We start from the raw sequence: 111,899 nt of genomic DNA, 5'->3' as shown, positions 1-111,899 counted from the left end.
CCGTGAGCGGCATGTGAGCCGAGGCAAGATGCTGCCGCGTGACCGTGTGGCGAACCTGCTCGATGCGGGCTCTCCTTTTCTTGAGGTGGGCGCAACGGCGGCGCACGGGATGTATGACAATGCTGCCCCTGCGGCGGGGGTGATTGCGGGTATCGGGATGGTGAGCGGTCAGGAGTGCATGATCGTTTGCAACGATGCCACCGTTAAAGGCGGCACGTATTTCCCCATGACCGTGAAGAAACACCTGCGCGCGCAAGAGATTGCGGAAGAGAACCGTTTGCCCTGTATCTACTTGGTGGACAGCGGCGGCGCAAACCTGCCGCAGCAGGACGAGGTCTTTCCTGACCGTGACCACTTTGGCCGAATTTTTTACAATCAGGCGCAGATGAGTTCAAAGGGGATACCCCAGATTGCTGTGGTGATGGGCTCCTGCACGGCAGGGGGCGCGTATGTGCCTGCGATGTCGGATGTGACCATTATCGTGAAAGAGCAGGGGACGATCTTTCTCGCGGGACCACCCTTGGTAAAGGCCGCGACAGGCGAGGTCGTCACGGCTGAAGACTTGGGCGGCGGGGATGTGCACACGCGCCTCTCTGGCGTGGCGGATTATCTGGCTGAGGATGATGCACATGCTTTGGCGCTGGCGCGCCGTGCTGTGAGCCATTTGAACCGCCAGAAGCCTTTGACAGTAGATTGGCAAACGAGTGAAGAGCCGGCCTATGACCCCGAAGAGATATTCGGTGTGGTTCCTGCCGATCTGCGCACGCCTTATGACATTCGCGAAGTGATTGCCCGCACGGTGGACGGCTCGCGCTTTGATGAATTCAAGCCACGCTATGGCGAGACGCTGGTGACGGGCTTTGCCCATGTGAAAGGCTGCCCCGTGGGGATTATTGCCAACAACGGTGTTTTGTTCAGTGAAGCGGCCCAGAAGGGTGCGCATTTTGTCGAGTTGTGCAGCCAGCGCAAGATCCCGCTGGTGTTTTTGCAGAATATCACAGGCTTCATGGTGGGCCGTAAATACGAGAACGAGGGGATCGCGCGGCACGGGGCTAAGATGGTTACGGCTGTGGCCACAACGAGTGTTCCCAAGATCACCATGCTGGTGGGCGGCTCCTTTGGCGCGGGCAACTACGGCATGGCGGGGCGGGCTTACTCGCCGCGGTTCCTCTGGTCCTGGCCCAACTCGCGGATTTCTGTGATGGGCGGCGAGCAGGCGGCAGGTGTTCTCGCCACGGTGAAGCGCGACGGAATCGAGCGCGCCGGGGGCACTTGGTCGGCTGAGGAAGAAGCCAAGTTCAAGCAGCCGACGATTGATATGTTTGAGGAGCAGGCGCATCCACTTTACGCGAGCGCGCGGCTTTGGGACGACGGGGTGATTGACCCGCGCAAGAGCCGCGATGTTCTGGCACTCTCCTTGCGGGCTGCGCTCAACGCGCCGATTGAGGAAACACGCTTCGGCGTGTTCCGGATGTAGCCGATGAGCGATATGCCAGACGAGGGAAAGTTCGACTATGGTGCGCGCGACCCTGTGACGGGGGAGCGCTGGGTTTATGTGAGCCGAGAGATGGCGCATGCGCACCCGAAGGGACAGTTGGGGGCGGTGCTTTACCTTGTCGTGCTGTATCTGGTCGCTGTGGCTGCGGTGCGGTTTTACGAGTTTACCCAGTTCGGTTTTGCGCCGCTCCATTTGCTTTTGTCTGTTGTGCCGATGCTTGGCGCGCTTGGGTTATACTTTCGCTTGCCGCTTGCTGTTGTGCTTATTGTGGTCGTGTTTGTCATTGCGGCCTATCAGCTGGTTACGAACATCGGTAATTTGAACTCCTTAGGGCTTTTGCAGGTTTTTGCGCTGGGTGCTGTTGTGGTTTATTTGCTGACAAGCGAGCGCGCCAACCTGATTTACCGTCACCGCTACCGCAGCTTTAAGGGGCCGGAATGAAAACCCTGCAAGAAATCATTGATGCGAATCCCGAGGCCGAGACCTTCCGCTTTGGTGATAGTAAGAAACTGTGTGACAGCATCCTTGCGTTGATCAGGGCGGGCAAGAAGACAGCCACCTGCGAGGCGCTGCATGTTTACGGCAAGGGCGGCGACGAGATGCCCGAAGTGGGCCGCCGTGATGTGGCGCTGGAGTGGGACGGGCGGCCTGCAGTGATGCTGGAGACCGTCGGGGTTTCCACCCGCCGCTTTGGCGATATGGACGACGAGTTTGTCGCGGCTCAGGGCGAGTTTGCAGATTTGGAACATTGGCGGAAAAGCTATGAAGCTTACTTTCGTCGCAACGGAGGGTTTGACCCCGATATGGAGCTGATGTGCGAGCGGTTCTGCGTGGTTGAAGATTTTGGGAGATAGAGATGTTTGATAAGATACTGGTTGCCAACAGAGGCGAGATTGCCTGTCGGGTGTTTGAGAGCGCAAGGGCTCTGGGAGTGCGCACGGTTGCGGTTTACTCCGATGCAGACCGCGCCAGCAAGCATGTGGCGCTGGCGGATGAGGCGGTGCATATCGGCGGCTCTGCCCCTGCGGAGAGTTACTTGCGTGGAGATGTGATTATTGCCGCGGCCAGGGCCACTGGCGCGCAGGCGATCCATCCGGGTTATGGCTTTCTGAGCGAGAACCCCGAGTTTGTGGATGCTGTCGAGGCGGCTGGTCTGGTGTTTATCGGCCCGTCGGCCAGCGCCATTCGCGCTATGGGCCTGAAGGATGCGGCCAAGGCGCTGATGCATGAGGCGGGTGTGCCTGTTGTGCCCGGCTATCACGGCAAGAACCAAGACCCCGAGCATCTTTCGGGAGCTGCCGATACAATCGGTTATCCCGTGCTGATCAAGGCCGTTGCGGGCGGGGGCGGCAAGGGGATGCGCCTTGTCGAGACGTCTGCCGAGTTTATGGACGCTTTGGAGAGTGCCAAGGGCGAGGCGAAGACAGCTTTTGGCAACGAAGATGTGTTGATCGAGAAGTTTGTGACCCAGCCACGGCACATTGAGGTGCAGGTTTTTGGCGACGGTGAAAAAGCCGTGCATCTGTTTGAGCGAGACTGCTCCCTTCAGCGCCGCCACCAGAAGGTGATCGAGGAAGCGCCTGCTCCCGGGATGACGGAAGAGATGCGCGCCGCGATGGGCGATGCGGCTGTGAAGGCGGCCGAGGCGATCGGCTACAAGGGCGCAGGGACGGTGGAGTTTATCGTTGATGGCTCCAAGGGGCTGCGTGCTGACGGGTTCTGGTTCATGGAGATGAACACGCGCTTGCAGGTCGAGCACCCTGTGACCGAGGCGATTACGGGAGTTGACCTGGTTGAATGGCAGTTGCGCGTGGCGTCAGGTGAGGGGCTGCCAAAGCGGCAGGACGAGCTGAGCATCAACGGCCATGCTTTTGAGAGCCGTCTTTACGCCGAAGATGTGCCTAAAGGGTTTTTGCCTGCGACAGGCACACTGGCGCAGCTTGCTTTCCCCGCGGGTGCGCGGGCGGACAGCGGTGTGCGCACCGGCGATACCATCAGCCCGTTCTATGACCCGATGATTGCCAAGATCATCACCCACGGACCAAGCCGCGCTGTGGCGCTGAAGCGCATGGCGCGGGCATTGGCGGAAACACAAGTCGCGGGGACGGTAACAAACCTCAGCTTCCTCGGCGCGCTCTGTGCGCATAAGGGCTTTGCGGCGGGCGAGGTTGACACGGGGCTGATCGGGCGTGACCTTGACAGCCTTGTGCAGGCTCCTGTGCCGGGCGATGAAGAGCGGGCCTTGGCGGCCTTGGTGGCGCTTGGCTTGACAGATACCGCTTGGCCAACAGGGTTTCACACATGGTCGGCCATGCGTCGGAAAGTGAACCTGAGTTTTGAAGAAGAGGTGTTTGACGCCACTGTCGAAAGCCTGAGTGCCGAAGCGCATGATGTGACGTTGGGCGAGGCACGTGTTGAAGCACGCCGCGTGGGCGGACGCTGGATGCTGAATGGTCACGTTGCGCCTGAAGCGGTGCTGAAGGGCGGACAGGTTTATGTCTTTGCGCAGTATGGCCTCAGCTTTGAAGTGATTGACCCGCTGGAGCGTGCGGCTTCTGCTGGCGCGGGGGCGGCTCTGATCGAGGCCCCGATGCCGGGGCTTGTGAAGGCTGTGTTTGCCAAAGCGGGAGATGCGGTAAAGGCGGGCGACAGGCTGGCCATTCTGGAAGCGATGAAGATGGAGCATTCCTTGCTGGCCGCGCGTGACGGGGTTGTCGCAGAGGTGCTAACGGAAGCGGGCGCGCAAGTTGAGGCGGGCGCGGCGCTTATCCGGCTGGAAGACGAGGAAGAGGCGGCGGCGTGATGCCGCGCCTTCTGGCCTATAAAGACAGTGTTTACAGCTGGTCGGCAAAGGCCGGACTGGCTGTGAAGGGAGTTGAATACGTTTGCGAGGAGATCAACCCGTTTGAGCCGGAGGGGCTCGGGGACTTGCTGGCGCACCATCCCTTCGGGCGCGTGCCCGTGTTTGAGCACGAGGGGTTTTCTGTTTACGAGACACTTGCGATTTTGAGTTATATCGACAGGGTTTACGACGGACCAAACCTGATGCCAGACAAAGCCGAGGCGGCTGCGCGGGCGTTTCAAGTGGCTGAAATTGCGGGGGCTTATGTTTACTGGCCATTGGTGCGACAGGTGTTTTCACACGCTGTATACCGCCCGCTTACGGGAGAAACGGGGGATTCGGGGCTGATCGAGGCGGGGCTTGACGCTTCGAGGCGGGTTTTGGCTGCTTTGGAAGCTGTCGCTCAGGAAGGCTTGGTACTGAACGCCCGTAGCATCACGGTTGCGGATCTGATGCTTGCGCCTATGTTGATGTACTTCAAGGCCTGCCCTGCGGCCAGCGAGCGCTTGGGCGCTTGTGCAGGCCTGACAGGCTGGCTTGACTGGGCTGAGGTGCAACCAGCATTTGTTGCCACGCGGCCTGATTTTTTACTGACTACAGGAGAGACATCTTGATTACCCTCCACCACGTTCCGCAGAGCCGCTCGATGCGGGTGCTCTGGCTTTTGCACGAGCTGGAAGTGCCTGACTTTCAGGTTCAGGTGCATCCTTTTGACAAGTCGCTCCGCGACCCCGAGTTTCTTACGCTGAGCCCTGCGGGGCGGGTGCCTGCGATGGAAATCGAAGGCGAGAGAATGTTCGAGAGCGGTGCGATGATCGAGTATCTTTGCGAGCGTTTTCCCGAGCGCAATTTGGGCCGCGAGGCTGGCAACCCCGACCGTATGGCATGGCTTACCTGGCTCCATTTTGCCGAGACGGTAACGGTGCATGGAGCCGCGCTCACGCAGCAGCATATCATGCTTTATGAGGATTACATGCGCTCGCCTTACATCATGCAGCTTGAGGCCAAGCGGCTGGCAAAGTGTTATGAGGCGATCGAGGCGCGGCTGTCCACGCCTGTCGAGAACCGCGACTATCTTCTGACAAGCGGGTTTTCGGCAGTTGATATAGCCGTCGGGCAGGCGGTTTACGTGGGCAGGCATTTTGCGCGGATTGATGCATTTCCCGAGCTGAGTGCGTGGTACGAGCGGATCACAGAGCGGGCTTCTTTTGCGGAAACCATGGCTGTGGGTGAGCAGAAGCTCTACTTGCAGGAGTTTTACGAACCCTGGCCTTTGCCGGAGCGGAGCGCGACATGAGCGGATATGTAGAAATCTTCGAGGTCGGCCCGAGGGACGGCTTGCAGAATGAAAAGCGCCAGATTCCCACAGCGGAGAAAATTGCGCTGGTGGATTGCCTTTCGCAAGCAGGCTTCAAGCGGATTGAGATTGCCAGCTTTGTGAGCCCCAAATGGGTTCCGCAAATGGCGGACAGTGCCGATGTTTTAGCGGGGATCACACGGGCGAAGGGTGTCTCTTATGCGGCGCTCACACCGAACTTGCGTGGCTTTGAGGGGGCATTGGCGGCGAAGGCGGATGAGATTGCCATCTTCGGCTCGGCCTCGGAGGGGTTTTCCAAGGCCAATATCAACGCGAGCATTTCCGAGAGCCTTGAGCGCTTTGCCCCTGTGGCAGAGGCGGCGAAAGCGGCGGGGCTGCCGATGCGCGGCTATATTTCCTGCGTGACGGATTGCCCTTATGACGGGGCAACGCCGCCTGCAGAGGTTGCGCGGGTGGCGAAAGTGCTGCGCGCGATGGGCTGTTACGAGATCAGTCTTGGTGACACGATCGGGCAGGCACGCCCCGAGAGCATTGATGCGATGTTGGCGGCTGTGCTGGAGGAGGTGCCTGCGGCAGAACTGGCAGGACATTACCACGACACGAGCGGGCGCGCTTTGGACAATATCGAAGCGAGCCTTGCGCGTGGCGTGCACGTGTTTGATGCGGCTGTCGGCGGGCTGGGCGGCTGCCCCTATGCGCCCGGTGCGGCGGGGAATGTGGCGACGGAGGCTGTGCATGACCGGCTTGTCTCGCTTGGATATGACACGGGACTGGACCGTGATGTTTTGATCAGGGCGGCGGATATGGCGCGTGCGATGCGCAAGGAGCAGGGCGATGTATAATACAATCGAGATTGAGACAGACGCGCGCGGCGTTGCCACACTTTGGCTGGCGCGCGAAGAGAAGCACAATGCACTGAGCGCCGGGATGATCCGCGAGCTGACGCAAGCGGCTGAAGCGCTTGGCAAGGATGACGCTGTGCGTGTTGTTGTGTTGGCGGCTAAGGGAAAGAGCTTTTGCGCGGGCGGGGATTTGCGCTGGATGCAAGAGCAGATGGAGGCCGATGCAGACACGCGGCGCGCGGGCGCGCGGGAGCTTGCGATGATGCTCAACACGCTCAACGAACTGCCCAAGCCCTTGATTGCGCGGGTGCAGGGCAACGCCTTTGGCGGCGGCATTGGCATGATGTCGGTGGCCGACGTGGCACTTGGCGTGCCTGAGGCAAAGTTTGGTTTGACCGAAGTGAAGCTGGGGCTGATTCCTGCCACGATCAGCCCCTATGTGTTGGCCCGTATGGGCGAGGACAAGGCGCGGCGGGTGTTCATGTCGGCAAGGTTGTTTGGCGCGGCAGAAGCGCGCGATCTGAACCTCTTGGCGCGGATTGTGGAGGCCGATGCACTTGATGCGGCGGTTGAGGCCGAGGTTGTGCCATATCTTGCGGCGGCGCCCAAAGCGGTGGCGGCATCAAAAGCGCTGGCGCGCAGTCTTGGACCAGCAATCACTTCCGAGATTATCGAAGCGACGATTGACCGCCTCGTGGAAACCTGGGAAGGCGAGGAAGCGCGTGACGGGATTGCGGCGTTCTTTGAAAAACGCGTGGCGCCTTGGGTGAGGTAGCGCCTGTTTTGGCAGTCAGAAATGACTGAGTATTTTTGTCGGAAATGTATTGGCGCCGCAAGGTCTTAGCGCTCTGCGCGCCTCTGATGCGGCACATATAGATTTTTCTGAATGTAGCGGTCAGTCGGTTGACCCTGCCAAGGGGCGGGAGTAAACCCGATGGCAATGAAAAGCTGCCACACCTATGCGCGAACCGGCGCATGAAAGGAGCCTCACGTGGAAGAGATGCTTCGGGAATACCTTCCCATTCTGATTTTACTGGTTATCGCTATCGGGCTAGGCCTTGTTCTTATACTGGTGGCGCTCGTTCTTGCTGTGCGCAACCCTGACCCTGAAAAGGTCTCGGCGTATGAGTGCGGGTTTAATGCCTTTGACGATGCGCGGATGAAGTTTGATGTGCGGTTTTACCTCGTGTCGATTCTCTTTATTATTTTCGATCTGGAGATTGCGATGCTCTTTCCGTGGGCTGTTGCCTTTAAAGACATCAGCATGGTTGGTTTCTGGTCGATGATGGTGTTCCTCGGAGTGCTGACAGCGGGCTTTGCTTACGAGTGGAAAAAAGGAGCGCTGGAATGGTCATGACCTCGACAGGCATCCAGACGGGCCTTAACACCGCTGGCGCTGACAAAGACACCGCAACTCAGGCACTGAATGCCGAATTGCAGGACAAGGGCTTTTTGCTGACTTCGGCGGAAGACCTTGTGAACTGGGCGCGCACAGGCTCGCTGCACTGGATGACGTTCGGTCTTGCGTGTTGTGCTGTTGAAATGATGCATACTTCGATGCCACGCTATGATGCGGAGCGCTTCGGGATTGCACCGCGCGCCTCGCCGCGCCAGTCGGATGTTATGATCGTGGCTGGCACGCTCACCAACAAGATGGCCCCCGCTTTGCGCAAGGTTTATGACCAGATGCCGGAGCCGCGCTATGTGATCTCGATGGGTTCCTGTGCAAATGGTGGCGGCTATTATCACTACAGCTATTCTGTTGTGCGGGGCTGTGACCGGATTGTGCCTGTAGACATTTATGTGCCGGGTTGCCCTCCGACAGCCGAGGCGCTGCTTTACGGGATCATGCAGCTGGCGCGCAAAATGCGCCGCACAGGAACGATTGTGCGCTGAGCGCACGCGAAAGGGATGAGACATATGAGCGAAGAGCTGCAAGAGCTGGGCGCGTTGATCGAGCTGAAACAGCCTGATTGTGTGTTGGGCTGGGATGTGCGCTTTGGTGAGTTGAGTGTGGATGTGACCCCCTCAAGCATCGCAGGGCTTGTCGAGTTTCTGAAAAATGACTCTGCGTGCAAGTTCTCAACGCTGGTGGATATCACCGCGGTTGACTATCCCGAGCGCCCCAAGCGGTTCGAGATTGTTTATCACTTTCTCAGCATGTTCCAGAACCACCGTATCCGTCTGAAGATGGCGATCCGTGAAGACGAGATTGTGCCTTCTATTACGGGTGTTCATTCGGGTGCGAACTGGTTTGAGCGCGAAGTGTTTGACATGTTCGGCATCCTCTTCAGCGGGCACCCCGATTTGCGCCGTATTCTTACAGACTATGGTTTCCGCGGCTATCCGTTGCGCAAGGATTTTCCGACAACCGGCTATGTCGAGCTTCGTTATGACGAGGCGCAGAAACGCGTTGTTTACGAGCCTGTGAAGCTGGTGCAGGAATACCGGCAATTTGACTTCATGAGCCCGTGGGAGGGAGCGCAGTATATCCTTCCGGGTGATGAGAAAGGTGAAGGCGCGAAATGATGGACGGCACGAGCTTTGAAGACGCCCAGACAGGCGAGCAAAAAATCCGAAACTTCAACCTGAACTTCGGCCCGCAGCACCCTGCGGCGCACGGGGTTTTGCGCCTTGTGCTTGAGCTTGACGGCGAGGTTGTCGAGCGTTGCGATCCGCATATCGGCTTGCTGCACCGTGGCACGGAAAAGCTTATGGAGAGCCGGACTTATCTGCAAAACCTGCCGTATTTTGACCGTCTTGATTATGTTGGAACGATGAACCAGGAGCACGCCTGGTGCCTTGCGATCGAGAAGCTGACAGGTGTGGAAGCGCCGCGCCGTGCGAGCCTTATCCGCGTGCTGTATCTCGAAATCGGCCGTATTCTGAACCACTTGATGAACGTGACCACACAGGCTTTGGACGTGGGCGCACTGACGCCGCCTGTCTGGGGCTTTGAAGAGCGTGAAAAACTTATGGTATTTTACGAGCGCGCTTCTGGCGGACGGTTGCACTCGGCCTATTTCCGCCCCGGGGGGGTGCATCAGGACCTGCCGCCTGATTTGATTGACGATATTGAAGAATGGGCCAAGGGCTTTCCGAAGTTTCTTGAAGACCTCGGCGGGCTGTTGACGGAAAACCGTATTTTCAAGCAGCGCAATGTCGATATTGGCGTTGTCACCGAAGAAGATGTGCTTGAGTGGGGCATGTCGGGCGTTATGGCGCGCTCGGTTGGTATGGCTTGGGATTTGCGCCGCGCGCAGCCTTACGAGTGCTACGACGAGTTTGAATTCCAGATCCCCGTGGGCAAAAACGGTGACTGCTATGATCGCTACCTGATGCGCATGGAAGAAATGCGCCAATCGGCTTCGATCATGATTCAGGCCTGCCAGAAGCTGCGGGCGCCCGAAGAGCAGGGCGATGTGCTTGCCCGTGGCAAGCTGACACCGCCGAAGCGTGCCGAGATGAAAACCTCGATGGAAGCGCTGATCCATCATTTCAAGCTTTACACCGAGGGCTTTAAAGTGCCTGAGGGCGAGATTTATGCTTGCGTTGAGGCGCCCAAGGGCGAGTTTGGCGTGTTCCTTGTTTCGGACGGGTCAAACAAACCTTACCGCACCAAAATCCGTGCGCCGGGCTACATGCATCTTCAGGCGATGGACCATATCGCCAAGGGGTATCAGCTTGCGGATATCGCTGCGATCATCGGGACACTCGATGTGGTGTTCGGGGAGATCGACAGGTGAGACTGCGGTTTGCATTCCTGACGGTGGCAGCGCTTGGCCTTGCGGGCTGTGCGACCTTGCCAGGCACAGACGGGCTGACGGCGTATGATGTCCAGCGTTTCAGTGCCGGTGTCGAGAAGGCAGGCTGCGTCATTCAATCGGATGCGAAAGCGGCGATTGTCGAAAAACACACGGGCTTTAGCGACGAGAAGCTCAGAGAAGTAACAAGATATATGCTTGATCAAAAAACTTTGGTTCATGAGGACCGTGGGATCAAGCTTGTGACCGGGAACTGTGCCGATGCTTAGACGCCTTTACCATACTCAACCCGAGAGCTTTGCTTTCACGCCTGCCAACCTGGAATGGGCGGAGGGGCAAATCACGAAATACCCCGAGGGCCGTCAGGCCAGCGCGGTCATTCCGCTTCTGTGGCGTGCACAGGAGCAAGAGGGCTGGGTGAGCCGTCCGATCATTGAAACGGTTGCAAAGATGCTTGGTATGGCGGAAATCCGTGTGCTTGAAGTGGCTTCGTTTTACTTTATGTTCCAGCTTCAACCTGTTGGCTCTGTTGCACATATTCAGGTTTGCGGGACACTTTCCTGCATGATTTGCGGCGCGGAAGACTTGATTGCTGTCTGCAAAGACAAAATTGCGCCCAAAGCGCACCAGTTGTCGGAAGACGGGCGCTTTTCATGGGAAGAAGTCGAGTGTCTTGGCGCGTGTTCAAACGCTCCCATGGCCCAGATCGGCAAGGACTATTACGAAGATCTGACAGCTGAGAACTTCGGCAAGATTCTGGATGAGTTGGCGGCGGGTCGCGTGCCCGTGCCGGGGCCGCAAAACGGGCGCTATGCGGCCGAGCCTCTTTCGGGTCTCACGTCTCTTACCGATCATGAAAGTGGCAAAACACAGTATAATGCGAGTGCGCAGGCGGCTGTGGATTTGGGCGAAACCATCAAGCGGATTGACGGAACCGAAGTACCGATCCTGACACCATGGCTTGACCGCGCGGACAAAGGCAAGACGGGTAAGGCGAAAAAAGCACCGGCTAAAACGGCGGCAAAGGCCCCGCAGAAAGCTGCTCTTGAGACCACGCCTTCAAAGGCGGCTCAAGCTGCGAAAGCCAAATCTTCGGCCCCAAAGGGTGTTCCGAGCGATAAGCAGAAGGTGGCCAAGCCAGCCGCCGCAAATGCTGTGACCGGCGAGAAAAAACCACGCACGATGAGCGCGCCGCGCAAGTCGGGAGCGGACGATCTGAAGCTGATCAGCGGTGTCGGACCAAAGCTTGAGCAAACGTTGAATGAACTGGGCTTCTGGCATTTTGACCAAGTGGCGAAATGGACGGAAAACGAGATTGCTTGGGTGGACAGCCGCCTCAAGTTCAAGGGTCGCATTGAGCGCGATGACTGGATGGCGCAAGCCAAGATTCTTGCGGCGGGTGGCGAAACAGAATTTTCGAATAAAAATAAGAAGAAATAATGTAATGCCAAAGGTTTATGGCAAGGGGGACGAAATATGAAACAATCATCTGGTTTGGGATTTTGTGGCTGGGTTTGCTGGCTGCTTGGTCTGGTCGCGGGTATTATTGCCTATTCCATGAGCCAAGGACCTGTCGGCGTTTTTGCGGCTTTGCTTGTTGGCTTGGCGGTTGGTATTTTTGTGGGGCTGGTTCTGAGCTCGCTGTTTTGCAAAGGTGCTCAAAAAGTTCCCGAAGCTGAAACCAAAGCGCCAACTGCTGCTGCGGTTGCGGGAGGAGCTGCTGCGACTGCGGTAAATACGGCCTCTGCCAAAGCAGATGATGGCACATCTGCGACCCGCGCGGCAGAAGACAAGCGTGCTGCCGAGAAAGCCGCCCCTGCCAAGCCTGCAACTGTGATGAGCTCGGACAGTTCTGTGGCCTCTGATGCGCCAAAAACGAAGAAGGCCGCAAGCAAGAAAGCTGCGGATGCGAAGCCTGTCAAGAAAACAGCGGCGAAAACGGGTGGCACAAAGGCCAGCACAACCACGAAAGCGGCTTCGGCCAAATCGGCGGATGTGAAGCCTGCGAAGGCTAAGGTGGCAACAGAAAAAGCTGCCGCTCCGAAAAAGGCAGCGGCAAGCAAAGCAACTTCAGAGAAGCCAGCCGCGACCAAGAGTAAGTCAGCTCCTAAGGCGGCGGCCAAGCCAGCCACGAAGGCAGCACCAAAATCTGCAGCCAAGTCTACAGTCAAAGCGGCACCAAAGACGCCTTCAAAAGCCGTTGCAAAAAGTACTGGTGAGAAGAAGCCTCGCACGCTGAGCGCGCCGCGCAAGGCGGGGGCGGACGATCTGAAGCTGATCAGTGGTGTTGGCCCCAAGCTTGAGAAAACCCTCAACGATCTGGGCTTCTGGCACTATGACCAGATTGAAAAATGGGGCAAGGCCGAGATAGAATGGGTCGACAGCCGCCTGCGCTTCAAAGGCCGCATCGAGCGCGACGACTGGATGGCGCAAGCCAAGATTCTTGCGGCGGGTGGCGAGACCGAGTTTTCAAAGAAAAGCAAGAAAGCTTGATAGGATATGGCCATGAGCGGTGAGCGTGATCAGAAGCAGGCACGGACGGGGCGGGTGGTTTCACTCGTCATCGTGGGTGCGATGCTTTTGTGGCTTGCCGCTCAGTGGCTCGGGCCCCGGTTGGGCCTTGAGGGGCGCTATGCGCTCCTGATAGATTTTGCGGCGATTGGCGCGCTCGTTTGGGCGCTGGTTGTCACGTTGCAGCTCTGGCGCGCGCGCCGGGACAAAGAGGGTTAAGGCATGCTCAAAGATCAGGACCGTATCTTTACCAATATCTACGGGATGCATGAGCGCACTTTGAAGGGTGCTCTGGCGCGTGGACATTGGGACGGGACCGACAAGCTCATCGGCAAGGGCCGCGACTGGATCATCGACGAGATGAAAGCAAGCGGTTTGCGTGGACGAGGCGGTGCGGGCTTTCCAACCGGCCTCAAGTGGAGCTTCATGCCCAAGGAGAGCGATGGGCGCCCATCCTATCTGGTGGTGAATGCAGATGAATCCGAGCCGGGCACATGCAAGGACCGCGAGATCATGCGCCATGACCCGCATACGCTTATCGAGGGCTGCCTGATTGCCAGCTTCGCGATGCAAGCGCATGCCTGTTATATCTACATTCGCGGCGAGTATATCCGCGAGAAGGAAGCGCTTCAGGCCGCGATTGACGAAGCCTATGATGCAGGCCTTGTTGGGGTGAACGCTTGCGGGACGGGCTGGGATTTTGACATTTACCTGCACCACGGTGCGGGCGCTTATATTTGCGGTGAAGAGACTGCACTTCTGGAGAGCCTTGAGGGCAAGAAGGGCATGCCGCGGATGAAGCCGCCGTTCCCTGCGGGTGCGGGCCTTTATGGATGTCCGACCACAGTGAACAACGTGGAGAGCATTGCTGTTGTGCCGACAATCCTGCGGCGTGGGGCGAGCTGGTTTTCAAGCTTTGGCCGCCAGAACAACGCCGGCACCAAGCTGTTTGCGATTTCGGGCCATGTGAACAATCCCTGTGTTGTGGAAGAGGCGATGAGCATCAGCTTTGAAGAGCTGATCGAGAAGCATTGCGGCGGTATTCGTGGCGGTTGGGACAACCTCAAGGCGGTTATTCCGGGCGGCTCATCTGTGCCTTGTGTGCGTGGCGAGAACATGCGCGATGCGGTGATGGACTTTGACTATCTGCGCGGCGAGCTTGGCTCGGGCCTCGGCACGGCGGCTGTGATTGTGATGGACCAGAGCACCGATATCATTAAGGCGATCTGGCGCTTGGCCAAGTTTTACAAGCATGAGAGCTGCGGACAATGCACTCCTTGCCGCGAAGGCACAGGCTGGATGATGCGTGTGATGGAGCGTCTTGTCGAAGGCAATGCCGACCCCGAAGAGATCGACATGCTTTGGGATGTGACCAAGCAGGTGGAGGGCCACACGATCTGCGCGCTTGGTGATGCGGCGGCTTGGCCTATTCAGGGTCTCATCCGCAATTTCCGTGACGAGATCGAAGACCGTATCAAGGCCCAGCAAGCGGGCAAGACATTGGCAGCGGAGTAGACATGCAGCTCGCAGAGTTCAAAATTGGCCGTTTGATTGCTGTTCAAGGCAAGCCGAGTTGTGCGAGCAGCTTCGGCCAACCTGCACATCTGCGGGCAGAACTTTGCAGGGCCGAGAACGGGTATGCCAGGCAATGTGTGGGGGCTTCCGAATGAAAGATTTGAAAACCAAATCTGTGCGTGACCTTCTGCGGCTTGAGAATGCCTTCGAGACATACGAATTTGACGAAAGTCGCGTTGATCTTTCTGGCTGGAATTCGACCCACGGGTTCTTTCGCAACCTGTTGGAAGAGTTTAAACCTAAGCTTATTCTGGAACTAGGCGTCTGGAAGGGGAAATCCTCGATCCATATGGCGCAGGAAGCCAAGAAGCTTGGGCTTGAAACCGAGATTGTTGCGATTGACACTTGGCTTGGATCGTCGGCGCATTTGTCTTCCAAAGGGCGGCGCAAAGAGCTGAGCCCGCGCAATGGCTATCCGACACTTTATGAGACATTTCTGGCCAATGTTTACTCGGAAGGCATGCAAGACGTGATTGTTCCGCTGCCGATGGACGGGAATTCGGCGGCCTATGCGCTGAAGCGTCTGAAGGTGAAGGCGGATATGATCCATATTGACGCAAGCCACGAGTATGAGGCCTGTCTGGCGGATTTTCGCAACTACTGGGATTTGCTTGCGGATGACGGTGTGTTGCTCTGTGACGATTATGGTAACTGGCCTGATGTAAGCCGCGCTGTCTGCCAGTTTGCAGCAGAAGTGCAGCGGCCGATCTGGACGAGTATGGCCAAGGCGATCATCTGTAAGGATCCGCGCATCGGCTTTGACCTTGAAATCACCAAACGTAGAAAGATCAGGATTTGAATATGTTGAAAACATCCACAAAACTTGCTTTCTGTGTTGCCCTTGCAGTGATGGCCTCAGGGTGTGCCCGTACAAAATCGGCGCTCGGTGGCTCGCAAAGCTATAGCTATGAGGGCTATGCCTATAAGGGCAAAATCCAGCGATCAAAAGAGGATCGTGCTGACTTTGGTGTGACGGTGCGGGGGGCAGACAGAGGGTTGTCCGGTGCTTTGGAAGCCGCGCGTATTGAAGCCAACCGCTATTGCATCGACCAGTATGGCAACACGGATATCAGCTGGAGTGGGCCCACACCTGACACGGACCCAAGCGAGATTTCTATAAGCGAAAATGGTATTCTTGAGCTGCGTGGGCGGTGTAAAACATGGTGACAGCCGCGCAACATATGATGCGAAAACCTGCCGGTTTTGGCGGGGCGGGGAACTGTTATTGCATAGCAGCGGTCACAACTCCCATCTCATGCAAGACAGGGCGCAGTGTATCTGCCGCTCCGGTTATGCATGAGAGGAGTTTAGAGATGCGTATGTTTACAACTGTTTTTATGGGCGCGGCATTGGCTGCATCCATGGCTTCGGCCAAACCTGCGTTGCGGGATGTTAAAGAGATCGACGGCAAAATGCTCGAAGTGGGGCTGGCGCTGGAAATTTCGAAGAAATGCGACACGATTTCGGCGCGCAAGCTGAAAGGTTTGTCTCTTCTTTGGGATGTGAAAAGCCGCGCGAATGATCTTGGATATAGTGACGACGAAATTGACGCCTATCGCAAAAGCGAGGCTGAAAAAGCCCGCATTCGTGCGAAGGGCGAGGCCTATGTGAAATCAAAAGGGTTGAACCCGAAGAGCGCTGCTGATTTGTGCACCCTTGGCAAAGCCGAGATCGCCAAAGGCAGCGTGATCGGAAGCCTGCTGAAAGCAAAGTGAGACGACATGAGCGATTTACGCAAGATCATCATTGATGACAAAGAGGTCGAAGTTGAGGGCGGAATGACGCTGATTCAGGCCTGTGAAGAAGCCGGCATCGAAGTGCCGCGTTTCTGTTATCACGAGCGCCTCAGCATCGCGGGCAACTGCCGGATGTGTCTTGTGGAAGTTGTGGGCGGCCCACCCAAGCCTGCGGCCTCTTGCGCGATGCAGGTGAAGGATTTGCGCCCCGGCCCCGAGGGGCAGCCTCCTGTTGTGAAGACAAATTCGCCTATGGTGAAGAAGGCGCGTGAAGGTGTGATGGAGTTCTTGCTCATCAACCATCCGCTTGATTGCCCTATTTGCGACCAAGGTGGAGAATGCGACTTGCAGGATCAGGCCATGGCCTATGGCGTTGATTTCAGCCGTTTCCGCGAGCCGAAGCGTGCGTCTGACGATCTTGATCTCGGACCGCTGGTTGAGACGCATATGACGCGCTGCATCTCGTGCACGCGCTGTGTACGCTTTACCACAGAAGTGGCCGGGATCACCCAAATGGGCCAGACAGGACGCGGCGAAGATAGCGAGATCACTGCATATCTGGGCGAAACGCTTGATAGCAACTTGCAGGGCAACATCATTGATCTGTGCCCCGTTGGTGCGCTTGTGAGCAAGCCTTACGCGTTCACCGCGCGGCCTTGGGAGCTGACAAAGACCGAGACGATTGATGTGATGGATGCGCTCGGCTCATCCATTCGTGTAGATACGAAGGGCCGCGAAGTGATGCGGATTCTGCCACGCAACCATGATGGCGTGAACGAAGAGTGGATTTCGGATAAAACCCGTTTTGTCTGGGACGGTCTGCGCCGCCAACGGCTTGATAAGCCCTATGTTCGTGAAAACGGCAAATTGCGTGCAGCGGACTGGGGCGAGGCTTTGAGCCTTGTGGCGCAGAAAATTACGGGCGCAAGCAAAGTGGCTGGCCTTGTGGGGGATCTTGCGCCAGTTGAAGCCGCTTTCGCTTTGAAAGAACTTGTTGAAGGGCAGGGCGGTTCTGTCGAGTGTCGCACTGATGGTGCGAAACTCCCTGCCGGCAACCGCTCGGGATATGTCGGCACTGCGAGCATTGAAGACATTGATACGGCGCAGATGATTCAGCTCATCGGAACCAACCCCCGCGAGGAAGCGCCTGTGCTTAATGCACGTATCCGTCGGGCATGGTCACGTGGGGCGAATGTGGGCCTGATCGGGCAAGCTGTTGATCTTACATACGATTATTCGCATATGGGAGATGATCGTGCGGCACTTGAAAAGGCGCTTGGCAGCAAGTTCAAAGAGGTTCTTGAAGTCGAGAGCCTTGTGATTGTCGGTCAGGGCGCGATCCGTGAAGCGGATGGTGCCGCGGTTCTGGCGGCAGCGATGCAACTGGCCGAGGCCACGGGCTCAAAGCTTCTGGTTCTGCATACGGCAGCCAGCCGCGTTGGCGCTATGGATATTGGTGCTGTCACCGAAGGCGGCATGGTATCGGCGACCGAGGGGGCAGATGTTGTTTATAATCTCGGCGCTGACGAAGTCGACATCGAAGCAGGCGCTTTTGTGATTTACCAAGGTAGCCATGGCGACCGTGGGGCACACCGCGCCGATGTGATTTTGCCGGGCGCGGCTTACACAGAAGAGCAGGGGCTGTTTGTAAACACCGAAGGCCGCCCTCAGATTGCTCTGCGTGCAGGGTTTGCACCGGGTGAGGCCAAGGAAAACTGGGCCATTTTGCGTGCGCTCTCGGCAGAACTGGGCGCGACCCAACCATGGGACAGCCTAGCGCAGTTGCGTCAGGCGCTTGTGGCTGCTGTGCCACATCTGGCACAGATTGACGAGGTGCCAGAGAACGAATGGAAAGCCGAAGTGAAAGGCACGCTTGGCAAGGCCAGCTTCCGCAATGCGGTGTCAGACTTCTATCTGACCAACCCGATTGCGCGTGCTTCCGAGCTTATGGCAGAGTTGAGCGCCAATGCAAAAGCGCGCGGGCAAAAGAAGGTGGCGGCCGAGTGAGAAGGTTTGCCGGCATAATTCTGGGCTTGGCCACTTTTGCCATGCTTGGCGCTTGCGAGGAGATTCCGCGCGAGGATGTGACCCGTGCGGCCACACCGGACGTGCCGCGTGTGTTTGGCTATGACGGAATCGAGACACGCCTTTTGGACGGCGATTTGGTGCAATTTGTGGTTGCGATGAATGGCGAAGCGCTGCCTGATGACGTGAGCCGCTATGCGGAATGCGCCGCAGCGCAGTATTCGCTTATTCGTGGATACGGATTTGCGCGTCATGTGCGCACGAATGTTGAGATTAAGGGTGGCCAGTGGCGCGGAGATGCGGTTTATACCATCTCGGCTGCACTGCCACGTGGTTTGAAGACGATTGACGCGGAAGTCACCGTTCAAAACTGCATAGAAGACAAGATACCGATGGTGTGAGGGGCTGATGGCTGAATTCTTTACCAACACGAATCTAGGGATTTTCCTGCTTATTGTGGGGCAGTGCCTATTGATTATCGTGCCGCTTCTCGTCGCGCTGGCGTTCTTGCTGTATTTTGACCGTAAGGTCTGGGCAGCCGTGCAAATGCGCCGCGGGCCGAATGTGGTCGGCGTCTTTGGGTTGTTCCAGAGTTTTGCCGACTTTATCAAATACGCGGTGAAAGAGATCATCGTGCCTGCGGGAGCTGACAAGTTTGTCTTTTTTCTTGCCCCGCTGGTGAGCTTTGTGCTGGCCATGGCTGCTTGGGCGGTGATCCCGTTCAATGACGGCTGGGTTCTGGCCGATATTAACGTTGCCGTGCTCTATATTTTCGCTTTCTCCTCGCTTGAGGTTTACGGCGTGATCATGGGGGGCTGGGCCTCGAACTCGAAATACCCGTTCCTCGGATCGCTCCGGTCTGCTGCGCAGATGATTTCTTATGAAGTCTCGCTCGGGCTTATCATCATCGGCATCATCATTTCGTCAGGATCGTTGAATCTGAGCGAGATCGTGTATGCCCAGAATGGTGACTACGGTATGTTCAGCTGGTACTGGATCCCGCATTTCCCGATGCTGTTTCTCTTTCTGATTTCGGCCATGGCCGAGACAAACCGCCCACCTTTTGACCTTCCCGAAGCGGAGTCAGAGCTTGTGGCAGGTTATCAGGTTGAATATTCATCAACGCCGTTCCTGCTTTATATGATCGGGGAATATGTGGCGATTGTGATGATGTGCGCGCTCGTCTCGGTTTTCTTCTTTGGCGGCTGGCTCTCGCCCATTCCGGGCTTGCCTGACGGCATCATGTGGATGTTCGGCAAGATGTTCCTCGTCTTCTTCATCTTTGCGATGGTGAAGGCGATCACACCGCGCTACCGCTATGACCAGCTGATGCGGATCGGTTGGAAAGTATTTCTGCCGATGAGCTTGTTCTGGGTTGTCTTTGTAGCCTTCGCGGCGAAATTTGACTGGTTCTGGGGCACGTTCGCGCGCTGGAGCGTAGGAGGGTAATATGGCGAATATCGACTATAAACGCGCGATCGGTTACTTTTTTCTCTCCGATTTTCGGCAGGGTATGAAGCTTGGCCTCAAGTACTTTTTTGCGCCGAAAGCCACGCTCAATTATCCCCACGAAAAGGGCCCGCTGAGCCCGCGGTTTCGCGGCGAGCACGCGCTGCGCCGCTACCCGAACGGGGAAGAGCGCTGCATTGCTTGTAAGCTTTGCGAAGCGATCTGTCCTGCACAGGCGATTACAATTGATGCGGAGCCGCGCGATGATGGCTCCCGCCGCACAACACGCTATGACATTGACATGACCAAATGCATTTACTGCGGTTTCTGCCAAGAGGCTTGCCCAGTGGATGCAATTGTTGAAGGGCCGAACTTCGAGTTTGCCACCGAGACCCGAGAGGAGCTGTTTTATAACAAAGACAAGCTCCTGGAGAACGGTGACCGCTGGGAGGCAGAAATCGCCCGTAATCTCGAGCTGGATGCACCGTACCGATGACCAAAACGCCCTTTGAAATGATGATGGAACAAGCGAGCGAAATGGCAAAAGCCATGGCGCCCGCGCTTGAGACGTTTTCGCCCAAAGGGTTGGAGGCGATGTGGCCGACCATGTCCAAGGAGATGATGGAAGCGACATTCGGTAAGGGGCTGAACGAGAACGGCCTCGATTCCAAGACGCGGCTTTTGCTCACCCTTGCAGGGCTGACCATGCAAGGTGCACAGGGCGAGGCCCAGATCAGGCTGACAGTGCGTCATTTGGGCGAGGCTGGAGCCACGGACGAAGAAATAGCCGAAACAATAGCCATGATGGCGATGTTTGCGGGAATTCCTGCCATGACGCGGGCGATGGAAATTGCCAAGGACGTGATGGACCAAAGCAAGGATGTTGATAAATGACCGTAGTGACCTTTGCCTTTTATCTCTTTGCGATTGGCGTGCTAACGGGCGGGCTTTTCACCGTTCTCAGCCGCAACCCGGTGCATTCGGTGCTATGGTTGATCCTTGCGTTTATGAGTGCGGCAGGGCTTTTCGTTTTGCTCGGGGCCGAGTTTATCGCAATGCTTCTGATGATTGTTTATGTCGGCGCGGTTGCGGTGCTTTTCCTCTTTGTCGTGATGATGCTTGATGTGGATTTTGCAGAACTCAAGGCCGGCATGGCACAGTATATGCCCATCGCTCTGGCGATCGGGATTGTGATGCTCATGGCACTCGGGCTGGCGTTTGGCGATTGGCAGATGGCGGATGGTGCGGAAGCTGCGCGTGCCGCTGTGACGCCTGAAGGCACGCAGAACACAGCTGCTTTGGGGCTGTTGCTCTATGACCAGTATTTCCTGATCTTCCAGCTTGCAGGTCTGATCCTGTTTGTGGCGATGATCGGTGCGATTGTGCTGACACTGCGCCATCGTGATGGCGTGAAGCGCCAGAATGTTTTGACGCAGATGTGGCGCGATCCGAAAGACGCTATGGAACTGAAAGACGTAAAACCGGGGCAGGGGCTTTAAGCCACTCGCCGCGAGAACAATAAAGAACCGAGGGACGACATGATCGGACTTGAACATTATCTGACGGTGGCAGCTGTGCTGTTTGTCATTGGCATATTCGGGCTCTTCCTGAACCGGAAGAACATCATTATTTTGCTGATGTCGATCGAGCTCATCCTTCTTTCGGTGAACATCAATTTCATCGCTTTCTCGTCTTTCATGGGCGATCTGGCGGGGCAGGTGTTTACCCTCTTTATTCTGACCGTCGCCGCTGCCGAGGCCGCGATTGGCCTTGCGATCCTTGTCGTCTTCTTCCGCAATCGTGGCACGATTGACGTTGAAGACGCCAACGTGATGAAGGGATAAGAATTATGGAACAAATTATCCTTTTTGCACCGCTGCTTGGCGCGCTTATTGTCGGCTTCGGCCACCGTATCCTTGGGGATAAGGCTTCGCAGTGGATCACCACCGGCCTGCTCTTTCTGGCGGCCGTTCTCAGCTGGGTGGTTTTTCTTGGCTTTGACGGGGTTACACGCCAGATCGAGCTGATGAGATGGATCCAGTCGGGCACGCTTGATACCAGCTGGGCCATCCGCCTTGATCGGCTAACTGCGATTATGTTCGTTGTAATCAACTCGGTTTCGGCCCTCGTTCATCTTTATTCCATGGGCTACATGGCCCATGACGAGAATTGGAAAGAAGGCGAAAGCTACCGCCCGCGTTTCTTTGCCTACCTGTCGTTCTTTACCTTTGCGATGTTGATGCTGGTGACAGCGGACAACCTGATCCAGATGTTCTTCGGCTGGGAAGGTGTGGGCGTTGCTTCTTACCTGCTCATCGGGTTCTATTACCGCAAGCCAAGCGCCAATGCCGCCGCAATCAAGGCGTTTGTGGTGAACCGAGTGGGGGATTTTGGCTTCCTTCTCGGTATTCTCGGGCTGTATTTCCTTGTCGACAGTGTAAACCTTGATGACATTTTCGCAGCGGCTCCGACGCTTGCAGAAACGGAGATCAGCTTCTTGTGGACAGAGTGGAACGCGGCAAATCTGCTGGCCTTCCTTCTGTTCATCGGTGCGATGGGCAAATCGGCACAGCTTTTCCTGCACACTTGGCTGCCGGATGCTATGGAAGGCCCGACACCTGTTTCGGCGCTTATCCACGCCGCGACTATGGTAACGGCGGGGGTCTTCCTCGTTTCGCGCATGTCACCTTTGTTTGAGTTCGCACCCGAAGCCAAAGCCTTTATCGTGATTATCGGGGCGACCACAGCGTTTTTCGCTGCCACTGTCGGCCTTGTGCAGAACGATATCAAACGCGTGATTGCTTACTCGACTTGCTCGCAGCTTGGTTACATGTTTGTGGCGGCAGGTGTCGGTGTTTATTCGGTTGCGATGTTCCACCTTTTCACGCACGCTTTCTTCAAGGCGATGCTTTTCCTTGGTGCGGGTTCGGTCATTCACGGAATGCACCATGAGCAGGACATGCGGAACTACGGCGGGCTGCGTAAAAAATTGCCCTATACCTTCTGGGCGATGATGATCGGCACGCTGGCCATCACCGGTGTGGGTATTCCGCTGACACATTACGGCTTTGCCGGCTTCCTTTCTAAAGATGCCGTTATCGAGAGCGCGTATGCCGGCACAATGGGAGGCTATGCCTTCTGGATGCTGGTGATTGCTGCCCTGTTCACAAGCTTCTATTCGTGGCGTCTTATGTTCATGACGTTCTTTGGCAAAGCGCGTGGCGATAAGCATACGCATGAGCACGCGCATGAAAGCCCTGCTGTTATGTTGGTTCCGCTGGGTGTTCTGTCACTTGGGGCCATCTTCTCGGGGATGCTTTGGTATAACTCTTTCTTTGGCCATACCGATACTGTCGGCAAGTTTTTTGGCGTGCCTTATGCCGAAGCGGGGGCACATGGTGAAGAAGACCATGCTGAGGCAACAGCCGAAGAAGGCCACAGTGAAGCCGCCACGCAAGGCCATGGCGCAGCCGAAGAGCATCACTATGCCTTCACGGGCAAGCCAGGTGAGGGCGCTATCTACACTGCGGAGAGCAACACCGTACTGAACGATGCGCATGCCGTGCCCAAGTGGGTCAAGATGAGCCCGTTTTTTGCGATGCTGATCGGTTTTGTAACGGCACTTTGGTTCTATATCTGGAGCCCGAGCCTGCCTGCCAAACTGGCAGAGAGCCAGCGCCCGCTTTATCTTTTCTTGCTCAACAAGTGGTACTTTGACGAGGTCTACAACTTCCTCTTCGTCAATCCAGCCAAAGCCCTTGGCCGCTTCCTTTGGAAAAAGGGAGACGGCACTGTCATCGACGGAACGATCAACGGGGTTGCCATGGGCATTATCCCGTTCGTCACCCGCCTCGCAGGCCGCGCCCAGTCCGGTTACATTTTCACTTACGCATTCGCCATGGTTATCGGGGTTGTTGTCCTCGTCATGTGGATGGCCTTTACGGGGGGCACACGGTAATGGACAATCTTCTTTCCATTGTCACTTTTATTCCTGCGCTGGCAGCGCTCATTCTGGCGCTTTTCCTGCGCGGAAATGATGCGGCATCGGCCCGCAATGCAAAGTGGGTGGCTCTGATTGCCACGTCGATCACCTTTCTGGTCTCGCTGTTTATTCTGGCCGAATTTGACCCGAGCAATACCGGATTTCAGATGGTGGAAGAACGTGAATGGCTGATGGGGCTGAAATACAAGCTCGGCGTTGACGGGATCAGCGTTCTGTTTGTGTTGCTCACAACATTCATGATGCCTCTGACGATTGCGGCGAGCTGGAATGTTGAAACGCGCGTAAAAGAATACATGATCGCGTTCCTTCTGCTCGAAACCCTGATGCTCGGCGTGTTCATGGCGCTGGATCTTGTGCTGTTCTATGTCTTCTTTGAAGCGGGTCTCATTCCGATGTTCCTGATTATCGGAATCTGGGGCGGCAAAGAGCGTATTTACGCGAGCTTCAAGTTTTTCCTCTACACCTTCCTTGGTTCGGTTCTCATGCTGGTCGCTATGGTGGCGATGTTTGCGGATGCAGGCACAACCGACATCCCGACCCTCATGACACATACCTTTGGTTCCGAGGCGTTCTCTATCCTGGGTGTGCAGGTTGTTGGCGGGATTCAGACACTCTTGTTCCTCGCCTTCTTTGCGAGCTTTGCTGTGAAAATGCCGATGTGGCCTGTGCATACGTGGTTGCCGGATGCCCACGTTCAAGCGCCCACGGCAGGCTCTGTTGTGCTTGCCGCAATCCTGCTCAAGATGGGCGGCTACGGCTTCCTGCGGTTTAGCTTGCCGATGTTCCCTGTCGGGTCTGATGTGATTGCACCGTTGGTTCTCTGGATGAGTGCAATTGCGATTGTTTACACGTCTCTTGTAGCGCTTGTTCAGGAAGATATGAAAAAGCTGATTGCTTACTCTTCGGTCGCCCACATGGGTTTTGTAACCATGGGCATCTTTGCTGTGAACCAGCAGGGTGTTGACGGCGCGATTTTCCAGATGGTCAGCCACGGCTTTATCTCGGGCGCGCTTTTCCTCTGTGTCGGGGTCATTTATGATCGTATGCACACCCGCGAGATTGATGCTTACGGCGGCCTCGTGAACCGTATGCCGGCTTACGCGTTGATCTTCATGTTCTTCACAATGGCAAATGTCGGCTTGCCAGGCACATCTGGTTTTGTGGGGGAATTCCTGACGCTGATGGGGATATTCCAAGTGAACACTTGGGTTGCGGCTGTGGCTGCACTCGGGGTGATCTTCTCGGCAGGCTATGCGCTTTGGCTGTACCGCCGGGTTGTCTTTGGGGACCTTATCAAAGAGAGCCTCAAGACCATCAGCGATATGACAACCCGAGAGAAGGCGATCTTTGCGCCGCTGGTTGTTATGACATTGCTGCTCGGCGTCTATCCGAGCCTCGTCCTCGATATCATCGGGCCTTCTGTCGAAGCGCTTGTTTCTAACTATCACACTGCCTTGCATGATGCAGGCACGGCCGCCGCTGCGCTGGCCCAATCGCACTAACGGAGAGACTTATGCAGGCTGATCTGAATACAATCCTGCCGGAAATCGTAATTTCCGTCTATGCGATGCTGGCACTTCTCGGGGCTGTCTATACGAGCAAAGACAAGCTCGCTGGGCTGCTGACATATACCACAGCGGGCCTGTTTCTGCTCGTCGCTGTCTGGATCGGGCTGGGCAGTAGCGGAGCGAGTACGGCTTTTGGTGGGATGTTTGTCGATGACGCATTCGCCCGCTTTGCAAAGGTAACGATCCTGTTGTCTGCGGCAGCAGTGCTTGTCATGGGCATGGGCTATCTCGAACGCCACAAGATGATGAAGTTTGAATACCCTGTTCTTATCGCTCTCAGCGTTGTGGGCATGATGTTTATGGTTTCGGCGGGCGATTTGATGGCGCTTTATATGGGCCTCGAGCTACAATCGCTTGCGCTTTACGTGATCGCTGCGATGCGCCGTGACAGCTTGCGTTCGACGGAAGCAGGCCTCAAGTATTTCGTGTTGGGCGCACTTTCTTCAGGCTTGCTGCTGTATGGTGCATCGCTCGTATACGGCTATGCAGGCACCACGCTTTTCTCTGGCATCATTGCCGCTGCAGGCGACGGGCTTGCGCCTGTCGGGTTGCTCTTTGGACTCGTGTTTGTGATGGCGGGCCTTGCCTTCAAAATCAGCGCGGTTCCCTTCCACATGTGGACACCCGATGTATACGAAGGTTCGCCCACGCCTGTGACAGCTTTCTTCGCCACAGCGCCCAAAGTTGCCGCGATGGCACTGTTTGCGCGCGTGTTGCATGACGCGTTCGGCGGTGTCTCGCAAGACTGGAGTCAGGTTCTTGTGTTTCTGTCGATCATGTCGATGTTCCTCGGAGCGATTGCCGCGATCGGGCAAACCAATATCAAACGCCTGATGGCCTATTCCTCAATCGCCCACATGGGCTATGCGATGATTGGTCTGGCGGCGGGCACGGCGCTCGGCATCGAGGCGATGCTGACCTACATGGCGATATATGTGACAATGAACATTGGCACATTTGCTTTTATCCTCAGCATGGAGCGGGATGGCGCGCCTGTGACAGATATCAATGCGCTGCGGATGTATTCCAAGGTTGAACCCGGAAAGGCGCTTGCGCTTCTGGTGCTGCTGTTCAGCCTTGCAGGTGTGCCGCCGATGCTTGGCTTCTTTGCCAAACTCGCGGTCTGGCGTGCGGGTATTGAGGCTGATCTTTTCTGGCTTGTTGTCGCAAGTGCCGTGGCTTCGGCGATTGGCGCTTACTACTATCTTCGGATTGTCTACTTCATGTATTTCGGGGAAGAGACGCAGGCAGCCCTTGATGAAAATCGCGCACCTGTTCTCTGGGTTATGCTTATGGGGGCGGCTCTTGTCATGGTGGTTGGTATTGCCAGCCTCTTTGGGGTTGATGGTGCGGCGGCTACTGCGGCGGCGGCGCTTGTAAACTGAGCGTGTCAGCACCCTCGGACTGGCCTGCGGGATATGAACTGCGCAACTTGAGTGAAGTTGACAGCACGATGGCCGAGGCTTCGCGTGTGCTCAACGGGCTTGCGGGGCCATGCTGGATTTTTGCCAAACATCAAACCGCCGCACGCGGGCGGCGCGGGCGAGCTTGGAGCATGCCTGCGGGCAACTTTAGTGCAAGCCTTGTGTTGCCACGTGCGGGAAGCCCTGCGGAAATGGGGTTGCGCTCTTTTGTGGCCTCGCTGGCGCTCTATGATGCGGTGCGCGCTGTGGCCGGGCCCGAAGCGCGGTTGAGCCTCAAATGGCCCAATGATGTTTTGTTGAGCGGAGGCAAATTGGCGGGGATCCTTCTGGAGAGCGCCGGCGAGGCGCTTGTCATTGGTATCGGAGTGAACCTTGTGGCTGCACCCGGCATGACTGATGTTGAAGAGGGCGCTCTAACGCCTGTTTCTCTCAAGAGCGAGACGGGAACAGAGATTGCCCCCGAAGATTTCCTGCCCCATCTGGCGCAGGCTTTTGCCTTTTGGGAAGAGCGCTTTTGCACCTATGGTTTTGGGCCTGTGCGCGAAGCGTGGCTTGCGAAAGCCGCCAAGCTCGGAGAGCCGATCCGTGCGCGCACGATGCGCGAGGAGATGCATGGCACATTCGAGACGGTGGACGCGCAAGGCCATTTGGTATTAACCAGCGCTGAAGGGCGCATGAGCATCCCTGCGGCGGATGTGTTTTTCTGAAAAAGGGCCAGAGCCTATGCTACTAGCAATTGATTGCGGCAATACAAACACGGTTTTCTCTATCTGGGATGGCGAGAAATGGCTGTGCACCTTGCGCACCTCTACGCATCATTCACGCACTGCGGATGCCTATTTTACTTGGTTCAGCACGCTGATCAGCCATTATAAAATCAAGCCCGATATCACCGATATCGTGATCAGCTCGACGGTGCCGCGCGTGGTTTGGAACCTACGGGTTTTTTCCGACCGTTTCTTTAACTGCCGCCCGCTTGTTGTTGGTAAACCCGAGTGTCTTTTGCCTGTGGCGCCCGTTGTGGACCCGGGCACAGGTGTCGGCCCCGACAGGTTGGCAAATGCGGCGGGTTGTTATAACAGACATGGTGGCAACGCCATGGTGATCGACTTTGGCACAGCAACCAACATTGATGTGGTCAATGAAAACGGCGCTTATGTGGGAGGGGTGATTGCACCAGGTGTAAACCTGAGCCTCGAGGCGCTTCACCAGGGGGCCGCTGCGCTGCCGCATGTGGACATTACGCAGCCTGAAAAGGTAATCGGAACAAACACAGTTGCTTGTATCCAGTCGGGTATTTTTTGGGGCTATGTCGGGCTCATCAAAGAGCTCACCAGCCGCGTGCGCGCGGAGTATGGCCAGCCGATGAAAGTGATCGGCACAGGCGGGCTTGCCCCCCTTTTCGCGCAGGGCGAAGAGCTGTTTGATACGATTGAAGACGACCTCACGGTGCATGGGCTTCGTGTGATTCATAACTATAACAAAGAGCAGGGTAACATATGAGCACGGAGCGGCTAATTTACCTGCCCCTTGGCGGGGCTGGCGAGATCGGAATGAACTGTTATGTCTACGGCTACGGCCCAAAAGACAAAGAGCGGCTTATTCTTGTTGATTTGGGAGTAACCTTTCCCGACATGGATACAAGCCCCGGGGTCGATCTGATTTTCCCTGACCTGGCCTGGCTGACCAAGCGGCGAGACCAGCTTGAAGCCGTGTTTATCACCCATGCGCATGAAGACCATGTCGGCGCTGTTGGGCATTTCTTTGGCGAGCTGAATGTGCCTGTTTATGCGCGGGCCTTTACGGCTAATATTGCGCGGCGCAAGCTGTCCGAGCATGGCTTTGGCGAGGACACTGTGAAAACGGTTTCACCCTATCCATCAGCTGTTGAGGCCGGCCCCTTCAAGGTAAGTTTTGTACCGGTTTCGCATTCGATCCCCGAGAGTTCGTCACTGCTCATTGAAACAGCGGGGGGACGTGTATTTCACACTGGTGACTTCAAGATTGATCACAACCCGATTGTGGGCGAGCCCTTCGATGAAGCGCTTTGGGAAGAGATTGCCAAAGGCGGCATCAAGGCAATGATCTGTGACTCAACCAATGTGTTCAGCCCCAATGCCGGGCGCTCGGAGAGCGAACTGGGTGGCAACCTCACAGCGCTTATAAAGGGCGCGGAAAAAATGGTCGTGGCCACAACATTCGCTTCCAACGTAGCGCGTGTGAAGACCTTGGCGGAAGCAGGCGCACGCGCCGGTCGCTCGATTTGCCTTATGGGCCGTGCGATGCGGCGTATGGTGGAAGCCTCAATCGAGACCGGTGTACTGAAGGATTTTCCGCCGGTTGTTTCTATAGAGGATGCGCGTAGCATTCCGCGCGAAAGCCTCATGCTTCTGGTGACGGGCAGTCAGGGCGAGCGGCGCGCCGCCTCTGCCCAGCTGGCGCGCGGCAAGTTCAACGGGATCGAGATGAAGGAGGGGGATTTGTTTCTCTTCTCGTCCAAAACCATCCCTGGCAACGAGCGCGGTGTGATCTCTATCATGAACCAGTTTTCCGAAATGGGCGTTGATATCTTTGATGATAACGACGGGCTTTACCATGTGTCTGGCCATGCCAACCGCCCTGATATCGAGAAAGCACATGAGTTGATGAATCCGCAAATGGTTATTCCGATGCATGGCGAGCACCGCCATTTGCGCGCCCACGCCAAACTCGCGGAAGAGAAGGGCCGCGCCAGTATCGTTGCTGTTAACGGGATGATGATCGAGCTGACGGGCAATGCCCCCAAGGTGGCTGAATACATCGAAACGGGACGGCGGTATCTCGATGGCTCAACCCAGATCGGAGCACTTGACGGGATTGTGCGCGACCGTATTCGCATGTCGCTGAACGGGCATGTCATTGTCACTGTGATTTTGGACGAGGACGGCGAGCCACTTGGCGAACCTTGGTGCGAGCTTATGGGGCTGCCCGAAACCGGCCGCAGCAAAGCGCCGCTTGTTGAGGTTCTGGAAGAAGACCTCGGGCAGTTCCTTGGCCGCGCAGGAGACAAAACGATGGCAGATGACGATAAGATCGAGCAGGAGCTGCGTAAGATCGCGCGGCGCACGGCGCTTGACGAGATCGGCAAAAAGCCTGAGGTGACTGTGATTATCTCACGTCTGTCCTAAACCAAAAAAAACGCCCCGAACCTGATGTGGTTTGGGGCGTTTTGTTTTTAAAAACAATGACTTATCAGCCCATCCGCTCATCAAAGCTTTTGGCGATAAAGGCGGGCATGTCATCCCCCAGACCGACAGACTTGCCGCTGCCGCCGCCCGAACGTGAGCGGCCCGAGTCACGGTTGCGGTCGTTGTTACGATCACTGTTGCGCTCTTGTGGTTTGTCCTCTGGTTTTGTCTCGGACTTTTCGGACTTTGCTTCGGGCGCGGGCGCTTCAGCTTGTTTTGGAGCGGCCTCGGCCTTTGGTTTGTCTTCATGTTTGGGCTTCGCCGAGCGAGACCTGCGTGAAGGTTTGGGTGTCTCTGCTTTGACCGCTTCTCCGGCATCGTCCTCGGGCAGAGGCTCACCACTGCGCGGAATTGCGTGTTTGACCAGCGCTTCGATGTCATCAAGATTGCGCGTATCACGCGGACTACAGATCATGATGGTTGTGCCCTTTTTGCCCGCTCGACCCGTGCGACCGATGCGGTGCACATAGTCTTCGGCGTGGCTTGGCACATCGTAGTTGAAAACGTGGCTCACATTGGGAATGTCGAGGCCACGCGCGGCCACATCTGAGGCCACGAGGAAGCGCAGGCTGCCATCGCGGAAGCCATCAAGCGTGCGCATGCGGTGTGACTGCTCCAAATCGCCATGGATTGCCGCGGCGTCGAGACCGTATTTCTTCATGGACTTGGCCACAGTGTCCACATCAACTTTACGGTTGCAGAAGATGATCGCGTTTTTGCATTTCTCGCCTTCGGATTCGATCAGATCGCGCAGGAGCTTGCGTTTTTCTGTGCCCTCACGGTCTTTGCGCGAGCCTTTGAACATGACCACGGATTGGGTGATGTTTTCTGATGTTGTGGCCTGACGCGCCACTTCGATGCGGGCAGGGTTCGAGAGGAACGTATTGGTGATCCGCTCGATCTCGGGCGCCATTGTGGCCGAGAAGAAAAGTGTCTGGCGGGTGAAGGGTGTGAGGCTAAAGATGCGCTCGATATCAGGTATAAAGCCCATGTCGAGCATCCTGTCGGCTTCATCGACAACCATGATCTGCACGCCTGTGAGCAGCAGTTTACCGCGCTCGAAATGATCAAGCAGGCGGCCGGGGGTGGCGATGAGAACATCTGCGCCGCGGTTGATGACGGCCTCTTGCTCTTTGAAGCTTACACCGCCGATGAGCAGAGCTTTGTTGAGCTTCACGTATTTCGCGTAGGCGTCAAAGTTCTCGGCGACCTGAGCGGCGAGCTCGCGTGTGGGGCAGAGCACAAGGCTGCGCGGCATACGCGCACGGGCGCGGCCACGGGCCAGCATCGAGATCATCGGGAGGGTGAAGGAAGCGGTTTTGCCTGTGCCTGTCTGGGCAATGCCCAGAACATCGCGGCCTTCAAGGGCCGGAGGAATCGCACCTTCCTGAATGGGGGTTGGTTTTTCGTAGCCTGTGTCGGCAACAGCTTTGAGAACCTTTGGATCAAGATTCAGATCAGAAAATTTTATCATATGTATCCGTTTTGTACGGACACATCTTGGCCCGTAGCGTCTGTGAGAGGGTCAGGCCCGTGTGGCCCAGCCTATCGCTTGATCGACCCTATGCTTGCTCTTTAGTCAAAAGGCGTGCTGGCGTCAATCAATCCGCATTTTTGCCACTGTTCTACAGCGGATATGCGGCGATTTTGATACGGCCTGCACACGTTTCAATCGGTGGGGAAGTGCTTTCTACGCTTCTCTTCAAGGGCGAGATCATAGCTCCGTAAAAGACCATGAGCTTTGAGGCGCTGTAAAAGTTCGGGTGTTGCGGTGCAGACTTCCTGATAAAACGCTTTCAATCCTTCGGTGCCATCACTGTCTTCGATAGTCCTTAACAACTCGTTGAGGGTTAGGCCGCCGCGCTCTGGCGGACGGTTTGGCTTGAGCCCGGCGCGGTAGACGCCATGAGCGAGACGATAGCGGATGTTTTCCATCCAATGCTCAAAGCTTGTTGCATGGAGGTGGCAAAGCTCCGTGCCGATGAACTCGACCTGGCCGGGGTTTTCATCACCTTTGATGAAGACGTTGTGGATGCGCAGATCAACTTCCTCGGCGCCTGTGCGCACGAAGAGTTTGCCTGCGACATGACTGAGGAAGCCGCCGTTGAGATGCGTGCCGAAGGTGGGATAGATCGCCTCGGTTTCGCGTTGGCGCTGCTTGCGGTCATTGGTCATGGCCTTGAAGTGGGTTTCGGTTCTGTGCCAGAGCGCCTCGACAGGGCGCACGCGGGCGGCCATGCAAGTGACGGGCAGGGCGGCGAGCTGTTCAGCTATAGGTGTCTTGATAGGCCAGAGAAACTCGTCGACATCTATATGGGCGAGCCAGTCTAGCTCGTGTGCCTTGCGCTTGTAGGCGTGGCGGGCGTTTGCGCCTTGGCGGGCCTGATGCTTCACGGGGCGGTTCCTGCTGCGCCAGTGCTCGCCATGCGTGCGCAAAACGCGGATTTTGGGGTGGGTTTTCAGCGCTTTGAAGGCGGCTTCGTTATCGTCATCGAGATAGATAAAGAGCCGCTCGGCACCTAACTCCAGATGATAGGCGGCGAAGCGCTCTATAGTGCCGATCGGGGCTTTGATGGTGCTGACGATGCCCCATTTCGGGAGATGTGTGCTCATGTGTAAAGGCCTTCAAGCTTTGGGAAGAGCTTGCGCGCCTTGGCATTGAGCTGCAAGTCATGGGTGACAAGAAGCCCCAGCTTTTCAAGGGTGGCGAGGTGCTCGGGGCTGGCTGAGCGCAGGCTGTGATAGAAGTGTTTTACACCGTCTGCGCCGCGCTCTGCTGTGATCATCTCGATGATATCGGCGATGGAGGCTTCGCCTTCGCGGGCAGAGGTATAGGATGTGCCCGTCATGCGGCGGTGCATGTGGGCGGAGAAGTTTTCCCATGTGGTTGCGTGGTGGTGCAGAAGATGAGCCATGAGCGCTGCCGGTTTGGGCTTCTTGCGGCCGCGCAATTTGTGGATGCCCATGCGCGCGCCTGCAAGGCCCGTGCGGGCGATGGCTTTGCCTTCAGTATGGGAAATGAAGCCTGTGCGTAGGGCGAGGCCATAATCAGGGTAGAGCGCTTCCAACACGCCACGTTTGAGGCCTGCATGTTGGGGCGCGCGTTTGTAATGCGTAAGCGGTTCGGAGGCGAGGGCTTCGGCGGGGAGCAGACGGACCCATTCTGTGCTGTCTGGCAGGGTGATGAGCTGCTCTGTGAGGTCTGTTTCGGGGAGGATGAATTCATCAAGGTCGATGTGCGCGAGCCAGTCTGTATCAGCCTGCTGGTAGGCGTGGGTTGCGTTATCCATCTGGCGTTGGTTGAGCGGCTTTTGCGCGCTTGTGCCTTGGTGAAAGTGCAAGTTTCGGTGCGCGAGCAACTCAAGGCGCTCAGTGGGGCCGTCGAGGTAGATATCAATGCGCGCGCAACCGATCGAGATGTGATGCGCGGCGAAGCGGGCGATCTCTTCCGGGCTGGCCTTGGCAGTGCTGACAACGCCCCAGTTCAAACGCGGTTTTCCTTTTTGGAACGGGCTTTTGCGCGGCGTTCTTTCATCGTGTCGAGGCGGCGGAAGATGGTTCCGCCTTCTGCGTTGAGCGCGTGAAGCAGGGTGAGCGCGAGGGGCTTGAGGACAGGCGCATCCTCGGCTTGGGCATAGAGCGGCGCGAGCAAAGCAACATCGAGGCCGCCGTGGTTGAGCGAATATTGGTCCATTTTGAGGGGCATAGCGGCCTTGGAGCGGCTTCCGAAGCGGTGAATTTCGCTTGGGGCGAGGCCTGTGAAGAGGCGCTCGAACTCGTAGAGCTTGATGAGGCCGAAGAGCATTTTGAGGGAGGCGCCGAGGGCTTGTTCGGGGCCTGCTTGCCCATGGTCGGCAAATGTCATTGCGGAAGAGACCTGCCAGCGCAGATCAAGCTGGCCGAGGAGGTGCTCGGGATGCTCGGCCCAGAGGCGGCGGAAGAGGGCCGGCGCCTCGGGCGGATAAATGCTGCGGCGCAGGTGGGCGATGAGCTGGGCGTTGAGAAAAGCGAGTTCGGAGAGGCCGATAAACTCGGGCGCTATCATGCTGCGTTTCAAGGCGAATGTGCCGTGATTGCCCTTCGGCTCGGCTGCGCTTTCGGGCACGATACGACCAGCAAGGGTGGCAAGATCAAGGTCAGGTGCGTAGGCCGCGCCCTCAAGTTTGAAGGGACCGCGGCGCTTGTTCCAACGGGCGAGAATCTCTTCCGCGCCGCCTGTGTATGTGAGGGTCTCGTTGCTCATGGGCGCAGTCTGCCACGGGGGATAAGCCTAGACCATCATTTCCTTGGTGGCGGTCAGTTTGATCTCGGGATGATCACGCTCGACACGGTCGATATCCCACTTGAGGCGGGTGAGATACACCACGTCGCCGTCATGGTCTTCCGCGATGTGTTGTTTGTTTAAATTCACAAACTTTTCAACATCTTGTCGTGCACCGTTCACCCAGCGTGCCGAGGTAAACTGCGAGCTTTCAAAGCGCACGGGCAGGCCATATTCAAGCTCGATGCGGCTTGCGAGCACTTCAAATTGAAGCGCACCGACCACACCGACAATATAGCCCGAACCGATGCTCGGCTTGAAAACCTTGGCCGCGCCTTCCTCGGCGAATTGCATCAAAGCTTTTTCAAGGTGCTTTGACTTCATCGGATCCATCGCGCGGACACCTTGCAAAAGCTCGGGCGCGAAGGAGGGGATGTTTGTAACCCGTAATAGTTCACCTTCGGTTAACGTATCGCCGATGCGAAGTTGGCCGTGGTTGGGGATGCCGATAATGTCGCCTGCCCAAGCTTCCTCGGCTAGTTCGCGGTCGGATGCGAGGAACAGCACCGGATTGGTGATGGCCATTGGCTTTTTGCTGCGCACATGGGTGAGTTTCATGCCGCGTTTGAAGTGGCCGGACGCCATGCGGACAAATGCCACGCGGTCGCGGTGCTTTGGGTCCATGTTGGCCTGAACTTTGAAAACAAAGCCGGAAACCTTTGTTTCTTCAGGAGAAATTTTGCGCGGCTCGGCGTTCTGGATTTGCGGCTCGGGGCCGTAATGGCCGATGCCGTTCATCAGCTCTTGCACACCGAAGCTGTTGATCGCGGAGCCGAACCAGATCGGGGTCATGTGGCCTTCGAGGACGGATTGCGGATCAAGTTTGGGCAGCAGTTCGCGGGCCATTTCGACCTCTTCGAGCAGCTTTTCAAGCAGGTGCTTAGGCAGGTGTTGGGCAAGAAGAGGGTCTTCCAGGCCGTTGATTTTAACGGATTCACCAACTTTGTTACGGTCGGCACGATCCATCAGCTCAAGGCGGTCATTGATCAGGTCATAGCACCCCAAGAACTCCGAGCCGACCCCGATGGGCCAGCTTGCCGGTGTCACGTCGATCGCCAGCATCTCTTGGATTTCATCAATGATATCAAATGTATCGCGGCTCTCGCGGTCCATCTTGTTGCAGAAGGTGAGGATGGGCAGGTCGCGCATCCGGCAGACTTCAAAGAGCTTCTGTGTCTGGCTTTCAACGCCTTTTGCACCGTCGATGACCATAACCGCAGCGTCAACGGCTGTGAGGGTTCTGTAGGTATCTTCGGAAAAATCGGAGTGACCGGGAGTATCAACAAGATTGAAGCGCAAGCCGTTGAAATCAAACGACATGGCCGAGGCCGAAACAGAGATGCCACGGTCTTTTTCCATCTGCATAAAGTCCGAGCGGGTGCGGCGGGCTTCGCCCTTGGCGCGCACTTGTCCGGCCATCTGGATGGCACCGCCATAGAGGAGGAACTTTTCCGTCAGCGTGGTTTTGCCGGCGTCGGGGTGCGAGATGATCGCGAAGGTCCGGCGGCGGGCAATTTCAGCGGGAAGCTTAGGGCGGTTTGAAAGGTCTGTAGCCATGAGCGCGCGTATAGGTAAGGAACGCGGCTTTGGCAAGAATTCATAGCGATTCTAGGGGGGTGAAAAGCGTGCACACCCCGTGCACAGCCCGTGCACCGCCAAAACGGGCGTTCGCCCCCCTCTGAAAACGTTAACGCATGGCTGCGAGGATGCTTCAAAACAACGTGAGGTAAAGACATGACCCAAGCCACGAGAGACGCCGCCGAGCGCGACCTGATAATGGAACTGAAAGAGCTTCAGGAGGCGCTGAAGGACGAGTGGATTGACGCGGCCTTGCCCGAGGACTGGGACGGACTCAACTCGGCGATGCCCGTGCATCGCGCCAAGACGCGGGTGACGGTGCGGCTTGATGCGGACATGGTGCGCTGGTTTCGCAAGATGGGGCCGGGCTATGGCGCGCGCATCAACCAGATTTTGCGGCTTTACTGGCTTGGCCTTGCCTCGGGCAAGGTGAGCACCCATTGGGACGGAGAAAGCCATGTGCCACGGTTTGAACGCTATATGGAGCGCAAGATTGCCTTGCAGATGGAGCGCTCTGCGCGACGGCGTGAGGAGCTGGACGATTAGGAGCCGCGCGAGGCGCGCAGCAGTAGTTCGGCGGCATCGGGGCGGTTGAGCAGGCTTTGGCTGACTTCAAACTCGCTATGGCTGCGGGTGCGGTGACCCGTGAGTGTGCCACCAAGGGTTTCGGCGACATTTGCAGGCAGGGCGCTGCGCGTGCGTGGATCAATCAGCAGGGTTTCGGCGGCGATGCCTTCGGCAAAGACGATCTGGTGGGCGTCAAAGAGGATCTGGAAGTAGTCGACAAAGCCACCCTCCTGCACAAAGACAGTATTCCCATTCACAAGATGCTGCGCTTTGAGAAGCACCTCGGAGCGGCCTGCACCGAGCTTGTCTTCGCGTTGATAGACAAAGAGGCGATGATCGGGGGAGACGAGGAGGTCGTTCTCGTTGTGGAGCGTGCCTTTGGTGATCATCACGGGAGCGAAATCGCCCATGGCGCGGACGGTATGGTGGCCGATCCAGCGGATGGGCTGGGGGCCGTCATCGCGGGTGAGGAGTTTATCGCCGACTCGCAGGTCTTCGACGGCGCGCTGCTCGCCCGTGGCGAGGCTGAGGCGCGTACCACGTGTGAAAGAGACGCAGGCGACCTGGGCAAAGCGCAGCGGCGCATTTTCGGTATCAATGCCGACGAGGCGGTAATCGGATTTGGGCTCAAGCGGTGCGAGCGGCATGGCATAGACTTGCGCCACATGGCCAGCTTCATCGACTTCGACCAGGAGCAGCACTTCGATGGGCTGGCTTTGGGTATCCATGAGCGTGATGCAACTGTCGAGCACGACGGTTGCACCCTCGCGGCCAGTTTGGGTGTCTGTTGCGATGCGGAAGTGTCCGTTCTCCAGCGCGTGCAGGCCGAGGCGCAGGGGCGCGGCCTCGGGCGCGAGGTGATAGGAATCATCGAGCATGAGGTCGGCGGCGAAGCTGAGATTATCGCCAAAGTTTGCGCCGTTGGAGACAGGCAGCATCGGCGCGGTATAGACTTGAAGGGCGTGGGCGGTTTCGCTCATGGACTGGATGGCTCATTGTGGTGGGTATTTCAGTAAAGCGGCTATCATAGGATTGGGGCGAAAGCGCGGCAAGTGTGCGGTGTTGCTCTGGTCTTCCTCTTGGATATGCGCTTTTGTGGGGCGTGAAACAGAAGGAGTTTGCACGATGGATTTGGGAATTGCGGGTAAGAGAGCGCTGGTGTGCGCTTCTTCAAAGGGTTTGGGGCGCGGGTGCGCCGAAGCGCTTGCAGAAGCGGGTGTGAACCTTGTGATGAACGCGCGTGGCGCCGAGGTGCTTGAGGCTGTTGCTGCTGATATTGCAGGGAAATACGGTGTCGAGGTAACGGCTGTGGCGGCGGATGTGACCACCGAGGAGGGCCGCGCAAAAGTGCTTGCTGCGGCAGGGGATGTGGACATTCTGGTGACAAATGCGGGCGGTCCGCCTCCCGGGACATGGACGGATTGGGCGCGCGATGATTTTATCGCGGCACTTGATGCGAATATGCTGACGCCGATTGCGTTGATGCAAGCGCTTGTGCCGCATATGCAAAAACAGGGCTGGGGGCGTGTAGTGAACATCACCTCGCAGTCGGTGAAGGCGCCTATTCCTGTGCTTGGTTTGAGCAACTCAGCACGTGCGGGGCTGACCGGGTTTGTTGCAGGCACAGCGCGGCAGGTTGCGGGAAGCGGTGTGACGATCAACAATCTGCAACCCGGGATACATGCGACAGACAGGGCAACCTCGCTGGATGCGGGCGTGGCGAACGCGCAGGGGATTACAGCAGACGAAGCGCAAAAGCAGCGCGAGGCCACTATTCCGGCGCAGCGCTATGGCACGGCGGAAGAGTTTGGCGCGACCTGTGCGTTCATGTGCTCCCAATATGCGGGGTTCATGGTCGGGCAGAACATTCTGCTCGATGGCGGCGCTGTTAACTCCACGATGTAAGTATTTGTTATGGCTTTGGAATAAGCTTTAACTTTAACAGGTCATTGAATACGGCTTCGCCAAAGATGGTGTTGCCGTGTTTGCCGTCTTCATGGGCGAATTTTGCGGGCAAGGTGCCGTCATTGTCAGCCAGCGTTTCATTCGGATCATAGAGCGGCAGGCCATGGGCGCGGATGAGACTGTTGAGCGCGTCGGTGAGCGCGAGCAGCAATGGATTGCGGTCAAACGCGGGCGGGGTCACCACGACGAGAGGAGCGCTTGCGGCTATGGCTGCAAGGCCGTCGAGCGCATCGCGGCGGGCGTCTTCCAGCCATGCGGTGAGGAAGGCAGGCGACAGCAAGGTTTCGGCTGAGCGGGTTGGCACGGTTGTGAGGCCAAGCTTCTTGATGCGCATTTCGGTGAGGAACTGCGAGGCGTGATGCCCTATGCTGGCCACGACGGGCGCGCCTGATGTGAGGGGCGGCGTTGTGCCGACTTCTTCTGCGAAACTCTCGATTTTCTGGCGGGCGCGGAAACGATCGGATGCAAGTGTCCCATCCGATTGCAGGCGGACGACACCATCGCGCCATGCGGCGGCGGAGTTGGCGTAGGTGAGGGTTTCATAGCCTGCAGCCGTGGCGCCAAGGGCGAGGGCGCGAGCGTGGCTATCGCCGACAACGATGAGGCGGGTCATGAGCGCGCCCCTTGATCAAGCAGTATTTCCTCGCAGGCGAGGTCATCGGCCTCGGTCTCGGCTGTTATACTGGCGCGACGGGCTGTTTCGGCGGCGTTGTCTGCCAGTTGCTTCTTGGAAAAGCGCATACCCTTGAAGAAGTGCTCCATCACCAGCGCGACCCCGTCAGGCTCGACCGAGCGCATGTTGGGTGCAAAGAACTGCCCGCGTGTGGGCGGGCTTGCGATGATTTCGTAGCTGGGGAAATAGTCGATATCGGCTGCCACTTCGGCCAAGTCCCCCGCCACGGCGCGCAGGACCGATTTCGAGTATTGTGTGGCGAGCAGCACATGATCATCCGTAGCAGTGGCTGTGAGCGGCACGGGCGAGACCGTGAGCAGGAACTTGAGCGAGGGGTTGATCGCCCGCAGACCCTGTATTGCGGTTTTCATAGATTTGAGAATTTGCGGATAGCGATAGTTGATAAAGCGGTGTTGGGCCGCATCATAAGTGCCCGCGAGCGTGCCGGGGCATAGGGCATAGGGCTGGCCGGTGACGGCATTCTCGAAGCCTTCGGTGAGGCCCATGGTAAAGACAAAGACCTGTGCCTCGCGCGCCGAGCGCCTGAAAGCGCGGGCGGTTGCCTTGAGCATTTCGATACAGTCTTCATGGCTGGCGAAGCCGTCCGGCTCGATTGTGGGGCGCAGGGAGTCGCGGAAGCGGCCTGCCGCGTCTTCCCAGATTTCGATGGAGTCGCAGCGCTTGGGCTTGATGGCAAGAGCTACCCAGAGTTCCAGCATCCGTGCGGTATAGATATTGGCAGTGCGCGACGAATAGACACCGTATCCGAACTTTGAAGCAACGGACGCAGAGGCGGAGGCAGGGGCAGGCTCGGCATTAACCCATGGTTTGCCATTGGCCTGCACCGCGCGCGAGATGTGCTGGGCAAAACAACTGCCATAAGTGGCGAAGGCGGCATTGGCGGGCAGTTTCCATTTGGAGCGGAAGAGGCCTTCATAGCCATAGATGCCCGCATCGGCGACGCCGGTGCGCCAGAAGGCCTTGGGGGGCTGGGAAGAATAGGGGGTGTCGCTCATGACGGCCTCGTTTTTGGCGAGTGTCGCCTTTGGGTCATGCCGCGTCAAGCGGGGCTGTGGAGGGCCAGAAATATTTGATGCTTGCGCGACCTTTGTGAGGGTCGCCGCGAAGGGTGGCTTGGAGGCCAGTTTGACCGATGCTTGGGCGGCAGCTAAGCGCAGGAAGCGGGCTTTGCAAAGCCATGGCCAGTTCACGGCAGCGGCCATTCGTGCAGAGTGCAGCGAATGCCGGTTGAGAGCACATTGCAGACCATCGCTGTTGACGTTAACCTGTAACCACGCACACCAATAAAAGAGCCAGCATGGTCGGTGGTTTGCGCCTCCAGTCCCTTATCCAAGAGTTAGGATGGCACATGTGTGACCATATGTTTGTCATAACCGGTGGTCCCGGTTCCGGCAAAAGCACTCTGATCGACGCCCTGCACAGCAAGGGATTTGCGTCAATGCCTGAGGCTGGGCGTGCGATTATTCGCGATCAGGTCCAGATTGGTGGAACCGCATTGCCTTGGGCAGACAGAGCCATGTTTGCCGAACTCATGCTCGGATGGGAGTTGCGGTCGTGGCACGAAGCATCTGCGTTGGAAGGACCGGTCCTCATGGACAGAGGAGTTGCTGATGTCGTTGGCTATTTGACGCTTTGTAGCCTTCCTGTTCCTGACCATGTGGAGGCCGCAGCGAAAAAATATCGCTACAACAGCACAGTCTTCATCACCCCATATTGGGAAGCCATTTTCTGTCAGGACGCCGAACGCAAGCAGGATCGAGAGGAAGCTGAAGCAACTGACCGAGTCATGGCTGATACTTATGCCCGTTTCGGCTACCAACTTGTCGAGCTTCCCAAGGTGTCAGTCGAAGAACGCGTTGCTTTCGTCGTGGATCACCTAAACGAGGAATGACCGCTCCGTCCCGGGGGTGCTGTCTTTCAGCGCCTTTATTTACGCCGCAACGCGGAAAATGTCGGCAATGAGGCCATTGGGACAGTAGTTTCCGTGATTTCAGCACTCGCTTGGTTGCTGGATTAAACACGCCAATTGTGTCATCTTGAAACTCCAAACGTTCCGAGACTCCAGCGGAGGATTGCCCAGACATGCCTGCATTCGTTATCGGCCAAATGTACATTCATAACCGTGACTGGATGGAAGAATACTTCGCTAAGATTCCAGCTGTGGTCTTTGACAACGCAGGTGAATTTTTGACGCGGGGCGGTGACCCAGAGCATCTGGAAGGTAACAACGAGTTGCCCGACGCGGCTTTCATCATCGAGTTTCCTGACAGGTGCAGCGCCCGCAATTTCTGGAATTCAGATGAATTTCAATCACTAGCAGCGTTGCGTCGTTCAGGCTCTACGCTCAATGCAATTCTTGTAGATAGGCTACCATAGCTAAGCGTAGCAAAGCCCCGCACAGCAGCCCTTGGCCTGCGGTGAGGCGCATGTCAGGTTTGGGGCAGGGTGGCTTAACCGGGCCGTTGTCGGGTGTCAGGAATTTCGCTGTATTGCGCTATAGAAGTTGGTGCTCCCCAGTGGTGCTGCGGCTGCCGCGGCAAAAGCCATGCATTGAACTGAATATGACGGTATACAAACGAAGTTAAATTCAATATTGTGAATAAGATCGAAAACAGGGAGGCGAGATTCGATGACGGATAGCTCGGGAATTAAAGGGCCATCGCGCCGCGCTTTTTTAAAAGCGGCGGCCGCGTCTGTGCCAGTGGCGGCAGTGGCCGGTGCGGCGCGGGCAGACGACCCGCTGATTACTGAAGTGCAGGAGTGGGCCAGCGGCCTTGGCGAAGGCGTTGACGCCACGCCTTATGGTCTGCCGATTGAATATGAAAGCGACGTGATCCGGCGCAATGTTGAATGGCTGACAGCGGATGCTATCAGCTCGATCAACTTTACGCCCATTCATGCGCTTGACGGCACGATCACCCCGCAGGGCTGCGCGTTTGAACGCCATCACTCGGGTGCTATCGAGCTGAAGAAAGAAGATTACCGCTTGATGATCAACGGGTTGGTAGACCGGCCTTTGGTTTTCACTTACGAGGATCTTGAGCGTTTTCCCCGTGAGAACCACGTGTATTTCTGCGAATGTGCGGCGAATACCGGCATGGAATGGGCCGGTGCACAGCTGAATGGTGCGCAGTATACCCACGGTATGATCCACAATATGGAATATACCGGTGTGAGCCTGCGCACATTGCTTGAAGAAGCAGGCCTTGATGCGGCGGGCGATCTCACGGACAAGTGGGTTTATGTCGAGGGCGCGGATGCGTCTTCAAATGGCCGTTCTATCCCTATGGAAAAAGCGCTGGATGACTGCCTTGTGGCCTTTAAGGCCAACGGCGAAGCGCTGCGCATGGAGCACGGTTACCCTGTGCGCCTGTGTGTTCCCGGCTGGGAAGGCAACATGTGGGTCAAGTGGCTGCGTCGTATTGATGTGAGCGACTCTGCTGTTGAAAGCCGCGAAGAAACCTCGAAATACACCGACACGCTGGCAGACGGCACAAGCCGCAAGTGGACATGGGCGATGGATGCGAAATCCATCATCACAAGCCCGAGCCCGCAGATGCCTATCAAGCATGGCAAGGGACCGCTTGTTATCACGGGGCTTGCATGGTCGGGCCGTGGCGCGATTACGCGTGTGGATGTGTCAAAAGACGGTGGCAAAACGTGGGAAACCGCGCGGCTTGCGAAGCCGGGTGAGCGCATGGCGCTGACACGCTTCTATCTCGACACCACATGGGAGGGCGAGGAGATGTTCCTTCAGGCCCGCGCGATGGACGAGACAGGCTATGTGCAGCCCACGAAAGACGAGCTGCGCGAAGTGCGCGGCGAGAACTCGATCTATCACAACAACGGCATCCAGACATGGTGGGTGCAACCAAACGGGGAGGCAGACAATGTCGAAGTATCTTAAACTGACAGTTGCGGCTCTTGCGCTGGTTGCGGCCAGCCCTGCGGCGGCGGAAAAATTCGGCCTTGGCCGCGTGGCCACAGATGCGGAGGTTGCGGCTTGGGATCTGGATGTCCATCCCGATGGTTCAGGCTTGCCGGAAGGCTCGGGCGATGTGTGGACGGGTGAGACCGTGTTTGCCGACAACTGTGCCGTTTGTCACGGTGACTTTGCCGAAGGTGTGGGCAACTGGCCCAAGCTGGCAGGTGGCATGGGAACACTTGACCGTAAAGATCCGTTGAAAACGGTTGGCTCTTATTGGCCATATCTTTCAACGACTTGGGATTACGTGAACCGCTCGATGCCATTTGGTAACGCGCAAACACTGACGCCTGACGAAGTCTATGCGATCACGGCTTACATTCTCTTCTCCAACGATCTTGTGGATGATGATTTTGTGCTGTCCAAAGAGACATTTCTGGACGTGGAAATGCCGAATGCGGACGGGTTTATCCTTGATGACCGGCTGACTTCGGAAGCGCATTTTGTCCGCGAGCCCTGCATGGAGAATTGTAAGGGCGAAGTGAAGATCACCAAGAACGTTGTGTTCAAGGGCGATCCAAACTCACCTGACGACCCCGAGGCGGAGCCTGCGGCTCAAGAAGCTGTTGCAGAGGAAGCTGTCGAGGAAAAAGCGGCGGCAGAACCTGTCGCTGAAGAAGCTGTGGTGACCGAAGCGGCGCTCGACATGGATCTGGTTGCCGAGGGTGAAAAAGTCTTCAAGCAATGCAAAGCCTGCCATCAGGTTGGCGAAGGCGCAAAGAACCGCACAGGCCCGATTCTGAACGGGGTTGTCGGGGCGGCTCTTGGCCACCGTGACGACTTCAAATACTCCAAAACCATGGCTGAAATGGGTGAAGAGGGCGTGATCTGGGACGAAGCCAATCTGGCGACGTATCTGGCCAAGCCGAGGGCCTTTGTGAATAAGACCAGAATGTCTTTTGCGGGCCTCAAGAAAGAAGAAGATATTGCCGCCGTGACGGAATATCTGAAATCATTCCCTGAATAAGGGACCTTCGGGGGCGCTGTTCCGGCGCCCCCGTTTTGCCGCGGCGCGAATCTGTGGCATGCTGTGTGGCAGGAACCTTTGGGAGGAGGGGCAATGCTTACAAGACGGCAGTTTACAGTCACGAGCGCGGCTGCGCTTGGCACGGCGGGAGCGGGCTTTGCCGCGGAGCTGGGCGATGACGGTTTGCACAAGGAACCCTGGTTTTCCGATACATTTCTAGAACTTGGAGACGATCTTGCCGCAGCAGCGGACAAGGGCCGTCATCTGATGATCCTTTATGAGCAGAACGGCTGCCCCTATTGCCGCGAACTGCACGAGGTGAATTTTGCGAGGAGCGAACTCACCGATTATATCAAGGCCCATTATGATGTGATCCAGCTCGATATGTTTGGCGCGCGTGAGGTGCTCGACTTTGACGGCGAGGCGCTGGAAGAGCGCGACCTTGCGGCCAAGTGGGGGGTGAATTTCACGCCCACGACGATTTTGATGCACAGCTTGAACAGTGGTGCGCAAAGCATTGAAGAAGCTCAGACATTTCGCATGCCCGGTTATTTGAAGCCGTTTCATTATTTGTCGTCGCTTGAGTATGTGGCGGAAGAGAAATTTGAGGGGCAGACGTTCCAGCGCTATTTGCAGGACAAGTTTGCCGAGTTGGAGGAAAAAGGGATTGATCCGGACGTTTGGTAAGGCTTTAGCTTTTGTTATTGTGGCCGGGACCGCGCAGGCCGAGGAGATCGGCGATGCGGAGCGTGGTGAAAAGGTGTTCCACACCTGCACGTCCTGTCACCAGATCGGCTTTGGCGCGGAAAACCGTGTGGGCCCGCATCTGAACGGTATTTTTGGCCGTAAGGCGGGCGCGTTTGCGGAAGATTACCGGTATTCCAAGGGATTGCTGCGTGAAGGGGAGAACGGGCTTGTCTGGGATTTGCGAACGCTCAATGCCTATATCGAGAATCCCAAAGCGCTGGTGACGGGGACGCGGATGAACTTCCCCGGTGTGAAGGAGCCTGAAAAGCGGGCAGACCTTCTGGCCTATCTGCGGACCTTTTCCGACAGTCCGCAGAACATCCCGGAAGCGCAGCCAACGGGTGTGCCACGGGAGGTGGAGTTGTCCCCCGAGATCCTCGCGATTGTGGGGGACCCTGAATATGGTGAATACCTCGCAAGCGAATGCACCACTTGTCACCAGAGCAGTGGGAGCGATGAAGGTATTCCCTCGATCACCCATTGGCCCGAGGAAGACTTTGTGGTGGCGATGCACGCTTACAAACGTAAGATCAGGCCGCATCCTGTGATGCAGATGATGACCTCAAGGTTGACCGATGAGGAGATTGCGGCGCTTGCGGCTTACTTTAAGAGCATTGAATAACAGGCTGTTATAAAAGGGAGGACGACCAAATGACACTGAACAGAAGAGCCTTTATCGGAACGGGCGCAGCGGCAGCAGCGCTTTTGAGTGCGCCGCATGTGCGCGCGCAAGGCGGTGGTGCCGGCAAGGTGATTGTCATCGGCGGCGGCGCGGGCGGGGCCACGGCGGCGCGCTATCTGGCGAAAGACAGCAACGGCGAGATAGATGTCACGTTGATCGAGCCGACGCGTGCCTATTACACCTGCTTTTTCTCCAACCTCTATATCGGCGGTTTCCGCGAGATCAGCTCGCTCGGGCATTCTTATGGGGGGCTGGCCAAGGCGGGTGTCAACGTGGTGCACGACTGGGCCGTGGGCGTTGACCGCGATGCCAAGACCGTAACCCTCGCGGGCGGTGCTGTGCTGCCTTACGACAAGCTTATCCTCAGCCCCGGGATCGACTTTGTTGACGGTGCTGTGCCCGGTTGGGACGTAAGCAAGCAAAACAAGATGCCCCATGCTTACAAGGCTGGCTCGCAGAGCGAATTGCTTAAGGCGCAGGTCGAGGCGATGCCGGAAGGCGGCACATATGCCATGGTCGCGCCACCCAACCCGTTCCGCTGCCCTCCCGGGCCGTATGAGCGTATTTCGATGGTGGCGCATGTCTTGAAAGAGAAGAACCCGACCGCGAAGATTATCATTGCGGACCCCAAGCCCAACTTCTCCAAGCAGGCGCTTTTTGAAGAGGGCTGGGGCAAGCATTACAACGGCATGGTGAGCTGGGTTGGCCCTGATTTCGGCGGCGGCAATGTAGAGGTGAACGCCGACGAGATGACGGTGAGCATTGATGGAGAAGTCACCAAAGTTGATGTGTGCAACGTTATTCCTGCCATGAAAGCGGGGCGGATTTGCGAGATTGCCGGTGTGAACGAGGGCAACTGGGCGCCTGTGATCGGCCACACAATGCAGAGCCGGATGGACGAGAATGTCTATGTTCTGGGCGATGCGAGCAATCAGGGGGATATGCCCAAATCAGGCTTCTCTGCCAACTCTCAAGCCAAGGTTTGTGCTATGGCCGTGAGGGGCGCGCTGACGGGAAGCAAGGTGTTCCCTGCGAAGTTCTCCAACACTTGCTGGAGCCTGATTGAGACTGACGATGGTGTCAAAGTCGGTGCGACTTACGAGGCGACGGATGAGAAAATCGTCAGTGTTGACGGGTTTGTCAGCCAAACGGGTGAGGACGCGGCGCTGCGCAAGGCCACCTATGAAGAAAGCATCGGCTGGTATGCCGGGATTACGGCCGATATGTTCGGCAGCTGATGGACTGGTGGGTTTGCACCCACCCTACAGATCGGGACAGGGCGCGGGTGAAAACCCGCGCCCGGTTTTTATTCACAACCTGCTTTCTGTTCACAATTTGTTAACCAAGTTTTTCCGCTCGTTTTCCCGAGTGCCCTTGCGGCCCTTGGAGCGCACCACTAAGACTCTGTTAGCAATGATCCGATACAGATCGCAAGAGACCCAAAAAGCAGGCAGGAAAAGATGAAAGACCCGTTTGAGACATACATGAATACGCTCGTGCCTATGGTTGTTGAGCAAACGAGCCGTGGTGAACGCGCCTATGACATCTTTTCGCGCCTTCTGAAGGAGCGGATTATCTTCCTCAGCGGCCCTGTCCATGACGGGATGAGCAGCCTGATTGTGGCGCAGCTTTTGCACCTTGAGGCAGAGAATCCCTCAAAAGAGATCAGCATGTATATCAACTCGCCCGGCGGCGTGGTGACAAGCGGTCTGTCGATCTATGACACGATGCAATATATCAAGCCGAAGGTGAGCACCCTGGTGATTGGCCAGGCGGCGAGCATGGGCTCGCTTTTGCTGACTGCGGGTGAGAAGGGCATGCGCTTCTCGTTGCCCAACAGCCGCGTGATGGTGCACCAGCCCTCGGGTGGCTATCAGGGGCAGGCCAGCGACATTATGATTCACGCGGAAGAGACGCTGAAACTCAAGCGCCGCCTCAACGAGATTTATGTGCACCACACCGGGCAGAAGCTTGCCGATGTGGAAGCAGCGCTTGAGCGCGACAAATTCATGAGCCCTGAAGAAGCCAAGGACTGGGGCCTGATTGACGAGATTGTCACCAACCGCGAAAAAGCGGGTGACGCAGACGCCTGACCGCCTGTGAGGGCGGGAAGACGAATTTGAGATTGTGGCGCGGGGCTGGCTGACTTAAGCTGCACCCCTAGCACGAAGCGCAGAGGCCAAAGCCGAGCGCGAGACGAAGGCCGGAAAGGGCGAACTGATGGCGAATACTTCAGGCGGTGACAGCAAGAACACGCTTTATTGCAGCTTTTGTGGCAAGAGCCAGCACGAGGTGCGAAAGCTGATTGCGGGGCCGACTGTGTTTATCTGCGATGAATGCGTCGAACTGTGCATGGATATTATTCGCGAAGAGACCAAGGGCTCCAGCCTCAAATCGAGCGAAGGTGTGCCGACGCCGCAAGAAATTTGCGGTGTTCTGGATGATTATGTCATCGGACAGGCGACGGCCAAGCGCGTGCTGTCTGTTGCGGTGCACAACCATTACAAACGCCTCAATCACGCCCAGAAGGGCGGCGATATCGAGCTTTCGAAATCAAATATCCTGCTGATCGGCCCGACGGGCTGTGGCAAAACCTTGCTGGCGCAAACGCTGGCGCGGATTCTGGATGTGCCGTTTACCATGGCGGATGCGACCACGCTGACCGAAGCGGGCTATGTGGGCGAGGATGTTGAAAACATCATTCTCAAGCTTTTGCAAAGTGCTGAATACAATGTGGAACGTGCGCAGCGCGGGATCGTTTATATCGACGAGGTCGACAAGATCACTCGCAAATCCGAAAACCCTTCGATCACCCGCGATGTGAGCGGCGAGGGTGTGCAGCAGGCGCTTTTGAAGCTGATGGAAGGTACGGTTGCCTCTGTGCCGCCACAGGGCGGGCGCAAGCATCCGCAGCAGGAATTCCTGCAAGTGGACACCACGAACATCCTGTTTATCTGCGGTGGCGCTTTTGCGGGCCTTGACCGGATTATCAAGCAGCGCGGCAAAGGCTCGGCTATGGGCTTTGGCGCGGATGTGCGTGACGAAAGCCTTGTCGGCATTGGCGAGACGTTCAAATCGCTTGAGCCGGAAGATCTGCTCAAATTTGGCTTGATCCCCGAGTTTGTCGGCCGTTTGCCTGTTTTGGCAACGCTGGAAGACCTCGACGAAGATGCGCTTGTCACGATTTTGACCGAGCCGAAGAACGCGCTTGTGAAGCAGTATCAACGCTTGTTCGAGTTGGAAAATGCGCAGCTGACCTTTACCGATGATGCGCTGAAAGCGATCGCGCGCCGTGCGATCCAGCGCAAGACAGGGGCCCGCGGGCTTCGCTCGATCCTCGAGGACATTCTGCTCGACACAATGTTTGATTTGCCTGCACTTGAAAACGTGGAGGAAGTTGTTGTGAATGAAGAGGCTGTTACGTCGGATGCACAGCCGCTGATCATTTATGCGGACCAGAAGAAAAAGGAAGGCGCGGCCAGCTAAAGCCAGGCCTGCTTGAAATGTGAAAGCCCCGTAGCCTCATTCAAGGCGCGGGGCTTTTCTTTTTGGAGCGGGATCAAACGGGGCGGAACTTGCCGCCCAAAAGCTCCTGAACGCCGGATTGAGAGAAATTTTCCCAGACCTGCGCAGAAGGTTCGATAAATCCGCCAGCGAGCAGTGCATTTTGCAGGCTGGGAAAGTCTATTTCACCAATCGCATGGCGTGCCTTGCGCTCGCCTTCGGGCATCCAGCTGCGCACAAGGGCATCAACGCTGAGTGCGGTGACGCCCGCGAAGGACTGTAGATGGGTCTCGATATAGTCGGTGGCGGAAGAGCGGCGGCGCACCACAATGGCAAGCTTCTGGTGTGGGCCCATAACCATGGCGGCAAGGTGAATCGCGGAGCCTTCGGCGGCGATGATATGGCTTGCGGCCTTGTAGCGCGCGATTTGTGTTGCGATATCATGCTCTTGGGGATGAAATATTTCATAGCCTTGCGCTGCGAGCTGGGTTTCAAGCTCACCTTCTCCCACAAGCGAGCCTTTGCGGAACTCGAATTTGGAGCGTGAGATATAAAGCTTGTCCGGGCCAGAAGGCGAGATGGTTGCGCCGAATGCTCCGGCTATGAAGGTGCGAAACTCGGGGGTGCCGCGCGAGATTTTGCCAAGGCCAAAGCCCTGACCCGGCACGATAAGGCGCTCAACGCGGGTGGGTGCTTTTGCAACACGTACGGGCAGGCCGGGGGCCAACTCTTCAAGGAACTTCCATTGCCAGCGCTTGACCAGATCGGCGTTGCGCGGGCGCTTGGGGGTGAAAAGAATCCCGTCGATTTTGCCCTCATAGGCCTGAAGCCCCCAGAGGCGCGGCGTGCTTTCGGCCAGAAAATGCCCGAAGTGCAGCCAGAGTTGCCCGCCCCAGAGCCACGTGCCTTCAAGGGTTTCCGGCACGGTTTCGGGCATTGCCGGGGCTTCTGTGAGTGGCCGTGTGCGCCGCCAGAGCGCGCCTTGGTTGACATATGCTCCCTTGGCGGTGAGAACCCCTGTGGGCTGCACAAGCCCTGCCACTGCGGGCGGAACCACGATGGCGTCTTCGACTTCTGTGATCTTGCGTGACCAGCCTTCCTCGGGGTCGGGGGCTGATTTTGGCACATCGGGGCCGCGCAGACAGGTCCAGACCAGCCGTGTGCTGACCTCGTTGACCTTTGAAAAGCCTGCTTTACGCAGGATATCCTTGCATTCGCGCATGCCGTCTTTGCCGTAAGCCTCGGGGTGAAATTCGAGCACGATGGCGCGGATGCCTTCAAGGTTGGCATGACGCAAGAAGTCGAGTTCGCCGCCTTCGATGTCCATCAGAAGGACGGTGGGTTTGAAGCTTGTGCGCAACTCTTCAAAATGCGCTGTCGGGATGCTGACGGCGGTTGTTTCGCGGGCTTCACTGTCGGTGAGGGACGAGCCGAGGAAGCTGTTGCGCAGAAAAAAATCAACACTTTCAGGTGGTTCAGGCTCGGTGAGCAGAACCTTGTTGTGCAGCGTGATCTTGGATTTGATCCGGTTGAGAGCATAGAGCGCCTCGATATGCGGGATCATGTTGGGGTTGGCCTCAAAGGAAACCATGGCCGCGGGGCGGGCATTGCATTGAGTAACCGCGCCGACGATGCCGAGGCCTGCGCCCATCTCCACAACGCGGTCTTCAGGCCCGACGACATGCAAGGCGCCTGCGATTTCCTGCCCCTCGTAGCGGGCGGCGTTTATGCGCTCGATGCGTTTTTCGGTGAGGTAGGGAGATGGTGGAACTTTGACACCCATGCATTCTGCGACATGGGGAGAAGTGGTTCGGGTGTTCATTTTGCGCTGCTCGGCTGCTTATGTTTTTAGGATGTTAGCAAAATTGTGGTGAGGGAGCTACGAGTTTGAGCGAAGATGCGCGAAGTTTTCGCGCCATAGGCTCATTTGCGTGAGGCGAGGCTGGACCTTGGCCGAGATTTGGGCCATATCTGGGCCGAGAATTGTGGAGGCTCATATGGGCATTTTGAAATCAATCCTGCGAGTGGCCACATGGTGGAACGGCTCGACGCTGAACACACAGCTTTACACATGGCGCAAAGGCAAGCGCGTGGGGGAAGATGCGCAGGGCAATGTCTATTACACGAGCCGCGACGGGAAACGCCGTTGGGTGATTTTTAACGGCACGGTCGAAGCAAGCCGCATTGATGCGAACTGGCACGGCTGGCTGCACCACACGTTCAAGGAAACGCCCACAGACGCGCCTTTGCCGCATAAGGCTTGGGAAAAGCCGCATGAAGCAAACCTCACGGGCACGCCTTTGGCCTATGCACCAGACGGCTCTTTGCGCCGCGCTGAGCCGAAAGAGCGGCGCGATTACGAGGCTTGGGTTCCCGAGTAGGGGGCGGGCGCGATATGTCGGAAAATACAACAGAAGTTTTGGTCGGCGGGGCCGTTTTGGCGGCAGCGGTGGCGTTTGTGCTCTACACAGGGCAGGCAACAGGCTTTGCAGCGCAGGGCGCGGGCTATCCTTTGAGCGCCTCGTTCCGCTCGCTTGAGGGGGTCACTGTCGGCACGGATGTGCGGCTGGCCGGTGTGAAGGTTGGCACGGTGACGGATGTTTCGCTGAATGCCGAAACCTACCGCGCCGATACCACGATCAGCGTGAAAACAGGGGTGCAGATCCCTGATGACAGCGCAGTGATTGTGAGCCAGGAGGGGCTTCTGGGCGGTAATTTCGTTGAGATTATGCCGGGTGGCTCGCCGTTTTTCTATGAGCAGGGCGACGAAATTCTCGATACCCAGGGCTCTGTTTCGCTGATTTCCCTGTTGCTCAAGTTTGTAGCCGGCGACTCGGAGAGCAGTGAATGAGCTTGCGCGTGGCTGTTCTGGCTTTTGCGCTGGCTGCAAGTGCCGCACAGGCCGAGGACGTCAGCCTTGGGGCCGGTGCGGTCTTGCGCGGGCTTGATAAGGTGAATGGCAAGACAACCGACCTTGAGCTGGCCAATGGCACAAGTATTGAATACGGGCGGCTTGTGGTCTCGCTGGGCGAATGTCGTTACCCTGCCGGCAACCCTTCGGGCGATGCTTATGCGTTTCTGACGATCCGCGAGATCGGCAAATCGGACATGATGTTTTCGGGCTGGATGATTGCTTCATCGCCTGCGCTCAATGCGCTGGACCATGCGCGTTATGATGTCTGGGTGACTCGCTGCAAGACGCAGTGAGGATCTTGCTCTAATTCCTTCGAGAACAGATCGGCTCTGCTGCTCAACGCTTCGGCGAGTTGGGCGCGATAGCTGGCGCGGCTGATCTCGATGCCGCCGAGAGAGGCGAGGTGAGGCGTGAGGAACTGTGTGTCAAAGAGCGTGAAGCCCGTGCGCGCCAAGTGATCGACCAGATGGGCGAGGGCGAGTTTTGACCCACCTGTGGCACGGCTGAACATGCTTTCTCCGAAAAATGCGCGGCCGAGCGTGATGCCGTAAGTGCCGCCGATGAGCGCGCCATTTTGCCAGATTTCAAAAGAATGAGCGAAGCCAGCTTCATGAAGCTCGTTGAAAACCTGCTCGATACCGGCGTTGATCCACGTATCTTCACGGTCAGCGCAGGCCGTGATCACTTCGGAGAAGTTATAATTGATTGCAGGGATGTAGCCCCCTTTCTTCATCTGCCGCGCGAGACTGCGGGAGATGTGAAAGCCGTTGAGCGGGATGACACCCCGCTCGCGCGGATCGACCCAGAATATCTCGGGGTCGGTACGGCCTTCGGACATCGGAAAGACGCCCGAAGCATAGGCATGAAGCACAACTTCGGGGGTGAGGCTCATGCCTCTCCGAAGTGTGTTTCGAGCCAGTGTTCCAGCCAGTGGATGTTGTATCCGCCGGTCTGGATGTCTTCTTCGGCCAGCAGCGCGTGGAAGAGCGGCACAGTGGTGTCGATACCATCGACGATGAGTTCGCCAAGCGCACGATTGAGACGCGCGAGCGCTTCCGGGCGGTCGCGTCCATGGACGATGAGCTTACCGATGAGGCTGTCGTAGTAGGGCGGGATGGAATAACCGTCATAAAGCGCGCTATCCATCCGCACGCCGAGGCCGCCCGGCGCGTGAAACTGCGTGATCTTGCCAGGGCAGGGCGAGAAGTTTGGCAGTTTTTCGGCGTTGATGCGCACTTCGATGGCGTGACCGTTGATCTGCAAGTCGTCCTGCGTGAACGACATCGGCAGCCCTTCGGCAACGCGGATTTGCTCGCGCACCAGATCGACACCAAAGATGGCTTCGGTGACAGGATGCTCGACTTGCAGGCGGGTGTTCATTTCGATGAAGTAAAACTCGCCGTTTTCATAGAGAAATTCGATCGTGCCCGCGCCGATGTAGTTGATATTGGCCACAGCATCGGCACAGACCTTGCCGATTTTGGCGCGTTCTTCAGCGGTGATTGAGGGGCCGGGGGCTTCCTCGAACACTTTCTGGTGGCGGCGCTGGAGCGAGCAGTCGCGCTCGCCAAGGTGGACAGCATTGCCCTTGCCATCGCCAAACACCTGAATCTCGATATGGCGGGGGGTTGTGAGATATTTCTCGATATAGACTTCGTCGTTACCGAAGTTCGATTTGCCTTCGGCGCGGGCGGTCTGAAAGGCTTTTTCCATTTCAGCGGCATTTTGCGCCACTTTCATGCCCTTGCCGCCGCCACCCGCTGTGGCTTTGATGATGACAGGGTAGCCGATCTCTTCGCCGATGCGCTTGGCATCTTCCAGCGTGGCGACACCGCCAGTGGAACCCGGAACAACGGGAACGCCAAGGTTGATCATGGTTTCTTTGGCGGTGATCTTGTCGCCCATGACGCGGATGTGCTCGGCTGTCGGGCCGATGAAGATCAGGTCATGATCTTCGATTATTTGCACGAAATTGGCGTTCTCGGAGAGGAAGCCATAGCCCGGGTGAATGGCCTGGGCGCCGGTGATTTCGCAGGCGGCGATGATTGCGGGAATCGACAGGTAGCTGTCGGTGCTCGGCGCGGGGCCGATGCAGACGCTTTCATCGGCCATGCGAACATGCATCGCGTCAGCGTCGGCTGTGGAGTGCACGGCCACGCTTCGGATACCCATCTCACGGCAGGCGCGAATGACCCTCAGGGCGATCTCACCGCGATTGGCGACAAGGACTTTCTCAATCATATCAGAGCCTTATTCGATAATCATCAGGGGGGCGCCATATTCGACAGCATCGCCATCGGAAACGAGAATGCGCTTGACCTCGCCCGATTTGGGGGCGGGAATGTGGTTCATTGTTTTCATCGCTTCGACGATGAGCAGTGTATCGCCTTCGCTGACGCGCTGGCCAACAGAAACGAAGGAAGGCGCATCGGGCTCGGGCTGAAGGTAAACTGTGCCGACCATCGGTGAGTTTACAGCGCCCGGGTGGCTTGAAGGATCTTCAACAGGTGCCGCGGCTGCGGCGGGTGCGGCAGCAGGGGCAGCGCCAACAGGCGCGGCAGCGGCCACGGGGGCTGCAACGTGCTGCACCACTTCGGCTTTGCGACTGACGCGGACATTCAGGCTGTCGTTATCGCCATATTCGCGTTTTACGTTGAGCTCGGTGAGGTCGTTCTCGCCCAAGATTTTCGCCAGTGCCTCGATGAAAGCCACGTCGGTGTCATGAGTGCCGTCTTTTTTTGTCATCATGTCCTCGGTTTATTGGCCCCGTGCTTTACGGAGCGTCAGGTTTTTGCGCCTTATAGGCGAAGTTTTTGGGCGTGAAAAGCCAGATATCTTACGCAAGTGTTGAGGCTTTTGGCAGGAAATTGCGAGGGGAAATTGTGCTTCATAGCGGCATTCCCGAGAGTTTGGCCACCAGCTCGGCCAGTTTGCGCGCGCCGAACTTCTCTTGCAAGCGGGCGCGGTAGACTTCGATTGTGCGGTAGCTGAGGCCCAGTTCGCGTCCGATTTCTTTGGAGGTGAGGCCACGGCAGGTGAGCATGGCGACTTCGCGCTCGCGCACTGTGAGGGCGACAAGGGGACGCTCCTGGGAGAGGTCGGCAAAGCTCCAGACGCCATGGCGGAAGGGAGCGTCAGGGGTGAGGCTTTGGCCGCGCACGCGACACCAGAAAAGCGCGCCTGCGCGGCGGCGCATGATACGCTCGTCTGCGTAGCGGCCTGTTGTGCGCATGACGGCAAGGCCACGCGCGCCGATGCGTTCATAATCCTCGCGGCTGGGGTAGAGCGCTTCCAGCGGCGTATTGATATAGCTCTCCGGTGTGCCGCCGAAGACCTCGGCAAAGAGCGCATTGGCTGATTTGATGATGCGGTTCTCCAACACCACAAGCCCGATAGGGGCGTGAGTGAAGGCCAGATCATGTTGGGTGGGCTGCGTCATGGCACGAGTTTGACTGCTTTTCACGGGCGCAGCAAGGGCGCGTATTTCTACAGCATTGATTGAGCGGAGAATGCGGTGTTTGAATAGGTTAAAGTCTGGGAGGGCCTCATGAATATTGCTGAATACCTTTACCGCATTGCGCAGATCAACCCTGCGCGGGAGGCGGTTTTTCTGGGAGAAACCTGCGTTGCGGATTATGCGCAGTTTTCGCGGCAGGCGCGGCAGGTGGCGGCATTTTTGAAGGCCGAGGGGGTGGGCAAAGGCGCGCCTGTCGGTATTTTTATGAAGAACCTGCCGGAGTATCTGGTGGTGCAATACGGTATCTGGATGGCAGGCGCGATTGCTGTGCCGATCAATGCGAAGCTGCATGGGCGTGAGGCGGAGTGGATTATCGGGAATGCGGAGGCGCAGATTGTCTTTACCTCGCCCGAGTTGACGGCAGCTCTGCAAGACGTGGGGTGTGCGGCGCGGCTGATTGATGTGACGGGGCCGGAGTATGCCGCGATACTGGAAGGCGAGGCGTTGGCGCAGCCCGAGAGCTGTGCAGCCGATGATGTGGCTTGGCTGTTTTACACATCCGGCACGACAGGGCGGCCGAAGGGGGTGATGATGACCCACCGTATGCTGCGCTCGATGGCGCTGTGTTATTTTGTTGATGCCGATCAGGTGAGTGACAAGGATACAATTTTATATGCGGCGCCGATGAGCCACGGGGCGGGCATTTACAGCGTTATGCATGTGATGGTCGGGGCGCGGCATGTTTGCCCGCCGTCGGGAGGGTTTGACGAGGCCGAAATCTTCGAGCTGGCGGCGCATTTCGGCAATGTGCATATGTTTGCCGCGCCGACCATGGTGAAGCGAATGACGCTTGCGGCGAAAGCGGCGGGCGTGCGGGGAGAAGGCTTGCGCAGTATCGTTTATGCGGGCGGGCCGATGTATAACGCCGATATTATCGAGGCGGTTGAGCAGTTCGGGCCAGTGTTTTTGCAGATTTACGGTCAGGGCGAGTGCCCCATGGGGATTACGGCTCTGTCACGCCATGATGTGTCTGATCGCAGCCACCCGCGTTGGCGCGCGCGGCTTGGCTCTGTCGGGCGGGCGCAATCGGCTGTTGAGGTGAAGATTGGCGGCGCAGACGGCAAGGAGCTTGCACGCGGCGAAGTCGGCGAGATCATGGTGCGGGGCGACACTGTGATGAGGGGTTATTGGAAAAACCCCGAGGCAACGGCCAAGACGCTTGTGAACGGCTGGCTTTTGACAGGTGACATGGGGAATATGGACGAAGACGGCTATATCACCATGCATGACCGCTCCAAGGATATGATTATCACAGGTGGCAGTAATGTTTACCCACGCGAGGTGGAAGAAGTGCTGCTGGAGTTGCCTGATGTGGAAGAAGTGAGCGTTGTCGGGCGCGCGCATCCCGAATGGGGCGAAGATGTTGTGGCCTTTGTGGTGATGGCTGATGGGGCAGAGTTGGACCGTGCCAGGCTTGATGCGCAATGTCTGGAGAATATTGCGAGGTTCAAGCGGCCGAAAGATTATTATGCGCTGAGCGAGCTGCCGAAAAACAACTACGGCAAGGTTTTGAAAACCGAGCTGCGGGCGATGCTGGAGGAGAAAGCATGAGTGAGTTGAGCGGAAAAACAGCACTGGTGACTGGCTCGGTGCAGGGGATTGGCCTTGAGGTTGCAAAGGCGCTTGGTGGGGCTGGTGCGCGGGTTGCTTTGCACGGGCTGGCGAGCGCAGTCGAGGCGGAAGCCGCTTGTGAGGCAGTGCGCGCGGCGGGAGCTGCGGAAGCCAAATTTTTTGGGGGCGATATGCGGGACGCCGCCGCGATTGATGCGATGATGGCCAAGGTGAAGGCCTGGGGGCCGGTGGATATTCTGGTCAACAATGCGGGCATTCAGCACACTGCACCTTTGGCAGAAATGCCGCGTGACAAATGGGACGCGATCCTCACGATTAACCTGTCGGCGGCGTTTCATACCATGCAGTCTTTGATGCCCGATATGGCGGCGCGCGGCTTTGGACGGGTGGTTAATATTGCCTCCGTTCACGGGCTTGTGGCGAGTAAGGATAAGGCGCCTTACGTAGCGGCGAAATTTGGTCTTGTGGGGCTGAGCCGTGTTGCGGCGCTGGAATATGCCAGCGCTGGCAGCAAGGAGAGCGGCGGCGTGACAGTGAACTGCATCGCCCCAGGCTGGACGGAAACGGCGATTATCCAGCCGCAGATTGAAGCGCGCGCAGCCCTGCACGGTGGCGACCGCGCTGCTGGTATTGCAGATTTGCTGAGTGAAAAGCAACCGACGCGGCGCACCTCGGACCCAGCGGAGATTGGCGCGCTTGCGCTTTGGCTCTGTGCGCGGGTGGCGCATAATGTGACGGGCGCGACCATTCCGATTGATGGCGGTTGGACGGCGCAATAAGAGCCTAGCCGGTTTTCTGCTCTTCCTGAAGCATGGCGATTTCCTGCGTGAGGCGCATTTCGATGAGGTAGGCGGCTGTCGCGTTGCCAGTTAAGAGCAATTTGCGTGGTGGCGGGGCTTCTTTGGGGCGGCTTTCAAGCCTGAGGCGTGAGGTGTCGGAGGCGTTTGTTTGTGAAACGGCTGTTGGCAATTCAACTTTGCTTGCGGAGGCGCGCGCGTTTTGGGATTGGGCCTGCCGTTCGTGCAAGAGAGGTGTGTAGGCTGCTCGCGATTGAGATGCGATGCCGAGGCTTTCTATTGATGACATTTGCGGCTCCTTTGCTGGAGCCCCCACCATGAGTGAGTGTGGGCCTGAAAGCTTAACGACAGGTTAAGGAGTGGGGTTTGAGGCAAATGCTGCTTATTCGGTTTCCAATGGCGCTGCGCGCCATCGGACCCATGCCAAGCTGGGGCCAGCCCCCAGACCCCCGGGATATTTGTGGCAAGAAAAAAGCAGAGTGCTTTCATTATGGAAGGAAGAGAAAAACCGCGCCGAGGCAGGGCTTGGCGCGGTTTCTCAATTGGCTTTAAGCGTTTGTCAGTCGCGGTTCATGCGGTTTTCGATGAGTTCGTCGACAACTGACGGATCGGCCAGTGTCGAGGTATCGCCCAATGCACCATAGTCGTTTTCGGCGATTTTGCGCAGGATGCGACGCATGATTTTGCCGGAGCGGGTTTTGGGCAGACCCGGGGCCCATTGGATAAGGTCGGGCGAGGCGATTGGGCCGATTTCCTGGCGGACCCAGTTGCGCAGTTCTTTGCTCAACTCATCGCTGGGCTGGGCATCGTTCATCAGGGTGACGTAGCAGTATATGCCTTGGCCCTTGATGTTGTGCGGATAGCCGACGACAGCAGCTTCGGCCACGGCGGCGTGAGCGACGAGGGCGCTTTCGACTTCGGCTGTGCCCATGCGGTGACCCGAGACGTTGATCACGTCATCGACGCGCCCGGTGATCCAGTAGTCGCCATCTTCGTCGCGTTTGCAGCCGTCACCTGCGAAATAGTAGCCTTTGTAATCGGAGAAGTAGGTTTTCTCGAAGCGGTCGTGATCGCCCCAGATGGTGCGCATCTGGCCGGGCCAACTGTCTTTGAGGCAGAGAACGCCTTCGGCCGGGTATGCGCTGATTTCCTCGCCTGAAGTTGGCTCAAGCACCACGGGTTGAACGCCGAAGAAGGGCTTCATTGCGGCGCCCGGCTTGGTGGCGTGGGCGCCGGGCAGGGGGGTCATCATGTGGCCGCCTGTTTCGGTTTGCCACCACGTGTCAACGATCGGACAGCGTCCGCCGCCGACTTTTTCGTTATACCAGTTCCAGGCCTCGGGGTTGATCGGCTCGCCGACTGTGCCGAGCACTTTGAGGCTGGAGAGATCACAGCTTTCAACAAAGCTGTCGCCCTGGCCCATGAGAGCGCGCAGGGCTGTGGGGGCGGTGTAGAACTGGTTGACCTTGTGTTTTTCGCAGACCTGCCAGAAGCGCGAGGCATCGGGGTAGGTGGGCGTGCCTTCGAACATCAGCGTGGTCGCGCCGTTGGCCAGAGGCCCATAGACGATATAGCTGTGGCCTGTGACCCAGCCGACATCGGCGGTGCACCAGTAGACATCGCCATCATGGTAATCGAAGGTCAACTCCTGCGTCATTGCGGCGTAGACAAGGTAGCCACCCGAGGTGTGCACGACGCCTTTGGGCTGGCCTGTGGAGCCTGACGTGTAGAGGATGAAGAGCGGATCCTCGGCGTTCATTTCCTCTGGGGGGCAGTCGGCGGAGACTTTCTCGACTTCTTCGTGATACCAGTAGTCGAGCTCACCGCGCCAGGCGACCTGATCGCCTGTGCGCTTGACGACGAGGCATTTGACATCATCGACATCGTGCAGGAGCGCTTGATTGACGTTGTCTTTGAGCTTGGTTTTGCGGCCACCACGGGGGGCGTGATCGGCTGTGATGACGACTTTGGCGTGACAGCCGTTGATCCGTGCGCCGAGGGCATCGGGTGAGAAGCCTGCAAAAACGATCGAGTGAATCGCGCCGATGCGGGCGCAGGCGAGCATGGCATAGGCGGCTTCGGGGATCATCGGCATATAGATGATGACGCGGTCGCCTTTTTTGACCCCCATGTTTTTCAGAACATTGGCCATTTTGCCGACGTGGTGATGCAACTGCGAATAGGTGATGTGCTGCGCGGGCTCTGCGGGGTCGTCTGGCTCGAAGATGATCGCGGTTTGATTGCCACGAGTGGCAAGGTGGCGGTCAACGCAGTTGGCGGCGACGTTGAGGGTCCCGTCTTCAAACCATTTGATGTCGATATTGCCCGGCGCGTAGGAGACGTTTTTGACACTTGAGAACGGCTTGATCCAGTCGATGCGCTTGCCGTGTTCAGCCCAGAATGCATCCGGATCGTTTACAGATGCGGCATACATCTCGTCATATTTGGCAGCGGTGATATGTGCGTTAGCGGCCATTTCGGCTGAGGGTGGATAGGTCTTGGACATAGCGGTTTCCCATTTGTCTTTTTGCTGATGTTCTCTTTGCTGGCCCACCCGTGACTCTGAGAGATATCGGGCGGGCCTCATTTAGAGAGCTTAGATGGCAAGATACTCGGAACGCAACTCTGCGTTTTCGAGTACTTCTGCTGCGGAGCCGTCAAAGACGATGCCGCCAGTGTCGAGGATCACGGCGCGGTCCGCAAGCTCAAGCGCGCGAACGGCATTTTGCTCGACGAGAATAGTTGTGATGCCTTGCTCTTTGATGATGCGGAGCGTTTTTTCGATTTCGTCCACGATAACTGGTGCGAGACCTTCGTAGGGTTCGTCAAGGAGGAGCACTTTAATGTCGCGCGCGAGGGCGCGGGCGACGGCGAGCATCTGTTGTTCACCGCCTGATAGGGTGACGCCTTCTTGCTTGCGGCGTTCTTTGAGGCGGGGGAAAAGCTCGTAGAGGCGCTCAAGCGACCAGCCAAGGGGCGGGGCGATTTGTGCGAGTTGCAGGTTTTCCTCAACGGTCAGGCCAGAGATGATGCAGCGGTCTTCCGGCACAAGGCCGATACCGGCTTGCGCGGCCTGATAGCTTGACATGTTGTGCAGCGGCTGGTGATCGAGCCAGATTTCGCCATGTGTCACTTGCGGTGCATCCATGCGCGCAATCGAGCGCAGGGTCGAGGTTTTGCCCGCGCCGTTGCGCCCCAAGAGGGCGAGAATTTCGCCTTCGTGGACGTTGAAGCTGATGTTTTGCACGATGTAGCTTTCGCCATAGTAGCTTTCCATGCCCCAGACAGAGAGGAAAGCCGGTGCTGTTTCGGCGTAGTTTTTGCCTTTGGAGAAGTCGGGTTTGACGTTCATCTGATTGTTCTCCCTTACGCCGCTTCGCCGAGATACGCTTCGCGCACTTTCGGGTGGCCTTTGATGTTTTCCGGGCTGTCCTCAACCAGTGGTGTGCCTTGGGCCAGAACGGTGATCCTGTCGGCCAAAGAGAAGACAACGTGCATGTCATGCTCGATGATCGCGATGGTGATATCGCGCTCTTCCTTGATTTGTTTGAGCAGGTCGATCGTGTTGTTTGTATCGGCGCGGGCCATGCCGGCTGTTGGCTCGTCCAGCAGTAGCAGGCGGGGTTCCTGACTGAGGCACATCGCGATTTCGAGGCGGCGTTTGTCGCCCCGTGACATCGATGAAGCCTGCATCTCGCGCTTGTTGGCAAGGCCCATATCTTCGAGCATGGCCTCGGCCTTTTCGACAATGTCTTTCTCGCCCATCATGCCTTCGAGGGCGTGCATACGAAACGACCCGTCACGCTTGGCAAAGACCGGGATCATCATGTTTTCCATGACCGAGAGATCCGCGAAGATCTCGGGAGTCTGGAACACGCGGGAGATGCCCATCTGGTTGATCTCGTAAGGCGTGCGGCCCAGAACCGACTGGCCGTCAAACATGACGGAGCCTGTGTCGGGGATGAGCTTGCCCACAAAGCAGTTGAGCAGGGTGGATTTGCCCGCCCCGTTGGGGCCGATGATGGCGTGGCAGGTGTTTTCTGCAACGCTCAGGTTTACATTATTCAGAGCTTGCAGGCCACCGAAGCGCTTGCCGACGTTTTTGACTTCAAGAATTCCCATAGAAGCTCTCCTTATTCCGCAGGTGTCTGTTGGGTTTCGTCGCTGTTCTTTTTGCGACGGAACAGTCTGGCGATGCGTTGTCCGCCTTGAACAAGGCCACCGGGCAGGAAGATGATCACCAGCATGAACATGATGCCAAGCGTTAGGTGCCAGCCTTTGCCAACGAAGTAGTGCAGGAAGCCAACCAGCAGGTTTTCAAATCCGTCAGGCAGAAAGCCGAGCCAGTCGTGCAGAACATTGTCGTTGATTTTGGACAGGATGTTCTTGAAATACTCGTTGAATCCTGCGCCGAGGACGGGGCCGATGAGCGTGCCGACACCACCAAGAATGGCCATGATCACGATTTCGCCTGAAGCTGTCCAGTGCATCCGCTCGGCACCTGCGAGGGGGTCCATCGAACTGAGCAAGCCGCCCGCAAGGCCGGCGTAGATGCCGGAGATCACGAAAGCCGCGAGAATATAGGGGCGCGTGTTGAGGCCCGTGTAGTTCATCCGCTGCTGGTTTGACTTTACAGCGCGCAGCATCAGGCCGAAGGGGGAGCGGAAGATGCGGATGCTGACATAAAAGCTGACCAGCATGATGATTGCGCTGAGGTAGTAGCCTGCGTTGAAGGTGAACAACCAGCCGCCAACGTCCATCTGGTAGCTTGAGCGCATGGCCAGACCAAAGAAGTTTGTCACCGGAAGGGCGCCTTCGGCTGTGACGCTTTCGCCTAGAATGCGCGCATCGTCGAGCGAGAGCTGCAAACCCGTTTCGCCATTGGTGAGGTTGAAGTTTGATGACGGGTTGCCAAGTACCGAATAGGCGAGGTTGTAGCACATCTGTGCGATCGCCAGTGTCAGGATCGAGAAGTAGATTCCCGAGCGACGCAGACTGATGTAGCCGATGAGCAGGGCAAACACGCCCGAGACGATCATTGCCAGCAAGATTGCCGGGATCACGTTCATGCCGACAAGCTTGAACATCCAGACCGCAGAGTAGGAGCCTATGCCGAGAAAGGCGGCGTGACCGAAGCTGAGGTAGCCTGTGAGGCCGAAGAGAATGTTAAATCCGATGACGAGGATCCCGAAGATTACGAAACGCTGCATCAAGTCGGGGTAACCCGCGTTGAACATTTGCGCCAGTGAGGAGCCTTCAGGAAAAGGGTTGAGGATGAACGGAGCCAGGAGAGCCAGGGCTGCGACGATCCAGAAGAGTAGGGTGTCTTTTTTGTTCAATCCGAGCATGGTTATTCCTCCATCACGCCTTTTTTGCCCATCAAGCCGCGTGGACGTGTGAGAATGATAATGATGGCAATCAGATAGATGATGATCTGGTCAATGCCGGGGATAATGGCTTTGACTTGGTTCATGGAGGCGAAAGCCTCGAGGATACCGAGCATGAAGCCAGCCAGAACGGCACCGGGCAGCGAGCCCATGCCGCCCACAACAACAACCACGAAGCTCAGGACAAGGAAGTCCATCCCCATGTGGTAGTTGGGCGAGTTGATTGGAGCATACATGACGCCCGCAACGCCGGCCACGGCGGCAGCAAGGCCGAACATGATGGTAAAGCGCTTGTCGATGTTGATGCCGAGAAGGCCGACTGTTTCACGGTCGGCCATGCCTGCGCGCACAACCATCCCGAAGGTGGTGAACCGCAAGAAGGCAAAGACCGCGCCGATGATGAGAGCCGAAAAGGCGAAGTAAACCATGCGCCAGTAGGGGTAAATGATCGCGTTCGGATCAAAGCCCAGCATCACGCCGAAATCAAAGCTGCCGCGGAAGACTTCGGGAGCAGGTGTCGGGATCGGGTTGGCTCCGTAGAATGATTTGATCAGCTCTTGCAAAACGATAGCAAGGCCGAATGTCACAAGGATCTGATCGGCATGGGGACGCTTGTAGAAATGCTTGATCAGCCCGCGTTCCATGATGAAGCCGACGGCGATCATGACGGGAATCGAGAACAGGATTGCGAGCGGAACAGACCAGTCAATCAGCGCTTCTCCTGTTGCCTCGCCAAACCAGCCGTGCACATAGGGCGTTGCCACCTGTAGGGGTTTGCCGAGAAAGTCGGTTCTGGTGGGGTCTTCCACCATGTAGCTCAGTGACAGCAGCTTGTTGAGCGTCACTGCGCAAAAAGCACCGATCATGAAAAGTGCGCCATGCGCGAAGTTTACAACACCGAGCGTGCCGAAAATAAGCGTCAGGCCAAGCGCGATAAGCGCGTAAGCCGAGCCTTTGTCGAGCCCGTTGAGTATCTGCAGGATGATTGCGTCCATCGTCCCCACCTTGGATTGGATGTGATAAGAGCGTCGTGGCACGGAGCCGCGCGTCTATTTTATAATTGGATCGTGTTTGGGAAAGTGTCGGGGCCCCAAAGAGGCCCCGACGTGTCCATATGGCTGGTTAGCCCGCGTTACAGGCACCCAGAGCGCCGCCTGCAAACATCGGATGGTCAACCGGATACTCGACTTGAGCGCGTGGTGTGATTTCAACCACTTCCAGAAGGTCGAATTCGGATGTCGGGTTTTCTTTACCCTTCACAACGAGAACGTCTTTAAAGCACTGGTGGTCGCCGGCGCGATAAAGGGTCGGGCCGTTGCCGAGGCCGTCAAATTCGAAGCCTTCAAGCGCTTCGCCGATGCCACAAGGGTTGAACGTGCCTGCACGCTCACAAGCATCTGCATAAAGCAGCGTTTGAACGTAGCACGTGTGCGCCGCCTGTGAGGGCGGGAAGCCGAATTTTTCACCGAACGACTTGACGAAGGCTTGTGAGGCTTCGTCTGTCAGTGACCAGTGCCAGTTTGTCGAGCCAAGGATGCCTTTGACGTTTTCGCCCGCACCGCGTGCCATCAGGCGTGAGTAGAGCGGAACGACGATTTCAAACTGCTTGCCGTTGACCATCTTTTCACGCAGGCCGAACTGAACGGCGTTTGTGAGCGAGTTAACCATGTTCCCGCCGTAGTGGTTCAGAACCAGAACATCGGCACCGGAGTTCAGAACAGGTGCGATATAAGATGAGAAATCGGTTGCGGCGAGCGGTGTTCGCACCTTGTTAACAGTTTCCCAACCCATCTCTTCAGTCGCGGCTGCAATGCTTTCTTCCTGTGTCCAGCCCCATGTATAGTCAGCTGTCAGGTGATAGGCTTTACGGTCTGCGCCGTAGCGGTTTTTCAGCACCGGTGCGAGAGCTGCAGCCGACATGTAGGCGTTGAAGAAGTGACGGAAGCCGTTGGCTTTCTTGTCCTTGCCTGTCGTGTCGTTTGAGTGCGTAAGGCCTGCCATGAAGATAATGCCAGCCTCCTGGCAGAGACCTTGAACCGCGACGGCAACACCTGAAGACGAGCCTCCTGTAATCATGATGGCGCCGTCTTTTTCGATCATTGATTTAGCAGAAGCACGTGCCGCGTCTGATTTGGTCTGCGTATCACCTGTGACGTACTCGACCTTCTTGCCGAGGATACCGTTGCCCTGGAGGGCTTTGGAGCTGAACGTGTTCATCATGCCGCCATCGCCGCCACCGTTGAGGTGTTCGACGGCCAATTCGTAGGCGCGCAATTCGTCGGCGCCTTCGTCTGCGTATGCGCCTGTTTGCGGCACGTTGAAACCAAGTGTGACAGAGCCACCTTTTGGCTCGTTCATATAGGCTGCCGCTGACGAGGCTGTGAAGATCGTCGGAAGCGCAACGCCAGCGCCTGCCAGGGCACTGGTTTTCAGCATACCACGACGGGTAAAGTTTGATTTGGACATTATATATCCTCCCTTTTCGATAATACGGGAAGGAGCCTCCTCCTGCGCCTCCCCATAGGCACGTTTGTGCAAATACAATATGCAGGTCAGACCGAAAATTACGCAATAAGGCATTTGAACGACACAAAAGTTTTGTAAATTTCTGCACAAAGCCTTTGCTGATTGTGTAAATTTGTTTATGTTGCGTTGCAGAAAATGACTGAAATTATGAGATAATTGTCATGGCCACACGCACTCTCGCAGGCAGCCGTATCCGCGAACGCCGCATTGCCCAGGGGCTTAAACAGGCTGATTTGGCGGCTGATGTGGGGATTTCTCCATCTTATCTTAATCTCATTGAGCACAACCGGCGCAGAATCGGCGGTAAGTTGTTGCGTGCTATGGCGTTGCGCCTCGAGGTTGAACCAGCACTTTTGGCCGAGGGGGCTGAGCAGGAAGTGATCGCGCGGCTGGGGAATGTGGCTGCTCGGTTGGGGGAGGAAATCGGAGTGGCGGAAAGCACGGCTTTTGCGGGCCGCTTTCCCGGCTGGGCCAACCTGATGATCCGTGCCGCGCGCAGGATCGACGAGCTTGAGCGCAATGTTGAAACCCTGACCGACCGTTTGACACATGATCCGCATCTGGCGGCGACGTTGCATGAGGTGCTTTCCACTGTGACATCAATCCGCTCCACGGCGTCGATTTTGCAGGACACCCGCGAGATTGAGCCTGAGTGGCGCGACCGCTTCCACCGTAACATTAACGAAGATTCCGCGCGGCTGGCCGAGCGTGCGCAGGCGCTTGTCGGGTTTCTGGACGGGGCGGGCGATGCGCAAAGTGAAGTGAGCTCGCCGCAAGAGGAGGTGGCCGGGTTTCTTTCGGCTTTTGACTGGCATTTTCCGGCACTGGAAGAGGCGCGCGTTGACGCGGCCGAGGGATACTTGCGCGGTGCGGCACAGCTCAAGTCTTCAAGCGCGCAGGCGATCGCGGGGAGATATCTTGCCTGCTATGCAAAAGATGCCGAAGATATGCCACTCGAGGCCTTTCGGGGGGCGATTGGTGAGCATGGCCCCGAACCGCTCAGGCTGGCGGCAGAGTTTGATCAGGACCTGGCTAGTGTCATGCGCCGCCTCGCAACCTTGCCGGAGCATGGCTTCGGGCTGGTGGTGTGCGATGCTTCGGGAACCATGCTGTATCGCAAGCCGGCCGATGGGTTCCCGATCCCGCGGTTCGGGGCGATGTGCCCGCTGTGGCCTCTGTTTCAGGCCTTGAGCCGCCCAATGATGCCGCTGGCGCAGCGGGTGGCACAGCCCGGGCGCGGCGGAACAAGCGAGAATGTGTTTGAAACCTACGCGATTGCGCAGGCGGTTTTGAGCACGGATTATGGCTATGAGCCGCTTTTGGAGGCAACCATGCTGATTGCGCCCATGACTGCCGAAACGGGAACGCAGGGCGCGCGGTTGATCGGGGCCAGTTGCCGGATTTGCCCGCGTGAAGGCTGCGCGGCACGGCGGGAGCCTTCGATCGTGTCGTCACGGCTCTAGGCTGTGCGCACACGCGCTGCGCTTCATCTTTTGACAGGCGGCGTTTTTGTGGTGATAAAGAAGAGGCTAGAGCGTGAACCCGCGCAAAGGCACGTCAGGGGAGGGACGTAATATATGGGGAAAACCGTGGTTCTGGTTGAAGATGAACCAAATATCATCGAGGCGATTAGCTTTATTCTGTCGCGAGACGGTTGGACAGTGCACACCCACTCCAACGGGGATACGGCGATGGCGACGCTTGAAGTGCGTGCGCCCAATCTGATTTTGCTTGATGTTATGCTGCCCGGACGCAGCGGGTTTGATATTCTGAGTGATATTCGAGGACATGCTGTGTTGGCACAGACGCCAGTAATGATGTTGACCGCGCGGGGCCAGACAAAGGACCGCGAACGCGCTATGGAACTTGGTGCGAGCCGATTCATGACCAAGCCATTCTCCAATTCCGAGGTGCTTGACGCGGTGCGCGAGTTGGCGACATCTTGAGCGAGGCCCGCGAGCCCGCGCAAAAGCATCCGCATGGGCGGATAAGCGGGCAGGTATTTTTGCCCAAAGACAGCTACCGCGCGCGCCGTGTTGTGGATGCGATCCGGGTTTGGCCGGTTTTGGGTGTGTTGTGTTTTGCCTTGCCCATCATCTGGACGGGGGCTGCCAAGAGCAATGTCGGTGCGATGGCCTATCTTTTTATAGTCTGGGCGGTGCTTATCGCTGGAGGAGCGCTATTGACGCGACGGCTTGGCCCCGATGGGGAAGCGGAACCCGGGTCTGACGCAAACCGCGCGTTGCCGCATGCGCCTGACGGGCAGGGTGATAGAACCCCGTGAGCAATGCCGTCAACATTCTGGCAGCCGTTTGTGCGAGCTATGCAGCAATGTTGTTTGTTGTGGCGTTTCTGGCGGAGCGTGCAGCGAAACGGGGCCGCGCACGCTGGCTCAACTCGCCAATCATCTACACGCTTTCGCTTTCGGTGTATTGCACCGCCTGGACATTTTACGGCGCGGTCGGTTTTGCGGCGCGCTCTGGGCTTGAGTATTTGACGATTTATATCGGCCCGACGCTTGTGATGATCGGGTGGTGGTGGGTGCTGCGCAAACTCGTACGGGTGGGCCGTGCTCAGCGAATTACCTCGATTGCTGATTTGATTTCGAACCGCTTTGGTAAATCAAACACCCTTGCTGTTTTGATCACTTTGATGGCCGTAGCAGGCACAACGCCTTACATAGCGCTTCAGCTCCAGTCTGTTACGTTGTCCTTTTCAGCCTTTGCGGCTGCGGGGCCGAATGCGGAAGGATTTGGCAGTGCCGCCACCGCTTTCTGGGTGGCGACGGGGCTTGCGCTTTTCACTGTCCTCTTTGGCACGCGCAATCTTGATGTGAACGAGCGCCACCATGGCGTTGTCATGGCGATTGCTTTGGAGGCGGTTGTGAAGTTGATAGCGCTTCTGGCTGTGGGAGTGTTTGTTGTCTGGGGGCTTGGTGGCGGTCTTGGCCCCGTGATTGAGCAGATCGAGGCCAGCGAGATTGCCGAATGGGAGATTGCCCCTTCAAGATGGGTTGCGTTGATCGCGCTGTCAGCGGCGGCATTTCTCACGTTGCCACGGATGTTTCAGGTGCTGGTCGTCGAAAACGATGACGAACGCCACTTGCGCTTTGCTGCCTGGGCTTTTCCAACGTATCTTTTGTTGATCAACCTGTTCATCGTTCCGATTGCTGTTGTCGGGCAGAACATTCTGCCCGAGGCCACAAACCCTGATTTGTACGTTTTGTCGGTTCCGCTGGTGTCGGGGGAGGCAGGGCTGGCAACACTGTCTTTTCTGGGTGGATTTTCCTCCGCCACGTCAATGGTTATTGTGGCGGCGATTGCGCTTTCGACCATGGTGTCCAACCATATTGTCATGCCGATCTGGCTGCGGGTGACCGGAGGCGGAGCGCTTGTGTCAGGTGATTTGCGCAATGTGGTGCTGTTGTCGCGGCGCTTCTCAATTATCGGTGTCGTGTTTTTGGGATATGTCTATTACCGCATTTCAGGCGGTGGTGCTGCTTTGGCGGCGATCGGTCTGGTGTCTTTTGCGGGGGTATCGCAGTTTTTACCGGCGCTTCTGGGCGGGCTTTTTTGGCGTGGAGCGACACGTAGCGGTGCGTTGGCAGGCTTGCTTGTCGGATTTGTGATCTGGCTTTGGGCGATGTTTTTGCCAAGTTTCGGACCTGATGCAGCCCTTTCGGCGGATGTGCTGGCACACGGACCTTGGGGCATAGCGGCGCTTAAACCCCAGGCGCTTTTCGGGTTTGTCGGGCTTGATCCGCTTGTACATGCGGTGTTCTGGAGCCTGACACTGAATACGGTATCTTTCGTCGTCGTATCCTTGGCGAGCTTTCCCTCACCTATGGAGCGCTTGCAGGGGGCGCAGATTGTCGATGTGTTCAAACATTCCAGCAGCGGGCAGCGCTGGCGCGGGGGGATGGCCCAAAGTGAAGATCTGCTTTTGATGGCGCAGCGGATTGTCGGGGCCACGCAGGCACAAGGGCTGTTTCGGCGGGTGGCGAGTGAGCAGGGGCTTGAGGGGTATCTGCCCGAGCCGACCCCCGAGTTTCTCAACCTGTTGGAGCGCGAGCTTGCGGGCTCTGTGGGAGCGGCAACGGCGCATGCGATGGTGGGACAGATTGTGGGCAGGGCCGCTGTTTCGGTGGATGATCTGATCGCTGTGGCGGATGAAGCCGCGCAGATTATGGAGTACTCGAGCCAGCTTGAGGAAAAATCCGAAGAGTTGATCCGCACCGCGCGTCAGCTACGGGAGGCGAATGAAAAGCTCACCGAGCTGTCGCACCAGAAGGATGCTTTTTTGAGCCAGATCAGCCACGAGCTGCGCACGCCGATGACATCAATCCGGGCATTTTCAGAGATTTTGCGCGATTCTGACGGGCTATCCGGCGATGACCAGAGTAAATATAGCTCGATTATCAATTCGGAATCTGTTCGGCTGACGCGGCTTCTGGATGATTTGCTGGATTTGAGCGTGCTTGAAAACGGGCAGGTTTCGATGAACCTGGAAGACGGTTTGCTTGTGGATGTGCTGGACCGTGCGGTTGCGGCTGCGGGGTTGATCGGCAAAGTAAGCATCGTGCGGCGCCGGGAGCGTGAGCAGATGGTCATTCACACGGATCTGGACCGGTTGTGTCAGGTTTTTATCAACCTGATTGCCAATGCACAGAAATACTGTGAAGCACTAGAGCCGGAACTGAAGATTATGACCTCTGCAAAAGACGGGCGTTTGTATATCGATTTTATCGACAATGGGCTTGGAATTTCGCGTGACGAGCAGTTGGTTGTTTTTGAGAAATTTTCCCGCTTGGGAGACGATCGTGAAAGCGGTGCAGGGCTCGGCCTTGCGATTTGCCGTGAGGTGATGCAGCGCCTTGACGGGACGATCAGCTATTTGCCCGGGCAGGGCGGAACGGCCTTTCGGGTTTCTTTGCCTTTTGAGGATTAGCGGAAAAACTTTGCGGCGCTAAGAAGATGGTAACGGATTGGCGCTAAACCAGAGGCTCAAACACCGCAAAGAATGGCGGCGGAGGCTATGGGCGAAACCAGTGCAACACATGTATTGCGCCGCAAGGCGAAGGCGGGCCGCGAGGAGCATCAGGCCCGTGTCATGTCGCCCGCGAGGGCGATGCGGCTGGCTTTGTCGCGCTCGGCTGAAAAGCTGTTCGAGCTCGCGCTGAGCGTAAGTGGTGTGCAAAGCGAGCAGTTGGGGCAGGATGCTCTGATGCGCAGTGTTGATGAGGACATGCTGTTTATTGTGCTCGACGGCCCATGCGGAGCGATTGGTGCTGTGGCACTGGATGTGCCTTTGGTGAGCGGGTTTGTCGAAAAACAGACGATTGGTCAGGTGAGTGCGCGCGAAGGCCCGCTGCGTGCCGCCACAGCCACCGACGCGGCGCTGGTTGCGCCATATGTAAGCCGTGTTTTAAATGAGATGAGTGAGCATTTGGGCCCTCAGGAGGGCCAACTTTGTGAACACTTCCGCTTTGGTGCGCGGATAGAGAGCAAGCGACATCTCGGATTGATTATTGACGCGCCAGACTATCAGGTATTGCGTGCGCAAATCGAGCTTGAGGGTGGCGCGCGGCGCGGCGAATTTGTGCTGTGCTTGCCGTTGTCAGGAGGGAAGGCGCAACCTTCTGAACCGGCGGCTGCCGAGGCTCATCCTGAAAGCTCCGAGCAGGCGCGGAGCTTGATGAAAGACGGTGCCCTCATGGAGGCGCGCGCGGTGTTGCGCGCGGTCATTCATCGCCGAAAGATCAGCCTTGGGGAACTGTCGGAGTTGAAGCCGGGCGTGCGGCTACAGTTTGGCGCGGCAGCTCTTGGGCGGATCGAGCTTGATGCGGGTTCCGGCTCCGAGCGGTTGGGGCCATGCAAACTTGGCCAACAGGACGGTATGCGCGCACTCAAGGTTCAATTCGGTATACGTGGAGCAGGGAAGGAAACGTTCGAGCCGATGGACGTGGCTGATGTCTGGGCCGATCTGGGAGAGGCAGAAACATCAGCCTACTCCAGTGTCGATGTGGATATGACCCCTTTGACTGTTGATGACATGCCTGACCTGTCGGATTTGCCAGGTTTGGGTGAGGAGCAGCAACACGATTATCTGGCACCCGAGCGCGAGCCAGAGCCAGAAGCGCAAAGCCTGTCAAACGTAGGCTAATCCGGTCTGGCCGGGCTTGGCAAATTTGAAGCCGTTTTTGATGATGTTATCAAGTTCTTCAGGAGCTGAGAAAAACTCCGGCCGCAAGGGGGCGAGCGCGGCCAGAACGCTGCGGAAACGGGTGAGACCCATGGCCTCAGCCTCGAAAAACGCACCGCCATAGTTTGGTGCGAAGCCGAGAGAGGAAATTACAATCAGGTCGATTTCCCAAGGGTACTGGATTGTGCCATCGCGTAAAAGCTGCGTGCCTGTATGAAGCAGCGCGGCGGTTGCAAGAGTTGTGATGGCGGCAGAGTCTGGAGTGTTGCTGGCTTGATGACCTACATGCTCGCGCCAGTCAGAGAGTGTTTGGTCTGCCTCGGGGCTAAGGCATCCAGAGACGAGTGCCGATGCGCCTTTTCCTCCTTCAATCCCAGCCTTCAAAAGTGCGGCGTTTAGCCCGGGAGCGGTACTTTTTACGAGATCGCCGAAAAACGCAGTTACGCGGAAGGGCTGGGCGCGAAAGCCCTCTGCGTTTTGGGCGGCAAAGGGCTTCACGCGGCAGGGCAGAGCAGCATCGACAGCCTCGGGTGAAGCTCCGCAGGCAATGGCCTCTTCGGCGGCCAGACAGAGGGCTGTAAACAGGCGGCTGGAGGCGAGCCCGTTCTGAGCCGCTTGGAATACGGGGGTGACTCCGATGCGGCGCAGCGCGGCAACCATAGGTGCTCTGTGCCTGTCGGTGCGGGCTAGTTCGGGTTTGAGCGCGATTTCGGCAAGCTCTCCGCTGCCGACATCGGCGTGAAATTGTAAAGCGGCGACGCGCGGGGCCAAGACCTCCGCAAATTCGCCTGCACCGCTGCGCATCGCGGAGGTCAGCATTATGACGGCCTCTTCGGAGGCTGCGCCTTTGATCTGTGCAATCAACCCGCCGATAGTATCAATCGAACGGGCGGCAGCTTCAACGATCCAATCGGCCGTTTTAAGTGCTGTAAAATCAGGCAGTTCGCTAAGAAGCGCAAGCATAGGCCTGGCCTGACCAGGAGCGATTTGTCGCTTGGCCGTGCGTGTATTGATTTGGGCTTTGATTGCTTCGCGGAAGGCGGCGAAATCATCGCCTTCAAGAGCAAGAACGCGAACAGGAAGCTGTGCACGCATGGCAGACAGAGCGATGCGTGCGGCTTGTGTGCCTGTGCCAACCAGTGTGAGCGCTTCGGGCGCCTGTGCTTCCGGGAAGGCGCAAAACGCGGCCAGTTTGGCCGCACGGCGGTAGCCTTTGCGCTTGCTTGACAGGTTCTCGGCAAGATCTGCGATCTGGGTTTGTGCAAACTTCAGCGTGGCTTCACGGGGAAGAAGAAGGGCCGCTTCCAGCACAGTGGCAAGGGCTGCTTTATCGGCCGAATATGCGCCGAAATGTGTTGTGCTGCGCAGGGCTGTGATCTGGTTTTGATAGTTGACGGGGTTGTCAAAGGCCGGCTGGGGCAAAGCTGCGCAGGGCGCAAGGCTGCGGGCGTGCTCGGCGGCTTCTCCAACCGCATTTTGAGAGACTATTTTGTCGAAAAGAGGCTCGAGTTGTGGATGGCTGACGGACATGTCCGATGGCGTTTCCAGAAAGTGACGTGTCAAATCGGGGCCCAGCCGTGCGGCCAGAGTGTAAAGTGCTGCGGGGCTCGGCAGGCGGGCTGCGTGCAGACTGGGCAGGGATATCCGTGTGCCCAGATGTGCAACCCGTGCAGCGGCGGCAAGCGCCAATTCCAGTCCGGCATCTGCGGCGCGGCCTCGCAGCGCAGCGACGACGGGCTTTTGCGCAGTGGCAATGGCCTCTGTGAGGGTTGCTAAAGTCGGGTTGGCTTCGCCAAGTTGGTGCTCGGGCAGGGGCAAATCGAGGGTGAAGCCACCGCCATTGGACGTAAGCACAATGGTGTCAACTTCGGGATTGTCCAATGCGTCTTGCAATGCCGCCAGAAAGGCGGCACGTAATGCGGGAAAAAATGTGCCCTCGGGGGGGCGATGCAGGCTTACAACAGCGGTTTTGTTACCTGTTTTGGATGTGACCCATTCACTTGAGGCAGTCATAACTGTTCCGCTCCGCTGACTTGATGGAGCAACTTTGCCTTTGGGCGCAGGTAATGGCAAGCTTTGGGCAACTTTGTAAAGCTGTTTGACGGCGGGTTATTGACACATATCAAAAATTGAATATATATAGCATCCAATTGTTGGATGGAAACGGGAGAGGACTATGAAGGCCGAAGTAAAAGGATTTTTCGACGACGCGACCAACACGATTTCCTATGTGGTGAAAGACCCTTCGGGAAGTGCTTGTGCGATTATCGATTCTGTTCTGGATTTTGATTATTCATCAGGAAGGACAGACACGCGCTCGGCGGATGCTGTTGTGGAATATGTGCGCGCAGAAGGGCTCACTGTGGAGTGGCTGCTTGAAAGCCATGTGCATGCTGATCACCTTTCTGCTGCGCCTTATTTGCAAGAACGGCTTGGCGGCAAGATCGGGATTGGTGAACAGATCACGGTTGTGCAGGATACTTTTGGCAAAGTGTTCAATGAAGGCACTGAGTTTCAGCGTGATGGTAGCCAGTTTGACAAACTTTTCCGCGAAGGCGACAGCTTTCACATCGGGCAGTTGCGTGGAGATGTGTTGCACACCCCTGGTCATACGCCAGCCTGTCTGACGTATGTGATAGGTGATGCGGCATTTGTGGGTGACACGTTGTTTATGCCGGATTTCGGCACGGCGCGTTGTGACTTCCCCGGAGGATCATCGGAGTTGCTGTTTGACTCGGTCCAGAAAATTTTGAACTTGCCAGATGAGACGCGGATTTTTGTGGGCCATGATTATATGGCACCCGGGCGTGAAGAATTTGCTTGGGAAACCACTGTCGGCGAGCAAAAAGCCAAGAATATTCATGTTGGCGCGGGCCGCTCCAAGGGTGAGTTTGTGAAGATGCGCGATGATCGCGATGCGACACTGGCAATGCCCAAGCTGATTATTCCGTCGCTTCAGGTGAATATGCGCGCGGGGCAGATGCCGCCGGCGGATGAGCAGGGGGATGTTTTTCTGAAAGTGCCGGTTAACAAGATATAATAGACTAGGCAGGCCTTATGCGAACGGGCCTTTAATTCTACAGGACGGAAGGAAACGGGAATGGAACCAGATTGGATCTGGGGGCTCGCTGGCGGGTTCCTCATCGGGCTTGGCGGGGTTGTGCTCTTGTGGGGCAACGGGCGCATTATGGGCGCGAGCGGAATAATCGGCGGGCTGGTTGACGGCTCGGGGCGCAGTGAGTGGGCCGACAGGCTTGCCTTTTTGGCTGGCACGTTTGGTGTGCCGTTGCTGCTGTATCCGTTCTTTAGCGAAGTTGATACGCATATCAGCCAGAGTGCCGCGGTGCTTGTGGCGGCGGGGCTGCTTGTGGGCATCGGCACACGACTGGCTAATGGGTGCACCTCCGGGCACGGGGTCTGCGGAATTTCGCGGCTTTCGGTGCGCGGAATTGTGGCGACGTTGCTTTATCTCCTTGCGGGGGGGGCAAGTGTTTTGCTCTTCCGCCATATCTGGGGGATCATCTGATGCGGCTGATGTTTTCTCTTCTATCAGGCATGCTCTTCGGGGCAGGGCTGTTTATTTCGGGCATGACCGACACAACAAAAGTGCAAGGTTGGCTTGATATCTTTGGTGCGTGGGATCCGACGCTGGCCTTTGTGCTTGGCGGTGCGATCATCCCGATGTTTTTTGCATGGCGTATGACAAAAGGGCGGCGGCCTGTGACAACACCGCAGTTTCCGCCCCAACCGCCTGTGAAGATTGACCGCCGCCTCGCTATCGGCTCGCTATTGTTTGGTGCGGGCTGGGGTCTGTCGGGGCTTTGCCCTGGCCCTGCGATGGCATCGCTTGGCTATGGTGGTGTGTTTCACTGGGTGTTTTTTGCCGCGATGCTTGTAGGCATGTGGCTGACCCCTCATATTCTGCGGCTCGTCGTGCGCCCTGCAACTGCATAAAAAATGGAAAGGAGCCAGAGAATGGTTCGGAAATTGACAGAAACTTACTATGTTTCGCCACAGATTACACCTGAGGCGATGGCTCAACTGGCCGAACAAGGCTTTAGCGATGTGATTTGCAACCGGCCTGACATCGAAAACGGTCCTGAGCTGCAACATGACCTGATGCAGAAGGCTGCCGAGGCTGCGGGGCTGATCTATCATTTTCATCCGCTGGTGAGCCAGACCCTGATGCTTACCGACAATGTGGCCCGCCAGAAAGAGCTGGCCTCATCTGCCAAAGGCAAAGTTCTTGCCTATTGTGCTTCGGGAACGCGCTGCACCTATGTTTGGGCGCTTGGTCAGGTGGGCGAAATGCCGGCGAACGATATCATAGATACCGCTGCGCAGGCGGGGTATGATTTGAACCCGTTGCGTCCGATGCTGGTCTAAAGCGGTTCGATTTCAGGCGGTGTCCCACCTCAAACTCGAAACGATTTAGGCGAGCAGAACGCCTGCGACAACGCAACCAAGACCCAAGGCTGAGAGGCCGAGCGCGCCGAGGTTCCATGGCAATACAGCTTGTACGCGCGCGCGCAGAGCCTCGTCGGAGAGGTTTTCGCGACGCGCGGCATTGACCTTTATGATCGAATATATGAGGCCGATGAGGCCCAAAACGGTGAGCGCGGCACCTGTGTAGACGAGGTATTCCATGGGTGTCTCCTTTGCACGGGTTGCGCCTAGCGCATCACGGCGTGCGCAGCAAGGGAAAGCCCTTGCAGGGCGCGCGAGGGAGCGATAGCAAGGCGGTCTGAGAGAGTGCCCAGAACTGGAGAGAGCCCATGGACGACAACTCAACCCCATCGAGCTACCGTGTGACAGCAGATGAACTGCGCCAGTTTATCGAGCGCTTCGAGCGGCTTGAGGCCGAGAAAAAAGACATTGCCGAGCAGCAAAAAGAGGTGATGGCCGAAGCCAAGGCACGCGGTTACGATACCAAAGTTCTGCGCAAGGTTGTGGCCCTTCGCAAACGTGATGCCGATGATATTGCTGAAGAAGAGGCAATGCTCGAGATGTACAAAGAAGCGCTTGGAATGTAAGCGCCTGCGGCCGCAAACCTAGGGGGCGATAAAGTTCACTCCCGGGATGCGGCTGATTTCAAAGACATCTTCATCATAGATTTCAGTGAGTTCATCCACCAGAGCGTCTGTCCAACCGGGCAGATCAAGCTCTTCCTCGATCATGTCTTCTCGGGCGAATTTGTCGAGGAAGGCGGCGATCACGCGGCGCTTTTGAAATTCTGTCATATCGGTGTGTTCTGCGAGATAGGCCCGAAAGCGCGCCATACCCTCGGCTGACATAATCTCGGAGATCAGATCAAACCCGCCTTTGATTTTGGCGTTGGGATCAATACCAGCCAGTTCGCGGATGATTTGCCCCCAGATCAGCGGTGTATCTTCGTTGCACCAGACGGTGAGGGCGATATTCGGGTTGTTCTCGCGGATGCGGTAGACCAGATCGGACCAGCGCAGATCACGCGGATCAGCGCCGAAAGTCATATCGGCGAAGTCGTCAAATTTGGTGCGGCGAAACTGTGCAGGCAGATAGGTTGCCGGATTGCAGATTCCGAGGAAGATTTCGATTTCGTCTTCGGCAAAAAGCTGGGAGAGCAGATCTACGCGCTCGTGGCCCTTGTCATAAAACTGCGCGCCACGCAGCGCCATGTTGGGCACGCAGAAGAAGTTTTCATTGGATAGAAGCATACGCTCGCAGGGTTCTTCTTCAAGGATTGTCTCTATCAGAATGTCGCGTGCATCTGGGCTGGGCGGGGCCTCGGACATGGCCAGCAACGTCTGGTGCATCAGTTTTCGGTAGCGCCCTGGAGGCGGCACATTGATGCCCAGTGCGTTGAAATCGGGGCGGTTTTTAAGCAGACATTTGATGATGCGGTCTTCATCGGTGTTATGTGCGCCAGCGTGAAACACGATTTGCATGAGAGCGGCTTGTCCTTATGGATCGTCTTTTATGTACCTTCGTTAATATACGGTCTTTTCTGGACAGTTAAACCGCAATCGGGCATGAGCGGGAATATGGAACATGTGCTTCAAAACCCCAGGCGCAGATGGCGTCTTTTGCCTGATCCCTGGTCTTTCACAGCGATCTTGATTTCACTTGTGGTTCTTGGCCCCATTATAGCTGTGGCTACGATTGCGCTGTTTCCCACCGAGAACATCTGGCCGCATCTTCTGGCGACAACTCTGCCACGCTATCTTGGCAATACGCTCGTTTTGATGGGAGGAGTCGGGATTTTGGCGGCGCTTACAGGCACGGGTGCGGCCTGGCTTATCGCGCGCTATCAGTTTCCTATGGCAGGCTGGTTTGAATGGCTCCTGTTGCTGCCTTTGGCCGTGCCTGCTTATGTCGGGGCCTATGCGCTGGTTGATTTGCTGGAATATGCCGGCCCGGTACAAACGGGCTTGAGGGCCGTTTTTGGCTGGGAGAGTGCACGAGATTACTGGTTCCCTGAAATACGCTCGATTGGCTCGGCAATAGTCGTTTTGGCGGCAGCGCTTTATCCGTATGTTTATTTGTTGGCGCGCGCGGCGTTTCACGAGCAGTCGGGAGCAAGCGAAGAGGTGGCTATGTCGCTGGGCCAAGGTGCACTTAAGCGACTTTGGCGAATAGGTCTGCCATTGGCACGGCCTGCTGTGGCTGCTGGCACGGCGATCGTGATGATGGAAGCGGTGAATGATTTTGGTACGGTTGATTACTTTGCCGTGCAAACTCTGACCACTGGGATATTCAGTACATGGCTTGAAGGCAACAATGCGGGCGGGGCTGCGCAAATAGCCTGTGTCGTGCTTGTGCTGGTGATTGTGCTTGTAACCCTTGAAAAAGTATCGCGCCGCCGTGCACGTTTTTTCAACCAAGGCGGGCGGCATAGGCCGATTGCCCGCAAGCGGCTTCGCGGGGGGCGGGCGCTTCTGGCGACACTTGGTTGTGCGCTGCCCTTTACAGTGGGTTTTATATTGCCGGCGGGTACGATTTTTTTACATGCGCTTGAGCGTGCCTCGCTCTGGACTGAGCCCGAGCTTTACCGCGCGGCGTGGAATACCATTACAGTCGGCTCAATCGCGGCCTTTCTGACGGTTTTTGGCGGGCTGCTGCTGGTTTATGGTGTGAAGCTGTCGGGGAGGGTGCTGCCGCGACTTTTGCAGCCGATCACAACGATTGGCTATGCCGCGCCCGGGGCTGTGTTGGCTGTGGGGATATTGTTGCCGCTGGCCGCGTTTGACAATGCTCTGGCCGACTTCACACTTGCGCTTACGGGCTTTGACCCAGGGTTGATTCTGACAGGCTCGTCCTTTGCGCTGATACTGGCATACTTTGTGCGCTTCTTTGCCATCGGGCAGGGCGCTGCTGATGCGGCCCTTGAACGGGTTTCACCTTCACTGGGCATGGCGGCGCGTTCTTTGGGCCGCCAGCAAGGGCAGGTTTTGCGCGAAGTTTATTTGCCACTGATCAAAGGCTCGGTGGGCTCTGCTTTGCTTCTGGTGTTTGTGGATTGCGTAAAAGAACTGCCTGCAACCCTGCTTTTACGCCCCTTTAACTATGATACGCTGGCCACCCGCGTGCATGATCAAGCGAGCTTGGAGAACCTAGTCGAGGCCTCGCCAGCGGCTATTTTTATCATTGTTGTGAGCCTTTTTGCTGTGATCTTGTTGGCGCGTGCAAATAGGGCGAATTTTTAGCTTGCAAGCGTAAGATTCCTGCCTTAAATCGGCCCGCAGTGCCCCTATAGCTCAGCTGGTAGAGCAATTGATTTGTAATCAATAGGTCCGCGGTTCGAGTCCGTGTGGGGGCACCATTTAACCAACAAGCTTTATCCGAAAATATCCGAGAAGCCCTGTGTTATATGGGGTTGGTGGATATATTGTTCTATCCCGTTCACGTCGGTTTGGCTTTATCCGGCGCAAATGTTGTATGTTTGGAGGAGGCGGAGATTCTCGAAAATAGGATATACTTGGAAATGTTGTTGTCTGTTTAAAATTTTCGAAACCTGAAACCAAAAGAAAAACTCTAGAAATGTCTTTCGTCATCTGACGTCAGACTTCAGATCGGTTTAAGCGTTGGAGCATCTACAGCTTGCGGAAGGCCTCGGGCTTTGCCGCGAAGTGTGAGCATTGCGGACTGACAGGTTTCTAGCCACATTTTATTATGACAGCGCCCTAAGTCACTTGGCATGAGGACACGAATCTAAAGTGATGCCTCGAATAACTGCCGTGTGTAAGGGTGAGAAGCCTCCATTGATCTCAGAGCTGCAACGCTCAGGATATCAACAACCTCTCCGCTTTTCATGACAGCAAGGCGATCACACATATGCCCGACTACGGATAGATCATGCGACACCATGAGATATGTCAGGTTACGGTCTGCTCGCAAATCTGTAAGCAAATTAAGGATTTCAGCCTGCACCGATACATCCAGAGCCGATGTTGGTTCATCAAGCAAAAGCAACTCCGGTTCTGGCGCCAGAGCCCGCGCAATGGCCACCCGCTGACGCTGGCCACCGGAAAGCTGATGTGGATATCGAAAGCGGAACTTTTGGCCGAGTCCCACATCATCAAGCAGTTTGACGACCCGATTGTCTATATCCCGAAAGCCGTGCAGTTGCAGGGTTTCGCCCAGCACCTGATCAACAGAATGGCGCGGGTGAAGCGACGCGTAGGGGTCTTGAAAGACCATCTGCACTTGTTTGTAAAAGGCCTTGGGCCGCTTCTGTGGCACGGGATTTCCATCAATGCTGAGTTGACCAGACCAATTCGGGGCAAGCCCTGTAATGGCACGCAAGATCGTGGATTTTCCGGACCCGCTTTCCCCGACCAGGCCAAAGCTTTCGCCACGTGCAACTTCAAATGTTGCATCCCTGACGGCGTCTACACGCTGTTGCCGCTTGCCAAACCATACGTTTAGGTTCTTGACGTTCAACATGCTCATATCCGGCCACTCACACTTGGGGTTTGTGACCATTCGGGATCACGTTGCAAGACTTCCAACCGTTTGCTGGGCTGATCCAGTCGTGGCAGAGAGTTCAACAAACCTCGGGTATAGGGATGTTTGGCGTCATGCAGTTTATCCGCCTCACAAACTTCAACCACACGACCGGCATACATTATCAAAACCCGGTCACAAAAATCGGCGACAAGGTTCAGGTCGTGGCTAATAAAGATTAGCCCCATGCCGCGTTCTTTCACTAGTTTGTCCATGATATCCAGAACTTGACGCTGGACGGATACATCAAGCGCCGAGGTCGGCTCATCCGCGATCAGGATTTCGGGGTTGGGGATCAACATCATCGCGATCATAATCCGCTGGCCCATGCCACCTGACATCTCGTGAGGATAGGCGCGCATCACGCGCTCCGGATCGTTGATCGATACGGCTTCGAGCATCTCAAGCGACTTGCGATAAGCATCCGCTTTGGACGCCGAGTTATGAAGCCGATAGGCCTCGATAATTTGGCTGCCAATTGTCATGACAGGGTTGAGCGAGAACTTGGGGTCTTGCATGACCATACTGATGCGTTGCCCCCGCACGGCGCGCATTTCCTTTTCAGTTTTGGTCAGCAGGTCCACACCATCAAGTTTGATATGATCGGCTTCAACGATGCCGGGCTTTCTGATCAGGCGTAAGATGGCACGGCCCGTCATTGACTTGCCGGAGCCGCTCTCCCCGACAATACCAAGGCGTTCTCGCCCAAGGGTAAAGGATACGCCGCGCACGGCATCAAACACACCTTGGCGGGAGGGGAATTTGACCCAGAGGTTTTCAACATCGAGAAGCGTTTCCATCAGTCACCTGCCTTTGGATCGAGAACATCGCGCAACCCGTCACCCAATAGATTGAACGCGAGCGAGACCGTGAAAATGGCAAGGCCAGGGACAGTAGCCACCCACCAGTGATCGAGAATAAACCGCCGTCCTTCAGAGATCATCGCTCCCCATTCCGGGCTGGGCGGTTGTGCGCCAAGGCCAAGAAATCCAAGACCCGCAGCTGTCAGAATAATGCCTGCCATATCGAGCGTGACCCGCACAATCAGAGAGGAGATACACAGAGGCCAGATGTGCTTGGTGATAATCCGGATCGGCCCAGCACCTTGGAGCTTGATGGCGCTGATATAGTCGGATGAGCGGATCGTGAGTGTCTCGGCACGCGCTATACGGGCATAGGGGGGCCATGCGGTGAGGGAAATCGCAATAACCGCATTCTCGATGCCAGCTCCGAGGGCGGCAACAAACGCCAAGGCTAGAACCAAACGGGGAAAGGCGAGAAAAATGTCAGTGATGCGCATCAAGACAGTGTCGGTCCAACCCCCGACATAGCCGGATACAGTGCCGACCAAGAGGCCGGCAACAGGGGCAATCAAGGTCACCAATGTTACGATATAGAGTGTGATCCGCGTTCCATAAATCAGCCGTGAAAGAATGTCGCGTCCAAGGCTATCAGTGCCGAACACATGCCCGTCACTCCAAAGCGGCGCAAGACGGTTGCCGAGATCCTGTGTAAAAGGGTCATGTGGAGCCAGCAGAGGCGCAGCGGCAGCGACAAAGAGCATCAGCACAAGAATGCCCAGCCCGATCATCGCCATTGTGTTAGAGCGTAGTGTTAACCAGCCATGATAAAACGCAGAGATCTTGGCATGACGGCGCGAAGTCGGCGTTTCGGTCAAAAGCCACTCGCGTAAAGTTTGAGTATTAGACATGAATGAACCGCCCTTCTATTTCGCTCGGGGGTCAAAGATCTTGTAAAGCATATCGGACAAGACATTGAGGAGGATGAAAATAAGACCGACAACCACAGTGCCGCCTAAAACGGCGTTCATGTCAGCACTGAGCAAGGCGGTGGTGATGTAGCTGCCGATGCCTGGCCAGCTGAAGATAATCTCGGTGAGAACCGAGCCCTCAAGCAGCCCTGCATAGCTTAGCGCGATGACCGTGATCAACTGGACCCGGATATTTTTGAACGCATGCTTCCAGACGACGTTCCATTCCGACATTCCTTTCACACGTGCAGTTGTGACATATTCTGCGCTGAGTTGTTCCAGCATGAAAGAACGTGTCATCCGGCTGATGTAGGCCAGCGAGTAATACCCAAGCAGCGAAGCTGGTAACACGATGTGGCTAAAGGCGCTTTTGAATACGTCCCAATTCCCGTCCAAAAGAGCATCTACAAGGATAAGCCCGGTTACGCTCGGCACCACATCGACATAGAAAATTCCGACACGGCCCGGCCCTCCGACCCAGCCCAGAATGCCATAGAACACCAGCAAGCCGATCAAGCCCAGCCAGAAAATAGGCATGGAGTAACCGATGAGGGCGACGAGCCGGGCGATCTGGTCGATCCAGGTGCCCTTGTTGACCGCAGCCAGCACGCCGAGTGGCACGCCTGTTACAATGCCGATTATGATCCCGATGGTCGCCAATTCCAATGTCGCCGGAAAAACCCGTGCGATGTCTTCTGAAACTGGTCGCGCGTTCAGAACCGAGATCCCGAAATCGAGGTGGAGCACATCCCAAATGTAGAAAAGAAATTGCACAATAACCGGACGATCCAGCCCGAGCTGTTGATAAACTTCGTCATATTGCGCTTGTGACGCGCGCTCGCCGACGATGGCAAGCACAGGGTCAATCGGCATGACGCGACCTATAATAAAGGTAATGAACAACAGGCCCAGCATGGTCACCGCGATTGAGCCAATCGTGGAGATCACAACCTTCAATGTAGGCCATATGCGATCAATAAAGAGCGCCCGCATCGGGCGCTCTTCGTTGCTTTCATTGGTCAACGCCATTTACTTGGTAACCGGCCAGTACGCAGCGTTTGTAACCGCTTGCCCTGTTGAGAAGTTCATCACGTTTTCACGCATGGCGGATTGTTCGATCCGTTGGAACATGACGATGAATGGTGACGTATCGCGGAATTCCTTTTGAATATCCTGATACATCTGAATCCGCGTATCGCGATCCCCTTCCGTTACGGCTGCTTCAACCGCCGCGTTCATCCCGGGGCTTACTTCCCAGCCCGTGCGCCATGCCAGAAGGCCTGTTGCATTGGCTTCGTCCGAATTGTCGGGGTTGTAGGCAAAGGTGCCTGCATTGGTCTGTGGATCAGGATAATCCGGTCCCCAGATACCAACATACATGTCCAATTCGCGTGCGCGGTAACGACCAAGGATCTGCTTGGCTGTGCCGACGGTGATGTTCAGCTTGATGCCGACTTGAGCAAGCGTATTTTGCATGGATTGTGCAATTTCGATCCGCTCTTGGGCCTCACGAACGCCAGCTTCGATCTCCAAACCTTCAACGCCAGCCTCTGCCAAAAGCTCTTTAGCTTTTTCTATGTTAAGCGAGAACGGTTTCTCAGTAGATGCACCGAGATACGTTGCAGGAAGGAAGTTCTGATGGGTTGTGTATTGCCCATTCAGAAAACTGTTTTGCATGCCTTCATAGTCAACAAGGTATTTGAAGGCCTGACGCACTTCTGGCTTGGACAGAACCGGATGTTTGCCGTTCAGGGCAAGATACATCAGGTGACCTTTCAGCTCGTCTTCAACCTTGACGCCGCCTGCCGCAGTTACGCCGGCGATATCTTCAGGGTTCAGGTTTCGGGCAATGTCGATATCCCCACGCTCAAGCAACAAACGCTGTGATGCGCTTTCGGTGACGTGGCGCACAATAACACGTTCCATTGCGGGTTTGTCGCCAGTGTAGTTCGGGTTCAATGACATGGTCACGCTGTCGTTTGGTTTCCAGCTGTCCAATTTGTAGGGGCCTGAACCCGCTGTGTTTGTTTTGAGCCAGGTGTTGCCCATATCGCCGTCGACTTCGTTTGCCATGACGGTTTCTTTGTCGACGATCGCGCCGATAGTTGCTGTAAGGCAGTTCAAAATAAACGATGTCGCATATTTTTTATCGGTGGTGATGGTCAGCTTGTTCCCATCGGCTTTGATCATTTCGGCGGCATTCTCGGGGGTGAATCCGAATTGCCCCAAGATGAACGAAGGCGTTTTGTTCAAAATCACGGCGCGCTGAAGCGAAAATGCAGCGTCTTCGGCGCGAACAGGGTTGCCGGATTCGAACGTAATTCCTTCCCGCATGATGAACGTGATTGTTTTGCCGTCTTCGGAGACCTCCCAGCTTTCGGCCAGTGCGGGCTTATACCCTGCTTCCAGATCCATTGGATCAAGGTAGACAAGACGTTGATACACATTGCGGCTCACGTCAGATCCCGCGAACTCAAAGCTCTCGGCTGGGTCGATTGTGATGATGTCATCAATGCGGTTTGCGATTACCAGCATATTTGCAGGTGTTTCGGCATAAGCTGCCATGGACGACATACTGACAGCGGCCCCAATCGCGACGCTGGTCAGTAATCGGTTAAATACATTCATTTCAGAAACTCCCATGTTCTGTGGTTGGTTATTCATAGGCTGGCAAAGGGTTATTTTCCCCATGTTTTCTTCAGCACGCGCAGCCAGTTTTCGTGGCAAATTTTTGCGATTAACGCTTTGTCGTAGCCGTGTTTTTCCATGGCCTGTCGTAGTTTGGGCAAACCCGCACAAGAGGTCAAGTCTTCGGGAACCACGGCTCCGTCGTAATCAGACCCCATGCCTACGCGGTCTTCGCCAACATGCTCGATCAGGTGATCAAGGTGGCGTATCATTTGCTCCAGCGGCACATCAGCCAGCATTCTCCCGTCGTCACGCAGGAATGCGACAGCGAAATTCAGGCCAACCATACCGTCGCTTTCTTTGATTGCGGCGAGCTGTCTGTCCGTCAGGTTTCGGCTATGCGGACAGATTGCATGGGCGTTTGAATGAGTGGCAACCAGTGGTTTGGTCGAGTATTTGGCAACATCCCAGAACCCTGCTTCATTCAAGTGGGATAGGTCCACCATAATGCCCATTTCATCGCAGCGCTTGATCAGTCGCACGCCGTGTTCGGTCAAGCCATCGCCAATGTCAGGTGTGCCCGGATATCTGAACGGAACCCCATGGCCGAAAATAGTGGAGCGGCTCCAGACGGGGCCAAGTGATCTCAGGCCAGCCTGATACAAAACTTCAAGAGTATTCAAGTCTGGATCAATTCCTTCGACGCCTTCAATGTGAAAGATTGCTGCCATTTTGCCAGCGTCCAATGTCGCACGGATGTCGGCAACAGACCGACATATACACAGCGCGCCTCGTTTCTCGAGATCAAACAAAATGGCGGCCTGCGCCATAACCACGGGTAATGCGTCGCACCATTCAACGGGCGCGGGGAGCGGCAAGTCATATGCCGACTTTGCCATCTCTTCCATTTTGAAATTACGATCAACAGGGGAGGGCACATAGACAGCGAAAAAACCGCCACCAAAGTTTCCCTTTTTTGCAGAAACAGCATCAATGGCGCCATCTCGCCCTGTCAGAAAGCTCTCGGTTGCAGACAGCCCTCCGGCCATATGTAATTTCAACAAGACGTCATTGTGGCCATCAAAAATGACGGGGCTATCTACTTTGGTCATGCTCGAACACCTCTAACTTTAGCCCGACACTAGAGACACGGATTGGCTTTAGCCAGATATCCGGGCGAGAAATATGTCGCTTCGATCCTAAAGTATTGAAATTAAATCAAAGTGCCAAATTTTTGGTCTCTATTTTGATCTGACTTATGAGGTGAGATGATATTCAATAGGCCGAACCGTTTGACCAGCTCGTGCTGTATTGTGGAGCTGGCCAAGAGCAGAGCGGCTATACTTCGTATACATTTTGGCTGGGGCAGTTGTGCCGGGCTGCCTGTGGCATTAGGCGAGTAATTACGGGCGCTTCTGGCCGTTTCCGAAGACGAGATATTTGAAGCTTGTCAATTGCTCTGCCCCGACGGGGCCGCGTGCGTGCATTTTACCTGTCGCGATACCGATTTCAGCGCCCATGCCGAACTCGCCTCCGTCAGAAAACTGGGTGGAGGCGTTATGCATGACCACAGCAGAATCAATCGCGGCCATGAAGCGTTTGGCTGCGTCCGTGTCTTCGGAGATAATCGCGTCGGTGTGACCCGAAGAATGAGATTGCACAAACTCGATTGCCTCGTTCAGATCGCTTACGATCTTTACGGAAATGACATTGCTCAGATATTCCGTATCCCAATCTGCATCTGTAGCGGGTGTTATTTCAGGCAGGATTTTCTGTGCTTCACTATCCCCGCGCAGCTCACAATTGCCAAGCGCCTCTTTCAAATGTGGCAGAACCTCAGAGGCGATCCGACGATCAATCACCACGCATTCAGTGGCCCCGCAAATCCCAGTCCGGCGCATTTTAGCGTTCTGGATAATGCCTGCTGCTTTTCCGATATCCGCACTTTCATGGATGTAGCTGTGATTGTTTCCATCAAGGTGCAATAAAGTCGGCACGCGAGCCTCTTTTTGCACCAGAGACACCAAGCCACGCCCGCCGCGCGGGATAACCAGATCAACGGTGTCTGTGCTGTGCAACAAAAGCTTGACTGCCTCCCTGTCGCGGGTGTCGACGAGTTGCACCGCATCTACGGGCAGGCCCGCTGCCTTGAGCCCTTGCGCCAGGCAGGCAACAATCACCCGCGATGAGTGCAGGCTTTCGGAGCCGCCGCGCAGGATAACCGCATTGCCTGACTTCATACATAGTGCGCCTGCGTCAGAGCCGACGTTGGGACGCGATTCATAGATCATCGCGATGACACCGATAGGCACGCTGACGCGGTCGATCTTTAGTCCATTGGGGCGTTCGAAATGTGCGAGTGTGCGGCCCAGAGGATCGGATTGCCGGGCAATGGCATCAACAGCTTCGGCCATGGCGGCGACACGATCTTCTGTCAGGGTAAGGCGATCAATGAAGGCGTCATCCTTGCCGCTAACGCTGGCAAGATCTGTGGCATTCGCGTCTAGTATTTCGGGGGTACGGGTGCGTAAGGCCTTCGCTGCCTCAATCAGCGCCAGATTGCGTTGTTCAGCCGTTGCCAAAGCAAGGCGGTGCGCGGCGGCTTTCGCCCGCTGGCCAAGGTTTGCAACCGATGTTGTGATATCAATTTCTTTCGTCGTGTCGCTCAGATCATTCATACTTCATCTCCTGTTGCTGCTTGCAGCGCAAAAACGCGGCAGCTATCTCAATTCGGCAGCGCGGCGGTATGCGGCCTGCACGGTTTTATCCAAAAGCGTGTCCAGTTTTCCGTCGCGCTGCAGTTCGTCCAAACCTGCCTGTGTGGTGCCATTCTTGCTGGTCACCGAGTTTCGTAGCTCTTCCAGCGAGACATCTGATTGGCGGGCCGTTTCGACGGTGCCCGTGATCGTATCAAGCACCAAGGCGCGGGCGGTTTCCTCGTCAAAACCCAAGCCCTTGGAAGCCTCGACATAGCTGCGCATGATTTCAAACACATATCCCGGCCCACTTCCGCTCACGGCAGTCAGGCGATCGATTTCATCTTCGCTGGTAAGCGGGACGCAGCGGCCTGTTTGCGCTATGAATGCGGTGACGTCTGTCACCTGTTGTTCCGTGCAGGCAGGATTTGCATACAAGCCAGACACACCCATCCCGACCATCGCCGCGAGATTTGGCATCACGCGGATGATGGCAGCATCGCCTACGATGTTGGCCAGTGTCGTAATGCTGCAACCCGCTGCGATTGAGACAAAGCAGCCCCCAGGCTTCAAGGCCGGGATGTAGTCGGGGAGCAGTTCCGCGATCATCTGCGGTTTGATTGCGATGACTATTACGTCGAATTCGGCTTGCGGAAGCGATGTCGCTTTTGTGACATGTCTTGTGCCCTCCGGTAGCTCTGTGACGGCGGGATCGGCGACGGTAAACTGGTTGCCGCCTTGGTTGACCCACTGGCGCAACATTGCGCCACCCATCTTGCCGCACCCGATCAAAAGTATCTTCATCTTCAGCTTTCCTTTTTCTTCGGCGACCCCTCACGTGCAGAGTGCTGCGCCCCTTCAAGCGGGCGCCCGTTCAGCCGGTGATTTTCTTTCGGCGCCAAGTGGCCCAAATGCGCTTTAGCTTACGCTGCGGCGCAGCGACCTGTTTGCATTCACACACGGGGTACGTGTTATACGTCACTCAAGCACCTGAATGAGGTCTTGCTATAGGGCTGCGCCCAAGGACGCAACCGGTTAGCACTTTTCCTCATAAAACAGATAGTTATTGGAGACTTCATATGTCTGAGAAGAAAAAAATTGTTGTTAAAATCGGATCTAGCCTTCTGGCCAATAGTGAAAATTTGACACTTCGCTATGCTTTCATGAACGGCTTGCTAAGCGATCTCGCGGAACTCCAAAAGCAGGGCCATAATATCATTTTAACCTCATCTGGATCGGTTGCGCTAGGGCTGAACATGGTTGGAAAACGTCCTGAAGAAGCGGGTGTGCTCGACAAGCAAGCCGCGGCGGCCTGCGGCCAACCGCTCTTGATGAACGCCTACCGTCAGGTCGCGTCAGAATACGATTTGGACGTGGCACAGATGCTTGTGACTGTCGAAGATATGGAGGAAAGACGCCGTTTTTTGAACATCAAGAATACGATGCTGAGATTGTTCGAAAACGACATTTTACCGATCATCAACGAGAACGATTCCATCGCGACCCGCGACCTTCGTGTCGGCGATAATGACCGGTTGTCCGCCAAAGTTGCGCAAATGGTCGAGGCCGATGAATTGATCATTCTGACCAGTGTTGAGGGGCTATATGATCGTGATCCCTCTGATCCCAAGGCGAAGTTTATTCATGAAATCGAAGATGTCAGTGAACACCTGGAATCCACCACAGGTATTAGTGAACTCGGAAGCGGCGGTATGCTTACAAAAATGCACGCTGCAAATATGGCGCAGAACGCAGGAGTTGAGACTATTATCGCTGAAGGCATCATCGAGCGTCCCGTCTCGTCTGTGCTGAACAACGAGCGCCGTTTCACACGCTGTCTTGTCCGCGGTGCAACTGCCTCACCGTTGAAAGTTTGGCTGAGCAACCGTTTGCAAGTGTCAGGAACGCTTGTCGTCTATAACGATATTGCATCAGGGATCATTGATAGAAGACAGGGTGTTAGTAGATTGGACATTATTTCGATTCAGGGGGACTTTACCAAGGGTGACGTTTTGCACATTTATAATGAAGACGGCGAGGAGGTCGCCCGTGGGCTGACAAATTTCTCCTCGGAAGAAACGATGCTGATGGCGCGCCATCTGGATATGCCGGTTGAAAATGTGATCGGCTATAAGACGAAAAGTGACATTGTCGGTGCAGAAAACATTCTGGTGCTTGAGGAAAACCACCTGCAACTGGAAGCTCCAGAGCATGATCCAAAAATCGTAATACCGGCATAGGCTCGGGGCCTCGCGGCGGGTCTAATGGGAAGACACTTTACGAAGCTCTCAGAGAAAAGTTATAATAAACAGAAGGGAAGCCTCACGAGTAACCGGACCTTGAAAATATGCGGAGCATGTGCGTCTCCAAAAATGGAAAAGACACCAATCGTCAGCAGGCTAAAATTTTCTGGCATTATTGTTCTTCGAGAACTAGCCTTAGCGGATAATTTTGAGGCTGATTGTTAGAACAATCAGGAGCAGTAAATCCACGTGTCAAATTTATGATTGCTTTTGGGCAACTCTTTATACAGGCATTTTGAATAGCAGGTAGTGGCGATGAAATTGGTTATACTCGCGGGCGGCTTCGGGACACGCATCAGCGAAGAGTCACATCTCAAGCCCAAGCCGATGATTGAAATCGGTGGTCGCCCTATCATTTGGCACATCATGAAGCACTACAGTGAGCATGGGATAAATGAATTTGTGATCTGCTGTGGCTACAAGGGCTATATGATTAAGGAATACTTTGCGAATTACTTCCTGCATATGTCAGATGTCACGATCGATCTGGAAACCAACGGGATGGAAATACATTCCCAACGTGCAGAAACATGGAAAATCACTCTGGTCGATACAGGTGAGACGACGCAAACGGGCGGACGGATCAAGCGTGTCAAAGATCACTTGGATGGAACATTTTGTCTGACGTATGGCGATGGGGTCAGCGATGTCGATCTGACGGCGTTGATAGCGCACCACCGTGCGCAAGGGACCGAAGCAACAGTAACCGCGATACAGCCTGCCGGGCGCTTTGGCGGCCTTGTAATCGACGGAGGCCTGGTTTCGCGCTTCCAAGAGAAGCCCGAGGGGGACGGTAGGTGGATCAACGGTGGCTTTTTTGTATGTGAACCAGCCGTTATTGACAGGATTTCAGGCAATCAAACCGTGTTCGAGAAGGACCCATTGGAAACTTTGGCGGCGGAAGGCCAGCTATCCGTATGGAAGCATAACGGCTTTTGGCAGTCTATGGATACGTTGCGCGACAGGAATACATTGGAAGAGCTTTGGGCAAAAGATAGTGCCCCTTGGAAGACTTGGAAATGAATAGCTTCTGGAGCGGCAAGAGTGTTCTGGTTACCGGGCACACCGGTTTCAAAGGAAGCTGGCTGTCTTTTTGGTTGAACCAGTTGGGCGCCAATGTTGCAGGTATGGCCCTCGCGCCAGACACGAAGCCTGCGCTTTTCGATCAGCTTGGAATTGAGGCGCTGGCTGATCATATGATCGGTGACATTCGTGATGCAAATCTGGTTGCCCGCCGGGTGGCTGAGGTTCAACCCAACGTCATATTCCACCTTGCAGCACAGCCACTTGTCATAGAATCCTATAAAACCCCTTTGGAAACTTGGCAAACGAACGTCATGGGCTCGGCGCATGTTATGCAGGCCGTTCGTCAGCTGACAGGTCGCTGCGCAGTCGTCATGGTCACGACTGACAAAGTTTATGAAAACCTTGAAAATGGAAAAGCCTATAATGAGTGTGACCCACTTGGCGGTCATGATCCTTACAGTGCTAGCAAGGCTGCTATGGAAATCGCAGTGTCGAGTTGGAGGCGTTCTTTTCTTGCAGGCACGGACATCAGGATGGCCTCGGCAAGGGCAGGGAATGTAATCGGCGGTGGTGACTGGGCTACCAACCGGATTGTGCCGGATATTGTGCGAGCACTGAAGCTCGAGCAGCCTATAGCTGTGCGCAACCCAAACGCCGTGCGCCCGTGGCAGCATGTTTTGGAACCACTTGCAGGCTATCTTGTTTTGGCTGAGCGGCTCTGGTCATCGGAGGACAAGGCCTATCAATCTGCTTTCAACTTCGGACCAGACCCAAAGGATGCACGCCCAGTCGTTGATTTGGTGACCGAAGCTTTGCGCCATTGGCGAGGAAGTTGGGCTAAGATACCCTCCAAGGATGCCGTGCATGAGGCTGGTTTTCTCAGCCTTGATTCCGCTAAAAGCGAAGCCCATTTGGGCATCAAACCACGCTGGTCGTTCGAGCAAACGATCGAGAAAACTATAAATTGGTATCGGGCAGTTGCCGACGGGGAATCGGCGAAGGACGTCACCTTGGCGCAAATTTCCGAATTCGGGGGCCTATGATTTTCAGACCTCTTTCACTCAATGGTACGTTTGAAGTGTTGTTGGAACCCAAAGGGGACCAGCGTGGCTTTTTTTCACGGTTTTATTGCGATGACGAGTTTGCAATGCAGGGCCTCAATACAGATTGGGCTCAGATGAACCTCTCGCTCACACGAGGGGTGGGGTCGTTGCGTGGTTTGCATTTTCAACGTGGGGATGCGGCTGAAGTCAAGCTGGTTCGCTGTCTTCGTGGTCGGGCCTATGACGTCATTGTTGATCTTCGCAAAGGGTCCAAAAGCTACGGGAAACACGCCAGCATCATACTAGACGCCGAGAGCCGTAATTCAATCTACATCCCTAAGGGTTTTGCACATGGTTTCCAAGCGTTGGAAGACGAAGTTGAACTACAATATTTTCACTCGCGACCCTATTCCCCCAATCAAGAGGGTGGTGTTAACTTGATGGATGGCGATTTGGCAATCAACTGGCCCTTGCCGGTTGCTCAACTGTCGCAACGTGACAGAACTCTTCCTGCCCTTACAGAGGTTACACCGCTATGACGCAGGTTTGTCGCCATTGTGCTGCCCCTTTAGAAACCCGGTTTCTGGACCTTGGATTTGCCCCACCGTCCAATGCCTATCTAACTTCTGACGATTTGAAAAAACCTGAAGTCACCTTTCCGCTCAGACTGCTGGCATGCGGCAATTGCCGCCTTGTGCAAACCGAAGACTTCGCGGCTGCTGATGCTTTGTTTACCGACGACTACGCCTATTTCTCATCCACCTCACAGGGATGGTTGGATCACGCGCAGCGCTATGTGGATATGGTGAGCAAGCGGCTTGGTCTCGGGCCTCAAAGTCACGTGATGGAGATCGCGTCAAATGACGGCTACTTGTTGAAGAATTTCGTTGCAAAGGGAATTCCTTGTGTTGGGGTCGAGCCTACCGAAAGCACGGCTGCCGCCGCTCGAGGGCAGGGTATACCGGTGATACAAGACTTCTTCGGTATGAACCTTGTGAAGCGTTTGGAGCAGGCTGATCTTATCATTGGCAACAATGTTTATGCCCATGTGCCGGAGATCAACGATTTCACTGCAGCCCTGAAGGCGGTATTGAAACCGCAGGGCGTTATTACGCTTGAGTTTCCACATTTGATGCGCCTGGTAGAGCTCCGCCAGTTTGACACTGTCTACCATGAGCATTTCTCCTATCTTTCCTTGCTGGTCGTGGAGCGGATATTCAAAGCTGCCGGGTTACGGATTTTTGATGCCGAGGAGTTGCCGACCCATGGCGGCAGCCTTCGCATATACGGCTGCCATGAGGCAGCCACGCATCTGCAGCTCAATTCGGTGGCCACATTGTTGGATCAGGAACGGGCACGCGGAATGGATCGTGACGCGTTTTATCTGGCGTTCCAGTCGCAGGCGGATGAGGTCAAAAACGGCTTTCTCGAGTTTTTATTACATGCCAAGGCCGAGGGCAAATCCGTGGCGGGTTATGGAGCCGCGGCAAAAGGCAACACGATCATAAATTATGCGGGTGTGAGGCCCGATCTACTCCCGTTCATCTGTGACGCCGCATCAGCCAAAATTGGCAAACTGATGCCCGGTAGCCATATTCCGATACTGGCGCCTGCGGCTTTGCGCGAAAACAGGCCAGACTACCTGATTATTCTGCCTTGGAATATTGCGACAGAAGTCAAAGCCCAATGCAGCGACCTTGCTGCGCTTGGCACCCGGTTTGTCACCGCTGTGCCAAGGCTTGAGGTGTCACAGTGAGCCGCATTCTGATCACCGGAGCCACGGGGTTTGTCGGGTTGCCAGTGGCGCAAAAGCTCGCTGCTGCGGGACACGAACTCACCTGTGTTATAAGAAGGGGAACAGAAGGCAGGCTCGAGGGGCTAACCACACAGATAGTCTTTTGTGACGACGTCTTTGAACAGTCTTCCGACTGGTGGACCAAAGTGCTGACAGGCCATGATACAGTTGTTCACCTTGCATGGTACGCCGAGCCTGGCAAATATTTGACATCGGAGCGCAATCTGGACTGCCTGACAGGAACACTGTCTATGGCGAAAGGCGCAGTTGCTGCAAAACTGCGCAGGTTTGTGGCGGTGGGCACATGCTTTGAATATGACCTAACCGTAGGAGATCTATCTGTCGACACACCGCTTGCGCCTAAAACCCCGTATGCAGCGGCGAAAGTCGCAACTTTCCTGATGTTGAAGTCCTGGTTTGCTACAGCCGATATAGAGTTTCTTTGGGCGCGATTATTCTACCTTTACGGCGCGCGCGAGGACAGCCGCCGGCTTGTTCCTTATCTGCACAATCAGCTGAGCAGGGGGCTGGTGGCCGAGTTGACGAGTGGAAATGCGGTGCGTGATTATCTTGATGTCGCGGCAGCCGCAGACTTGCTCGTAAAAGATATCATGAGCATCTGCATTGGGCCAACAAACATTTGCAGTGGCAAGGCGGTTACGATCAGAGCTCTCGCAGAAGAGATAGCCGACCAGTATGGCCGCCGTGACCTCCTGAAATTTGGCGTGCGTCCGGACAATTTGACTGATCCGCCAAGAGTGGTTGGCCTAAGGAAAGAGTGCACAACATGACCCAAGCTGCAAAGACCCGGCTGCTTTATGCGCAGGATGAATTTCCCGTTTTTCAGAACCGTATGTATACCAGCACCGAAGAGGCCCGAAATTGCCCCAAAGGCAACATCCGTATTGTCGAAGATCAGACAACGGGGTTGGTGCGGAACGATGCTTTCGATCCGGCCCTGGTTAACTATGATTCCGCTTACCAGAATGAACAGGCCAATAGCGCGCCGTTTCGCGAGCATCTGGACTGGGCCGCCGATCTGATCTCCGAGACAATAGGTCTTGACGATCTGGTCGAAGTCGGCTGCGGCAAGGGAACGTTTTTGGAAATGCTGTCGTCTAGGGGCGCATCGATCACAGGGTTTGATCCGACCTATGAGGGTGATAACCCGCTCATTCAAAAGCACTACTTCGGGCCTGATTTGGGCTTATCGGCGAAGGGGCTCGTGCTGCGCCACGTGCTGGAGCACATTCCTGATCCATATGCATTTCTGTGCCAGTTGCGTGATGCTAATGGCGGGGGCGGCTTGATTTATATCGAAGTGCCCTGTTTTGATTGGATTTGCGAGGCACGGTCATGGTTTGATGTGTTTTACGAACACGTTAATTATTTTCGATTGTCAGACTTTCAAAAAATGTTCGCTCATGCGCCGGAAATGGGGCGATGCTTTGGAGGCCAGTATATCTATGTTGTCGGCGACCTCTCGAACCTGCGCGTCCCCTTGTATGATCCGAAGCATCCAGTTGAGTTCCCCGATGATTTTAGCGCATCGTTGCAGGATCCAGCCGCAAAATTATCGGACATAGTCTGGGGCGGAGCCTCGAAAGGTGTAATCTATGCGTTGCTGCGGGAAAGGGCGGGAAGCCCTGTCAATGCTGTGATTGATATCAATCCTAACAAGCAAGGGTGCTTTCTGGCCGGAACCGGGTTACGCGTGAGTGCGCCTGAAGACATCCTGCCGCAATCACCTAAAACAACAAGAATCCTTGTGATGAATCCGAATTACTCTGAGGAAATCCGGCAAATATCGAACGATAAATTTACTTATGTAGAGGTGGGAAATGACTGAATTCAAGAAAGAGATCGTAGGCCGTATCTCGAACATGATGGACAACAAGCCGTTGAACGATCTGGCGCTGGAGTTCTTGCAAGCCACAACCCAGCCGAAGTATTCGTATAATTTTCATTGGCAAGATCGCCCCATCATCCAATACCCGCAAGACATCGTCGCGATGCAAGAACTGATCTGGAGTGTTAAACCCGACCTGATCATCGAGACGGGCATTGCACACGGTGGATCACTGATCTTCAGCGCCTCCATGCTTGCTCTTTTGGATATGTGCGATGCGATTGAGGCTGGGACAGTCATGGATCCTTCAAAATCATCTCGCAAGGTTTTGGGCATCGATATCGACATCCGCGAGCACAATCTTGCCGCCATTCGGGAGCACCCGATGGCGTCGCGCATTGAAATGATCGAAGGGTCCAGTATCGACCCGGAGATATTTGCAAAGGTTCAAAAAGCCGCCCAAGGCTATGAGCGTGTGCTTGTCTGTCTGGATTCCAACCACACACATGACCATGTCCGAAACGAACTGGAGCTTTATGCACCGCTAACATCCGTTGGGAGCTACTGTGTCGTCTTTGATACCCTGATCGAAGACATGCCTGCCGACGAATACCCAGACCGCTTATGGGGCCCCGGGAACAACCCCAAAACCGCCGTCTGGGACTACTTGAAGACGCACCCGGAGTTTGAGATTGATAAAAGCATTCCAGCAAAACTGCTGATCACCGTCGCTCATGATGGCTTTCTTAAGCGGGTTAGATAGTCACAGCCTACGTTTAAATCCCTTTGAGCGGCGCTTTGCCTGTTTCCACGCCTTGCGCGGTTCCATCTCGCCAGACAGAACGGCTCCGAAGTCTTCTCCAAGCAAACTGTCCATAGTGTTGGCTGCTGTAAGTATTGTGTTCTCACCATCTTTGAGGGTGGCAACTCTGATACTGTCAAGTTTCCTCCTAAGCCGTGAAAGATTTTCCTTCAGGCTGCGTTTTGCTTTGGGCGGGGCCGCCAGTGCAGCAGAGAGCATTTCAGTGGTCCCTGTTGCCACCGCATGGTCTGTCAGGATGCCGTGCAGCGCTTTCGCGAGTTCAGCGTTTCTGCGACCGGAACCCAGAACGTAGTGATACCAACAAAAATAGTCGGGCTGGAATTTATCAAGCCCATGATTGCGTCTTAGGGTTTCCAAAGTTGAGAAAAACGCCAATGGAACTGATTTCGCGTGAGGCATCACATCGCTCAACTTGTCGGTTTTGTTTTCTTGCGCAAAAAGCTCGCTGCTTCCGGTTTGAGGGCGGTTTTTCTGTGCTGCACCATGGCCGCCGCCTGTGCTTGCGGGGCTATGTCCGTTGATGGAAAATGGATGGTCAACTCCGATGAAATTGCCATCTTTCAAAATGGATCGATAACTTAGATTGATATCAGGTATTGCACTGTCAAAAACTGTCTTCTTATCCATCGAAGTTTTCAGCATATAATCGCGCGAAAGGCAGCCATGATAGATTCGTGGAACCGGACGCAGATTGCCTACATCTGCTGCCAACAGTTTCTTGAGGTTGTCCGAACCTTGATAATGCTTTGGGGCGCCGAAGAAATCTTCGGGATACAACCGGAGCCTCCCCGTGCTCTTGCCATAATCTTTAACTGGCCATCCATAGTTTGGATTGATCCAACTCACCCCATCCGGTTTGTAGGTTTCCAAAATCTGCCGCAGGAACTTGAACTGTTTGGGAAGTAAGCCGTCGTCGTCGCCAAAGAAAATCAGGTAGTCGCCTGTGGCTGCGTTGAAAGCATATTCAAAGTTTTCACGCATCGACAGCCGCGCGCCTGTGTTTACGTAAACCAAACGGGGGTCATCAAGCGTCTGGACAAGATCCTGCGTGTCATCGCTACTGGCATTATCACTGACGACTATCTCGATATTCGCATCTTCGATCTGAAGGGCTGTTTGAACCGAGTGCCGCAAATACTGGCTGCGCTCTCTGGTGGGAATGATGATACTGATTTTCACGAATAGATACTTCTTTCAGTCCGGTCTGTCTCAAGAGCGGATTAAGGGCCTAACGTTTCAGTTCAGCCAGTATTGCCGTTTTAAATTGTGAACTCTAACTTAGCTTAAATAGGGTTCATCAAACTATCTAGTTCCAAATATAGGTTTTGTTACGTTGGCGTTTCATCTGAGTGCGGCTCAGCGCTGGTTTCGCTGAATAATCCTCGAAAAAGCGCTTGTCGGCATTTTGCTACCGCCTACCAGTTAGAGTTTAACTTAGAGACGCAATGCCATTATCGGCTTGAAGCTTTACAGGCCCGACCTTGACAAGAACATCTCCACCGCGCGTCAGGTCTACCTCGGGCTTGGCGGCTCACAAGTGGCCGCGTATAATGCGGGACATGGAGTATGTCACTTCGCTGTTCGCACAGAAGGTGGTCGCCACGGCGGGCGATGAGGTCGATTCTGCGGCGATGCTGGCCAGTGTCGGGATCGCCCCCGACGACCCTTGGGACGCCGGACAGATGGTTCCGGCTGAGCGCTACTACGACATGCTCGAAAAAATCGCCGATCAGATCGATGTGACCGACCTGCCGGTGCGCACCGGTGCCTCCATGCGTCTTGACGAATACGGCGCGCTCGGGCTGGCCTTCAAAGCCGCGACGACGCTCGGTGCGTCCTACGCACGGGTGGAACGCTATGCGCGGCTTTGGACCAGCGTCGTCGAATACGAACTGCGACCGACGACCGGGGGCACGCTTCTCATCCTGCATCGGGCAGGCGAACGGCGCCTCGGGATGCGGCTGTCGAACGAAGCGACCCTTGTGAGCGCAGTTTCCATCGCAAGGCAGGTTTGCCCGATGCCGCTCGCGCCCGTGGAAGTGCTGGTCCGACATCCCGCCCCGCGCTCGACCGCTGCTCACGAGGAGTGGTTCGGCTGCCCGGTGCGCTTCGGCGCCGAGCTCGACGCGATCCTCTATGCCGAAGCGACGCTGGCAAGGCCCAACATCCTCGGGGACGAAGGAATCTCGAAGTACCTCACGTCGCATCTGGACGCGGAACTGTCTAAGGTCACCCGGGAGCCCGTGATTGTCACGCAGGCGAGAGCCGCAATCGCCCAGGCCCTAAGCGAGGGAGCTCCTAAAATGGCCGAGATCGCCCGCGGGCTCGGGCTCAGTGCCCGTTCCTTCCACAGGCGCCTCTCAGAGCACGGACTGAACTTTCAGACGCTGACCGAGCAAACCCGCCGCGACCTCGCCAAGGGACTCTTGCAAGACGAGGGCCGGTCATTGGCCGAAATCGCGTTTCTGACTGGTTTCTCCGAGCAGAGCGCCTTTACCCGCGCGTTTAAGCGTTGGGTCGGCGCGACCCCCGCGACCTATCGCAAGGATACTGCCCACCGCTGACGGGCGCATTGGCGACGGCAGTCAAAAAGCTGGCATCGCCGGTCAATACTGCATGGGGCCGCGTCGCCTATGCCTTGGCTACCGATACCGAAGCCAAGGAGATATCCGATGCAAGACCGACCAATCCTCGTCATCGGCGCCACCGGCAAGACCGGCCACCGCGTCGCCAGCCGCCTCGAGGCGCAGGGCCTTTCTGTACGCCGCGGCGCGCGTAGCTCCGCAACGCCCTTTGACTGGGAGGCGCCCGTAACCTGGGTACCGGCTCTGCGAGGGGCCCGTGCGGCCTAAGTCACGTATTTTCCCGATCTAGCCTTCCCCGGAGCCGTAGACAAGCTCGAGTCCCTATGCGAAACGGCGCGCGACGTCGACGTCGAACACCTTGTGTTGTTGTCGGGGCGCGGCGAACACCATGCGCGGCTGGGTGAGGAGGTGGTGCGCACTTCCGGCATCGACTTCACCATAGTCCGGGCTGCTTGGTTCGCGCAAAACTTCTCCGAAGGCTACTTGCGCGATCCGGTGTTGGCCGGCGTTCTTCCGATGCCCGGCGGCGATGTCGCTGAGCCGATCATCGACATCGACGACATTGCCGATGTCGCAGTGGCAGCGCTGACCGAAGAGGGGCACAAGGGCGAGCTTTACGAGGTGACAGGCCCGCGGCTTATGTCCTTCGCAGATATGGCGAGTGAGCTCTCGCGGGCCACCGGGTGTGAGATCCGGCATATCCCCATTAGCTTCGAGGAGTTTCACGAGAATGTCGCCGAGGCTGGCGGCAGCTTTGTTGCCGATGTTTTTACTGCGATCGCGCGCGAAACTCTGGATGGACGCAACGCCCACACAACGGATGGGGTGATGCGCGCTCTCGGCCGGGCCCCTCGCGACTTTGCTGACTTCGCCCGGGCCACCGCTCAAACCGGCGCATGGACAAGTGCCGCCTGACACCGCCAATAGAAAGGAGAATGGCATGAAGCCCACCCTACTTGAGAAAATCGCGCTTGGCCTCTCCGGTCTTACCGCATTCACCATTGGCGCTTTCATCCTGTTTGCACCACACACCTTCTACGCAAGCTACGGCATCACGCTTGGCGAAGATGCCAGCTTGCTAAGCGAACTGCGCGCCCCCGGCGCCGGTCTGGCGGGGTTCGGCCTTCTGATGCTGCTCGGTATGTGGCGGCACGCGGTCCTGCCTCTTGGCATGGCGGCGGCTCTGACGGTCTTTACCGCTTTTCCAGTTGGGCGGCTGGTCGGACTTGCGGTGGACGGGATGCCGTCAGGCAACGTCGTCGGCGCCCTCGTCGTGGAGTTGATCATTGCCGCGCTGTGCCTTGCCGCCTTCCGCCGGCGCCTCTGGCTACCGGCACCCGACCTCTCCACGGCGAAGCCCGCGCGTTGAGCCTGTCGCGGCGGTTTGGCGCATGACGCCTTGCCGTCGCCCCAATCCAAGGAACCCGTCCCCATGTCTGCAGTCTTCTTCTTCCTCGCCCACCTCGCCGTGCTCGCCTATGCGCTTGTCGGCGGCGTCTTTCTCGCTTTTTCGGATTTCATCATGCGCGCCTTGTCCCTGACCCCCGGTCAGGGGGGCGTGGAGGCCATGCAAGCCATCAACCGAGAGGTGTTCCGCTGGGTTTTCATGGCGCTTTTCCTCGGGCTGGCTCCGGTATCTCTGCTAATCACGGCCTATGGCGCAATCGTTGTTGAGCACGGCCCGGGACACGTGATGATGCTGTCTGGAGTGACGTACTTCGTCGGATGCTTCGGGGTAACAGTGTTCGCCAACGTGCCAATGAATAAAATTCTGGCGAACATGGATGCCTCGGCGGATGCAACGCTGGACTACTGGACCGGCACCTATCTGCCGCGCTGGAGCTTCTGGAATACCGTGCGCACGGTCGCCTGTGGGCTGTCTGCGGCCCTGCTGCTGTTCTCGCTGATCTGGGCGGCGTAGTCACAGGCGCGCAGTATGAAAAACTGAGCCGCATCAGGGCGTCGACCTGAACAAGGAAGTTGAGGTCGCAGGTGTCTACCGACATATTCGTTCACGACCCACATCATCCTATGAAATGGTCGGCAATTAAGAGAGAGGATATTACTCATGGCTGAACCGCATTACCGCCGAGCAACCGCAGAAGACCTCGAAGCGATTGTCGCGATGCTGGCCGATGACGTGCTTGGTGCGTCGCGGGAAAACGCTTTGCCAACCGTAGACGATTGCTACCGGGCTGCATTTGCCGAGATTGATGCCGACCCGAACCAGTTTCTTTGTGTGGTTGAGGATGGGCAGCAGATCGTAGGAACCTTGCAACTCACCTTCATCCCGGGTCTCTCTCGCCATGGCACTAAGCGCGGACAGATCGAGGCGGTGCGTATCGCGAGCGATCGTCGCGGCGGAAAGCTTGGCGAAGCGATGTTTGCCTGGGCGATCAGCGCATGCCGAGCACATGGGTGTTCGTTGGTTCAGCTCACCACGGACAAGGCCCGGCCAGACGCCCATCGTTTCTATGGCCGTCTGGGCTTTGAACCGACCCATATTGGTTACAAGCTAAAGATATAAAGAAGGGCGGCCAACCATCTTTGACGGTGTGGTGAATGTTCTGTCTGGTGGGCCGCACCGAGGCACGACCGTTGGTAGAGGTGAACGGCCGCTTTGGGCCGTGAGTGACGCGACCGCTCGACGCGATGGCGGTAGATGCCGCGGGGCGGCTTGTAGCAGCAGAGAGCCCAACGCACACAAAGCGGCTCTACAGAAGGTTCGCAGATGAACCTTCGTCTTGACGTGTCTCGGTGTTCTGTATTTGCATTGACGTCGAATTGGAGCACGCCTTTGAAAAACAACTACATCCTGATCGACTTTGAGAATGTTCAGCCCAGGAACCTTGAACTCCTCCGTGGGCATCCCTGCAAGCTGATTGTATTCATAGGCGCCAACCAAAAAAGCGTTCCTTTCGACTTCGCGGAGCAATTGCAAGGATTGGGAGAAAATGCCTGTTATCAAAAGATTACAGGGAATGGATCGAACGCATTGGACTTTCACATTGCGTTCTACTTGGGAGAACTCGCAGCGCAAGATGCCGATGCGTACTTCCACATTATTTCCCGTGACAAGGGCTTCGATCCGCTGATTACACATTTGCGACAAAGAAAGATCCCCGCTCTCCGCCATGTTGACCTATCCGAGGTGCCTTTCGTCAAAATCTCGAATGCAAGCTCGCTGGACCAGAAAATCGAAGCAATTGTTGACAGTTTGAAATCTCGAGGAAACTCGCGTCCAAGAAAGATCAGCACGCTCAAAGGAACGGTGAACGCCCTTTTCAGGAAGACCTTGGATGACGCTGATTTGGAAGCGTTGGTTCGGGAGTTGAAAGAACGCGGCCACGTTGACTTTTCGGACCAGGCCGTCAGCTATGGCCCACACATTGTCCGACACTGATCAATTCGTCCGGAGACTGTGGGTCCGCGACCTTGGCGATGTCCCCGCCGCAGCGAATGGCCGTTTCGACGGGCCGCACTGCAGCATCTTGACCGGTTGATGAAAGGCAGCTTAGGGCCGGGCTCGTTTCGGATGGCGCTTGGTGCATCAAGTTGTAGGATGGACCGAATTTAGCGGAGGTGCGTTATTAATGAAACCAAGTACAGATTGGAAAGGTGTGCGTTGGGAATCCGTGAAGGGTGTTGCAAACAACGACTTCACGCGGGTCGTGGCACTGATACCTATAGCCGGTTACCTGATCCTGTTTAACGATGAAATCGCTGGAATGGCCTCTTTCGATGCCTTAGCAGGCGCTGGCGAAGCTGATCGATCGCCCTTCCTATTGGACGGCCTAACCAAGTTTCGATTGGTGTTCTTCGGCAGCCTATTCGTGCTCTGCTCATTTCTGACCTACAGATTGTTCCGTCCAGAGGTGTTGGAAGCCTCCAAAAACGGCCTAGAGTTTTCTGAGCTAGTAAGGCAACGATACTGCGTCTACGAACTCGCCCAAATAGAAGAGAGCGTTCATTCTGAATCGTGGGTCGAACGAACCGAGGCTTTTTGGATAGTGCTGGGTAAGCAGCGCTCCAAGAAACCCGTGGTTTCAGGTTATAGGCCAGACGTCAGAGCCCATATGTTCTCGAAGCATGGCGACTACATAGGCTATCTCGCTAGAGAGTGGTGGGAGGGTATGATGCATACCTATAGGCCCGCGCGGATATGCTCCCTGGCGTTTGGAGTTGGGGGATATGCCATGCTGGCAATCCCCACCTTGGACGTCGCTCAGGCTGTTCTACGGCACCTATTCACCGGCTAGTCGTGCGCTCGCGGCGAAGGTCCGGTCTGACGGGCCGCACTGCGGCGTGGCCGGAGAATGATCAAGGTCAACTTAGGGCCGTTCATGTCGCCAACAACAGCAAAGATTGAGCAGATGCTGCGCTGCATCCGATGGCGGCAAAGAGGCCATAGCAGAAGTGCCAGATGTTCACTGCATGCACGGTCAGCGCATTACGTGCGCCAAAGCGCTCAGGTCACGACGCTGCTATGCAGTCGTTAACACGGCCGTTCATGCGAATCGCGGACAAAGCGATGCAAAATCAAATTAGCTGCGGATAGGAAAAACCTTGATTCGGAACGGTTTCTTGGGTGCTTTCCGGTTTCGGTGTTCAAGTTATTTCTGCTTACAATCAGCAAATTCCCTTACTCCCAGTTTTGAGGATATTCATTTCTTGTCCCGTTTCTGCAATTCTAACAGTGTGCAACAGCAAGAGGGCTTCCGAACTCCAAGAGATTTCGGGTACATAGTAAAGTGGACAAGCTTTCGGTTATGAACGCATTTTGCCGGATCGTCGATCGCGGCAGTTTCGCCCGAGCTGCCGAGGATCTCGGCGTGTCATCGGGACTGCTCAGCCGCGAAGTCAAGCTACTTGAGGAAAGCCTTGGCTGTAGTCTTCTGACGCGGACCACGCGTTCAATGTCGCTGACGGATCACGGGCGCATTTACTACGATCAAGCACAGGCGATACTTAATGCGGTGGGTCAAGTCGAAGACCAGATACGGCGGCATTCGGGCGAAGTGCGCGGGCATCTGAGGATCAATGCCCCGAGCTCTTACGGGCAGATTGTCTTGTCCCCGCTTTTGCCAACGTTTCTGGACGCACATCCTGAACTTGAAATGACACTGGCGCTGGATGATCGGGTTGTAGACATGGTCGAGGGCGGATTCGATCTGTCGATCCGAGTTCGCGCGGAGCTACCGGATTCCGCTCTGGTTGCCCGCCGTCTTGCTCCGGTTCATCAGCGCCTTTTCGCGAGCCCCGCATATCTTGCGGATGCTGGCACGCCGGAGACTCCAGTCGCGTTGCATGATCATGTAAGCGCGACCTATACGCTTGCCGATGATATGCTGCACTGGACGCTGACGGGTTCATCGGAGACCGAAGTCGTCACGCTGCAACCGCGGCTGCGGATCGGGTCGAGCCTGATTCTGCGCGATATGCTGATTGCCGGGTTCGGGATCGGCGCTCTGCCCGATTTCATATCCGAAAGCCCCCACGCAAATGGGGACCTCGTTCGGGTGCTGCCTGACTACGAATTGCCGCCACGCCATGTGTTTGCAGTAACGGCCTCTCGACTTGGCTCAGATGCCAAGGTCGCAGCCTTTCTCGACCATCTGCGCGCCGCGCTTGCGCCCTGACACTCTTAACACAGCGTAAAGAGTGTTTTGCGCTTGGTCCGGTTAATCCGACGCCGCCCATAGCCCATCCTCTGAGCAACGAAACATCTAGCTCAAGAGGATCCCATGACCCGCGTTCTCATTCTTTATTATTCCAGCTACGGACATGTCCGTGACCTAGCTCAAGCCGAAGCCGAAGGCGCGCGTTCGGTTCCGGGCACCATCGTCGACATTCGCCGTGTCCCCGAAACTGTCCCAGCAGACATCCGCAAATCCTCGGGGTTTGTGGAAGACGACACGCCCGAGGCGGCTCCGGCCGAAATGGCGGATTACGATGCCGTCATCTTTGGCACGCCGACACGCTTTGGCATGATGGCCAGTCAGATGAAGCAATTCCTCGATATGGCAGGTGGATTATGGGCGCGGAACGCCCTGGTCGGCAAGGTCGGCGCGGTGTTTGCGTCCACTGGTTCGCAGCATGGCGGGCACGAGGCGACGATGCTGTCCTCGCATATCCCGCTTCTGCATTTTGGCATGATGATTGCAGGTTTGCCCTACACCTTTGCCGGTCAAACCACACGCGACGGTATCATCGGCGGTGCGCCATACGGTGCCGGGACCATTGCCGGGGCTGATGGTGCGTTGCTGCCGACCGAGACTGATCTGGACGGTGCCCGTTTCCAAGGTGCTCACGTTGCTCGGATTGCCACTGCGCTGAGTTCTGCTCGGGCTTTGGAGGAGGTTGCGTAATGACCCGCTCCCCCAATCTTACCATCGACTTCTTCCATGATGTCGTCTGCTGCTGGTGCTTCAACATCTCATCGCGGATGCGCCAATTGGCTTCGGAATTCAATATCGACATCCGGCACCGGACATTTGTTCTGCAGGCCAGTACCGCCGAAATGCAGACGCGGTGGGGTGCGGCAGAGGCTGCCCGTGACACAATTCTTGGCCATTGGGCCAGCTGCCGCGCGGTGAGCGACCAGCCCGAGTTGATCAATATCGACGACATGGCCCGGGCGGAGTTCGATTATCCACACGGGTACACGGCGGCGTTGGCCTGCAAGGCGGCGGAAGCGCTCGGAGGTCAGGACGCACATTGGACCCTCTTCGACCGGATCCAGCGCGCGCATCTTTCCGAAGCCCGCAATATCGCTGATCCCGCGGAACTCGCGCGGCTTGCACAAGATGTCGGACTTGACCCCGGGCGCGTCGCCTTGGCCATGTCAGACACTGCAACATGCCAAGCCGTCGAAGCTGACCGACAGCGCGCCCGCACTTTGCAAGTGCGTTCGATTCCGGCGCTCGTCGTCCGCGAGACCGGCACCCGCCTGGTGAACGGCCCCATTGACGATTTGCGCGCACAAATCCGCGCGGCAATCCACCTCAACCCCAACTGAAGAAAGGTTTCTCCCATGTATGGCAAACGCTCTCCCCGTTCCGAAACGCGCCGCCTCCGCCATGTCCTTCGGGATCTGCCGCCGCACCTGATGCGCGATATCGGTCTTCTCCCTTGGCCTGAACGGCCCATCACTATCACACTCCTTTGGTAACCTTCCTGTTGCCATTGGCTTATTAAGGAACCCCGCTATGAGCCCCCTGAAAGACATCATTCTGACAGCCCTTGCACCTGCGATATGGGGCAGCACCTACCTTGTCACGACGCAAGCCCTCCCTCCCGACTATCCGTTGACGCTCGCGGTGCTCAGGGCGTTGCCGGCAGGACTTCTGCTATTGATGGTGACCAGAAACCTTCCATCGCGGGCATGGCTTGGACGGACGTTCCTTCTGGGCGCATTCAACTTCGCGATTTTCTGGTCGCTGCTCTTTGTTGCGGCGTATCGTCTTCCGGGCGGTGTGGCGGCAACACTCGGCGCAACGCAGACACTGATCGTGCTTGGTTTATCGCGCGCCTTGCTCGGCTCACGCGTTTCGGTCGTATCCATTTTGGCCGCAATTGCGGGCATTGGTGGAGTCGCCTTGCTCGTTCTTGGCCCTGCTGCCGAGCTCGATCCAATCGGGGTGGCTGCCGGGCTGGGCGGGGCGGCGTCGATGGCCGCCGGGACGGTCCTGTCGCGGAAGTGGCAACCGCCAGTTCCGGCGCTGACCTTCACCGCATGGCAACTGACGGCGGGCGGTTTGCTGCTCTTGCCTGTGGCGTTCGTCTTCGAACCGGCCCTGCCACCGCTCACGGCGACGAATCTGGCCGGACTTGCCTGGCTCGGTCTGATCGGCGCGGCGGCGACCTATTGGCTTTGGTTTCGCGGCGTGGCCCGAATTGAGCCCGGTGCCGTCTCGATGCTCGGTTTGATGAGTCCACTGACCGCTGTTTTACTTGGGTGGCTCTGGCTAGGCCAGGCCCTTGGGACACTGCAGACCATTGGTGCCGCTGTCCTGCTCGCCTCAGTCTGGCTCGGTCAGGTTCCCACATTCACAACTCGTTTCATCAACAAGAAGGTGATCCCATGAAACCCATAATTCCTCTGACTACCGCTGTTCTCTTTGCCCTGCCAATGCTTGCGTTTGCTGAAGAAAGTACTTTTGTTTCTGACGGCGTGCCCCTCCACTTCACCGAGAAAGGCACCGGTCCCACCGTCGTAATGCTGCACGCCTTCGCCGGATCATCGACCCTATGGGAAAGCAATGGGCTTTTACCGCTCGACGGATTTCGTGCGATCAGTTTTGACGCGCGCGGTCATGGTGCCAGCGGCAAGCCCGCTGACGCCGATGCCTATGGCACCCAATTGGTCGATGACGTGATGGGATTGATGGACGATCATGGCATCGAAGCCGCGCATACCGTTGGTTACTCAATGGGAGCCGAAACCGCACTGAAACTCGCCACCACGCACCCTGACCGCGTCCTGTCGCTGCTCATCGGCGGCTTCGACCGGTCGGGGGCCAACGCGATACAAACCTACGGTTTTATTGCCGACGCCTTTGGCCGTGTCGACACGTTTGGCGACTTCATCACCGCTATGGCCCCTGATGATGAAGGGGCCAGTGAAGAGGAAATGATGGCCGGTCTTGCGATGCTCTCGCCCCATGGCATCGCCACCGATCAGGACGCCGCTCCGTTGGCGGCAACCGCAAGTGCGATGCATCAACTTCTGGGTCTTGGGTCGGACGAGCTGGAAGCCATTCCGTTCCCGGTTCTTGGTATCGCCGGTGAAACCGATGGAGAACGCGCGAATATCGAACGCCTGGGTCAAGCGATCCCGGATTTCACTTTCGTCCATACCCCGGGCGCGGATCATCTGTTGGCCCCTTTCGACCCGCTCTTCACTGAAACTGTCACTGCCTTCTTACGGAAGTGATCGCGTTATAGACAGAAGGACCTACCAAATGAAAACGCACCTCACGCCGCCCGAGATCTCTATCGCCCGATGGGCAGGATTGCTCTATCTCGCTATCATCTTCCTCGGCATCAGCTCCGAAGTGGTCTTTCGCAGCCCGCTGATCGACCTGAGTGACGCGGGCGGCACCGCCCGCGCGATCCTTGCCTCGACGAGAAACTTTCAGCTCTCCATTGCGTTCGACCTGATCATGGCGCTTGCCGATGCCGGACTTGCAGTGCTTCTGTTTGTGTTGTTTCGACCAGTCGCACCGACACTCGCGCTGGCCGCGCTCGTCTTTAGACTGGTGCAATCCGTCATTATCGGCGCAAACCTCATGAACCTTCAGGCGGCGTTGCTGTTGCTGACGCGCGCGCAGGATGTCGCAGCACTCGCTCCGAGGCAAGCCGAAGCTATGAGTGCGCTTTTTCTCAACCTGCATGGTCACGGTTACGACCTTGGGCTGGTCTTCTTCGGGATCAACAGCCTGTTGACCGGCGTGCTGATCTGGCGGGCGGGATTTATTCACAGGCTCTTTGGCGTGGGTATCGCAGCGGCTGGCATCGTTTATCTGATTGGCAGCACTCTGCGTTTCTTTGCATCAGAGCTTTCGGCTGTATTCGCCCCAGCATACGGGGTAACCGCGATTGCAGAAACCGGCTTTTGTCTATGGCTGTTAACTGCGGGGACCATAAAAAGAAGTTCCGCTTGAACGCCGCGCGTTGCGGATTTCCTCATATCCGGCATTGTCCTGGCACAAACAATAGGAGAGATTTCATGACTGAACGAGGTTTTGAAGTTCGCGCCCTTGGCGAAATCGCCATCCGGTGCATTGATCTAGACGCGATGATTGCGTTCTACCGCGACGTGATCGGCCTTGAGCTGATGAACGATCCAGACAACGGGCGCATCGTATTCTTCCGTATTGCCAAAGGCTTCGGCGGGCATACCGCTGTTCTGGCGTTATTTCGACATGATATCGAAGGTGCAGGCCGCACGAGGGCAGCGGATTTCCCACCCGCTACCGGCGCGGGGTCATCTCTTCATCACATCGCCCTGAGCCTGCCTTGGCGCGAACAGGACGCAGTGATCGCATGGTATGAACACCTCGGCCTGGACTACAACGTCGAGACATTTGACTGGGTTGGCTGGCGAGGGGTGTTCACCTTCGACCCGGATGGCAACACGGTGGAACTCGTTGCCAAGGATCCGGATTGGGCCGTTTCGTAGAGCTTTGCACATTGGTGGCATTCATAAAGTTGAGAAGCGACTACTTGCCCGGACCTAGGTAACAAAACCGAGCACGAACGTTGTGTGGCTAAAGCATCATGACACGAACCCGCGTTCAACCGCCGCTTTTGCGATCTAAGTGTAAGGTGCGGCTACTCGTGAGACTTCCCTTTGTTGATTATAGCTTTTCTCTGAGGGCTTCGTAAGGTGTCTTTCCATTGTGCGCGCCATGCGGTCTGTGGAAGTTGTAAAAGCGCTACCATTCGTCCAGTTTGGCTTCGAGATCGACATCATCTTTGTAGCTGAGCAGCTGATAAAATTCTTGCCCGTCTGAACGGTGAGACCGCTCTACCTTGCCGTTGAGCTGGGGCGTGCCACGTTTGATGTAAGCATGGCGGATGCCGAGATCCTCGACGTGCCAATGGAACTTCGCCTGAAACTCATGGCCGTTATCCGTGCGTATTTCACGGATGCGAAACGGGAACTTTTCGATGATATGGTCGACGAAGTCGATTGCATTGGCCTGGGTGTGCTTTTCGTAGATCTTTAGTGCCCGAACCCGCGTCGCGTCGTCGATAGCCGTATATTGAAAGCGGCGCACCTTTTCGCCCTTTTCTCCGATGCAAGTCAGGAACTTAACATCCATCTGGATGTGATGACCTCCCTCTCGGGACATTGCTGCGCAATACCCTGTCAGGCAATGGGCGCCTGCTTCTTATAACGCTTGGTATGGACTTTTCGCATGCGGGTGCCACGTGGAAGGCGGTTTAGCCCATGCCGGCGCAGAATGCGCTAAACGGTTGCGTCAGATATCTTGATGCCGTGATAGCGCTCCAGATACCAAACGATCCGCATGGGACCGAGGTGGTATTTGCGCCGAAGATAAAGCACCTTTTCCTCGCGCTCCGGTGGCGTTCTGTTCGCGTGCCATTTGGGGATGGGCGGCGCATTGATTAGCCCTGCTTCGCCGTGTTCTGCATAGGCTTTGCGCCAGCGGTAAAAACTGGCGCGACCGATCCCGAAATAGCGGCAGGTTTTGGCAACATGGCCGATCTCTTCGGCGTATCGCAGTATCCGTAACTTGCGTTGTATCTCGCGTTGATCTTTATTCATGATTATCTCCTTCTTCCCGGTGCCGGGAGGTTAAAGGAAATGTCTCGCGAGTAACGGCATATCTACATCTCCAAGTAACTATTGAAAAATCGATCTGCCCTGTAAAAAAACATCTACGACATCAAGATTTCGATTATACCGCACCCCAAATCCGATGGAAATTGTGACATCAATTCCGGTCAGAGCGGCGATCCAGTTTGGCTTTCGTTCGCGATATTGGGTGGCGTTCCAAATCCCCGTGAACACAACCGCAGAATAACTTACATGTGTTTCATCACCTAGCTTCAAATCCGACAACCTGAAGTCATGATAGCGAATCCATTCCTGCATAAGTGAAGGGTGCCTCAGGCTACTGGCAATTCGGAACAAACAGACTTGTCCGGTACGTACAAAATCGCCCTTGGACCAATCAATCAGCAGCAAATTTGGGGCTTCTTTTTTGGCTTCACTCGCAATCAAGCAATCCCGAACATCATGAAATTCTTCAATAACATCCGCATACTTACGCCACGCCGAAAACCTTTCGTCAAATACCTCGTTCCGTACAAAAAACGGCTCATCTGTTTGATTTGATAAATGATTAAACGGGATCGGACAGTCTGGTCCTAGCTCGCAGTCTGGGAGCTCAAGATGTTTGGGAAGCGGCGGCAATGTGTATGCGTCCTCCGCCTCAGCAAGCGGCGCAGATAGACAAAATCCCAACACACAAACGAACCCGAACTTCACCATCAACCCACCATTTTAAATCACCTTAAACGCGAAAGCACGGCGGTCAACACACTTTCCCACGGGCGACCAGAGGAAAATCCCCCTCTTCACAAACTGAGCCCGTCATCGAGGCCATGCTGCTTCTCGCGTTCGCGGTCCAGCTTCAGCGCTCTCTCCCGCTCGACGGTGCATTCGCCCTTGATCTCGTTGGCGCTGGCGTTCACAGGCGGTCAAAATCGTGATTACATCACCTTATGATACGATTTCGCTCCCAGCCGGAGTCGATCCCGATTTTGGCCACCTGTATTGCCGCCATGTGGTGGAACAGTGCGAACAAAGTTATGCCACCGCTTAACACCAGGTTTTTGCGAAGTAGTTTATCCGTATAGCGATCGCTTCGAACTTCAGCTTCATCACCCATACTCCGTTCTACTGCAAGAGCAGCCATTCAACACAAGTCGATCAAGGTCGGTTTTGTCCGCAGACTGTGAGTTCGCTTGCTTCGAGATTTTGCGGGTGCAGCGAATGGCGGAAATGCGGGCTGCAACCGCAGAAATTCATGTCCTCGTTGAGTGACCGCTTTGGGCCGTTAGTGTCGCTCAGGTTAGTAATGGGATGTACCGGCTGCTTCACCCAGCAGGTTAGGCTTGGCCTATACTGCACATAGGAGAAGTAGCATGGCGAC

116 protein-coding genes, 1 tRNA gene and 1 pseudogene (1 of these 118 running past the window's edge) are annotated in these 111,899 nt (G+C 56.3%); 83 read left to right on the top strand and 35 right to left on the bottom strand.

The annotated features are described in order from the left end of the window. The 33 genes from OE750_RS12700 to OE750_RS12540 all read left to right on the top strand — a co-directional run. Window positions 1-1,477: the 3' portion of a carboxyl transferase domain-containing protein gene (locus OE750_RS12700; RefSeq protein ID WP_263764617.1), read on the top strand. It extends 128 nt beyond the left edge of the window; 1,477 of the gene's 1,605 nt are visible here — the last part of the coding sequence; its start codon lies off the left edge, out of view; it ends in the stop codon at window positions 1,475-1,477. Between the two features lie 3 nt (window positions 1,478-1,480). Then, window positions 1,481-1,939: a hypothetical protein gene (locus tag OE750_RS12695; RefSeq protein ID WP_263764616.1), complete on the top strand. Its 459-nt coding sequence runs from the start codon at window positions 1,481-1,483 to the stop codon at window positions 1,937-1,939. After that, entirely contained in the window at window positions 1,936-2,352 is a 417-nt protein-coding gene (locus OE750_RS12690; RefSeq protein WP_263764615.1) for an ASCH domain-containing protein, read from the top strand. Before OE750_RS12695 ends, OE750_RS12690 begins: the two co-directional genes overlap by 4 nt. A gap of 2 nt (window positions 2,353-2,354) precedes the next feature. Then, entirely contained in the window at window positions 2,355-4,301 is a 1,947-nt protein-coding gene (locus OE750_RS12685; protein WP_263764614.1) for an acetyl/propionyl/methylcrotonyl-CoA carboxylase subunit alpha, read from the top strand. Further along, window positions 4,301-4,954 (top strand): glutathione S-transferase family protein, encoded by a 654-nt coding sequence (locus OE750_RS12680; RefSeq protein ID WP_263764613.1) that lies wholly within the window; start codon window positions 4,301-4,303, stop codon window positions 4,952-4,954. The genes OE750_RS12685 and OE750_RS12680 overlap by 1 nt, the downstream gene beginning before the upstream one ends. Then, window positions 4,951-5,637, top strand: a complete 687-nt coding sequence (locus OE750_RS12675; RefSeq protein ID WP_263764612.1) for a glutathione S-transferase family protein — start codon at window positions 4,951-4,953, stop codon at window positions 5,635-5,637. Before OE750_RS12680 ends, OE750_RS12675 begins: the two co-directional genes overlap by 4 nt. Beyond that, window positions 5,634-6,500, top strand: coding sequence for a hydroxymethylglutaryl-CoA lyase (locus tag OE750_RS12670; RefSeq protein ID WP_263764611.1), 867 nt, complete (start codon window positions 5,634-5,636; stop codon window positions 6,498-6,500). Before OE750_RS12675 ends, OE750_RS12670 begins: the two co-directional genes overlap by 4 nt. After that, on the top strand, window positions 6,493-7,275 hold the full coding sequence (locus OE750_RS12665) for a crotonase/enoyl-CoA hydratase family protein (protein WP_263764610.1): 783 nt from the start codon (window positions 6,493-6,495) through the stop codon (window positions 7,273-7,275). Before OE750_RS12670 ends, OE750_RS12665 begins: the two co-directional genes overlap by 8 nt. A 216-nt stretch (window positions 7,276-7,491) precedes the next feature. After that, entirely contained in the window at window positions 7,492-7,857 is a 366-nt protein-coding gene (locus tag OE750_RS12660) for an NADH-quinone oxidoreductase subunit A (protein ID WP_263764609.1), read from the top strand. After that, entirely contained in the window at window positions 7,854-8,396 is a 543-nt protein-coding gene (locus tag OE750_RS12655; RefSeq protein ID WP_263764694.1) for a NuoB/complex I 20 kDa subunit family protein, read from the top strand. The genes OE750_RS12660 and OE750_RS12655 overlap by 4 nt, the downstream gene beginning before the upstream one ends. A gap of 24 nt (window positions 8,397-8,420) precedes the next feature. Continuing rightward, complete coding sequence (locus OE750_RS12650) at window positions 8,421-9,029, top strand: NADH-quinone oxidoreductase subunit C (protein ID WP_263764608.1); 609 nt, start codon at window positions 8,421-8,423, stop codon at window positions 9,027-9,029. Then, window positions 9,029-10,246 carry an NADH-quinone oxidoreductase subunit D gene (locus OE750_RS12645; RefSeq protein ID WP_263764607.1) on the top strand — a complete coding sequence of 406 codons (1,218 nt, stop codon included), beginning with the start codon at window positions 9,029-9,031 and terminating at the stop codon, window positions 10,244-10,246. The genes OE750_RS12650 and OE750_RS12645 overlap by 1 nt, the downstream gene beginning before the upstream one ends. Then, window positions 10,243-10,533: a hypothetical protein gene (locus OE750_RS12640; protein ID WP_263764606.1), complete on the top strand. Its 291-nt coding sequence runs from the start codon at window positions 10,243-10,245 to the stop codon at window positions 10,531-10,533. Before OE750_RS12645 ends, OE750_RS12640 begins: the two co-directional genes overlap by 4 nt. Beyond that, window positions 10,526-11,704 carry an NADH-quinone oxidoreductase subunit E gene (locus OE750_RS12635; RefSeq protein ID WP_263764605.1) on the top strand — a complete coding sequence of 393 codons (1,179 nt, stop codon included), beginning with the start codon at window positions 10,526-10,528 and terminating at the stop codon, window positions 11,702-11,704. The genes OE750_RS12640 and OE750_RS12635 overlap by 8 nt, the downstream gene beginning before the upstream one ends. 36 nt (window positions 11,705-11,740) lie before the next feature. Next, window positions 11,741-12,757 carry a hypothetical protein gene (locus OE750_RS12630; protein WP_263764604.1) on the top strand — a complete coding sequence of 339 codons (1,017 nt, stop codon included), beginning with the start codon at window positions 11,741-11,743 and terminating at the stop codon, window positions 12,755-12,757. 12 nt (window positions 12,758-12,769) lie between these two features. Beyond that, a complete protein-coding gene (locus tag OE750_RS12625) occupies window positions 12,770-12,994 on the top strand; it encodes a DUF5337 domain-containing protein (RefSeq protein ID WP_263764603.1) in 225 nt (74 codons plus the stop codon). Between the two features lie 3 nt (window positions 12,995-12,997). Beyond that, window positions 12,998-14,290 carry an NADH-quinone oxidoreductase subunit NuoF gene (gene nuoF, locus OE750_RS12620; protein WP_263764602.1) on the top strand — a complete coding sequence of 431 codons (1,293 nt, stop codon included), beginning with the start codon at window positions 12,998-13,000 and terminating at the stop codon, window positions 14,288-14,290. Window positions 14,291-14,441: 151 nt separating this feature from the next. Further along, on the top strand, window positions 14,442-15,149 hold the full coding sequence (locus tag OE750_RS12615; RefSeq protein ID WP_263764600.1) for a class I SAM-dependent methyltransferase: 708 nt from the start codon (window positions 14,442-14,444) through the stop codon (window positions 15,147-15,149). Between the two features lie 2 nt (window positions 15,150-15,151). Then, window positions 15,152-15,517: a hypothetical protein gene (locus tag OE750_RS12610; protein ID WP_263764599.1), complete on the top strand. Its 366-nt coding sequence runs from the start codon at window positions 15,152-15,154 to the stop codon at window positions 15,515-15,517. 146 nt (window positions 15,518-15,663) lie between these two features. Beyond that, window positions 15,664-16,065 (top strand): DUF5333 domain-containing protein, encoded by a 402-nt coding sequence (locus OE750_RS12605; RefSeq protein WP_263764598.1) that lies wholly within the window; start codon window positions 15,664-15,666, stop codon window positions 16,063-16,065. Between the two features lie 6 nt (window positions 16,066-16,071). Next, the gene (gene nuoG, locus OE750_RS12600; protein WP_263764597.1) at window positions 16,072-18,093 is read left to right on the top strand and encodes an NADH-quinone oxidoreductase subunit NuoG; all 2,022 of its coding nucleotides are present in this window, start codon (window positions 16,072-16,074) and stop codon (window positions 18,091-18,093) included. A 41-nt stretch (window positions 18,094-18,134) separates the two neighbouring features. Next, window positions 18,135-18,512, top strand: coding sequence for a hypothetical protein (locus tag OE750_RS12595; RefSeq protein WP_263764693.1), 378 nt, complete (start codon window positions 18,135-18,137; stop codon window positions 18,510-18,512). Window positions 18,513-18,519: 7 nt separating this feature from the next. Next, window positions 18,520-19,560: an NADH-quinone oxidoreductase subunit NuoH gene (gene nuoH / locus OE750_RS12590; protein ID WP_263764596.1), complete on the top strand. Its 1,041-nt coding sequence runs from the start codon at window positions 18,520-18,522 to the stop codon at window positions 19,558-19,560. 1 nt (window position 19,561) lies between these two features. Then, a complete protein-coding gene (gene nuoI, locus OE750_RS12585) occupies window positions 19,562-20,056 on the top strand; it encodes an NADH-quinone oxidoreductase subunit NuoI (protein WP_263764595.1) in 495 nt (164 codons plus the stop codon). Further along, a complete protein-coding gene (locus tag OE750_RS12580) occupies window positions 20,053-20,454 on the top strand; it encodes a carboxymuconolactone decarboxylase family protein (protein WP_263764594.1) in 402 nt (133 codons plus the stop codon). The genes nuoI and OE750_RS12580 overlap by 4 nt, the downstream gene beginning before the upstream one ends. Continuing rightward, on the top strand, window positions 20,451-21,059 hold the full coding sequence (locus OE750_RS12575) for an NADH-quinone oxidoreductase subunit J (protein ID WP_263764593.1): 609 nt from the start codon (window positions 20,451-20,453) through the stop codon (window positions 21,057-21,059). Before OE750_RS12580 ends, OE750_RS12575 begins: the two co-directional genes overlap by 4 nt. 39 nt (window positions 21,060-21,098) lie before the next feature. After that, window positions 21,099-21,404, top strand: coding sequence for an NADH-quinone oxidoreductase subunit NuoK (nuoK, locus tag OE750_RS12570; protein WP_263764592.1), 306 nt, complete (start codon window positions 21,099-21,101; stop codon window positions 21,402-21,404). 5 nt (window positions 21,405-21,409) lie between these two features. Further along, window positions 21,410-23,518 (top strand): NADH-quinone oxidoreductase subunit L, encoded by a 2,109-nt coding sequence (gene nuoL / locus OE750_RS12565; protein WP_263764590.1) that lies wholly within the window; start codon window positions 21,410-21,412, stop codon window positions 23,516-23,518. After that, entirely contained in the window at window positions 23,518-25,065 is a 1,548-nt protein-coding gene (locus tag OE750_RS12560; protein ID WP_263764589.1) for an NADH-quinone oxidoreductase subunit M, read from the top strand. Before nuoL ends, OE750_RS12560 begins: the two co-directional genes overlap by 1 nt. A gap of 11 nt (window positions 25,066-25,076) precedes the next feature. Then, window positions 25,077-26,516 (top strand): NADH-quinone oxidoreductase subunit NuoN, encoded by a 1,440-nt coding sequence (gene nuoN / locus OE750_RS12555; RefSeq protein WP_263764588.1) that lies wholly within the window; start codon window positions 25,077-25,079, stop codon window positions 26,514-26,516. Between the two features lie 2 nt (window positions 26,517-26,518). After that, window positions 26,519-27,262 (top strand): biotin--[acetyl-CoA-carboxylase] ligase, encoded by a 744-nt coding sequence (locus OE750_RS12550; protein ID WP_263764587.1) that lies wholly within the window; start codon window positions 26,519-26,521, stop codon window positions 27,260-27,262. Between the two features lie 16 nt (window positions 27,263-27,278). Then, a complete protein-coding gene (locus OE750_RS12545) occupies window positions 27,279-28,058 on the top strand; it encodes a type III pantothenate kinase (RefSeq protein ID WP_263764586.1) in 780 nt (259 codons plus the stop codon). Next, on the top strand, window positions 28,055-29,722 hold the full coding sequence (locus tag OE750_RS12540) for a ribonuclease J (RefSeq protein WP_263764585.1): 1,668 nt from the start codon (window positions 28,055-28,057) through the stop codon (window positions 29,720-29,722). Before OE750_RS12545 ends, OE750_RS12540 begins: the two co-directional genes overlap by 4 nt. A 64-nt stretch (window positions 29,723-29,786) precedes the next feature. Here the strand turns inward: OE750_RS12540 and OE750_RS12535 are convergent, their stop codons facing one another. The 5 genes from OE750_RS12535 to OE750_RS12515 all read right to left on the bottom strand — a co-directional run bounded on the left by OE750_RS12535 (window position 29,787) and on the right by OE750_RS12515 (window position 35,660). Then, complete coding sequence (locus OE750_RS12535; protein WP_263764584.1) at window positions 29,787-31,256, bottom strand: DEAD/DEAH box helicase; 1,470 nt, start codon at window positions 31,254-31,256, stop codon at window positions 29,787-29,789. A 194-nt stretch (window positions 31,257-31,450) separates the two neighbouring features. After that, entirely contained in the window at window positions 31,451-32,395 is a 945-nt protein-coding gene (locus tag OE750_RS12530; protein ID WP_263764583.1) for a glycosyltransferase family 2 protein, read from the bottom strand. Further along, on the bottom strand, window positions 32,392-33,270 hold the full coding sequence (locus OE750_RS12525) for a glycosyltransferase family 2 protein (RefSeq protein ID WP_263764582.1): 879 nt from the start codon (window positions 33,268-33,270) through the stop codon (window positions 32,392-32,394). The genes OE750_RS12530 and OE750_RS12525 overlap by 4 nt, the downstream gene beginning before the upstream one ends. After that, window positions 33,267-34,025, bottom strand: a complete 759-nt coding sequence (locus OE750_RS12520) for a hypothetical protein (RefSeq protein WP_263764581.1) — start codon at window positions 34,023-34,025, stop codon at window positions 33,267-33,269. Before OE750_RS12520 ends, OE750_RS12525 begins: the two co-directional genes overlap by 4 nt. A 27-nt stretch (window positions 34,026-34,052) precedes the next feature. After that, the gene (locus OE750_RS12515; RefSeq protein WP_263764580.1) at window positions 34,053-35,660 is read right to left on the bottom strand and encodes a peptide chain release factor 3; all 1,608 of its coding nucleotides are present in this window, start codon (window positions 35,658-35,660) and stop codon (window positions 34,053-34,055) included. Window positions 35,661-35,837: 177 nt separating this feature from the next. Between OE750_RS12515 and OE750_RS12510 the strand changes: the two genes are divergently transcribed. Then, complete coding sequence (locus tag OE750_RS12510) at window positions 35,838-36,227, top strand: BrnA antitoxin family protein (RefSeq protein ID WP_263764579.1); 390 nt, start codon at window positions 35,838-35,840, stop codon at window positions 36,225-36,227. Here the strand turns inward: OE750_RS12510 and OE750_RS12505 are convergent. Further along, entirely contained in the window at window positions 36,224-37,228 is a 1,005-nt protein-coding gene (locus OE750_RS12505) for a Hint domain-containing protein (RefSeq protein WP_263764578.1), read from the bottom strand. The two genes, OE750_RS12510 and OE750_RS12505, sit on opposite strands and share 4 nt — an antisense overlap. A gap of 145 nt (window positions 37,229-37,373) precedes the next feature. Between OE750_RS12505 and OE750_RS12500 the strand changes: the two genes are divergently transcribed. After that, window positions 37,374-38,153: an SDR family oxidoreductase gene (locus OE750_RS12500; protein WP_263764577.1), complete on the top strand. Its 780-nt coding sequence runs from the start codon at window positions 37,374-37,376 to the stop codon at window positions 38,151-38,153. A gap of 7 nt (window positions 38,154-38,160) precedes the next feature. Here the strand turns inward: OE750_RS12500 and OE750_RS12495 are convergent, their stop codons facing one another. Together OE750_RS12495 and OE750_RS12490 are read right to left on the bottom strand one after the other, a co-directional pair. Further along, window positions 38,161-38,826 (bottom strand): hypothetical protein, encoded by a 666-nt coding sequence (locus tag OE750_RS12495; RefSeq protein ID WP_263764576.1) that lies wholly within the window; start codon window positions 38,824-38,826, stop codon window positions 38,161-38,163. Beyond that, entirely contained in the window at window positions 38,823-39,902 is a 1,080-nt protein-coding gene (locus OE750_RS12490; protein WP_263764575.1) for a GSCFA domain-containing protein, read from the bottom strand. Before OE750_RS12490 ends, OE750_RS12495 begins: the two co-directional genes overlap by 4 nt. Window positions 39,903-40,255: 353 nt before the next feature. Between OE750_RS12490 and OE750_RS12485 the strand changes: the two genes are divergently transcribed. From OE750_RS12485 to clpX, 9 genes are all read left to right on the top strand, one after another. Continuing rightward, window positions 40,256-40,798: an AAA family ATPase gene (locus OE750_RS12485; RefSeq protein WP_263764574.1), complete on the top strand. Its 543-nt coding sequence runs from the start codon at window positions 40,256-40,258 to the stop codon at window positions 40,796-40,798. Window positions 40,799-40,989: 191 nt separating this feature from the next. After that, on the top strand, window positions 40,990-41,283 hold the full coding sequence (locus OE750_RS12480; protein ID WP_263764573.1) for a DUF1330 domain-containing protein: 294 nt from the start codon (window positions 40,990-40,992) through the stop codon (window positions 41,281-41,283). A gap of 253 nt (window positions 41,284-41,536) precedes the next feature. After that, on the top strand, window positions 41,537-42,814 hold the full coding sequence (gene soxC / locus OE750_RS12475; RefSeq protein ID WP_263764572.1) for a sulfite dehydrogenase: 1,278 nt from the start codon (window positions 41,537-41,539) through the stop codon (window positions 42,812-42,814). Further along, window positions 42,798-43,859: a c-type cytochrome gene (locus tag OE750_RS12470; RefSeq protein WP_263764571.1), complete on the top strand. Its 1,062-nt coding sequence runs from the start codon at window positions 42,798-42,800 to the stop codon at window positions 43,857-43,859. Before soxC ends, OE750_RS12470 begins: the two co-directional genes overlap by 17 nt. 93 nt (window positions 43,860-43,952) lie before the next feature. After that, complete coding sequence (locus OE750_RS12465) at window positions 43,953-44,546, top strand: thioredoxin family protein (RefSeq protein ID WP_263764570.1); 594 nt, start codon at window positions 43,953-43,955, stop codon at window positions 44,544-44,546. Further along, on the top strand, window positions 44,530-45,228 hold the full coding sequence (locus tag OE750_RS12460; protein WP_412176228.1) for a c-type cytochrome: 699 nt from the start codon (window positions 44,530-44,532) through the stop codon (window positions 45,226-45,228). Before OE750_RS12465 ends, OE750_RS12460 begins: the two co-directional genes overlap by 17 nt. Window positions 45,229-45,257: 29 nt before the next feature. Next, window positions 45,258-46,526: an NAD(P)/FAD-dependent oxidoreductase gene (locus tag OE750_RS12455; RefSeq protein WP_263764566.1), complete on the top strand. Its 1,269-nt coding sequence runs from the start codon at window positions 45,258-45,260 to the stop codon at window positions 46,524-46,526. A gap of 222 nt (window positions 46,527-46,748) precedes the next feature. Then, window positions 46,749-47,381 carry an ATP-dependent Clp protease proteolytic subunit gene (locus OE750_RS12450; protein ID WP_263764565.1) on the top strand — a complete coding sequence of 211 codons (633 nt, stop codon included), beginning with the start codon at window positions 46,749-46,751 and terminating at the stop codon, window positions 47,379-47,381. 127 nt (window positions 47,382-47,508) lie between these two features. Further along, entirely contained in the window at window positions 47,509-48,774 is a 1,266-nt protein-coding gene (gene clpX, locus OE750_RS12445) for an ATP-dependent Clp protease ATP-binding subunit ClpX (protein ID WP_263764563.1), read from the top strand. Window positions 48,775-48,847: 73 nt separating this feature from the next. Here the strand turns inward: clpX and OE750_RS12440 are convergent, their stop codons facing one another. Next, complete coding sequence (locus OE750_RS12440) at window positions 48,848-50,575, bottom strand: FkbM family methyltransferase (RefSeq protein WP_263764561.1); 1,728 nt, start codon at window positions 50,573-50,575, stop codon at window positions 48,848-48,850. A gap of 214 nt (window positions 50,576-50,789) precedes the next feature. On the opposite strand from OE750_RS12440, the gene OE750_RS12435 reads away from it, so the two are divergent. Genes OE750_RS12435 through OE750_RS12425 form a run of 3 tightly spaced genes read left to right on the top strand, consistent with a single transcriptional unit; the run spans window position 50,790 to window position 51,999 of the window. Then, window positions 50,790-51,173: an NADH:ubiquinone oxidoreductase subunit NDUFA12 gene (locus OE750_RS12435; protein ID WP_263764560.1), complete on the top strand. Its 384-nt coding sequence runs from the start codon at window positions 50,790-50,792 to the stop codon at window positions 51,171-51,173. A 14-nt stretch (window positions 51,174-51,187) separates the two neighbouring features. Next, window positions 51,188-51,643 (top strand): outer membrane lipid asymmetry maintenance protein MlaD, encoded by a 456-nt coding sequence (gene mlaD / locus OE750_RS12430; RefSeq protein ID WP_263764559.1) that lies wholly within the window; start codon window positions 51,188-51,190, stop codon window positions 51,641-51,643. After that, window positions 51,640-51,999: a DUF2155 domain-containing protein gene (locus OE750_RS12425; protein WP_263764558.1), complete on the top strand. Its 360-nt coding sequence runs from the start codon at window positions 51,640-51,642 to the stop codon at window positions 51,997-51,999. The genes mlaD and OE750_RS12425 overlap by 4 nt, the downstream gene beginning before the upstream one ends. On the opposite strand, the gene aat is transcribed toward OE750_RS12425, so the two are convergent. From aat to OE750_RS12405, 4 genes are all read right to left on the bottom strand, one after another. After that, window positions 51,963-52,598 (bottom strand): leucyl/phenylalanyl-tRNA--protein transferase, encoded by a 636-nt coding sequence (gene aat, locus OE750_RS12420; protein ID WP_263764557.1) that lies wholly within the window; start codon window positions 52,596-52,598, stop codon window positions 51,963-51,965. The two genes, OE750_RS12425 and aat, sit on opposite strands and share 37 nt — an antisense overlap. Further along, complete coding sequence (accC, locus tag OE750_RS12415) at window positions 52,595-53,947, bottom strand: acetyl-CoA carboxylase biotin carboxylase subunit (protein ID WP_263764555.1); 1,353 nt, start codon at window positions 53,945-53,947, stop codon at window positions 52,595-52,597. Before accC ends, aat begins: the two co-directional genes overlap by 4 nt. A 9-nt stretch (window positions 53,948-53,956) precedes the next feature. Beyond that, window positions 53,957-54,451: an acetyl-CoA carboxylase biotin carboxyl carrier protein gene (gene accB, locus OE750_RS12410; RefSeq protein ID WP_263764692.1), complete on the bottom strand. Its 495-nt coding sequence runs from the start codon at window positions 54,449-54,451 to the stop codon at window positions 53,957-53,959. A 142-nt stretch (window positions 54,452-54,593) separates the two neighbouring features. After that, window positions 54,594-55,145 (bottom strand): LuxR C-terminal-related transcriptional regulator, encoded by a 552-nt coding sequence (locus OE750_RS12405; protein WP_263764554.1) that lies wholly within the window; start codon window positions 55,143-55,145, stop codon window positions 54,594-54,596. Window positions 55,146-55,253: 108 nt separating this feature from the next. Here OE750_RS12405 and OE750_RS12400 point away from each other — a divergent pair, with 108 nt between their 5' ends. Together OE750_RS12400 and OE750_RS12395 are read left to right on the top strand one after the other, a co-directional pair. After that, window positions 55,254-56,774 (top strand): class I adenylate-forming enzyme family protein, encoded by a 1,521-nt coding sequence (locus tag OE750_RS12400; protein ID WP_263764553.1) that lies wholly within the window; start codon window positions 55,254-55,256, stop codon window positions 56,772-56,774. Then, on the top strand, window positions 56,771-57,574 hold the full coding sequence (locus OE750_RS12395; RefSeq protein WP_263764552.1) for a 3-hydroxybutyrate dehydrogenase: 804 nt from the start codon (window positions 56,771-56,773) through the stop codon (window positions 57,572-57,574). The genes OE750_RS12400 and OE750_RS12395 overlap by 4 nt, the downstream gene beginning before the upstream one ends. A gap of 4 nt (window positions 57,575-57,578) precedes the next feature. On the opposite strand, the gene OE750_RS12390 is transcribed toward OE750_RS12395, so the two are convergent. From OE750_RS12390 to OE750_RS12360, 7 genes are all read right to left on the bottom strand, one after another. Continuing rightward, window positions 57,579-57,881 (bottom strand): hypothetical protein, encoded by a 303-nt coding sequence (locus OE750_RS12390; protein ID WP_263764551.1) that lies wholly within the window; start codon window positions 57,879-57,881, stop codon window positions 57,579-57,581. A gap of 270 nt (window positions 57,882-58,151) precedes the next feature. Then, window positions 58,152-60,098 carry an acetate--CoA ligase gene (gene acs / locus OE750_RS12385; RefSeq protein ID WP_263764550.1) on the bottom strand — a complete coding sequence of 649 codons (1,947 nt, stop codon included), beginning with the start codon at window positions 60,096-60,098 and terminating at the stop codon, window positions 58,152-58,154. A 90-nt stretch (window positions 60,099-60,188) separates the two neighbouring features. Further along, window positions 60,189-60,944, bottom strand: a complete 756-nt coding sequence (locus tag OE750_RS12380; RefSeq protein WP_263764549.1) for an ABC transporter ATP-binding protein — start codon at window positions 60,942-60,944, stop codon at window positions 60,189-60,191. 14 nt (window positions 60,945-60,958) lie between these two features. After that, entirely contained in the window at window positions 60,959-61,714 is a 756-nt protein-coding gene (locus OE750_RS12375; protein ID WP_263764548.1) for an ABC transporter ATP-binding protein, read from the bottom strand. An 11-nt stretch (window positions 61,715-61,725) separates the two neighbouring features. After that, window positions 61,726-62,940, bottom strand: a complete 1,215-nt coding sequence (locus OE750_RS12370) for a branched-chain amino acid ABC transporter permease (RefSeq protein WP_263764547.1) — start codon at window positions 62,938-62,940, stop codon at window positions 61,726-61,728. 2 nt (window positions 62,941-62,942) lie between these two features. Continuing rightward, window positions 62,943-63,974 (bottom strand): branched-chain amino acid ABC transporter permease, encoded by a 1,032-nt coding sequence (locus OE750_RS12365; protein ID WP_263764546.1) that lies wholly within the window; start codon window positions 63,972-63,974, stop codon window positions 62,943-62,945. Between the two features lie 127 nt (window positions 63,975-64,101). Continuing rightward, the gene (locus tag OE750_RS12360; RefSeq protein WP_263764544.1) at window positions 64,102-65,445 is read right to left on the bottom strand and encodes a substrate-binding protein; all 1,344 of its coding nucleotides are present in this window, start codon (window positions 65,443-65,445) and stop codon (window positions 64,102-64,104) included. A 221-nt stretch (window positions 65,446-65,666) separates the two neighbouring features. Between OE750_RS12360 and OE750_RS12355 the strand changes: the two genes are divergently transcribed. From OE750_RS12355 to OE750_RS12335, 5 genes are all read left to right on the top strand, one after another. Beyond that, window positions 65,667-66,968 carry a helix-turn-helix domain-containing protein gene (locus OE750_RS12355; RefSeq protein ID WP_263764543.1) on the top strand — a complete coding sequence of 434 codons (1,302 nt, stop codon included), beginning with the start codon at window positions 65,667-65,669 and terminating at the stop codon, window positions 66,966-66,968. Window positions 66,969-67,082: 114 nt separating this feature from the next. Continuing rightward, window positions 67,083-67,451, top strand: a complete 369-nt coding sequence (locus OE750_RS12350; RefSeq protein WP_263764542.1) for a response regulator transcription factor — start codon at window positions 67,083-67,085, stop codon at window positions 67,449-67,451. Continuing rightward, entirely contained in the window at window positions 67,448-67,789 is a 342-nt protein-coding gene (locus OE750_RS12345) for a hypothetical protein (RefSeq protein WP_263764541.1), read from the top strand. Before OE750_RS12350 ends, OE750_RS12345 begins: the two co-directional genes overlap by 4 nt. A gap of 47 nt (window positions 67,790-67,836) precedes the next feature. Next, entirely contained in the window at window positions 67,837-70,452 is a 2,616-nt protein-coding gene (locus OE750_RS12340) for a sensor histidine kinase (protein WP_263764691.1), read from the top strand. Between the two features lie 72 nt (window positions 70,453-70,524). After that, the gene (locus OE750_RS12335) at window positions 70,525-71,667 is read left to right on the top strand and encodes a hypothetical protein (RefSeq protein ID WP_263764539.1); all 1,143 of its coding nucleotides are present in this window, start codon (window positions 70,525-70,527) and stop codon (window positions 71,665-71,667) included. Here the strand turns inward: OE750_RS12335 and OE750_RS12330 are convergent. After that, complete coding sequence (locus tag OE750_RS12330) at window positions 71,653-73,719, bottom strand: enoyl-CoA hydratase-related protein (RefSeq protein WP_263764538.1); 2,067 nt, start codon at window positions 73,717-73,719, stop codon at window positions 71,653-71,655. The genes OE750_RS12335 and OE750_RS12330 overlap by 15 nt on opposite strands. Window positions 73,720-73,882: 163 nt before the next feature. On the opposite strand from OE750_RS12330, the gene OE750_RS12325 reads away from it, so the two are divergent. From OE750_RS12325 to OE750_RS12310, 4 genes are read left to right on the top strand one after another with little or no spacing between them, the layout of a single operon-like run. Continuing rightward, the gene (locus OE750_RS12325; RefSeq protein WP_263764537.1) at window positions 73,883-74,746 is read left to right on the top strand and encodes an MBL fold metallo-hydrolase; all 864 of its coding nucleotides are present in this window, start codon (window positions 73,883-73,885) and stop codon (window positions 74,744-74,746) included. Between the two features lie 60 nt (window positions 74,747-74,806). After that, window positions 74,807-75,232, top strand: a complete 426-nt coding sequence (locus OE750_RS12320; protein WP_263764536.1) for a YeeE/YedE family protein — start codon at window positions 74,807-74,809, stop codon at window positions 75,230-75,232. Then, window positions 75,232-75,660, top strand: coding sequence for a DUF6691 family protein (locus OE750_RS12315; RefSeq protein WP_263764535.1), 429 nt, complete (start codon window positions 75,232-75,234; stop codon window positions 75,658-75,660). Before OE750_RS12320 ends, OE750_RS12315 begins: the two co-directional genes overlap by 1 nt. 21 nt (window positions 75,661-75,681) lie before the next feature. Continuing rightward, a complete protein-coding gene (locus OE750_RS12310) occupies window positions 75,682-76,092 on the top strand; it encodes a TIGR01244 family sulfur transferase (protein ID WP_263764534.1) in 411 nt (136 codons plus the stop codon). A gap of 45 nt (window positions 76,093-76,137) precedes the next feature. On the opposite strand, the gene OE750_RS12305 is transcribed toward OE750_RS12310, so the two are convergent. Further along, a complete protein-coding gene (locus OE750_RS12305; RefSeq protein ID WP_263764533.1) occupies window positions 76,138-76,353 on the bottom strand; it encodes a hypothetical protein in 216 nt (71 codons plus the stop codon). Window positions 76,354-76,481: 128 nt separating this feature from the next. Between OE750_RS12305 and OE750_RS12300 the strand changes: the two genes are divergently transcribed. Next, entirely contained in the window at window positions 76,482-76,739 is a 258-nt protein-coding gene (locus tag OE750_RS12300) for a DUF2312 domain-containing protein (RefSeq protein WP_263764531.1), read from the top strand. 18 nt (window positions 76,740-76,757) lie between these two features. Here the strand turns inward: OE750_RS12300 and OE750_RS12295 are convergent, their stop codons facing one another. Beyond that, the gene (locus OE750_RS12295; protein ID WP_263764530.1) at window positions 76,758-77,633 is read right to left on the bottom strand and encodes a hypothetical protein; all 876 of its coding nucleotides are present in this window, start codon (window positions 77,631-77,633) and stop codon (window positions 76,758-76,760) included. Window positions 77,634-77,729: 96 nt separating this feature from the next. Between OE750_RS12295 and OE750_RS12290 the strand changes: the two genes are divergently transcribed. Together OE750_RS12290 and OE750_RS12285 are read left to right on the top strand one after the other, a co-directional pair. After that, window positions 77,730-79,391, top strand: coding sequence for an ABC transporter permease (locus OE750_RS12290; protein WP_263764529.1), 1,662 nt, complete (start codon window positions 77,730-77,732; stop codon window positions 79,389-79,391). A 40-nt stretch (window positions 79,392-79,431) separates the two neighbouring features. Further along, a tRNA-Thr gene (locus OE750_RS12285) sits at window positions 79,432-79,507 on the top strand. A 389-nt stretch (window positions 79,508-79,896) separates the two neighbouring features. Here OE750_RS12285 and OE750_RS12280 read toward each other — a convergent pair. The 8 genes from OE750_RS12280 to proC form a co-directional block, all read right to left on the bottom strand. Further along, complete coding sequence (locus OE750_RS12280) at window positions 79,897-80,637, bottom strand: ABC transporter ATP-binding protein (protein WP_263764528.1); 741 nt, start codon at window positions 80,635-80,637, stop codon at window positions 79,897-79,899. Continuing rightward, on the bottom strand, window positions 80,634-81,491 hold the full coding sequence (locus OE750_RS12275) for an ABC transporter ATP-binding protein (protein ID WP_263764527.1): 858 nt from the start codon (window positions 81,489-81,491) through the stop codon (window positions 80,634-80,636). Before OE750_RS12275 ends, OE750_RS12280 begins: the two co-directional genes overlap by 4 nt. After that, window positions 81,491-82,402, bottom strand: a complete 912-nt coding sequence (gene nikC, locus OE750_RS12270; protein ID WP_263764526.1) for a nickel transporter permease — start codon at window positions 82,400-82,402, stop codon at window positions 81,491-81,493. The genes OE750_RS12275 and nikC overlap by 1 nt, the downstream gene beginning before the upstream one ends. A 15-nt stretch (window positions 82,403-82,417) precedes the next feature. After that, window positions 82,418-83,491 (bottom strand): ABC transporter permease, encoded by a 1,074-nt coding sequence (locus tag OE750_RS12265; protein WP_412176227.1) that lies wholly within the window; start codon window positions 83,489-83,491, stop codon window positions 82,418-82,420. Beyond that, window positions 83,492-85,090, bottom strand: coding sequence for an ABC transporter substrate-binding protein (locus OE750_RS12260; RefSeq protein WP_263764525.1), 1,599 nt, complete (start codon window positions 85,088-85,090; stop codon window positions 83,492-83,494). It lies immediately after the preceding gene. 50 nt (window positions 85,091-85,140) lie between these two features. Further along, entirely contained in the window at window positions 85,141-86,202 is a 1,062-nt protein-coding gene (locus tag OE750_RS12255) for a dipeptidase (protein ID WP_263764524.1), read from the bottom strand. A gap of 291 nt (window positions 86,203-86,493) precedes the next feature. Then, window positions 86,494-87,768, bottom strand: coding sequence for a glutamate-5-semialdehyde dehydrogenase (locus tag OE750_RS12250; protein ID WP_263764523.1), 1,275 nt, complete (start codon window positions 87,766-87,768; stop codon window positions 86,494-86,496). A 42-nt stretch (window positions 87,769-87,810) separates the two neighbouring features. After that, window positions 87,811-88,590 (bottom strand): pyrroline-5-carboxylate reductase, encoded by a 780-nt coding sequence (gene proC / locus OE750_RS12245; RefSeq protein WP_263764522.1) that lies wholly within the window; start codon window positions 88,588-88,590, stop codon window positions 87,811-87,813. Between the two features lie 275 nt (window positions 88,591-88,865). Between proC and proB the strand changes: the two genes are divergently transcribed. The 8 genes from proB (at window position 88,866) to OE750_RS12205 (ending at window position 96,565) form a co-directional block, all read left to right on the top strand. Beyond that, window positions 88,866-90,026 carry a glutamate 5-kinase gene (gene proB / locus OE750_RS12240; protein WP_263764521.1) on the top strand — a complete coding sequence of 387 codons (1,161 nt, stop codon included), beginning with the start codon at window positions 88,866-88,868 and terminating at the stop codon, window positions 90,024-90,026. 318 nt (window positions 90,027-90,344) lie between these two features. Next, complete coding sequence (gene rfbF / locus OE750_RS12235; RefSeq protein WP_263764520.1) at window positions 90,345-91,112, top strand: glucose-1-phosphate cytidylyltransferase; 768 nt, start codon at window positions 90,345-90,347, stop codon at window positions 91,110-91,112. Next, window positions 91,109-92,158 carry a CDP-glucose 4,6-dehydratase gene (gene rfbG, locus OE750_RS12230; RefSeq protein ID WP_263764519.1) on the top strand — a complete coding sequence of 350 codons (1,050 nt, stop codon included), beginning with the start codon at window positions 91,109-91,111 and terminating at the stop codon, window positions 92,156-92,158. Before rfbF ends, rfbG begins: the two co-directional genes overlap by 4 nt. Then, window positions 92,155-92,697, top strand: a complete 543-nt coding sequence (rfbC, locus tag OE750_RS12225) for a dTDP-4-dehydrorhamnose 3,5-epimerase (RefSeq protein ID WP_263764518.1) — start codon at window positions 92,155-92,157, stop codon at window positions 92,695-92,697. Before rfbG ends, rfbC begins: the two co-directional genes overlap by 4 nt. Continuing rightward, window positions 92,694-93,914: a class I SAM-dependent methyltransferase gene (locus OE750_RS12220; protein WP_263764517.1), complete on the top strand. Its 1,221-nt coding sequence runs from the start codon at window positions 92,694-92,696 to the stop codon at window positions 93,912-93,914. The genes rfbC and OE750_RS12220 overlap by 4 nt, the downstream gene beginning before the upstream one ends. After that, window positions 93,911-94,744, top strand: coding sequence for an NAD-dependent epimerase/dehydratase family protein (locus OE750_RS12215; RefSeq protein WP_263764516.1), 834 nt, complete (start codon window positions 93,911-93,913; stop codon window positions 94,742-94,744). The genes OE750_RS12220 and OE750_RS12215 overlap by 4 nt, the downstream gene beginning before the upstream one ends. Further along, window positions 94,741-95,802, top strand: coding sequence for a class I SAM-dependent methyltransferase (locus tag OE750_RS12210; RefSeq protein ID WP_263764515.1), 1,062 nt, complete (start codon window positions 94,741-94,743; stop codon window positions 95,800-95,802). Before OE750_RS12215 ends, OE750_RS12210 begins: the two co-directional genes overlap by 4 nt. Further along, a complete protein-coding gene (locus tag OE750_RS12205) occupies window positions 95,795-96,565 on the top strand; it encodes a cephalosporin hydroxylase family protein (protein ID WP_263764514.1) in 771 nt (256 codons plus the stop codon). The genes OE750_RS12210 and OE750_RS12205 overlap by 8 nt, the downstream gene beginning before the upstream one ends. Here OE750_RS12205 and OE750_RS12200 read toward each other — a convergent pair whose 3' ends face one another. Then, the gene (locus OE750_RS12200; RefSeq protein WP_263764513.1) at window positions 96,566-97,804 is read right to left on the bottom strand and encodes a glycosyltransferase family 2 protein; all 1,239 of its coding nucleotides are present in this window, start codon (window positions 97,802-97,804) and stop codon (window positions 96,566-96,568) included. It abuts the gene before it with no gap. A 380-nt stretch (window positions 97,805-98,184) separates the two neighbouring features. On the opposite strand from OE750_RS12200, the gene OE750_RS12195 reads away from it, so the two are divergent. The 14 genes from OE750_RS12195 to OE750_RS12130 all read left to right on the top strand — a co-directional run bounded on the left by OE750_RS12195 (window position 98,185) and on the right by OE750_RS12130 (window position 109,393). Continuing rightward, on the top strand, window positions 98,185-99,189 hold the full coding sequence (locus OE750_RS12195; protein ID WP_263764512.1) for an AraC family transcriptional regulator: 1,005 nt from the start codon (window positions 98,185-98,187) through the stop codon (window positions 99,187-99,189). 429 nt (window positions 99,190-99,618) lie between these two features. After that, window positions 99,619-100,125 (top strand): hypothetical protein, encoded by a 507-nt coding sequence (locus OE750_RS12190; RefSeq protein WP_263764511.1) that lies wholly within the window; start codon window positions 99,619-99,621, stop codon window positions 100,123-100,125. A 25-nt stretch (window positions 100,126-100,150) separates the two neighbouring features. After that, window positions 100,151-100,579 carry a DUF4345 domain-containing protein gene (locus tag OE750_RS12185; protein WP_263764509.1) on the top strand — a complete coding sequence of 143 codons (429 nt, stop codon included), beginning with the start codon at window positions 100,151-100,153 and terminating at the stop codon, window positions 100,577-100,579. A 63-nt stretch (window positions 100,580-100,642) separates the two neighbouring features. After that, entirely contained in the window at window positions 100,643-101,131 is a 489-nt protein-coding gene (locus OE750_RS12180; RefSeq protein ID WP_263764508.1) for a DUF1772 domain-containing protein, read from the top strand. 147 nt (window positions 101,132-101,278) lie between these two features. Beyond that, the gene (locus OE750_RS12175) at window positions 101,279-101,737 is read left to right on the top strand and encodes a GNAT family N-acetyltransferase (RefSeq protein ID WP_263764507.1); all 459 of its coding nucleotides are present in this window, start codon (window positions 101,279-101,281) and stop codon (window positions 101,735-101,737) included. Window positions 101,738-102,007: 270 nt separating this feature from the next. Continuing rightward, complete coding sequence (locus tag OE750_RS12170; RefSeq protein ID WP_263764506.1) at window positions 102,008-102,613, top strand: PIN domain-containing protein; 606 nt, start codon at window positions 102,008-102,010, stop codon at window positions 102,611-102,613. 190 nt (window positions 102,614-102,803) lie between these two features. Beyond that, the gene (locus OE750_RS12165) at window positions 102,804-103,469 is read left to right on the top strand and encodes a hypothetical protein (RefSeq protein WP_263764505.1); all 666 of its coding nucleotides are present in this window, start codon (window positions 102,804-102,806) and stop codon (window positions 103,467-103,469) included. A 510-nt stretch (window positions 103,470-103,979) separates the two neighbouring features. Beyond that, window positions 103,980-104,849, top strand: coding sequence for a LysR family transcriptional regulator (locus OE750_RS12160; protein ID WP_263764504.1), 870 nt, complete (start codon window positions 103,980-103,982; stop codon window positions 104,847-104,849). Between the two features lie 105 nt (window positions 104,850-104,954). After that, window positions 104,955-105,578, top strand: a complete 624-nt coding sequence (gene wrbA, locus OE750_RS12155; RefSeq protein WP_263764503.1) for an NAD(P)H:quinone oxidoreductase — start codon at window positions 104,955-104,957, stop codon at window positions 105,576-105,578. Further along, entirely contained in the window at window positions 105,578-106,228 is a 651-nt protein-coding gene (locus OE750_RS12150; RefSeq protein WP_263764502.1) for a DsbA family protein, read from the top strand. The genes wrbA and OE750_RS12150 overlap by 1 nt, the downstream gene beginning before the upstream one ends. Before the next feature lie 190 nt (window positions 106,229-106,418). Then, complete coding sequence (locus OE750_RS12145) at window positions 106,419-107,297, top strand: DMT family transporter (protein ID WP_263764501.1); 879 nt, start codon at window positions 106,419-106,421, stop codon at window positions 107,295-107,297. Next, the gene (locus tag OE750_RS12140; RefSeq protein ID WP_263764500.1) at window positions 107,294-108,145 is read left to right on the top strand and encodes an alpha/beta fold hydrolase; all 852 of its coding nucleotides are present in this window, start codon (window positions 107,294-107,296) and stop codon (window positions 108,143-108,145) included. The genes OE750_RS12145 and OE750_RS12140 overlap by 4 nt, the downstream gene beginning before the upstream one ends. Window positions 108,146-108,173: 28 nt before the next feature. Further along, the gene (locus OE750_RS12135; protein WP_263764499.1) at window positions 108,174-108,875 is read left to right on the top strand and encodes a DUF4386 domain-containing protein; all 702 of its coding nucleotides are present in this window, start codon (window positions 108,174-108,176) and stop codon (window positions 108,873-108,875) included. Between the two features lie 65 nt (window positions 108,876-108,940). Next, window positions 108,941-109,393, top strand: a complete 453-nt coding sequence (locus OE750_RS12130) for a VOC family protein (RefSeq protein WP_263764498.1) — start codon at window positions 108,941-108,943, stop codon at window positions 109,391-109,393. Window positions 109,394-109,571: 178 nt separating this feature from the next. Here OE750_RS12130 and OE750_RS12125 read toward each other — a convergent pair. The 3 genes and pseudogenes from OE750_RS12125 to OE750_RS12115 form a co-directional block, all read right to left on the bottom strand. Beyond that, window positions 109,572-110,506 (bottom strand): annotated as a pseudogene (locus OE750_RS12125) (IS481 family transposase). A 78-nt stretch (window positions 110,507-110,584) separates the two neighbouring features. Continuing rightward, complete coding sequence (locus OE750_RS12120; protein WP_263764497.1) at window positions 110,585-111,235, bottom strand: hypothetical protein; 651 nt, start codon at window positions 111,233-111,235, stop codon at window positions 110,585-110,587. A 226-nt stretch (window positions 111,236-111,461) separates the two neighbouring features. Next, window positions 111,462-111,662: a hypothetical protein gene (locus tag OE750_RS12115; RefSeq protein WP_263764496.1), complete on the bottom strand. Its 201-nt coding sequence runs from the start codon at window positions 111,660-111,662 to the stop codon at window positions 111,462-111,464. Window positions 111,663-111,899 lie beyond the last annotated feature (237 nt).

The sequence above is a fragment of the Lentibacter sp. XHP0401 genome (assembly GCF_025751535.1).
Taxonomy (GTDB): domain Bacteria; phylum Pseudomonadota; class Alphaproteobacteria; order Rhodobacterales; family Rhodobacteraceae; genus Lentibacter.
The sequence above is the reverse complement of the archived record's forward strand: the minus strand, read 5'-3'. Positions and strand labels throughout refer to the sequence as shown.

Coding starts and splice junctions, on each gene's coding strand:
- OE750_RS12695 (WP_263764616.1), top strand. CDS start 1,481: ATGAGCGATATGCCAGACGAGGGAAAGTTCGACTATGGTGCGCGCGAC.
- OE750_RS12690 (WP_263764615.1), top strand. CDS start 1,936: ATGAAAACCCTGCAAGAAATCATTGATGCGAATCCCGAGGCCGAGACC.
- OE750_RS12685 (WP_263764614.1), top strand. CDS start 2,355: ATGTTTGATAAGATACTGGTTGCCAACAGAGGCGAGATTGCCTGTCGG.
- OE750_RS12680 (WP_263764613.1), top strand. CDS start 4,301: ATGCCGCGCCTTCTGGCCTATAAAGACAGTGTTTACAGCTGGTCGGCA.
- OE750_RS12670 (WP_263764611.1), top strand. CDS start 5,634: ATGAGCGGATATGTAGAAATCTTCGAGGTCGGCCCGAGGGACGGCTTG.
- OE750_RS12665 (WP_263764610.1), top strand. CDS start 6,493: ATGTATAATACAATCGAGATTGAGACAGACGCGCGCGGCGTTGCCACA.
- OE750_RS12655 (WP_263764694.1), top strand. CDS start 7,854: ATGACCTCGACAGGCATCCAGACGGGCCTTAACACCGCTGGCGCTGAC.
- OE750_RS12650 (WP_263764608.1), top strand. CDS start 8,421: ATGAGCGAAGAGCTGCAAGAGCTGGGCGCGTTGATCGAGCTGAAACAG.
- OE750_RS12645 (WP_263764607.1), top strand. CDS start 9,029: ATGGACGGCACGAGCTTTGAAGACGCCCAGACAGGCGAGCAAAAAATC.
- OE750_RS12635 (WP_263764605.1), top strand. CDS start 10,526: ATGCTTAGACGCCTTTACCATACTCAACCCGAGAGCTTTGCTTTCACG.
- OE750_RS12630 (WP_263764604.1), top strand. CDS start 11,741: ATGAAACAATCATCTGGTTTGGGATTTTGTGGCTGGGTTTGCTGGCTG.
- OE750_RS12625 (WP_263764603.1), top strand. CDS start 12,770: ATGAGCGGTGAGCGTGATCAGAAGCAGGCACGGACGGGGCGGGTGGTT.
- nuoF (WP_263764602.1), top strand. CDS start 12,998: ATGCTCAAAGATCAGGACCGTATCTTTACCAATATCTACGGGATGCAT.
- OE750_RS12615 (WP_263764600.1), top strand. CDS start 14,442: ATGAAAGATTTGAAAACCAAATCTGTGCGTGACCTTCTGCGGCTTGAG.
- OE750_RS12610 (WP_263764599.1), top strand. CDS start 15,152: ATGTTGAAAACATCCACAAAACTTGCTTTCTGTGTTGCCCTTGCAGTG.
- OE750_RS12605 (WP_263764598.1), top strand. CDS start 15,664: ATGCGTATGTTTACAACTGTTTTTATGGGCGCGGCATTGGCTGCATCC.
- nuoG (WP_263764597.1), top strand. CDS start 16,072: ATGAGCGATTTACGCAAGATCATCATTGATGACAAAGAGGTCGAAGTT.
- OE750_RS12595 (WP_263764693.1), top strand. CDS start 18,135: ATGCTTGGCGCTTGCGAGGAGATTCCGCGCGAGGATGTGACCCGTGCG.
- nuoH (WP_263764596.1), top strand. CDS start 18,520: ATGGCTGAATTCTTTACCAACACGAATCTAGGGATTTTCCTGCTTATT.
- nuoI (WP_263764595.1), top strand. CDS start 19,562: ATGGCGAATATCGACTATAAACGCGCGATCGGTTACTTTTTTCTCTCC.
- OE750_RS12580 (WP_263764594.1), top strand. CDS start 20,053: ATGACCAAAACGCCCTTTGAAATGATGATGGAACAAGCGAGCGAAATG.
- OE750_RS12575 (WP_263764593.1), top strand. CDS start 20,451: ATGACCGTAGTGACCTTTGCCTTTTATCTCTTTGCGATTGGCGTGCTA.
- nuoK (WP_263764592.1), top strand. CDS start 21,099: ATGATCGGACTTGAACATTATCTGACGGTGGCAGCTGTGCTGTTTGTC.
- nuoL (WP_263764590.1), top strand. CDS start 21,410: ATGGAACAAATTATCCTTTTTGCACCGCTGCTTGGCGCGCTTATTGTC.
- OE750_RS12560 (WP_263764589.1), top strand. CDS start 23,518: ATGGACAATCTTCTTTCCATTGTCACTTTTATTCCTGCGCTGGCAGCG.
- nuoN (WP_263764588.1), top strand. CDS start 25,077: ATGCAGGCTGATCTGAATACAATCCTGCCGGAAATCGTAATTTCCGTC.
- OE750_RS12545 (WP_263764586.1), top strand. CDS start 27,279: ATGCTACTAGCAATTGATTGCGGCAATACAAACACGGTTTTCTCTATC.
- OE750_RS12540 (WP_263764585.1), top strand. CDS start 28,055: ATGAGCACGGAGCGGCTAATTTACCTGCCCCTTGGCGGGGCTGGCGAG.
- OE750_RS12535 (WP_263764584.1), bottom strand. CDS start 31,256: ATGATAAAATTTTCTGATCTGAATCTTGATCCAAAGGTTCTCAAAGCT.
- OE750_RS12530 (WP_263764583.1), bottom strand. CDS start 32,395: ATGAGCACACATCTCCCGAAATGGGGCATCGTCAGCACCATCAAAGCC.
- OE750_RS12520 (WP_263764581.1), bottom strand. CDS start 34,025: ATGAGCAACGAGACCCTCACATACACAGGCGGCGCGGAAGAGATTCTC.
- OE750_RS12515 (WP_263764580.1), bottom strand. CDS start 35,660: ATGGCTACAGACCTTTCAAACCGCCCTAAGCTTCCCGCTGAAATTGCC.
- OE750_RS12510 (WP_263764579.1), top strand. CDS start 35,838: ATGACCCAAGCCACGAGAGACGCCGCCGAGCGCGACCTGATAATGGAA.
- OE750_RS12505 (WP_263764578.1), bottom strand. CDS start 37,228: ATGAGCGAAACCGCCCACGCCCTTCAAGTCTATACCGCGCCGATGCTG.
- OE750_RS12500 (WP_263764577.1), top strand. CDS start 37,374: ATGGATTTGGGAATTGCGGGTAAGAGAGCGCTGGTGTGCGCTTCTTCA.
- OE750_RS12495 (WP_263764576.1), bottom strand. CDS start 38,826: ATGACCCGCCTCATCGTTGTCGGCGATAGCCACGCTCGCGCCCTCGCC.
- OE750_RS12490 (WP_263764575.1), bottom strand. CDS start 39,902: ATGAGCGACACCCCCTATTCTTCCCAGCCCCCCAAGGCCTTCTGGCGC.
- OE750_RS12485 (WP_263764574.1), top strand. CDS start 40,256: ATGTGTGACCATATGTTTGTCATAACCGGTGGTCCCGGTTCCGGCAAA.
- OE750_RS12480 (WP_263764573.1), top strand. CDS start 40,990: ATGCCTGCATTCGTTATCGGCCAAATGTACATTCATAACCGTGACTGG.
- soxC (WP_263764572.1), top strand. CDS start 41,537: ATGACGGATAGCTCGGGAATTAAAGGGCCATCGCGCCGCGCTTTTTTA.
- OE750_RS12470 (WP_263764571.1), top strand. CDS start 42,798: ATGTCGAAGTATCTTAAACTGACAGTTGCGGCTCTTGCGCTGGTTGCG.
- OE750_RS12465 (WP_263764570.1), top strand. CDS start 43,953: ATGCTTACAAGACGGCAGTTTACAGTCACGAGCGCGGCTGCGCTTGGC.
- OE750_RS12455 (WP_263764566.1), top strand. CDS start 45,258: ATGACACTGAACAGAAGAGCCTTTATCGGAACGGGCGCAGCGGCAGCA.
- OE750_RS12450 (WP_263764565.1), top strand. CDS start 46,749: ATGAAAGACCCGTTTGAGACATACATGAATACGCTCGTGCCTATGGTT.
- clpX (WP_263764563.1), top strand. CDS start 47,509: ATGGCGAATACTTCAGGCGGTGACAGCAAGAACACGCTTTATTGCAGC.
- OE750_RS12440 (WP_263764561.1), bottom strand. CDS start 50,575: ATGGGTGTCAAAGTTCCACCATCTCCCTACCTCACCGAAAAACGCATC.
- OE750_RS12435 (WP_263764560.1), top strand. CDS start 50,790: ATGGGCATTTTGAAATCAATCCTGCGAGTGGCCACATGGTGGAACGGC.
- mlaD (WP_263764559.1), top strand. CDS start 51,188: ATGTCGGAAAATACAACAGAAGTTTTGGTCGGCGGGGCCGTTTTGGCG.
- OE750_RS12425 (WP_263764558.1), top strand. CDS start 51,640: ATGAGCTTGCGCGTGGCTGTTCTGGCTTTTGCGCTGGCTGCAAGTGCC.
- aat (WP_263764557.1), bottom strand. CDS start 52,598: ATGAGCCTCACCCCCGAAGTTGTGCTTCATGCCTATGCTTCGGGCGTC.
- accC (WP_263764555.1), bottom strand. CDS start 53,947: ATGATTGAGAAAGTCCTTGTCGCCAATCGCGGTGAGATCGCCCTGAGG.
- accB (WP_263764692.1), bottom strand. CDS start 54,451: ATGACAAAAAAAGACGGCACTCATGACACCGACGTGGCTTTCATCGAG.
- OE750_RS12405 (WP_263764554.1), bottom strand. CDS start 55,145: ATGACGCAGCCCACCCAACATGATCTGGCCTTCACTCACGCCCCTATC.
- OE750_RS12400 (WP_263764553.1), top strand. CDS start 55,254: ATGAATATTGCTGAATACCTTTACCGCATTGCGCAGATCAACCCTGCG.
- OE750_RS12395 (WP_263764552.1), top strand. CDS start 56,771: ATGAGTGAGTTGAGCGGAAAAACAGCACTGGTGACTGGCTCGGTGCAG.
- OE750_RS12390 (WP_263764551.1), bottom strand. CDS start 57,881: ATGTCATCAATAGAAAGCCTCGGCATCGCATCTCAATCGCGAGCAGCC.
- acs (WP_263764550.1), bottom strand. CDS start 60,098: ATGTCCAAGACCTATCCACCCTCAGCCGAAATGGCCGCTAACGCACAT.
- OE750_RS12380 (WP_263764549.1), bottom strand. CDS start 60,944: ATGAACGTCAAACCCGACTTCTCCAAAGGCAAAAACTACGCCGAAACA.
- OE750_RS12375 (WP_263764548.1), bottom strand. CDS start 61,714: ATGGGAATTCTTGAAGTCAAAAACGTCGGCAAGCGCTTCGGTGGCCTG.
- OE750_RS12370 (WP_263764547.1), bottom strand. CDS start 62,940: ATGCTCGGATTGAACAAAAAAGACACCCTACTCTTCTGGATCGTCGCA.
- OE750_RS12365 (WP_263764546.1), bottom strand. CDS start 63,974: ATGGACGCAATCATCCTGCAGATACTCAACGGGCTCGACAAAGGCTCG.
- OE750_RS12360 (WP_263764544.1), bottom strand. CDS start 65,445: ATGTCCAAATCAAACTTTACCCGTCGTGGTATGCTGAAAACCAGTGCC.
- OE750_RS12355 (WP_263764543.1), top strand. CDS start 65,667: ATGGCCACACGCACTCTCGCAGGCAGCCGTATCCGCGAACGCCGCATT.
- OE750_RS12350 (WP_263764542.1), top strand. CDS start 67,083: ATGGGGAAAACCGTGGTTCTGGTTGAAGATGAACCAAATATCATCGAG.
- OE750_RS12340 (WP_263764691.1), top strand. CDS start 67,837: ATGTTGTTTGTTGTGGCGTTTCTGGCGGAGCGTGCAGCGAAACGGGGC.
- OE750_RS12335 (WP_263764539.1), top strand. CDS start 70,525: ATGGCGGCGGAGGCTATGGGCGAAACCAGTGCAACACATGTATTGCGC.
- OE750_RS12330 (WP_263764538.1), bottom strand. CDS start 73,719: ATGACTGCCTCAAGTGAATGGGTCACATCCAAAACAGGTAACAAAACC.
- OE750_RS12325 (WP_263764537.1), top strand. CDS start 73,883: ATGAAGGCCGAAGTAAAAGGATTTTTCGACGACGCGACCAACACGATT.
- OE750_RS12320 (WP_263764536.1), top strand. CDS start 74,807: ATGGAACCAGATTGGATCTGGGGGCTCGCTGGCGGGTTCCTCATCGGG.
- OE750_RS12315 (WP_263764535.1), top strand. CDS start 75,232: ATGCGGCTGATGTTTTCTCTTCTATCAGGCATGCTCTTCGGGGCAGGG.
- OE750_RS12310 (WP_263764534.1), top strand. CDS start 75,682: ATGGTTCGGAAATTGACAGAAACTTACTATGTTTCGCCACAGATTACA.
- OE750_RS12305 (WP_263764533.1), bottom strand. CDS start 76,353: ATGGAATACCTCGTCTACACAGGTGCCGCGCTCACCGTTTTGGGCCTC.
- OE750_RS12300 (WP_263764531.1), top strand. CDS start 76,482: ATGGACGACAACTCAACCCCATCGAGCTACCGTGTGACAGCAGATGAA.
- OE750_RS12295 (WP_263764530.1), bottom strand. CDS start 77,633: ATGCAAATCGTGTTTCACGCTGGCGCACATAACACCGATGAAGACCGC.
- OE750_RS12290 (WP_263764529.1), top strand. CDS start 77,730: ATGGAACATGTGCTTCAAAACCCCAGGCGCAGATGGCGTCTTTTGCCT.
- OE750_RS12280 (WP_263764528.1), bottom strand. CDS start 80,637: ATGAGCATGTTGAACGTCAAGAACCTAAACGTATGGTTTGGCAAGCGG.
- OE750_RS12275 (WP_263764527.1), bottom strand. CDS start 81,491: ATGGAAACGCTTCTCGATGTTGAAAACCTCTGGGTCAAATTCCCCTCC.
- nikC (WP_263764526.1), bottom strand. CDS start 82,402: ATGTCTAATACTCAAACTTTACGCGAGTGGCTTTTGACCGAAACGCCG.
- OE750_RS12265 (WP_412176227.1), bottom strand. CDS start 83,491: ATGGCGTTGACCAATGAAAGCAACGAAGAGCGCCCGATGCGGGCGCTC.
- OE750_RS12260 (WP_263764525.1), bottom strand. CDS start 85,090: ATGAATGTATTTAACCGATTACTGACCAGCGTCGCGATTGGGGCCGCT.
- OE750_RS12255 (WP_263764524.1), bottom strand. CDS start 86,202: ATGACCAAAGTAGATAGCCCCGTCATTTTTGATGGCCACAATGACGTC.
- OE750_RS12250 (WP_263764523.1), bottom strand. CDS start 87,768: ATGAATGATCTGAGCGACACGACGAAAGAAATTGATATCACAACATCG.
- proC (WP_263764522.1), bottom strand. CDS start 88,590: ATGAAGATACTTTTGATCGGGTGCGGCAAGATGGGTGGCGCAATGTTG.
- proB (WP_263764521.1), top strand. CDS start 88,866: ATGTCTGAGAAGAAAAAAATTGTTGTTAAAATCGGATCTAGCCTTCTG.
- rfbF (WP_263764520.1), top strand. CDS start 90,345: ATGAAATTGGTTATACTCGCGGGCGGCTTCGGGACACGCATCAGCGAA.
- rfbG (WP_263764519.1), top strand. CDS start 91,109: ATGAATAGCTTCTGGAGCGGCAAGAGTGTTCTGGTTACCGGGCACACC.
- rfbC (WP_263764518.1), top strand. CDS start 92,155: ATGATTTTCAGACCTCTTTCACTCAATGGTACGTTTGAAGTGTTGTTG.
- OE750_RS12220 (WP_263764517.1), top strand. CDS start 92,694: ATGACGCAGGTTTGTCGCCATTGTGCTGCCCCTTTAGAAACCCGGTTT.
- OE750_RS12210 (WP_263764515.1), top strand. CDS start 94,741: ATGACCCAAGCTGCAAAGACCCGGCTGCTTTATGCGCAGGATGAATTT.
- OE750_RS12205 (WP_263764514.1), top strand. CDS start 95,795: ATGACTGAATTCAAGAAAGAGATCGTAGGCCGTATCTCGAACATGATG.
- OE750_RS12195 (WP_263764512.1), top strand. CDS start 98,185: ATGGAGTATGTCACTTCGCTGTTCGCACAGAAGGTGGTCGCCACGGCG.
- OE750_RS12185 (WP_263764509.1), top strand. CDS start 100,151: ATGAAGCCCACCCTACTTGAGAAAATCGCGCTTGGCCTCTCCGGTCTT.
- OE750_RS12180 (WP_263764508.1), top strand. CDS start 100,643: ATGTCTGCAGTCTTCTTCTTCCTCGCCCACCTCGCCGTGCTCGCCTAT.
- OE750_RS12175 (WP_263764507.1), top strand. CDS start 101,279: ATGGCTGAACCGCATTACCGCCGAGCAACCGCAGAAGACCTCGAAGCG.
- OE750_RS12165 (WP_263764505.1), top strand. CDS start 102,804: ATGAAACCAAGTACAGATTGGAAAGGTGTGCGTTGGGAATCCGTGAAG.
- OE750_RS12160 (WP_263764504.1), top strand. CDS start 103,980: ATGAACGCATTTTGCCGGATCGTCGATCGCGGCAGTTTCGCCCGAGCT.
- wrbA (WP_263764503.1), top strand. CDS start 104,955: ATGACCCGCGTTCTCATTCTTTATTATTCCAGCTACGGACATGTCCGT.
- OE750_RS12150 (WP_263764502.1), top strand. CDS start 105,578: ATGACCCGCTCCCCCAATCTTACCATCGACTTCTTCCATGATGTCGTC.
- OE750_RS12145 (WP_263764501.1), top strand. CDS start 106,419: ATGAGCCCCCTGAAAGACATCATTCTGACAGCCCTTGCACCTGCGATA.
- OE750_RS12140 (WP_263764500.1), top strand. CDS start 107,294: ATGAAACCCATAATTCCTCTGACTACCGCTGTTCTCTTTGCCCTGCCA.
- OE750_RS12135 (WP_263764499.1), top strand. CDS start 108,174: ATGAAAACGCACCTCACGCCGCCCGAGATCTCTATCGCCCGATGGGCA.
- OE750_RS12130 (WP_263764498.1), top strand. CDS start 108,941: ATGACTGAACGAGGTTTTGAAGTTCGCGCCCTTGGCGAAATCGCCATC.
- OE750_RS12120 (WP_263764497.1), bottom strand. CDS start 111,235: ATGGTGAAGTTCGGGTTCGTTTGTGTGTTGGGATTTTGTCTATCTGCG.
- OE750_RS12115 (WP_263764496.1), bottom strand. CDS start 111,662: ATGGCTGCTCTTGCAGTAGAACGGAGTATGGGTGATGAAGCTGAAGTT.